Here is a 113,921-nt window from a genome sequence, read left to right as displayed (position 1 = left end):
CCAGTTCGATGAACAGGTTGCCGATGGCGTTGCCGACCCCGCGCGAACCGCTGTGCAGCATGAACCAGACGCGGTCGGCCTCGTCCAGGCAGACCTCGATGAAGTGGTTGCCGGTGCCGAGGGTTCCCAGGTGCTGGCGGTTGTTGGTCTTCTCCAGCCTCGGGTGCTTGTCGGTGATCGCCTTGAAGCGACCGGCGAGCGCCTTCCAGGCCTGGTCGGCGGCCTCCGGTACCTCGTGCCAGGCGCCGCGGTCGCGGCGGCCGAAGGTCTTGCCGTGGGGTACCGCCTGCTCGATGGCGCTGCGCAGGCCGTGCAGGTTGTCCGGCAGGTCGGCGGCGACCAGCGAGGTGCGCGCGGCGATCATTCCGCAGCCGATATCCACGCCCACCGCGGCCGGGATGATCGCGCCGAGGGTAGGGATCACGCTACCGATGGTCGAGCCCTTGCCCAGGTGTACGTCAGGCATCACCGCCAGGTGCTTGAAGATGAAGGGCATCTTCGCCGTGTTCAGCAACTGCTGGCGCGCTTCCTCCTCCACCGGGACGCCCTGGGTCCAGAGCTTGATCGGCTTGCCGCCGGCCACTTCGAGGATATTCATGTCTTTCATCGTGCTTTCCTTGTGCTCCGCGCCGTCTTGTCGACGGCGCGGCTATCGTTCGTGATCAGGCCTGCTTCAGCGTGACCAGTCCGTTCAATACCTGGTCCAGGCCACCGAATACCGAAATCCGGTCGATGCGCTCGGCCACCCGCTCCAGGGTTTCCAATTCCTTCAGACGCAGCGCGGTCGGGTTTTCCTCCATGACCTTCGCGGTATTCAGCAGCGAGCGGGTCGCCGAGGTTTCCTCGCGGCGGCGGATCACATTGGCCTGGGCCGCCTTCTCCGCCTCCACCACCTGCGCCAGCAGGGTCTTCATTTCGCCCGGGAGGATGATGTCGCGTACGCCCAGGCCGCTCACTTCCAGGCCGCTGTCTTCCAGCTTGGCGGCCAGGTGGGCGCTGACCGCTTCGTCGATCGACTGCTTGTTCTCCAGCAGTTCGTCGAGGGTACGGGTGCCCACTGCCGCCCGCAGGCCGAACTGCAGCTCGCGGTACAGATACTCCAGCGGTTTGCTCAGCCGCGAGAAGGCGGTGAGCACGTCGCTGTAGCGCCAATTGGCGGCGAGGTTCAGGCGCAGGCTGACCTTGTCGCGGGTGAGGATCTCCTGGCCGCTGACCTCCAGCGCCTGGATACGGGTGTCGACCAGTTCCACGCTGACTTGCCGGTTGTAGCGCCAGAAACCGTATTGTCCGGCTTGCAGCAGGCCGGCAAGGGCGCCGTCGACCTTGAGCACGCCGACCTGGAACGCCGGCACCTGGACCAGCAACACTGCGTCCAGGCCCGCCAGGGCCCGGCCGCGCAGGTTCGGCTGGTGCAACTGGGCGACCAGCGCCGCGGACAATCGATAGTCCTGGGTCAGGTCGATGCGCTCCAGGCGCTGCTCGGTCTGGCCTTTCCAGTACAGTCGGCGGCTGCCCGGTGCGAGCAGCTCCACCAGCACGCCGTCCTCGTAGCGCAGGCCGGCCTCGTTGTCGCCCAGGTCCATCCGGGTGAAATAGCGCTCCACCAGTTGCGGTTCGCTCTGCCGCAGGTAGCCGGCCAGGCGGTGTTCGAACTGCGGGGTGTTCAGGCTGAAGCTTTCCAGGCTCAGGCGGTCGTACGGATCGAAGCGGCGGTAGGTGCCCGGTTCGAGCACGGCGAGGAAGTCGCCTTCGGAGTACAGCAGGCCGCGTTCGTTCTTCTTCACGATAAAGCGCTTCAGCATTTTCATCTCTTCATTCCTTTCATTCTTCCGTGGTGCCGGTGTTGCCGGCCCGTCGAGCGTCGCGGGTGGAGCGCGGAGGAGGTTGGCCTGGCGGACGTCCTGTCCATGCGATCGATTCCCTCGATCCCCGGCCTGCCTTGCCCCGTGCCCGAACCGCGGGCCGGACGGGCCGGCGGCGGCTTCGGCTCCCTTGCGTTCTCCGGCCTTCCTGGCCGCTTGCGCAGTTCGCCTCGGCCACACCGGCGGGTGTTGCCATTGAGTGATTGCCGTTAAGGCAACGTTCGAGCGGGAGTCGAACCCGCGACAGACCATTTCGTGGATGGTTGCTCTACCAGGCTGAGCTATCGAACCGCGAAGCGGCATTGCCGTCATTCGCGAATGACCGTCGTTGTTGCGGGCGGCATGCACGACGCCGACACCAGGGGTGGGCTCGGGCACCGGCGGGACTGGAGTCCCGACCCGTCGGCCTGCATGGGCGATGCGGTCGAAATGGATATAGCGAGCGGCGTGCCAGGTTTTTATAGATGAGACTGTTTCTTGATTAACTATTTGATTTTAAAGGTGAATAAATTTTTTATTGCGCTTCGTCGGCGAATTCGATGGAGAGATGCCTGGTTATTTCTATATATTTTCATATCGATCTTTATCTTGAAGGATAAGCAGTGATGAAACGCACGGTCGCCATCGGCTTCATCGGCGCCACCCTCGACCGTCTCGGCAAGGGCGCGGCGCGCTGGCAAAAGTGGCGGCCGAGCATCGGCCTGTGCCAGCAGCCGGATCTGCTGATCGACCGCCTCGAACTGATCCACGGCAACGACGCCCGCGACCTCGGCCTGGCCGAGCGGATTCGCGCCGACATCGCCGCGGTGTCGCCGCATACCGAGGTCCGCCTGCAGCAGATGGAACTGCGCAACCCCTGGGACTTCGAGGAGGTCTATGGCGCCCTGCACGATTTCGTCAGCGCCTACCCCTTCGACACCGAGCGCGAGGACTACCTGGTGCATATCACCACCGGGACCCATGTCGCGCAGATCTGCTGGTTCCTCCTTACCGAGGCGCGCTACCTGCCGGCCCGGCTGGTGCAGACCTCGCCGTCGCGGCGCAAGGACGAGGCGCGCCATCCCGAGGGCTCGGCGACGCTGATCGACCTCGACCTGTCCCGCTACGACCGCATCGCCTCGCGGTTCCGCCGCGAACAGGAGGAAAGCCTGGCTTTTCTCAAGTCGGGAATCGCCACGCGCAATGCCGCTTTCAACCGCTCCATCGAGCAGATCGAGCGGGTCGCCGTGCGTTCGCGGGCACCCATGCTGCTGGTGGGGCCGACCGGTGCCGGCAAATCGTTCCTCGCCCGGCGCATCTATGAACTCAAGCGCAGCCGGCACCAGCTCGACGGGCGTTTCGTCGAGGTCAACTGCGCCACCTTGCGCGGCGACGGCGCGATGTCGGCCCTGTTCGGCCACGTCAAGGGCGCCTTCACCGGCGCGCAGAATGCGCGCGAAGGCCTGCTGCGCGCAGCCGACGGTGGCATGCTGTTCCTCGACGAGATCGGCGAGCTGGGCGCCGACGAACAGGCGATGCTGCTCAAGGCGATCGAAGAGAAGCGCTTCTTCCCGCTGGGTTCGGACCGTGAGGTGGAGAGCGACTTCCAGCTTATCGCCGGGACCCACCGCGACTTGCGCGGACGAGTGGCCGAAGGCCTGTTCCGCGAGGACCTGTTCGCCCGCATCAACCTGTGGACCTTCGAGCTGCCGGGCCTGGCTGGACGCCGCGAGGACATCGAGCCGAACATCGACTTCGAACTGGAGCGGCACGCCCGCGAGCAAGGGCGGCAGGTGCGTTTCAACCTGGAGGCCAAGCGTCGCTACCTGGCCTTCGCCGGTTCCAGCGAAGCGCGCTGGGCCGGCAACTTCCGCGAGCTGTCGGCTTCCATCACACGGATGGCGACCCTGGCCGACAGCGGGCGGATCGACGAGGCGCTGGTCGAGGAGGAGTTCCTCCGCCTGCGCCAGGCCTGGGGGCTCGATGCGGGCCGGGAGCCACTGGCCGATCTGCTGGGGCAGCGGGTGGAGGCCCTGGATCTGTTCGACCGCCTGCAACTGCAGGCGGTGCTGGAGGTGTGCCGCGGGGCTAAGACCCTTTCCGAGGCGGGACGCCGGCTGTTCGCCGTTTCGCGCCAGGACAAGCGCAACCCCAACGACGCCGACCGGCTGCGCAAGTACCTGGCGCGTTTCGGCCTGGACTGGGCGCAGATACGCGCCTGAACACCACTTCGGGATATCCTTGGCGTCTTTTCACGGGCTCCAGGGACGAATGCCGATGAGCGAGATAATGGACGTCGAGCGACTGCGCCAGCGCTGCGCGGCCGGCGAAAGCTTCAAATACCTGTATTTCTGGGGACATCGCCCGGCGGCGGATGACAAGGTCGGCAAGAGCTGTTTCAGCCAGTGGTACGAGGCTTCGTTCAAGCTCGACGGGGTGCGCTACCCCAGCGCCGAGCATTACATGATGGCGGCCAAGGCACGCTTGTTCGACGACCCTAGGTTGCTCGAGCGCATCCTGGCGGCGCGCAGCCCAGGCGAGGCGAAGGCCCTCGGCCGCGAAGTCGCCGGCTTCGACGAGGCACGCTGGAACGCCGAGCGGGTGGGAATCGTGATCGAAGGCAACCTCGGCAAGTTCGGCCAGAACGCTTCGCTGAAGAAATACCTTCTGGGCACCGCCGACCGGGTGCTGGTCGAGGCCAGCCCGGTGGACGCGATCTGGGGCATCGGCCTGGCCGCGAGCGATCCCCTGGCAGCCGAGCCGGCGACCTGGCAAGGCCTCAACCTGCTCGGCTTCGCCCTGATGGAGGTGCGCCGGAGGCTGGCTCAGTAGTAGTACCAGCGCAGCTCCAGCTTCACCTCGTTGATCGGCTTGCCGACATGGCTGAACTCGCGTTCGGCGCTCAGGCGCAGGCCGAGGTCGCGGCCCAGCTCCACCTGCTGGACGAAGCCCAGGCTGCGGCGCACTTCACCGTTGTGGAAGTAGTCGCCCTTGGCCTCCAGGGTCAGGTTGCCCAGCGGGTTGCGCCACAGCAGGCCGCTGTCGAAGCCCACCGCCGGGGCGATGGCGGCGGCGAAGTCCCTGTTGTTCTCGATCCGCGCGGTGCCCATGGCGTAGAGCAGCAGGTCGTCGCCGAACATCCAGCTGCCGCCGGTGCCGCCGTTGAGGTGGCTGACCAGGTTTTCGTCGCCGTCCTCGCCCGGCACCCGCTCCAGGCCGCCGGCGACCTGCCAGGACAGCGGCTTGAGCAACTGGTTGCGCGGGGTCAGCGAGCGGATGGTGACCAGGTCGAGATTCTGCAACTGCCAGCGGTTGCCTTCGTACTGGCGCAGCTTGAGCTGGCCGATCTCGATCTGCGCGCCGAGGGGGAAGCCATAGGCGTTATCGGCGAGGTCATGGTAGGCCATGCGCAGGCCGTATTCGGCGAAGGCGCGGTCATCGCGGCTGCCGACGCCGAACTGCCAGGTCCGTGACTCGTGGCCGTCCTCCGGCTGGCCGGGGCGCTCGACCTGGAGGTCCGGCGGCGGGTTGCGGTTGATCGCTCGCAACAGGTTGTAGCTGCGCGAGGCGATGCCGCTGTCACGCGCCTGACCGGTGGCGCGGTAGCGCACCAGGCGGAAGGCGGCGTCCTGGATCAGCGCCTGGCGCGGCATCGGCAGGGCCTTGAAGTCGGGAGCGTCGAGCAGGCTGTCGTCGTCCGCCAGGCGCTTGGCCCAGTCGCGCTCGGCATGGTCGAGCGGTTCGGCGCGGGCGAGCAGTTCCTTCTCGCGCGACGGCCGGTAGTCGATGCGCTCGATCAGCCCGGCGTTCTTCACCGCGCGGACGGTGTCGGTGGGGATCGCGGTAAGCGGGAACTGCTCGGTCAGCTCGATGCCCGGGCGGGCGATCTCCATCAGTTCGAGCAGGCGGAACGAACAGTTCTCGTCGAAGAAGTAGTAGTCGAAGCGGACCTGCTTGAGTTCCCAGACGTGTTCGACCATGCGCCCGGTCTCCTCGGGCGTCAGGTTCAGCTTGTATTCCCAGAGGTCGCGGTTCTCCAGGCGGCTGTATTCGGCCAGCTTCTCCCGGTACGGGACCAGCGCGAACAGGCCGGGATAGCCGCCCATCAGGCCTTTCCAGGCATAGAGGATGCTGTTGTCCATGCCTTCGATGTAGGCGCCGAAGTTCAGCGCGTAGCTGAGCAGGGCAGTGTTGTTGCTGGTGACGTCGGCCTGGTCGATGCGCAGCAGGGTGTGGCCGAACATCGACGACGGGCTGTTCAGGTAGGCCGCGGGGAACACCAGCACCGCGCTGTGCGGGTTGATGTCGCGGTACCAGTTGTCGTATTCGCCGCACTGCGGCTGCGGCAGGTCGTCGAGTTGCAGTTGCTGGCGCAGCCAGCGGGTGCGCGCCGGGTAGACGCACTGAGCGTGCTTGTCGCCAAGGCTGGGCGAGGCATAGAGCGCCTTTAGCGTGGCCGCCAGTTCGGCGTCCGGGTGGCTCTCGCCGTTGTCGGCGAGGAAGAACCGCTCGTCGTCGACGTAGCTGCGCCAACCGCCGAGCTTGCCGCGTTCGTAGTGGCCGAGGGCGATCCAGTAGGGATCGGCGGCCAGTTGCTGGAGGCGGGCCTCGGGAACCGTGGGCGCAGCCAGAAGGGGGGAGCAGGCGCACAGCGCCATCCAGGGCAACAGGCGTTTCGGCATCGGCAAGGCTTAATGCTTGGGGAAAGGGGCCTGCCCGCGAACGGGCAGGCGGCGAGGCTCAGGCCTGCTCGGCGTACTTGGCCAGGCGGGCGTCCTGTTTCAGGATCGCCTGGGTGTTGGCATAGACGTCGGCGGCGGTGGCGTCGGACTTGTTGAAGATCTCGGAGAAATGCTCATGGGTGACGGCGGCGAAGTGCTCGCGGTCCTGCGGTTGCACGCCCAGCACCACGGCATAGGTGGTCAGCGCTTCGCCATTGCCCTTGGCCATGTCTTCGGAGAGCTCGTCCATCATGCTGCCGAGCACCAGCAGGGGCTTGCCGCCATAGGACAGCGCGCCGTTGGTATGGCAGCCGTTGGTGCCGGTGGTCATGCCGAAGGTGTTGTTGCCGGAAGTACCGTTGGTGGTCGCCGCGACCACGTGGGTGGCCACGCCGCGCTGGCCTTTGAAGAGCATGTTGCCCCAGCCGCAGCCGGCGCCGCCGGGAGCGTCGGCGAAAGCGTTGAAGGAGGCGGCGGCGAACAGGGTACCGAGCAGAATCCGTTTCATCGTTTGTTCTCTCTTGAGGTGGATCGGAGCCATCTGGAGCGGGCCAGCGACGCCGTGAGCTTTTCGGAATGCCACCGGGGTGTCAAGGCACCGAATGGGTGGCAGCGCGCAATGCCGGGCGAAAATTGACCGGCGTCAGCGGCAATCCGCTTGGAACCGTCCAGACTTGGGAAAGTTCTGGTCGGTCTGAGCGAAACCGGCCTTGGTCAGCCGTTCCTCATGCAGGAGGTGGATATGAGCGCTTTCGACCCCGCTACCGCCCTGGAAACCCTGGCGACCGAGTACGCGGCACGCGCCGCGGCGATCCGTCGGGACCTGGCGCGCAGCCATTCGCCGGACTTCGCCGAGCAGGCGGTGCAGCGCCAGAACGACGAAGTGCTCGAAGGCCTGCTCGCCGAGGCGGAGGCGGGGATGCGTCAGGTCGGCCTGGCCCGCCTGCGCCTGGCGGAAGGTCGCTACGGCTACTGCGAGCGCTGCGGCGAGGCCATCGAACCGGCGCGCCTGGCCGCCCTGCCTGCGGCGGAATACTGCCTGCGCTGCGCCGACCTGGTACATCGGTGAGATAGCGCCATCCGCGCCTTGTCAGTGGCGCGAGGCTGGGGGGAGAATGCGGGCGACGACACCCCGCGGCGATCTGCCGCCCGATGCAAGGATTCCCGATGCCCGATTCCGTCGCTGCCGGCCTGCGCCTGGCGCCAGAAGAACTGACCCGCCCGTTCGCTCCCGAGCAATTCGCCTTCGACACCACCGATGACCTGGAGCCCTTCCGCGGCGTGCTGGGCCAGGAGCGTGCGGTCGAGGCGCTGCAGTTCGGTGTGGCGATGCCGCGTCCGGGTTACAACGTATTCGTCATGGGCGAGCCGGGGACCGGACGCTTCTCCTTCGTCAAACGCTATCTGCAAGCCGAGGGCAAGCGCGTCGCCACGCCCTCCGACTGGGTCTACCTGAACAATTTCGACGAGCCGCGCGAACCTCGGGTGATCGAGCTGCCGCCGGGCAGCGCGACCGAATTCAGCGCCGACATCGACCGTCTGATCGACAACCTGATGTCGACCTTCCCGGCGGTCTTCGAGCATCCGGCCTACCAGCAGAAGAAGAACGCCGTCGACCGCGCTTTCAACCAGCGCTACGACCGCGCCCTGGACTCGGTGGAGCGGCGCGCCCTGGAGAAGGACGTGGCGCTGTACCGCGACAGCGCCAACGTCGCCTTCACCCCGATGAAGGACGGCAAGGCCCTCGACGAGGCCGAATTCGCCCAGTTGCCCGAAGCCGAGCGCGAGCGTTTCCACAAGGATATCGCCGCCCTCGAGGAGTACCTCAACGAGGAACTGGCGAGCCTGCCGCAGTGGAAGCGCGAGTCGAGCAACCAGTTGCGCGAGCTCAACGAGGAAACCATCACCCTGGCCCTGCAGCCCCTGCTGGCGCCTCTGGTGGAGAAGTACAACAACAACCCGGGCGTCTGCGCCTACCTGCAGGCGATGCAACTGAACCTGCTGAAGACCGTGGTCGACCAACTGGTCGACGACAGCCGCACCGACGCCCAGCGCAAGCAAGGGCTGATCGAGCAGTACGCGCCGAACCAGGCCATCGTCCACCACGCGACCAGCGGCGCGCCGGTGGTGTTCGAGTCGCACCCGACCTACGACAACCTGTTCGGCCGCATCGAGTACAGCTCGGACCAGGGGGCGCTCTACACCAGCTACCGGCAGTTGCGTCCGGGGGCGCTGCACCGGGCCAACGGCGGCTTCCTGATCCTGGAAGCGGAAAAGATGCTTGGCGAGCCGTTCGTCTGGGACGCGCTCAAGCGTGCCCTGCAGTCGCGCCAGTTGAAGATGGAGTCGCCGCTGGCCGAACTCGGCCGCCTGGCTGCGGTTTCCCTGACCCCCCAGGTGATCCCGCTGCAACTGAAGGTGATCATCATCGGCTCGCGGCAGATCTACTACACCCTGCAGGACCTCGATCCGGACTTCCAGGAGATGTTCCGGGTACTGGTGGACTTCGACGAGGACATCCCGCTGGGCGAGGACAGCCTCGAACAGTTCGCCCAGTTGCTCAAGACGCGCACCTCGGAAGAGGGCATGGCGCCCCTCAGCGGCGCGGCGGTGGCGCGACTGGCGACCTACAGCGCGCGCCTGGCCGAGCACCAGGGGCGGCTTTCGGCACGGATCGGCGATCTGTTCCAGTTGGTCAGCGAAGCCGATTTCATCCGTCAGCTGGCGAACGAGGAGGTGATCCAGCTCGGCCACATCGAGCGTGCCCTCAAGGCCAAGCAGACCCGCACCGGACGGGTGTCGGCGCGGATCCTCGACGACATGCTGGCGGGGATCATCCTGATCGACACCGCTGGCGCCGCGGTCGGCAAGTGCAACGGACTGACCGTGCTGGAGGTGGGCGACTCGGTGTTCGGCGTGCCGGCGCGGATTTCCGCGACCGTTTATCCGGGCAGCAGCGGCATCGTCGATATCGAGCGCGAAGTCAACCTCGGCCAGCCGATCCACTCCAAGGGTGTGATGATCCTTACCGGCTACCTGGGTAGCCGCTACGCCCAGGAGTTCCCCCTGGAAATCTCCGCCAGCATCGCCCTGGAACAATCCTACGGCTACGTGGACGGCGACAGCGCCTCGCTGGGCGAGGTCTGCACGCTGATCTCGGCGCTGTCGCGGACGCCCTTGAAGCAGTGCTTCGCCATTACCGGCTCGATCAACCAGTTCGGCGAGGTGCAGGCGGTCGGCGGCGTCAACGAGAAGATCGAGGGCTTCTTCCGCCTCTGCGAAGCGCGCGGCCTGACCGGCGAACAGGGTGTGATCATCCCGCGCGCCAACGTCACTACCCTGATGCTCGACGAGCGCGTGTTGCAGGCGGTGCGCGCCGGGCAGTTCCACGTCTACGCGGTGCGCGAGGTGGACGAGGCGCTGGCGCTGCTGGTGGGCAAGCCGGTCGGTGCCCAGGACGAGAAGGGACGCTTCCCGAAAGGCAGCGTGAACGATCTGGTCGTGGCGCGCTTGCAGGAGATATCCGAACTCGGCATGGAAGAGGACGACAAGGAAAAGGACAAACCGGCGGAGAAAGAGACCGTCGTGGCGAAGGACAAGGCCGCGGCGAAGAAGGACTGAGCCTGGCGCGCTGTCGGAACCTGTCGAGGGCGGGGCTGGAAAGCCCCGCCCTCGTGCGTTTCAGCCCTGTGGACAAGTTCCCGCCGGCGCTATGCGGAACCTGGCGGCAGGTGTAGGCTCAAAACTGGGAACCCCCGTGAGGATGCCGCCATGCCGCGTAACCTCTGCCTCATCCGCCCTTGTCTGGGGCTGACCACGCGAATCGAATGCGTGGTCAGGCCGCTGGCCGGAGAGAACGGACTCTGGACCCTGCTTTGCGCCGCCGGCATGTCCGGCTCCCAGCCTTCGGCGATCAAGGCCCAGGGCCCCTTCCACGGACCGCTGGTGGCCGAAGGGGTGTTGCAGGCGATTGCCGACTGCCTGGCCCAGCAAGGCTATATCGAAGCCGTCGACCCGCCGATCTGGCGCCTGCACCTGCAGGGCGAACTGCGCCGACTCAATGGCGAACGACGGCCGCATGTCGGCGACTACCTGTTTCGCCCGGAATCCTGAGCGGCGCCTGGGCAAAGCCTGAGCAATCCGGCCGAGGCCCCGTGCCATCATCGCTGGCGGGATCCATCCCGGCTCGGTGCACATATTTATCCACAGATTTTCTGGATAAAAACCGCCGGCCGCTGCGTTATACTCGCCGCCCCATTTTCCCCTGCACATACACACAAGAGACCATGGAACGCTTTTTCGAAAACGCCATGTACGCCTCGCGCTGGCTGCTGGCTCCCATCTACATGGGCCTGTCGCTGGCGCTGCTGGCGTTGACCATCAAGTTCTTCCAGGAAATATTCCACGTCATCCCGAACATCTTCGCGATGGCCGAGGCCGACCTGATCCTGGTCCTGCTCTCACTGATCGACATGGCTCTGGTTGGCGGCCTGTTGGTCATGGTGATGATCTCCGGCTACGAGAACTTCGTTTCGCAACTGGACATCGACGAAGGCAAGGAAAAGCTCAGCTGGCTGGGCAAGATGGATTCCGGCTCGCTGAAGAACAAGGTGGCCGCCTCCATCGTGGCGATCTCTTCGATCCACCTGTTGCGCATCTTCATGGACGCGAAGAATGTGCCGGACAACAAGCTGATGTGGTACGTGATCATCCACATGACCTTCGTGCTCTCGGCGTTCGCCATGGGCTACCTGGATAAGCAGACCCGTCACTGACGACCCTCTCCAGTGTTTCGCTCGCGCCGCCCGGCCGTTGTAAAACGGACGGGCGGCGGCGTTTCCGGCTTGCGTTGCCTGCCGCCTGGGCAAGACTTTCCTGTGATATCGGGCGGACGCCGGGAGCGGGCGTCCTTCGCATCGTCGGGGCCTGCCGGCCGGACGATGCCGGGAGTCGGGCCGGCGCTGTCGGGACCGAGGCGGTTGGCGGAAACCTGGAGGCTTCCGCTGCCTGCGCAACCTCGAGAGGTTCGCGATGAACATGCAGGATCTCGCCGGCCGGGTCCAGGCCGGACATATCGACGCCTTGCACCTGGTGTCGCTGGAGGGCGGCATCTATGTCCTGGAGGCGCAGATGGGCGACCGCGCCTATCCGGTGGAGGACGATCTCGGCCAGCCGGTCAGCCTGCGCTCCGTGGAGCATGCGCGCCAGGTACTGCGCGGGCTGGACAGGGTTCCGGTGGAGTTGGTGTGCGCCGATGTCGATGACGAGATGTGTGGACTCCTGGCCGAGTCGGGTTCGTTTATCGGCGGGCTGCCGCTGTCGATCCGCCAGGGTTGAGCACAAGCGGCTGCGCCGGTAGGGGGGAAGGGCCTTCTGTGCTAGGCTGGCCGCCCTTTTTCGACCCCACAGCGGAGCAGCGCCATGAGCGAACTCAACCTGACCACTGACGAAGCCCGTGTCAGCTACGGCATCGGCCGTCAACTGGGCGACCAACTGCGCGAGAATCCGGTTCCGGGCATGACCCTGGACGCAGTCCTGGCCGGCCTGTCCGATGCGTTCGCAGGTATCGACAGCCGGGTTTCCGGCGAGGCGCTGTCGGCCAGCTTCCAGGTGATCCGCGAGCGCATGCAGGCCGAAGCCCAGGCCAAGGCCGAAGCCGCCGCTGGCGAAGGCCGCGCCTACCTGGCCGAGAACGCCAAGCGCGAAGGCGTGACCGTGCTGCCCTCGGGCCTGCAGTTCGAAGTGCTGAGCACTGGCGAGGGCGCCAAGCCTTCCCGCGAGGATACCGTGCGCACCCACTACCACGGCACCCTGATCGACGGCACCGTATTCGACAGCTCCTACCAGCGTGGCCAGCCGGCCGAGTTCCCGGTGGGCGGCGTGATCGCCGGCTGGGTCGAAGCGCTGCAACTGATGAACGCCGGCTCCAAGTGGCGCCTGCACGTACCGAGCGAACTGGCCTATGGCGGCCAGGCCGTCGGCAGCATTCCCCCGCACAGCGTGCTGGTGTTCGACGTCGAACTGCTGGAAATCCTCTGAGGCGCATCGGCCCCAGGAAGGAGCGAAACGCCCCGTCGACGCATCGACGGGGCGTTTTTCATGGCGGCATCAGTAGCGGGCATCCAGCGGACGCTTGTCCTTCGGCCAGTCCTTGATCTTGTCCGGGAAGTCCGGGCGCGGCTGGTGCGAAAAGTACTCCGCGACGTCCACTGCGTCCTGGTCGCTGAGGCCGCCCTGGCCGAGCGGGAAGCGTTCCTGGAAGCCGATCGGCATGTTGTGCTTGACGAAGGCGGCAGCGGTGAAGGTCCGCGCCATGCCGGCGCCGATATTGAACGACTCGTCGCCCCACAGCGGTGGGAAGAGCATCTCGCCGGCACTGTTCCTCAGCCCCTCGCCATTCTCGCCATGACACACCGCGCATTGTCGGGCGTAGACCTTGCGGCCGTTCTCCGGGTCGGGCTTCAGCGCCGGGTCGACCTTGCCGACGCCGCGGCCGGCGACCTTGTCCTGCGGCCGGGTGTTGTTCTTCATCCAGTCGAAGTAGGCCACCATCGCCTGCATGTCGGCAGAGTCCGGCGGCAGAGGCTTACCGTTCATCGAGCGCCGGAAGCAGCCGTTGATGCGTTCCTCCAGGCCGATGACCTTGCCCGCCCGGGGCGCGTAGCTGGGGAAGAACGCCGAGACGCCGACGAAGGGCGAGCCGTCGGCTACGGTTCCGGCGTTCAGGTGGCAACTGGTGCAGTTCAACTGGTTGCCGACGTTCGCCGGCAGCAGCTCGCGGGTCTCCAGGTGCAGGCGCATGCCGCGTACCACCTGTTCGGCGTTCGGCGCCGCGAGCATGTCCGCCAGGCGTGGAGAGACGAAGGTCGTGGCCGGGCCGTTGCCGGCCTCGATCCGCTGGCGCAGTTTCTTCACCTGGCCGGCATCGATCGACGAACCCTGGTTGCCCCAACTGCTGCGGACGAAGCTGAGGATCTCGGCGATTTCGCGGTCTTCCAGCTGGGCGAAGCCGGGCATGGTGTAGACCCGCGAGTGGGTTGCGGTCTGCGCGGTTTTCCAACCGGTAAGGGTGATATGCAGTAGCGTGCTCGGGTTGGCCGAAGCGACCGTGGGGTTGCCGGCCAGCGGCGGGAACATGCCCGGGACGCCGCTGCCGTCCTTGCGGTGGCAGTCGGAGCAGAACTGCGCGTAGCCGAGACCGCCCCGCGAGCTGTACAGGTCGACCGGTGCTGCCAGTGGGCGTTCGCTGTCGGGCATGGGCAGGTCGTCCTTGCCGGCCGGCAGGGACTTCAGGTAGCTGGCGATGGCCAGCAGATCGTCGTCGCTGAAGTGCTGGGTGCTGTGGTGGATGACATCGGTCATGCTGCCGGACACCGTGGCGAAGCGGTTCTGCCCGGTCTTCAGCAACTGCACGGTGTCCTCCACCGTCCACAGGTTGCGCAGGCTCAGGGCTTGCCATTGTTCGACGGTTTCTCCGGCGAGGTAGAACTGCCCGGAACGACCGGCTTCGCTCATGGCTTTTTCCTGGAAGGCGATGCCGCGCGGAGTATGGCAGGCGCCGCAGTGACCGAGCCCCTGTACCAGGTAGGCGCCGCGGTTGATCGCCGGGTCCGCGTCGCTGGAGGGGATGAACGGCGCGTCGTCGAGGAACGCCCAGTTCCACAGCGACAGGCCCCAGCGCTGGTTGAACGGCCAGCTCATCGCGCTCGGCGTATTCGCCTGGGTGACGGGTTGCACGCCGTGCATCAGGTAGGCGTACAGCGCACGCATGTCTTCTTCGCTGATCTTGGCGTAGGACGGGTAGGGCATCGCCGGATAGAGATTCACTCCCTCGGCGGTCACCCCCTTGCGCATGGCGCGGTCGAACTCTTCGAAGCTGTAGCGGCCGATGCCGGTCTCCCGGTCGGGAGTGATGTTGGTCGAGTAGATGGTACCCATTGGCGTCTTCAGCTCCAGGCCGCCGGCCATCGGCGCGCCCTGCGGGCCGGTATGGCAGGCGATGCAGTCGCCGAGCTGGGCCACGTAGCGGCCTTTTTCGATGAGCGCAGCGTCCGTGGTCGGTTCGCTGGCATGGAGCAGGGGAACGATGGAGCACAGCGCGCCGAGCAAGCCGAGGCGCGGGAAAGAAGCAGGCATTTCCTCATCCTTAGGCGTAGGCCTGGGGCGGTCCCCTCGGCCACGGTCCATTCTTTTTTTCGTTATGCGGCCGTCGACAGGACGACGGCCACGCCGCTGTTGTAACGGCTTTCAGGCGAGGTCGGCTTGATGTGGATCAGGCAGGAATCCCTATCGCGGCGAGGGGCTGCCGGCGTGCTCGGGCGAGGCGTTACGGAAAGACCGGGACATGAGGAAAGTGACTCCGGGAAGGTCGTCCGTGACCTTCCCGGAACCGGCCGGAGGCGCCTTTGCCTCCGTTCGTGCGATCCGCCTCCCGGGCAGCGGCGCACGGATGACGCGTCCTGGCGTCATCGCAAAGGCTCAGCGCAGGGCGCGGGCGTAGCAGAAGAGGAACAGGTTGCGTACCAGCTCCTTGAGGATCAGCGGTTCGCTCGAGTTCAACTCGTGCAGGTCCAGGCCGCCCTGGTCACGCAGTTCGTCCAGCGCGTCTTCTTCCAGGACTGCGCAGATTTCCCCGGTTTCCCGGTGCAGGATCCGCAGGTAGGGGTGTGGCCGATCAAGCCAGGCATCGATCAAATAAGTCATGGCGCTCATCTCCGTGACAAGACTGTGAGATGAGAATAATTCTTATTATCGTAATAGCAAGTCTTGATCGTGCCTTTCGTCGCAAAACGAAAACGCCGCCGTGAAAACGGCGGCGTTCGTCACAAGTCGAGCCCGGTTCAGTGGGTCCGGGCGACAGCGAATTCGCTGAGTTCGACCAGGGCGGAGCGGTATTCGTTGTCCGGCAGCGTATCCAGGCAGGCGATGGCGCGGGCGGCGTAGTCGCGGGCGAGGTTGGCGGTATAGTCCAGGGCGCCGGCAGCCTCGACGGCGGCACAGACGCTCTCCAGGTCCTGGCTGCCGCCTTGCTGGATGGCCTTGCGTACCAGCGCGGCCTGCTCCTCGGTGCCGTCGCGCATGGTGACGATCAGCGGTAGGGTGGGCTTGCCTTCGGCGAGGTCGTCGCCGACGTTCTTGCCGAGGGTCGCGGCGTCGCCGCGGTAGTCGAGCAGGTCGTCCACCAGCTGGAAGGCGATTCCCAGGTAGTCGCCGAAGCGGCGCAGTGCCTCGGACTGTTCCTCGCCGGCCTGGCACAGCGCGGCGGCGCTGTGGGTCGAGGCCTCGAAAAGCATCGCGGTCTTGCCGCGGATCACTTCCATGTAGGTCTCTTCGGTAGTGCTGGCGTCGCGTACCTTGGACAATTGCAGCACTTCGCCCTCGGCGATCACCCGGGTGGCCTGGGATATGATGCGCATGACCGGCATGGAACCCAGCTCGACCATCATTTCGAAGGAGCGGGCATAAAGGAAGTCGCCTACCAGCACGCTCGGCGCGTTGCCCCACAGGGCATTGGCGGTGGAGCGGCCGCGGCGCAGGCCGGAGGCGTCGACGACGTCGTCGTGCAGCAGAGTGGAGGTGTGCAGGAATTCGATGGTGGCGGCCAGCAGGCAGAGGTCGTCGCCCTTGTAGCCCAGGGTCTTGCCGGCGAGCAGGACCAGCAGCGGGCGCAGGCGCTTGCCGCCGGCGGAGATGATGTAGTCGCCGATCTTTTCCACCAGGGGAACGCGGGAGGTGAGTTGGCGACGGATGATCCCGTCGACGGCGGTGAAATCTTCCGCCACCACGCGGTAGAAGGCCTGGGGTTGCATCAGTGACAATAGCTCCACAAAGATTGCGCGGCATGCTAGGTGGCAGGGGGGGGACTGTCAAGGAAAGGCCCGTGGCACTTGCCTCGGCCTGGACCTTTCCGTACAATCGCGGGCCCTGAACTTCCTTGGCATACCCTGCCTTACGCAATTGCACGGGCGTCCGATCCGACCCCATGCAGCCATGCCGGCCGATTCCTACTTCTATAAAGCGTCGGGTGAGCAGGTTTAACGGAGATACACATGTACGCAGTGATTGTTACCGGTGGCAAGCAGCACAAAGTCACCGAAGGCGAATTCCTCAAGGTCGAGAAACTCGACGTCGCTACCGGCGAAGCGATCGATTTCGACCGCGTCCTGCTGGTTGCCAATGGCGAAGACGTGAAAATCGGCCTGCCGGTCGTCGAAGGTGCGAAGGTTACCGCTGAAGTGGTTTCCCACGGCCGTCACGACAAGGTCCGCATCATCAAGTTCCGCCGTCGTAAGCACCACATGAAGCGTCAGGGCCACCGCCAGTGGTTCACTGAAATCAAGATCACCGGCATTCAGGCCTAATTCCTTTCTGGAGGATATGACTCATGGCACACAAAAAAGCTGGCGGTTCTACCCGCAACGGCCGCGACTCAGAAAGTAAACGCCTTGGCGTGAAACTGTTCGGCGGCCAGGCTGTAAAGGCTGGCAACATCCTGGTTCGTCAGCGCGGCACCAAATTCCACGCCGGTTACGGCGTTGGCCTGGGCAAGGACCACACCCTGTTCGCGAAAGTGGACGGCGTGGTCAAGTTTGAGACCAAAGGCGCCTTTGGTCGCAAATACGTGAGCATCGTTGCTGCCTAAGCAATAGCTCGCTGAAAAAGCCCTGTCTCGCGACGGGGCTTTTTTGTTTCTGCGCCGGCTTCCGGCCATGCCCTGCTTTCGGGGCATCCTGTATCCTATGTTTTTTTCTGTTAACCCGCCCTCGTGGTGGGAGGCATATCCATGAAATTCGTCGATGAAGTATCAATCCACGTGAAAGCCGGTGACGGCGGCAATGGCCTCATGAGCTTTCGTCGCGAGAAGTTCATCGAAAAGGGCGGTCCCAACGGCGGCGACGGTGGCGACGGCGGTTCCATCTACCTGGAAGCCGACGTCAACCTGAACACCCTGGTCGACTATCGCTACACCCGCCGTTTCGATGCCCAGCGCGGCGAGAACGGCGGCAGCAAGGACTGCACCGGGGCCAAGGGCGACGACCTGATCCTGCCGGTGCCGGTCGGTACCACCGTGATCGACGCCAATACCCAGGAAATCATCGGCGACCTGACCGAGCCCGGTCAGCGGCTGATGGTCGCTCAGGGCGGCTGGCACGGCCTCGGTAACACCCGTTTCAAATCCAGTACCAATCGGGCGCCGCGCCAGACCACCCCGGGCAAGCCGGGCGAGGCGCGTGACCTCAAGCTGGAACTGAAGGTGCTGGCCGACGTCGGCCTGCTGGGACTGCCGAATGCCGGCAAGAGCACTTTCATCCGTGCAGTGTCCGCGGCCAAGCCGAAGGTGGCCGACTATCCGTTCACCACCCTGGTGCCGAACCTCGGCGTGGTCAGTGTCGGTCGCTACAAGAGCTTCGTGGTCGCCGACATTCCCGGCCTGATCGAAGGTGCCGCCGAAGGCGCCGGGCTGGGCATCCGCTTCCTCAAGCATCTGGCGCGGACCCGCATCCTCCTGCATCTGGTGGACATGGCGCCGCTGGACGAAAGCGATCCGGCCGATGCCGCCGAGGTCATCGTTCGCGAGCTGGGTCGCTTCAGTCCGGCGCTGACCGAGCGCGAGCGCTGGCTGGTGCTGAACAAGATGGACCAGATCCTCGATCCGGCCGAGCGCGAGGCGCGCAAGCAGGCGGTGATCGAGCGGTTGGGCTGGGAAGGCCCGGTCTATGTGATCTCCGCCCTGGAGCGCGATGGCACCGAGGCGCTCAGCCAGGACATCATGCGCTATCTCGACGAGCGTACCCTGCGCCTGGAAGAAGATCCGCAGTATGCCGAGGAACTGGCCGAACTCGACCGGCGTATCGAGGACGAGGCGCGGGCCCGTCTGCAGGCCCTGGACGATGCGCGCGCGCTGCGGCGTTCGGGTCTGAAGAACGCCGGTGCGGTGGATGACGATGATTTCGATGATGAGGAAGACGACGGCGACGGTCCGGAGATCTTCTACGTTCCCTGATGGCGTGATACCCCGCCGGGCGGGCCGGCGGGGCTGAAGAGTCGAAGCCTGGGCTTCTAAGGTTGAGGGTATGCGGGACAAGGTGACTGGCGCGCGGCGCTGGGTGGTGAAGATCGGTAGCGCCCTGCTGACGGCCGATGGCCGTGGGCTGGATCGCAATGCCATGGCCGTTTGGGTCGAGCAGATGGTGGCGCTGCATTGCGCCGGCATCGAGCTGGTGCTGGTGTCGTCCGGCGCCGTCGCCGCCGGTATGAGCCGCCTGGGCTGGGTGTCCCGACCTAGCGCGATGCACGAACTCCAGGCCGCCGCCTCGGTGGGGCAAATGGGGTTGGTGCAGGCCTGGGAGTCCAGCTTCGCCCTGCATGGCCTGCAGACCGCCCAGGTGTTGCTGACCCATGACGACCTCTCCGACCGCAAGCGCTACCTGAACGCCCGCAGCACCCTGCGGACCCTGGTCGAGCTGGGCGTGGTCCCGGTGATCAACGAGAACGACACGGTGGTCACCGACGAGATCCGCTTCGGCGACAACGACACCCTGGCGGCACTGGTGGCCAACCTGGTCGAGGCCGACCTGCTGGTGATCCTTACCGATCGCGACGGGATGTTCGACGCCGATCCGCGCAACAATCCCGATGCCCAACTGATCTACGAGGCGCGTGCCGATGATCCGCAGCTCGATGCGGTGGCCGGCGGCAGTGCCGGCGCCCTGGGGCGCGGCGGAATGCAGACCAAGCTGCGGGCGGCGCGCCTGGCGGCGCGTTCCGGCGGGCATACGGTGATCGTCGGCGGGCGTATCGAGCGTGTCCTCGACCGCCTGCGCGCCGGCGAACGCCTCGGCACCCTGTTGACCCCTGATCGCAGTCGCAAGGCGGCGCGCAAGCAATGGCTGGCCGGCCACTTGCAGATGCGCGGCACCCTGGTGCTGGACGATGGGGCGGTGAAGGCGGTGAGCCAGGATCACAAGAGCCTGTTGCCGGTTGGGGTCAAGGCGGTCCAGGGCAGCTTCCGTCGCGGCGAGATGGTGGTCTGTGTGGACCAGGGCGGGCGCGAAGTGGCGCGCGGCCTGGTCAACTACAGTGCGCTGGAGGCGCAGAAGATCCTCGGTCAGCCGACGGATGCCATCGAGGCCTTGCTCGGCTACGTGGATGGGCCGGAGCTGGTGCATCGCGACAATCTGGTTCTGGTCTGAGGAGAGGGCGAATGCGCAAGCTCGCGGGGTTGCTGGGTGGTCTGCTGCTGTTGCCGGCGCTTGCCGGGGCGGAGGAGATCGGCGAGGTTTCCACGGTGTTCAAGTGGGTCGGGCCGAACGACAAGATTGTCGTCGAGGCTTTCGACGATCCCAAGGTGCAGGGCGTGACCTGCTATCTGTCGCGCGCCAAGACCGGTGGGGTCAAGGGCGGCCTGGGGCTGGCGGAGGATCGCGCCGAGGCGTCGATCGCCTGTCGCCAGGTGGGGCCGATCCAGTTCAGTGGCGAACTCAAGGATGGCGAAGAGGTGTTCAGGCAGCGCACTTCGCTGGTGTTCAAAAGCATGCAGGTGGTGCGCTTCTTCGATCGCAAGCGCAATGCCTTGGTCTATCTGGTCTACAGCGACCGGGTGATCGAAGGTAGTCCGCAGAACGCGGTGACGGCGATTCCCCTCATGCCATGGCCGACCGCTCGCTGAAGCGAGCGAGTCGCGGGCAATAAAAAACCGGCCATTGGCCGGTTTTTTATTCGAGCAAGGCGTGCCTTAGGCGGCAGCGGTGCTGAGGGCCTTGATGTGGCCGCTCAGACGGCTCTTGTGACGAGCAGCCTTGTTCTTGTGGATGATGCCTTTGTCAGCCATGCGGTCGATCACCGGTACAGCGGCGGTGAAGGCGGCCTGGGCTTTTTCCAGGTCCTTGGCGTCGATGGCTTTCACGACGTTCTTGATGTAGGTGCGCACCATGGAGCGCAGGCTGGCGTTGTGGCTGCGACGCTTCTCAGCCTGTTTGGCGCGTTTTTTGGCGGAAGGTGTGTTGGCCACCGTCGAGCTCCTCGAAAAAAACTGGGTAAATAGCGAACAAATTAAGGCCGCGAATAATGCCGTCGCCTCCAGGGGTTGTCAAGGGGCTGCGCATGCGGCCGGAAAGATCGGCGACGGATGTCGCCTGCTTTCTTGCGGGTGATTTATTCCGGCGCGCATTCTACACTCGGCGCGCCCTTGCGGACCGCCGTTCGGCGGCGAGGGCGTACTCGCGCGATGAACCGGCCCGGCCGGTCGCGGTCTTGGACAGGATCAATTTCGACATGCCGGCAGCCCGACATCCATGAATCTTCTCAAATCATTGGCGGCGGTGAGTTCCATCACCATGCTGTCGCGGGTCCTCGGCTTCGTCCGCGATACCATCCTGGCGCGGATCTTCGGTGCCGGCCTCGCCACCGACGCCTTTTTCGTCGCCTTCAAGCTGCCCAACCTGTTGCGGCGGATCTTCGCCGAGGGGGCGTTTTCCCAGGCTTTCGTGCCGATCCTGGCAGAGTACAAGAACCAGCAGGGCGAGGAGGCGACGCGGACCTTCATCGCCTACGTTTCCGGCTTGCTCACGCTGGTGCTGGCGCTGGTCACGGCGCTCGGCATCCTCGCCGCGCCCTGGGTTATCTGGGTCACCGCGCCGGGCTTCGCCGATACCCCGGAAAAGTTCGCCCTGACCACCGACCTGCTGCGGGTGACCTTTCCTTATATATTGCTGATCTCGCTGTCGTCCCTGGCCGGCGCGATCCTCAACACCTGGAACCGCTTCTCGGTGCCGGCCTTCGTGCCGACCCTGCTGAACGTCGCAATGATCGGCTTCGCGCTGTTCCTCACGCCTTATTTCGATCCGCCGGTCATGGTGCTGGGCTGGGCGGTGCTGGCCGGCGGCCTGTTGCAGCTCCTCTATCAACTGCCGCACCTGAGGAAGATCGGCATGCTCGTGCTGCCGCGCCTGAACCTCAGGGACAGCGGCGTCTGGCGGGTGATGAAGCTGATGCTGCCGGCGATCCTGGGGGTCTCGGTGAGCCAGATCTCGCTGATCATCAACACCATCTTCGCCTCGTTCCTGGCAGCCGGTTCGGTGTCCTGGATGTACTACGCCGACCGCCTGATGGAGCTGCCTTCCGGCGTATTGGGCGTGGCGCTGGGGACGATCCTCCTGCCGATGCTGGCGAAGACCTATTCGAACAAGGATCGCCATGAGTACTCGCGCCTGCTCGACTGGGGCCTGCGCCTGTGCTTCCTGCTGGTGCTGCCGTGTTCGCTGGCCCTGGCGATCCTCGCCGAACCTCTGACCGTCTCGCTGTTCCAGTACGGCAAGTTCACCACGGTGGACGCGGCGATGACCCAGCGCGCGCTGGTCGCCTACTCCGTCGGCCTGCTCGGCATCATCCTGGTCAAGGTTCTGGCGCCGGGCTTCTATGCCCAGCAGAACATCCGTACGCCAGTGAAGATCGCGCTCTTCACCCTGGTTTGCACCCAACTGATGAACCTGGCCTTCATCGGCCCGCTTCAGCATGCCGGCCTGGCCCTGTCCATCGGCCTGGCCGCCTGCCTGAATGCCGGCCTGCTCTACTGGCAACTGCGCAAGCAGCGTCTGTACCTGCCGCAACCGGGCTGGGCGAAGTTCCTGGTCAAGCTGGTGGTCGCGGTGCTGGCGATGTCGGCGGTGCTGCTGGCCACGATGCACTGGCTGCCGGCCTGGGAGCAGGGCGCCATGCTGGAGCGATTCCTGCGCCTCGGCCTGCTGGTGGTTGCCGGTCTCCTGGCCTATTTCGGTATGCTCGCGCTGCTGGGTTTCCGCCTGCGCGACTTTTCCCGCCGGGCGGTGCTGTGAAGCGCGTCCGGGCTGGCGGCGGGATCATGCCGTTTTGCCTGTTGTCCGGCGCCCGGTACGCGTATAATCGACCACTTTCTGAGCAATAAGCGTGCTATGCAGCTGCTTCGCGGACTACACAACCTGCAGCCCCTGGCCGGGGGCTGCGTCGCCACCATCGGTAACTTCGACGGCGTCCACCTCGGGCACCAGGCTATCCTGGCGCGTCTGCGCGAGCGCTCGCTGGAGCTGGGCGTACCCAGCTGCGTGGTGATTTTCGAGCCGCAGCCGCGCGAGTTCTTCTCCCCCGATTCGGCGCCGGTGCGCCTGACCCGCCTGCGCGAGAAACTCGAGTTGCTGCGTGGGCAGGGCGTCGACGTGGTGCTCTGCCTGGCCTTCAACCGCCGCTTGCGCGAGCTGTCGGCAGCCGAGTTCGTCCGCCAGGTCCTGGTCGATGGACTGGCGGTGCGGCATCTTGAAGTGGGCGACGATTTCCGTTTCGGCTGCGACCGCTCCGGTGACTTCGCCTTCCTGGTGAACGCCAGTCGCGAGCAGGGGTTCACCGTCGAGGCGGCCACCACCGTCGAACTGGACGGTGTGCGGGTGAGCAGCACGCGGGTCCGCCAGGCCCTGGCCGAGGGCGACCTGCATCTCGCCGAGCGCCTTCTGGGGCGTCCCTTCAGCCTGAGCGGACGGGTCCTGCATGGACAGAAACTCGGCCGGCAACTGGGCTCGCCCACGGCCAACATTCAACTGAAACGGCGCAAGGCGCCGTTGAACGGGGTCTACCTGGTCAGTACGCTGGTCGATGGCCAGCGTTGCCAGGGGGTGGCGAACATCGGCACCCGCCCTTCGGTGAACGGCGACGGCCGTCCCCATCTGGAAGTGCACCTGCTCGATTTCGCCGGCGATCTATACGGCCGGCATCTGCAGGTGACCTTCCACCAGAAGCTGCGCGACGAGCAGCGTTTTGCCTCCCTGGAGGCACTCAAGGCGGCGATTCTCGCGGATATCGCCGCCGCCCGGGCCTACTGGCTGGGCCAACCGCTTGATTGAAGAGATCCTGAACAGGCCCTGAGATGACCGACTACAAAGCGACGCTAAACCTTCCGGAAACCGCCTTCCCAATGAAAGCCGGCCTGCCCCAGCGCGAGCCGGAAACCCTGAAGTTCTGGAACGACATCGGTCTGTACCAGAAGCTGCGGGCCATTGGCGGCGACCGTCCGAAGTTCGTCCTGCACGATGGCCCTCCGTACGCCAACGGCAGCATTCACATCGGTCACGCGGTCAACAAGATTCTCAAGGACATCATTGTCCGCTCCAAGACCCTGGCGGGCTACGACGCGCCCTATGTGCCGGGCTGGGATTGCCACGGCCTGCCCATCGAGCACAAGGTCGAGACCACCCACGGCAAGAATCTTCCGGCGGACAAGACCCGCGAACTGTGCCGCGAATACGCGGCCGAGCAGATCGAAGGGCAGAAGGCCGACTTCATCCGCCTGGGCGTGCTCGGCGAGTGGGACAACCCCTACAAGACCATGAATTTCGCCAACGAGGCGAACGAAATCCGCGCCCTCGCGGAAATGGTCAAGCAGGACTTCGTGTTCAAGGGCCTGAAGCCGGTCAACTGGTGCTTCGACTGTGGTTCGGCGCTGGCCGAGGCCGAGGTCGAGTACGCCGACAAGAAGTCGCCGACCATCGACGTCGGCTTCCCGGTGGCGGATGCCGACAAGCTGGCCGCGGCCTTCGGCCTGGCGGCCCTGGACAAGCCGGCGCAGATCGTCATCTGGACCACCACGCCCTGGACCATCCCCGCCAACCAGGCGCTGAACGTGCATCCGGAGATCGACTACGCGCTGGTCGATGCCGGCGATCGCTACCTGGTGCTGGCCGAGGCCCTGGTCGAGTCCTGCCTGGCGCGCTACCAGCGCGAGGGCAAGGTGGTCGCCACCGCCAAGGGCGAGGCGCTGGAACTGATCAACTTCCGCCATCCGTTCTACGAGCGCCTGTCGCCGGTCTACCTGGCCGACTACGTGGCCCTCGATGCCGGCACCGGTATCGTCCACTCGTCGCCGGCCTACGGCGAAGACGACTTCTATACCTGCAAGCGCTACGGGATGAGCAACGACGACATCCTCAGCCCGGTGCAGAGCAACGGCGTCTACGTCGACTCGTTGCCGTTCTTCGGCGGCCAGTTCATCTGGAAGGCCAACCCCAACGTGGTGGCCAAGCTGGAAGAGGTCGGCAGCCTGCTGGCCCACGAAACCATCAATCACAGCTACATGCACTGCTGGCGGCACAAGACGCCGCTGATCTATCGCGCCACCGCGCAGTGGTTCGTCGGCATGGACAAGCAGCCCAGGCAGGGTGCTTCCCTGCGCGAGCGAGCGCTGGAAGCCATCACCCAGACCGAATTCGTCCCGGGCTGGGGCCAGGCGCGCCTGCACGGAATGATCGCCGGGCGTCCCGACTGGTGCATCTCGCGCCAGCGCAACTGGGGCGTACCGATCCCGTTCTTCCTGCACAAGGCCAGTGGCGAACTGCATCCACGCACCGTGGAGCTGATGGAAGAGGTCGCGCAGCGAGTCGAGAAGGAAGGCATCGAAGCCTGGTTCAAGCTCGACGCCGCCGAGCTGCTCGGCGAGGAGGCCGCGCAGTACGAGAAGATCAACGACACCCTGGACGTCTGGTTCGACTCCGGCACCACCCATTGGCACGTGCTGCGTGGTTCCCACCGGATCGGCCATGCCAGCGGCCCGGTCGCCGATCTCTACCTGGAAGGTTCCGACCAGCACCGTGGCTGGTTCCACTCCTCGCTGCTGACCGGCTGCGCGATCGACAACCATGCGCCGTACCGCCAGTTGCTGACCCACGGTTTCACCGTCGACGAGTCCGGCCGCAAGATGTCCAAGTCGCTGGGCAACACCGTGGTGCCGCAGACCGTCATCGATACCCTGGGCGCCGACATCCTGCGCCTGTGGGTGGCTTCGACCGATTACTCGGGCGAGATCGCGGTATCCCAGCAGATTCTCCAGCGTAGCGCCGATGCCTACCGGCGGATCCGCAATACCACGCGCTTCCTGCTGTCCAACCTGAACGGTTTCGATCCGGCCACGGATCTGCTGCCGCCCCAGGAAATGCTGGCCCTGGATCGCTGGGCGGTCGACCGCGCCCTGCTCTTGCAGCGCGAGATCGAAGAGGCGTACCGCGAGTACCGCTTCTGGAACGTCTATTCCAAGGTGCACAACTTCTGCGTACAGGAGCTGGGCGGGTTCTACCTGGACATCATCAAGGACCGCCAGTACACCACCGGCGCCAACAGCGTCGCCCGGCGCTCCTGCCAGACCGCACTGTTCCACATCGCCGAGGCCCTCGTGCGCTGGATCGCCCCGATCCTGGCGTTCACCGCCGAGGAAGTCTGGAAGTTCCTGCCCGGCGAGCGCGCCGAGTCGGTAATGCTCGCCACCTGGTACGACGGCCTCAGCGAACTGCCGGCCGACGTGACGCTGAATCGCCAGTACTGGGAACAGGTCATGGCGGTGAAGGCCGCGGTCAACAAGGAGCTGGAGAACCAGCGCGCGGCCAAGGCCGTGGGCGGCAACCTGCAGGCTGAGGTCACCCTGTATGCGGAAGACGCGCTGCAGGCCCAATTGGCCAAGCTGGGCAACGAGCTACGCTTCGTCCTGATCACCTCGACCGCGACCCTGGCGCCGCTGTCGGCGGCTCCGGCCGACGCGGTGGACAGCGAAGTCGCCGGCCTCAAGCTGAAAGTGGTCAAGTCGACCCACGCCAAGTGCGGTCGTTGCTGGCACCATCGCGAGGACGTCGGTCAGCACGCTGCGCATCCTGACCTGTGTGGTCGCTGCATCGAGAACATCGAAGGCAGCGGCGAGGTTCGCCACTATGCCTGAGGTCGATCGTTTCGGGCGCTTGCCCTGGTTGTGGATCACCGTGCTGGTGTTCGTCCTCGACCAGCTCAGCAAGGCGTTCTTCCAGGCCGAACTGAGCATGTACCAGCAGATCGTGGTGATCCCCGATCTGTTCAGCTGGACCCTGGCCTACAACACCGGTGCCGCCTTCAGCTTCCTGGCCGACAGCTCGGGCTGGCAGCGCTGGCTGTTCGCCCTGATCGCCATCGTCGTCAGCGCGATCCTGGTGGTCTGGCTGAAACGCCTGAAGAAAGGCGAGACCTGGTTGGCCATCGCCCTGGCGCTGGTGCTCGGCGGCGCCCTGGGCAACCTCTACGACCGCATGGTCCTTGGCCACGTGGTGGACTTCATCCTGGTGCACTGGCAGAACCGCTGGTACTTCCCGGCGTTCAACCTGGCCGATAGCGCCATCACCGTCGGCGCCGTCATGCTGGCGCTCGACATGTTCAGATCGAAGAAATCCGGAGAAGCCGCCCATGGCTGAGTCGACCCGCATTGGCCAGGAGAGCCGCGTCACCCTGCATTTCGCCCTCAAGCTGGAGGACGGCAACGTCGTCGACAGCACCTTCGACAAGCAGCCGGCCTCGTTCAAGGTCGGCGACGGCAACCTGCTGCCGGGCTTCGAACAGGCGCTGTTCGGCTTGAAGGCTGGCGACAAGCGGACCCTGAGCATTCTTCCCGAACAGGGCTTCGGCCAGCCGAATCCGCAGAACGTGCAGATCATGCCGCGCGATCAGTTCCAGGACATGGAGCTGGCCGAGGGCCTGCTGGTGATCTTCAACGACGCGGCCAAGACCGAACTGCCGGGCGTGGTCAAGGCGTTCGATGAGCAGCAGGTGACCGTCGACTTCAATCATCCGCTGGCCGGCAAGACCCTGGCCTTCGAAGTCGAGATCATTGACGTCCAGCCGGCCTGAACCGTCGGTCGCTGCGCCCTTCCCAAGCGGGGAGGGCGGTAGCAAGGTTCATTCGTCCAATCACCGCGTCGCCCACGAGACCGCCATGCAAATCAAACTCGCCAATCCCCGCGGCTTCTGCGCCGGCGTGGATCGCGCCATCGAGATCGTCAACCGTGCCCTCGATGTCTTCGGCCCGCCGATCTACGTGCGTCACGAGGTGGTGCACAACAAGTTCGTCGTGGACAACCTGCGCCAGCGCGGCGCCATCTTCGTCGAGGAACTCGATCAGGTGCCGGACAACGTCATCGTCATCTTCAGCGCCCACGGCGTTTCCCAGGCGGTCCGCAAGGAAGCCGAGGGGCGCGGCCTGAAGGTTTTCGACGCGACCTGCCCGCTGGTGACCAAGGTGCACATGGAAGTGGTGCGCTACAGCCGCGACGGCCACGAATGCGTGCTGATCGGGCATGAAGGGCACCCCGAGGTGGAAGGCACCATGGGCCAGTACGATGCCAGCAACGGTGGTGCCATCTACCTGGTGGAGGACGAGGCCGACGTCGCCGCGCTGGAGGTGCGCAAGCCCGAAGCCCTGCACTACGTGACCCAGACGACCCTGTCGATGGACGACACCTCGAAGGTCATCGATGCCCTGCGCGCCAAGTTCCCGCAGATCCAGGGACCGCGCAAGAACGACATCTGCTATGCCACCCAGAACCGCCAGGATGCCGTGAAGGAACTGGCCGACCAGTGCGACATGGTCCTGGTGGTGGGCAGCCCCAACAGTTCCAACTCCAACCGCCTGCGCGAACTCGCCGAGCGGATGGGCACGCCGGCCTACCTGATCGACGGCGCCGAGGACATGCAACGCGGCTGGTTCGACGGTGTGCGTCGCATCGGAATCACCGCAGGCGCTTCCGCGCCGGAAGTGCTGGTGCGCGGCGTGATCGCCCAGCTACGCGAGTGGGGGGCGTCGGAGGAGCAGGAACTGGAGGGGCGGGAGGAGAACATTACCTTCTCGATGCCCAAGGAACTGCGGGTCAAGGCTTTGTGAACCGTGCGCAATGAAAGAGCCCCTCTTGTAGAGGGGCTCTTTCGTTTCAGCGCCAGCAGTCGTTGACGGTGCTGTTGTTGCCGGTCTTGCCGGCTGCGCCGCGTTCGCCGAGCTGATTGAGGGTCAGCTTGCCGCAGGTCTTGTCGCGGGTCTGCGAGTTGATCGGCGTGGCGGTCAGGGTATAGGTGGTGCTGGTGGGCGTCGCTATGGTGAGGTTGTACAGGTTGTTCGGCGAGTTGGCCGAACTCATGCCCAGCTTGGCCACGTCCTTGGTGTAGCCGACCCCGGGGTTCTGCGAGTAGTAGCGTTCCTGGCGCGCGGCCGCGTCCGAGAGCAGCGCCTGGCCCTCGGTGCGGTTGGAGCGGATCACGTAGTTCTGGTAACTGGGAATGGCGATGCCGAGGAGGATGCCGATCACCGCCACTACCACCACCATTTCCAGCAACGTGAAGCCCTTCTGTCTTGTCCTCATCGGGGCTGCTCCTCCCCGTCCTGGCGGGGCTGTTCTTTCTCGATCATCTCGGCCAGCTCCTGTTCGCTCATCTGTTTGTGAATGTAGATATCGGTGATGGTGGACCACGGCTGGCTGACGGTGCCAGAGTAGGACACCACGGAGCCCGGCTTGACCTGAAACAGGCTGGGCATGCCGTTCCTGACGGTGCTGTTGGGCAGGCGGTAGAGCCGGTGGTCGATGTCCACCAGGTTCTTCTCGACCTGGACTTCGAAGACCACGCCAGCGCCTTCGAAGGTCTGGGGATCTTCGGCCCAGCAGAGGCCGGGAACGGCCAGGGCCAGCAGCATAGGCAGCACTTTCATATCAGTTCTTTCCTTCGATGGGGCGCCAGTTCTGGCGGCCACGGGTGTTCGGACCGGGGTTCACGGTCAGGCATTCGCCCGAGGAGCAGACTTCCGGATTGCCCTGTTCGTTGGTGCTCAGCGTCAAGCCTCCCAGGCCTTTCTGCTCGGTACCGGATACCGCGACGTTCTGCTTGTTGTAGCTGTAGTCGGATTTCGAGTCCACGACGCCCTGGCGTGCCAGGTCGAACACGGTGAAGCTGGTGCGACCGCCGGTATAGGGATCGAGGCCATAGGTCCAGTTGCTGGCGCCGTCGGCACAGGGGTCATCGTTCGGGGTGATGGTTTGCAGCAGCACCACCTGGCCGATGGCGATCATGTCCTCGATCAGCATCTCGCCCTTCAGGGTGCCGTTGACCATGAAGTCCAGATACCAGCCGGACTGCTTGGTGCTGCCGTCATTGTTCAGCCAGTTGACCGGGTTCTGACTGGCGATGCGAATGGTGCGAGCGGTCGAGGCGAAGGTCGAGTCGGCCTGGAGGTCCAGGGTCTGCTGCTGCAGGTTGCCGCGCGTCAGTCGGGGTGTGCTGCCCGCGGCTTCGCCCTTGGTTTGCTGGTCCCAGATGCCGTAGAGCGTCTGGGCGCGGCTGGTATCGGCCCGGGCGTCGCTGTTCTCGAAGTACTTGCCGGTACCGAAGATCACGATGTAGCCCTTGCGTGTCGGATGGCGAACCAGCGAGGGCGCGGCGGTGATCGCTTGCGCCGCGCCGGCGGAGTCGACCGCCGAATAGAGCGGCTGGCCACCGAAAGACACCCTGAAGCTCGAGGCCACCGCCGGGCCGTCGTTGGCTCGGCTGAACGGATCGTCCTGGTTGACCTTGCCGGCGATCAGGTCGAAGCGCCAGAGGTTGCCTTGCAGGTCGCCGGCGTAGGCGTAGTCGGCTACGCCGTCGCTGTTGTTGTCTGCCAGGCGAGGGCTGGATAGACCGTTGGGTACGCCGGTCCTGCCGGTGACTTCCAGTTTGCGGGTGATGGCCCCGGTCTCCAGGTCGATGATCAGCAGCGCGGCCTTGTCGTTCAGGCTGGAATAACCGTTTCCGGTGACCACGGCCCACTTGCCGTTGTGCAGCCGGGCGACCGTGGGTTTGGGGAAGCTGTAGCCAAGGTCGGGCTCCTGGTCCACGCCGATTTCCCAGAGCAGCTTGATGTTGGCGGGGTCGGTCACGTCGAGGGCGAACAGACCCTTGCCGCCGGCGCGCAGGCTGCCGATCAGCACGGTATGCCAGGCGCCGCCGAAGAAGGCGTCGGCGACCACCGGCGAGCCGTCGACGTAGAACTGGTGGGCGCCGCCCTGGTAGCCGCGGGCGGTCAACTTGTGGAGCTTCTCGAAGACCGCGCTTGGGATGAAGGCGAAGGTCTCGTTACCGTCGGTATCGAAACCGTGCAGCATGCCGTCGTTGGCGCCGACGTATACCCGCGGGGCACGGGTTTTCTGTGCTTCTGCGAACGTGGAGTAGTTGCCGCTGGGCTCGATCGGCTGGGCCAGGTAGGTCAGGTACTGGGCCTTGCCGACCGTCGCCGGCGAGGAGTTGATGATATCGCCGAGGATCGAGTTGCGGGTGCGGAAGTTGTCGCTGTTCTCCTTGCTGCGATCGCCACGCAGGAAGGCCACTCGGTCCTGGCCCTTGGTGTCGGCGACATCGTTGCGGTCCGGATCGCGGTTCAACTGCCGCTGCTGGTCGGCGCTGAGGCTGCCCCAGGTGAACTCCTTGAGGCCCGAGGTACCGGATCCGGCCATCATGATCTTGCGGCCAGCTCCACCGTTGGGCATCGCGTCGAGGATACTCTGCGCGCTCCACAGCTTGGTCTGCACGGTGGCCTTGTCCTGGGTGGTCAGGCTGTAGCGGGTCAGGTCGCCAGCCCAGTTCTTGTCGCTGGCGAAGCTGGTCTGGTAGGCGAAGCGGGTCAGCTTGTCGCCAGTGTCGTCTTCCTGCAGGGACGAGCTGATGGCGGGGCGGGATGCCGGCAGGTCCTTGCCCGAAATTCGGTTGAGGATGTCCTGGAAGGCTGCGACCAGTTGGTCCGGCGAGTCGGCGCTGAAGAACTCGCCCCGGGAGTTCACTGCGGCGTGCCACAGGTCATAGACGTTGTTGCTATGGTTATTCGAAGCGTTCGGCCAGCTGAGGCGCCCGGCGGCGATTTCGTCATAGCCGCCGGAGTAGGTGGAACCCTCCCACTTCGGGCTGGTGAGGCTGGTGGTCAGGCCCAGGCCCAGGGTATAGGTCACCATGTGCTGCCAGGTCGCCGGATCGTTGCGCGGATTCCAGTACTCCGCCGAGGGATTGGCCTGGTCCGGGTAGGGAATGTACGGCTTGATATTGTCGTCGATATCCGGCCGGGCATCGGTGGCCCAGTAATGGAAGGCCTGGTCGGCCAGGGTATTGGACGCAGCATCCCTGTAAGGCGTCTGGCTGCTGTAGCTCTTGCCATCGGGGAGGCTACGACTCGTGCTGTCGGCATTGCCTACGCTGGCCGAGTCGTTGTTCCAAAGACCATCGGTCATCAGAATGTGATAGCTGCCACGGCAGCTGTATTCCGGCGAGGTCTGGGTACCAGGTCGATAGGCATAGGGGCCGTTGACGCCGGTCTTCTTGAGAAACTCCCCTGCTCGAGTCATGGCCTGACGCAGCGGAGTACCACCTCCGACCGACAGGTTCTCCAGCCAGTTGAAGAAGTTCACCCGATGTTGCCCGGTGAAGTCTCTCAGGTAGTTGTTGTAACAGTTACTGGAGCCACTGCCGATCAGGCACGAGGAACTGTTCAGTAGTTGCCAACTGATCCGGGCGTTTTCAGGCAGGCTGTAGAACGCCAGGTTAGCGGCGGTCTGGGTGGCCAGGGCGCGGGTACGATAGAAGGAGTACCAGTTGGCGAAGTTCTGCTGCTGGGCCGCGCCGCTGATTTCCACACGGGTGTAGCAACTCGAAGTGGTGAGGCTGCAACCGCGGCCCCCGCTGTATTGGTAGTAGAAGGCAGGAGCCCCGTACCAGTCGATGCTGGACTCGGTGCCTGCTCCCGATCCGCCCTGGTACTGCACCGTTGGCCTGTAGTCACGGGAAAGGTTTACCCGGCCTTCCTGAGTGAAACCGTTGCGCCATGCCGCGGTGAAGCTGGGCTTGGAATAGTCCTGCACCTGGATCTGGCCATTGGAAAGGGTCACCTTTTTCGGCAGCTTGTACTGGGTATTCGGGTCGAAGTACATCGGGTTGTAGCTGTTCGACGCGAAATAGACGTTGTTGCGGCTGTTGACCAGGCTATCCGGTGCATAGGCATAAGCCATACTGCCCGAGTCGTCGAGAGTCACCAGCATGTTCGGGGCGACGCCCTGGATCAGCATCAGCGGCTGCTGGCTGACCGACAGGGCGGCGGCGTGGGTGGTCTGGGCGGAGAGCAGGACGGCGCCGCTGAGCGCGGCTGCCAGCGAGGTCTTGCCGATCTGGTGGAGTACCGATTTCATGCGAGGCTCGATCAGTTGGTATAGAGACGGGCGAGAACGGTCTGCAGGACGGTTTCGCTGTTGGTCTGGTTGCGCGCGACGCTATTGGTCTCGTAGTAGAAGGTGCCGATGCCGCGCATCAGGTTGCCGTATTCGGGGCTTTCCGCTTCGTTGACCTGGCCGCCCGAGGGAATGGGCAGGTTGTTCCACTGCACGCTGTAGAGCGTGCCCGCGGTGGTCGCGCTGCTGATGTCGCTGCCGCGGTAACTCATCCAGGTATTGGCGATGCCCTTCAGCACGCCGACCGGATTCTGGTGGGTGTCCGCCAGCTTCAGGTTCAGCGCGGCGAGGTCCAGCAGGCAGGGGCGGGCCACGTTGTCGGCCGTACAACCGGTGCCGGGCTCCGGCGGACGCAGGGTGTTGACGAAGCGCCGCTCGCCTTCGCGGAGTCCGGACTCGGCGGCGTTCTGCAAGCGAGTCTGTTCGATGACGTTGCCGGTGATGCGGCTTTCCAGTACCACTTCGCGCATGCTCGAGACCGCCAGCAGGGTGACGATCACCAGGATCGCCAGGGCGATGACCAGCGTGGCGCCGCGCTGTTGTGCAGGGAAGTTGTTCATGGCACGAGATTCCTGAGTGTCTGGCTGCCCTTGGCGATCTGGTAGAGGCGGTCCTTGTCATTGCCTTGCAGGCTGGTCTTGGACGAGGGGTAGAGCGTGATCCAATCGTCCAGGGTCTTGCTGTCGCCCTGGCGCAGGTTCTTGTCGCTGGCCATCAGCGCGGAGTAGCGCAGGGCACGCACCGGACGGTCGGCGATGTTGGCCTGTTCGACGAAGCTTTCCACCTCGCGTTTGCCGGCCATGGTCGGGCCGACGCCGTACTCGAGCTTGAAGTCGACCAGGCCGCTGACGATCTCCTGGCCTTTTTCCTTGATTGTCTGCGCGGAGCAGGCGAGGCTGCCGGGGACATCGGCGGTCGCGGGAACGAACAGAACGCGTGCGGTGATGGCCTGGGCGGTAGCGAAGGGATCGCTAGGGGTGGTGATCGAGTTGCCTTCGCAGTCGTAGGCTTCGCCTGGCGCCGGTTGATAGCGGTAGCAGAATCCGCTCTGGCCGGCCTTGACCACGGCGGGCACCAGGGTCGAGCCGGCTTTGAATGCCTCGCAATAGGCGGTTTTCTGCTGCGCCGGGAAGGCAAACTCGTTGGGGTCGTCCGCACGCCTACGGAAACCCACCTTGGCCAGTTGCTGGTCCAGGAACATCATGGCGAAGCGTCCGTTTTCCTGGTTGCCTGCCTGGCCTTGCTGGAACAGGTAGTTGCGCTTGTTGTCCAGGTAGATCTGGGTAATCCCGAGAATCAGGAAGCTGCTGATGGCGAGGGCCACCAGTAGTTCGATCATGGACAGGCCCGATTGCCGTCGGGAGCGGTTGTTCATGCTCATGGCTCGACCCTGAGGGTGTAGTAGCAGAGGGAGGTGTCGGCGCTGCTGTCGGCGGCGTTGACGCAGGCGCCTTGCTTGCCGCGCCAGGCAAGGCGGATTTCCAGCATGGAGCCCTTGCCGTCGCAGTCGCCCGGCTTTGAGCTGCGGCAGATGTAGTAGTCGCTCTTCAGCAGGTCGCCAGCGCCTGGCAGTTCGTTCTTCACCTGTTCCGCCCAGCATCCCAGGCGGTCCTTGATCGCGTCGGGCAATGGCGTGCAGGAGGACGGCGCGGTGGGGAACGCCGACCCCTTGGCCTTGAAGAAGTCGGATTGCGTGGCCATCTGGTCCTTGACGTCGTACAGCGCCTTCGGGCTCGCCCGCATGCTTTCCAGCAGGTTGCTGCCGAGCATGGCTGCCTTGTTGCGCTCGACCGAGTCGGCGGTGTACTGGATGGTCTTGCCCTGCATGGCGATCATGCCCAGCACGCCGATGCTGATCAGCAGCAGGGCGACCAGCACTTCGATCATGCTGAAGCCGGATTGGTGCAGCGACCTGTGTCGCGATTTCAATAGCATGACTGGGGCGCCTTGGAGGAAGGTTCGAGTTGGATCCGGCCGGCCTGGCTGATGCTCAGCACGCGGCCCCCGTCGGTCTTGCCGTTCTGGCAGATGGCGAAGGTTCGTTCCGTTGGCGGTACGAGGGTACCGTTGGCCGTGAAGGTCAGATGTTCCACGGCGCTCTTTTCCTTCGCTGTCAGCGTGGCGGCACGGAAGCCGTCGTGTTTGCGCAGGGGCGCGGCGATCGAGCCGGAGGCCAGGACACCTATGCTCAGGCCCTTGCCCCAGTCCTTGTCCTTCAGCGCCTGGATGCTGATCGCGCGCCTCTGGGACACGGCTTCGCTGCGAGCGTACTGCAGCATCGCATTGAGTTCCTCGGCGGCGCTCTGCAGTTCGTTGCGTTCTGTCAGCTGCTTGAAGTTCGGAATGGCGAAGCTCGCCATGATGGCCAGCAGGACGACGATGATCAGCAACTCGATCAGGGTGAAGCCGGTCGAGTTGGAACGATATGACATGCGGTTGCTCCAGGGGGTCTACGCCTGGAAAGCATGCCAAACGGGCCTGGGAGCGTCTTGCGGTCGTTGACGGTCGGCCCGTGGGGCAGGACAACTGGTCCATGATCATCCGGAAGTGCTGCATAGCTCACGTTTCTCCCGGTTCTCCCTGGCGCTCGCGGTACGGAGCCGGCCCTGCCGGTTGAGGATCAGTTGCCAGGCAACGGTATGCCTTCCGCAGAGCAGAAACCGCCCGTTGTGAATGTTGAGCTGGCCGCTGGGGAGGAACCTGAGGCGGTTCGAACGGTTCCAGCGGAGCCTTTCCTTCTTTGCAAGCGCGCGTCCCACGAGAAGCCGTTCCCCACCGTCTTCCGCAAGCAGCCAGCACTCTCCCCAGTCGCTGCCGCAGTGACGGCCATCGGTCGACGGACAGAGCGTCACCGGGCGCTGGTAGGCGACGGCATGGGTTCTGCCCAGCTGGATGCTCGCGCTCAGCTCGTGCAACACACTTCGCTCGCGATTGCCGTCCAGCCAGGCTGCCATCCCGGGCAGCGCCAGGCTTCCCAGTATTCCCAGCAGAACCAGCGCAAACAGCAGCTCGGTGAGCGTCAACGCTCTCTGCGACCTTTCGACCATGGCAGGCGGTCCTTTTGCTCGTATCATTCCGCGACGGTCGTATCTCGCCGGATTTTCCCCGTTGCCTCAATCAGCTGCGGGATGAGGCGTATGACCGACTTTTCTGCAACCCCTGTGTGATCGTGGAGGCCCTGGTGTCGGAAAGAGTTGTGGTAGTGGGCGCTGGCGTCATCGGCCTGTTGACCGCCCGGGAGCTGGCGCTCGCCGGACTGCGGGTGACCCTGGTGGAGCGGGGCGAGAGTGGGCGTGAGGCATCCTGGGCGGGAGGCGGGATCGTCTCGCCGCTCTATCCGTGGCGCTACAGCCCGGCGGTGACCGCCCTGGCGCACTGGTCGCAGGACTTCTACCCGGCCCTGGGGCAACGTTTGCTCGACGAGACCGGGCTCGATCCCGAGGTCCATACCGTTGGCCTGTACTGGCTGGACCTGGACGACCAGACCGAGGCACTGCAGTGGGCACGCAAGCACACCCGGCCGTTGAAGGAAGTACCGATCGAGGAGGCCTACGCGGCGGTGCCCGGGCTGGGCGCCGGCTTCCAGCGGGCGGTCTACATGTCGGGCGTGGCCAATGTGCGCAATCCTCGCCTGGCGCGCTCATTGCGGGCATCCCTGCAACAATTCGCCAATCTCGAACTGCATGAGCAGACGGAGGTGCGCGGCTGGTTGCGCGACGGCGATCGAGTGCTCGGCGTGGCGACCTCGCGTGGCGAGATCCGTGGCGACAAGGTGCTGCTGGCGGCGGGCGCCTGGAGCGGCGAGTTGTTGAAGCCGCTTGGCCTGGAACTGCCCGTGGTACCGGTGAAAGGGCAGATGATCCTCTACAAGTGCGCGGCGGATTTCCTGCCGCGCATGGTGCTGGCCAAGGGGCGCTACGCGATTCCGCGGCGCGACGGCCACATCCTGATCGGCAGCACCTTGGAACATTCGGGCTTCGACAAGACGCCGACCGACGAGGCGCTGGAAAGCCTCAGGGCGTCTGCGGCAGAACTGTTGCCGGAACTGGCGGACATGCAGCCGGTGGCCCACTGGGCAGGGTTGCGCCCGGGCTCTCCCGAAGGCATCCCCTATATCGGTCCGGTGCCTGGCTTCGACGGGCTCTGGCTGAATACCGGGCACTACCGCAACGGGCTGGTCCTGGCACCGGCGTCGTGCCGTCTGCTGGCGGATCTCATGAGCGGGCGGGAACCGATCATCGACCCGGTCCCCTACGCCCCGGCTGGTCGCCTCTGAGGAGCGAAAACCAAAAGGCCTGTCTTCGGACAGGCCTTTTCACTTTCAGTCGATGCCCAGCTTTTTCAGGCGGTAGCGCATCGAGCGGAACGTCAGGCCCAGGCGCTGGGCCGCGGCGGTGCGGTTCCAGCGGGTCTCCTCGAGCGCCTGCATGATCAGCTTGCGCTCGATGTCTTCCAGGTAGTCCTCGAGGTTGTCTATTTCGCTCAGGCTCGCGGCGCCTTCCTGGCTGGCACCCGGCGCATCGGCCAGGCGCAGGTCGTGAGGCTGGATCTGGTCGTCTTCGCACAGGGTGTAGGCGCGCTCCAGCATGTTTTCCAGCTCGCGGACGTTGCCCGGGAAGCGGTAGTTCTTCAGCTTCTCCTGTGCGTCGCCGGTCAGCCTGGCGGCCGGCAGGCCGGTGTCGCCGGCCAGGCGCTTGAGGATGCGTTCGGCGAGCAGCGGGATGTCCTCGCGGCGTTCGCGCAGCGGCGGTACGCGCAGCTCGATGACGTTGAGGCGGTAGTAGAGGTCCTGGCGGAAGCGCCCGGCGCCGACTTCGGCGGCGAGGTCCTTGTGGGTGGCGCAGAGGATGCGCACGTCGACGGCGACCTCCTGCTGGCCGCCGACCGCGCGCACGGCCTTTTCCTGGATCGCCCGGAGCAGTTTGACCTGCATGGCCATCGGCAGGTCGGCGACTTCGTCGAGGAACAGGGTGCCGCCGCTGGCGGCCTGGAACAGGCCCTGCTTGTCTTCGATAGCGCCAGTGAAGCTGCCTTTCTTGTGGCCGAAGAACTCGCTTTCCATCAGTTCGGAGGGAATCGCGCCGCAGTTCACCGGCACGAACGGCCGCTCGATACGTGGCCCCTGCTCGTGGATCAGGCGCGCCACCAGCTCCTTGCCGCTACCGGACTCGCCACTGATGTAGACCGGCGCCTGGCTGCGCGCCAGCTTGCCGATCTGGTTGCGCAGGGCGCGCATCGGCGGCGACTCGCCGAGCAGGCGGTTGTCCACCGGCGCTTCCTCGGCTTCCGGGTTGCGCAAGCGCAGGGCGGTTGCCACCAGCTCCCGCAAGCGACCGAGGTCGACCGGTTTGGTGAGGAAGTCGAAGGCACCGGCCTTGAGCGCCTGGATCGCGGTGTCCAGGCTGCCGTACGCGGTGATCATGGCCACCGGGGTTTGTGGATGGCGCTGCTGGATGTACTGGACCAGATCGAGGCCGCTGCCGTCCGGCAGGCGCATGTCGGTGAGGCACAGGTCGAACGGCTCGCGGGCCAGCAACTCGCGGGCTTCCTTGACGTTGCGGGCGCTGCGGGTGTCCAGCTTCATGCGGCCGAGAGTGATTTCCAGCAGTTCGCGGATATCCGGTTCATCGTCGACGATCAGGGCTTTTTGTCGGCTCATGCGTGCGGCTTCCGTCAGCTGAGTTTGCGCGGGTGGGCGAAGGTGATGCGGAAGCAGCCGCCGCCTTCCTCGCGATTGCGGTAGTCGATCCGTGCCTGGTTGCTCTCGCAGAGCTCGCGGGAGAGATAGAGGCCCAGGCCGGTGCCTTTGCTTTCTGTAGTAAAGAAGGGTTCGAACAGGTTGTTCAGTTTGTCCGCCGGTACGCCGGGACCGTCGTCGATGATTTCCAGCACCGGCAGGTCGCTCTCCGGGTCGCGCGCGAGGCTCAGCCAGACCTGGCCGCGCCCGTGCGCCTGGGCGCTGTAGCGAAGACCGTTCTGCACCAGGTTGCTCAGCACCTGGTTCAACTGATGTGGGTCCATGCGGGTCTGGATGTCGCCGGCACCGAGCTGCAGGTGCAGTTGGCTGTCGTTGCGCAGCCTGCCGGGGTATTCGTCGACGAACCGCTGAAGCCACTCCTTCAGGTCGAGCTGCTGCGGTTCGGCCTGGCGGCGACGGGAGAGCTGCAGGACGTTCTCGATGACCAGGTTCATCCGCTTCGACTGGTCCTGGATGATCTGCGTCAGGCGTCGGTCCGGGGCATCCAGTTCCTCTGACTCCTGCAGCAGTTGGGCGGCGTGGCTGATCGCGCCCAGCGGGTTGCGGATCTCATGGGCGATGCCGGCGGTCAGGCGGCCGAGACCGGCCAGCTTCATCTGCTGCGCCTGCTGGGCGATCTGCGAAATGTCTTCGAGGAAGATCAGCACGTGCTGGTCGTCTTCGCGGTTGAGGCTGATAAAGCTGGGTTGCACCGTCGGGCCATCCGGCACCACCTTGAGCGTCGGCGGACGGAGGCTGGGATTCAGGCGCCATTGCTTCATGCAGTGCATCAGCATCGGGCTGTGGCGGCCGAGGCTGGCGCCCTGCACGTCGTCCTGCCTGAGCAGGCCGAGGGCGGCCTGGTTGGCGAGGAGGATGGCCTGACGGCTATCGACCACAAGGATGCCGGTGCGCATGCGCTGCAGGATCAATGCGTTGAGTTCCTCCAGGTTGGCGACCGTCTCGGCGCGTTCTTCGGCCAGCGTTTCGGTCTGCTCCTGGCGCCGCACCAGGGCCTGGATCACCAGCGCGGCGGCGAAGCACAGGGTGCCGAGGCCGCCGGCCTGGACGTAGTGGTTGGTGGCGTCCGGACTGCTCAGGCTGAGGAAGAAGGTCAGGTAGAGCAGACCGAGGCTGGCCGCCGCCGCGATGACCAGGCCGATGCGCCCGCGCAGCAGGATGTTGGCAATGGCCACCGCCACCACCAGCAGGCTGCCGATGCCGCTGGGTACGCCGCCACCTGCGTAGAACAGGCCGCAAAGCATCAGCACGTCGGTGAGCGCGAGGATGAAGATCGGCAGCAATTGCCGTGACGGCGGCAGGAACAGCGCGACCAGGATGTTGAAGACCAGGTAGCACCAACTGCCGACATGGAACAGTTCAGGGTGGACGAGCTTGAGGACCTGATCTTCCAGTTCGCTGGAGATCAGCAGGACCAGTACCAGGCCGATGGTCAGGCGGTACAGGTGGTACAGACGGAGGATGCGTTGCCCCTGCTCCTCGCTCAGCCGTAGCCGTTCAGCGCGCACGGTCGCCCTGGTCCTGGCGCAGGTGCGCCTGGCTGCAATACCAGCGTTGTTCGTGGGCGAGGGCGTTGGCCTGCGGCACGTGGACGCCGCAATGGGCGCAGCGGACCATCGGCGATGCGCTCGGCTCGTCCTGCGGACGTTGCTGCTGGCGCGGAGTGGGACGGGTAAAGCGACGCCAGAGCCAGAACGCGATGGCGATCAGGGCGATCCAGAACAGGAGGCGGAAAAGGCCCATGGTGATCTCGGAGGCTGGAGAAAGCTGCAGTTTAGCCAAGCCGCCGGCTCGATCCCAGCCGGGAAGGTCCAGGCTGTGCGGCGTTTGGCGCTGGGAGAGGCATGGCGGCGGGCAAAAAGAAGGGAGGCCTGCGCCTCCCTTCGGTGTTTCGTGCGATCAGTCGAAGAGACCGAAGGTCATGTAGCTCCACCAGGAGCGGCCGGAGTCTTCGTCGTCATCGCTCTCCGGCTTCTCGTCGTCGGCGCTGTGATCCTGGTTTTCCGGCTTCAGTTCGGCGGGGATCTCCCGCTCGGCATCCTCGTACTGCTTGATCACGTCCTTGGCGGCCTGGGTTTCCATGTGCGGCGGCGGCTCGCCGCCTTCGATCAGGCCCAGGGTGGCCTTGGCCAGCCAGGAGCGGGTGTCGGCCTCGCTTTCGCGGGCGACGAACTCGCCATCCTTGAGGCTGGCGTTATCCGGATAGTTGAGCTTGAGGGTTTCCAGGCTGGTGCTGGCCAGGTCGTCGAGACCCAGGCGACGGTAGGCTTCGACCATGATCGCCAGGCCATCGCCGACGGCCGGGGTTTCCTGGAAGTTCTCCACCACGTAGCGACCGCGGTTGGCGGCGGCGACATAGGCCTGGCGCTTCAGGTAGTAGTGGCCGACGTGCACTTCGTAGGCCGCCAGCAGGTTGCGCAGGTACACCATGCGCGCCTTGGCGTCCGGGGCGTAGCGGCTGTTGGGGAAGCGGCTGGTGAGCTGGGCGAACTCGTTGAAGGAGTCGCGGGCGGCACCCGGGTCGCGCTTGGTCATGTCCAGCGGCAGGAAGCGCGCCAGCAGGCCGCGGTCCTGGTCGAAGGAGGACAGGCCCTTGAGGTAGTAGGCGTAGTCGACGTTGGGGTGCTGCGGATGCAGGCGGATGAAGCGTTCGGCGGCGGCGCGGGCGGCTTCGGGCTCCATGTTCTTGTAGTTGGCGTAGATCAGCTCGAGCTGGGCCTGCTCGGCGTAGCGGCCGAAGGGATAGCGCGATTCGAGGGCTTTCAGCTTGGTGACGGCGCTGTTGTAGCTCTTGTTGTTGAGGTCGTCCTGCGCCTGCTGGTACAGCTGGCTCTCGCTCAGGTTCTCGTCGACAGTCTCCTTGTTCGAGGAGCAGGCTGCGGTGAGGGCGAGGATGGCGATCAGCAGCAGGTGTTTCACTTGCATGGCGGCTTGCGTCCCTGGGACGGTCGGCTTGGCCTCAACCGTCTGTTATGATTGGCGCCCCAGGCACCCCCTGGGACAAAGACCCCGTATTTAACCACAGCGCGTAGCCGATTCCAAAAGCCGCGCTGAGCATCGTCTCCTACTCATGTCCGATATGATTCAACGCGCGGCCGAGGTGCCGTTCGAGCTGGGTGGCCAGCGTCTCGACCAGATCGCCGCCCAGCTTTTTCCCGAACACTCCCGCTCCCGTCTGGCCGGCTGGATCAAGGACGGACGCCTGACCGTCGACGGCGCCGTGCTGCGCCCGCGCGACATCGTCCACAGCGGCGCGCAACTCGTCCTGGAGGCCGAGCAGGAAGCCCAGGGCGAGTGGCTCGCACAGGACATCGAGCTGGAAATCGTCTACGAGGACGAGCACATCCTGGTGATCGACAAGCCCGCCGGCCTGGTGGTCCATCCGGCTGCCGGCCATCAGGACGGCACCCTGCTGAATGCCTTGCTCTACCATGTCCCGGACATCGCCAATGTGCCGCGCGCCGGGATCGTCCACCGCCTGGACAAGGACACGACCGGCCTGATGGTGGTGGCCAAGACGCTGGAGGCCCACACCAAGCTGGTGGCGCAACTGCAGGCACGGTCGGTCAGCCGCATCTACGAGGCGATCGTGATCGGCGTGATCACCTCCGGCGGCACCATCGATGCGCCGATCGGACGGCATGGCGTGCAGCGGCAGAAGATGGCGGTGGTCGACGCCGGCAAGGTGGCGGTCAGCCATTACCGCGTGCTGGAACGCTTCCGTGCGCACACCCATACCCGGGTCAAGCTGGAGACCGGGCGTACCCACCAGATCCGCGTGCACATGAGCCATATCGGCTATCCCCTGGTCGGCGATCCGGTCTACGGTGGGCGCTTCAGGATTCCCCCGGTGGCCAGCCAGACCCTGGTCCAGACTCTTCGCGAGTTCCCCCGGCAGGCGCTGCACGCGCGCTTCCTCGAACTGGATCACCCGGCCACCGGCGTGCGCATGAAGTGGGAGTCGCCGCTGCCGGAAGACTTCCTCTGGCTGCTCAGCCTGTTGCGCCAGGATCGCGAGGCGTTCGTCGGATGAACGCCTGGCTGACCCCCGACTGGCCGGCGCCGGCCCGTGTGCGGGCCTGCGTGACCACGCGCAGTGGCGGGGTCAGCCAGGCACCCTTCGACAGTCTGAACCTTGGCGCCCACGTCGACGACGATCCGCGCGCCGTGGAAGAAAACCGCCGACGCCTGACCGAGCGTCTGGAATGCCGGCCGAGCTGGTTGGACCAGGTGCACGGAGTGACGGTGGTGGAGGCCGACCCGAGCCGGGTGCTCAGGGCCGACGCCAGCTGGAGCGCGATGCCGGGCGTCGCCTGTACGATCATGACCGCCGACTGCCTGCCGGCGTTGTTCTGCGACCGCTCGGGCACCCGCGTGGCGGCGGCCCATGCCGGCTGGCGCGGGCTGGCGGCGGGCGTGCTGGAGGCGACGGTGGACAGCCTGGGCGTGCCCGGCGACGAACTGCTGGTCTGGCTGGGGCCGGCGATCGGCCCGCAGGCCTTCGAGGTCGGCGGCGAGGTCCGCGATGCATTCGTCGCTGCGCACGCCGAGGCGCGCTCGGCTTTCGTACCTAGCGCCAATCCGGGCCGCTTCATGGCCGACATCTACCGACTCGCGCGGATCCGCCTGGGCGCCCATGGCGTCACCGCCGTGCATGGCGGTGGCTTCTGCACCTTCAGCGATACCGCGCGCTTCTATTCCTACCGCCGCTCGTCGCGTACCGGCCGTTTTGCCAGCCTGGTCTGGCTCCAGGACTAGGCCCGCGCAGGTTATCCGGCGGCAACTGACCGATGTCACGGTCCGGTCGCTTGAACCGCGGAAAATCGCCCTTATCTACTGAGTCATCTCGGCGGGCTTTTCTTCATCAGGGACACCCATCGTTCCGGCCCGCTCTATAGAAGGAAGGACGACCCATGCGAATAGACCGTTTGACCAGCAAGCTGCAACTGGCGCTCTCCGACGCCCAGTCCCTGGCCGTTGGCCATGACCATCCGGCCATCGAGCCGGTGCACCTGCTTTCCGCCCTGCTCGAGCAGCAAGGCGGTTCGATCAAGCCCCTGCTGATGCAGGTCGGCTTCGATATCGCCGCCCTGCGCAGCGGCCTCAACAAAGAACTCGACGCGCTGCCGAAGATCCAGAGCCCGACCGGCGACGTGAACCTGTCCCAGGATCTCGCACGCCTGCTCAACCAGGCTGACCGCCTGGCCCAGCAGAAGGGCGACCAGTTCATCTCCAGCGAGCTGGTATTGCTGGCCGCGATGGACGAGAACACCAGGCTCGGCAAGCTGCTGCTCGGCCAGGGCGTGTCGCGCAAGGCGCTGGAGAATGCCGTGGCCAACCTGCGTGGCGGCGAAGCGGTGAACGACCCGAACGTCGAGGAGTCGCGCCAGGCGCTGGACAAGTACACCGTCGACATGACCAAGCGCGCCGAGGAAGGCAAGCTCGACCCGGTGATCGGTCGCGACGACGAGATCCGCCGGACCATCCAGGTCCTGCAGCGGCGGACCAAGAACAACCCGGTGCTGATCGGCGAACCCGGCGTCGGCAAGACCGCCATCGTCGAGGGCCTGGCCCAGCGCATCATCAACGGCGAAGTGCCGGACGGCCTCAAGGACAAGCGCCTGCTGGCCCTGGACATGGGGGCGCTGATCGCCGGTGCCAAGTTCCGCGGCGAGTTCGAGGAACGCCTGAAGGCAGTCCTCAACGAACTGGGCAAGCAGGAAGGCCGGGTCATCCTGTTCATCGACGAACTGCACACCATGGTCGGTGCCGGCAAGGCGGAAGGTGCCATGGACGCCGGCAACATGCTCAAGCCGGCTCTGGCGCGCGGCGAGCTGCACTGCGTCGGTGCTACTACCCTCGACGAGTATCGCCAGTACATCGAGAAGGATGCCGCGCTGGAGCGCCGCTTCCAGAAGGTGCTGGTGGACGAACCGAGCGAGGAAGACACCATCGCCATCCTCCGTGGTCTCAAGGAACGCTATGAAGTGCACCATGGGGTGAGCATCACTGACGGCGCGATCATCGCCGCGGCCAAGCTGTCGCACCGCTACATCACCGATCGGCAACTGCCGGACAAGGCCATCGACCTGATCGACGAGGCCGCCAGTCGCATCCGCATGGAGATCGACTCCAAGCCGGAGGAACTGGATCGTCTCGACCGTCGCCTGATCCAGCTGAAGATCGAGCGCGAGGCGCTGAAGAAGGAAGACGACGAAGCCACCAGGAAGCGCCTGGCCAAGCTGGAGGAGGATATCGTCAAGCTCGAGCGCGAATACGCCGACCTCGAGGAGATCTGGAAGTCCGAGAAGGCCGAGGTGCAGGGCTCGGCGCAGATCCAGCAGAAGATCGAGCAGGCCAAGCAGGAGATGGAGGCGGCGCGGCGCAAGGGCGACCTCGAGAGCATGGCGCGCATCCAGTACCAGACCATCCCGGACCTGGAACGCAGCCTGCAGATGGTCGACCAGCACGGCAAGACCGAGAACCAGTTGCTGCGCAACAAGGTGACCGACGAGGAAATCGCCGAAGTGGTTTCCAAGTGGACCGGTATCCCGGTGTCGAAGATGCTCGAGGGCGAGCGCGAGAAGCTGCTGCGCATGGAGCAGGAGCTGCATCGGCGAGTGATCGGCCAGGACGAGGCGGTAGTCGCCGTGTCCAACGCCGTGCGCCGTTCGCGCGCCGGCCTCGCCGATCCGAACCGGCCGAGCGGCTCGTTCCTCTTCCTCGGCCCGACCGGGGTGGGCAAGACCGAGTTGTGCAAGGCGCTGGCCGAGTTCCTCTTCGATACCGAGGAGGCGCTGGTGCGGATCGATATGTCCGAGTTCATGGAGAAACACTCGGTGGCCCGCCTGATCGGCGCGCCTCCGGGCTACGTCGGCTTTGAGGAAGGCGGCTACCTGACCGAGGCGATCCGCCGCAAGCCCTACTCGGTGGTGCTGCTGGACGAGGTGGAGAAGGCCCATCCGGATGTATTCAACATTCTCCTCCAGGTGCTCGAGGACGGACGCCTGACCGACAGTCACGGGCGTACGGTGGACTTCCGCAACACCGTGGTGGTGATGACCTCCAACCTCGGTTCGGCACAGATCCAGGAGCTGGCCGGCGACCGCGAGGCGCAACGTGCCGCAGTGATGGACGCGGTCAATGCACACTTCCGTCCGGAATTCATCAACCGGATCGACGAAGTGGTGGTATTCGAGCCGCTGGCTCGCGAGCAGATCGCCGGCATCGCCGAGATCCAGCTCGGTCGCCTGCGCAAGCGCCTGGCCGAGCGCGAGCTGAGCCTGGAACTGAGCCAGGAGGCGCTGGACAAGCTGATCGCCGTCGGCTTCGACCCGGTCTATGGCGCACGCCCGCTGAAGCGGGCCATCCAGCGCTGGATCGAGAACCCGCTGGCGCAACTGATCCTGGCCGGCAAATTCGCGCCGGGTGCCAGTATCTCGGCGAAGGTGGAAGGCGACGAGATCGTCTTCGCCTGACCTCTTCGTGGACGGACAGGGAAAGCCCCGCTTCGGCGGGGCTTTTTCATGGGCGTCCGGTAGGAGCGAGAGCGCTGCCGCATGCAGTGGAAGGGCCGTTTTGCCGCTCGTGGAAAAAGAAGAAAAACTTTTTGGATCAGAGGGTTGACATGCCCGCGCGCATCCGTAAAATGGCGCGCCTCTGAGACGCGAATCCAGCAACACCGGAAGCGTCCAGGGTTGGAAGAAAGACGTTCCGCGATAGCTCAGTCGGTAGAGCAAATGACTGTTAATCATTGGGTCCCTGGTTCGAGTCCAGGTCGCGGAGCCAACTTCCAATCGGGGTATAGCGCAGTCCGGTAGCGCGCCTGCTTTGGGAGCAGGATGTCGGGAGTTCGAATCTCTCTACCCCGACCACCTCATACTTGGGTCGTTAGCTCAGTCGGTAGAGCAGTTGGCTTTTAACCAATTGGTCGTAGGTTCGAATCCTACACGACCCACCATATTCAAGACGAAAAAGCCCACCTGCGAAGGTGGGCTTTTTCGTTTCTGTACCCTTATTTTCCGAATGCTGGCCTGTGGGAAGGAGGAGGGGCCGCTCTTCCAGCCCTGTTTCTCCGACGCCTGGCCTTCCCGCATGGCATTCATCGAGCGTCTGGAGGCGGCGGGCCCTGAGGCCCGGCCGCTCCATCGAACAGGAAGCCTCCCGGTACGGGTACCGGGAGAATCGATTCACAGGTTGTAGTGGCGACCTATCATTGGAACGGTCGCCGCAGCCCCGTATACCGAGTTCCAGGACTGCCAGCCAAAATTGATGCCGATCAGTCCGCCATGGATCTGGTTGGGGATTTGTGGCTCCAGCCTGCCGCTGGCCGAAGAACCCATGACATTCCCCTGGTTCCAGGCGACCAGGCCGCCCAGCAGACCCGAGCCTCCGACCTTGCCGGAAGCGGAAGCGCCGCTGATGGTGGCGGTGCTGAAGCCCACCAGCCCGCCAATATAGCTATCGTAGCCCGCCGTCACATCGCCGCCGGCCGAGGCCCCCAGGATGAGAGCCTGCCAGCCCTCCAGGGAGCCGACCAGTCCGCCGGCCCTGATCCCGGCGCCTCCGCTCACCGCACCGCTGGCCTTGGCGGAGCGGATCGAGGTGTTTTCACCGCGGCCGACCAACCCTCCCAGGTTGTGGCCGGTCTTGTCGTTCACGATTCCATGACTGCTGGCGAGCATCAGCGAACCTCGCAGGTCACTGCCGATCAACCCGCCGATGGCCCTGGAACCACTGGCGCTGACGTTGCCCGAAGCCGAGACGTTCGTCAGCGAGGCGGCATCGTTATAGCCGACGAGTCCGCCGACGCGACTGCCCTTGCCCCCGGTGACATTGCCGGATGCCGCCAGGGTGCTGTGGTTGCCGCCCCGGTTGTGGCCGATCAGCCCTCCCACGTCACTGTTCGCCCCTGCGTTTACCCACCCGGAGGCCTTCAGGTTGGAATGATTGCCGCCGAGGTTGGACCCTATCAGGCCACCCAGGGTTTTGCCGCTGCCGTCGGTGACTTCGCCACTGGCGGAGCCGTTGATGACGGAGCCGTACAGGTTTTCTCCGAGCAGACCGCCAACCGCTTCTGCTCCGCGGGTAGCGACATTGCCCTTGGCGGAGGCATTGACCAGCGAGGCATTGGCGTTGAGACCGATCAGGCCGCCGGCCTGGAGCAGCGACCCACCACTCAGGTTGCCGCTGGCACTGACGTTGGCCAGATTGCCTGCCTGGTTGTGGCCGATCAGGCCTCCCAGGTAGCGACCGTCTTGCAGGCTGACATCGCCATGGGCGCTGGCGTTGTTGATGGCCGCGTTCAGGTTCCGGCCGATCAGCCCGCCCAGTGCTTCCGCGTCTGTGCCCCGGACCTTGCCGCTGGCCGTGGCGTGGGCGATACCACTGTTTACGTTGAGGCCGATGAGCCCTCCGTACAGGCCGTGCTGTCCGTTGCCTGAGACGTCGACGGAGGCGGATACGTCCGCCAGTCCGCCGGCGGAGCTGTATCCGACCAGTCCTCCCAGGTTCATTCCGTGACCGCTCAGCGACAGCGTTCCCTGACTGCCGCTGCTGCGGATGAGGCCGCCGCGGTTCCTGCCTACCAGGCCCCCCGCGCCGTAGTGGCTGGCATGGTCCTTCAACTGGCCGGAGATGGCAAAATCGGCCCGGCTGTTGGAGATGCTGGCCACGCCCCTGGCTGTGCTGATGTTTTCGGCTGCGAGTCCGCCCAGAGCATAGGTGTGGCGGTTGCCGACCAGCGTGCCGCTGGCGCTGGCGTTGTCGATACTGCCCAGGTTCAGTGCGACCAGCCCGCCGAGGCTGTTCAGCTTCGAGGCCGCGGCGATACGGATGTCGCTGGCGTTCACATTGTCGATGCGACCGAGGTTGACGGCGGCCAGGCTACCGACCTGGACGTTGTAGTGGGTGGCCTGTGCTCCATCGGCGGAAATGCGTTCCAGGTTCAGGTTGCGGAGGGTGCCCCGGTTGACGCTGAACAGGCCGGAGTAGGCGCCGGTGCCGTAGACGGCGAGATTATCGATGGTGTTGCCCAGGCCGTCGAAGGTACCGCCGAAGGCGCTCGCGTTGCCTATCGACAGGAAGCTGGAGTTGCCGCCTGCGATTCGATTGCCGAGGACATAGCTGCCGCCCAGGTCCCTATCGATGCCGCGCAACTGCTGCAGGTCCTGGATCACGCTGTAGTCCCGCCCATTGGCGCGGAATCCTGCGTTCTTGCCGGACAGGGTGATCCGGGTGCCTTCGGCCAGGGCATAACCCTTGTCCGAATTGAATTCGACCCGGGCTCCCTGGCCAGTGAGAGAGAGGCTGTCGTCGATACGGAGAGGGCGCTGCCCGGCATTGAGAGTAAGGCTGGCGTTTTCCCCCTGGGCCGTCAGCGCGCCATTGATCCTGAGGTCCCCGCGCTCGGCTGTTAGCGTCAGGCCGTTGCCGCTGTCCCAGGACAGCGGCGCGCCGACATGCGCGTTGCCCCGGGTGGCGACCACTTCGACGTTGCTTGTGGAAAGGTTGCGGGCCAGGGTATCGGCATGCAACGTCGGGCCTTTTCCCGCGCTGCTTGGATTCGCCAGGCCGGAACCGACATTCTCGTTGCTCCGGGCCTGAACGGTACGTGACCTGACGTTGGTGGCGGAGTTGCCGAAGACCTTGTTACCGCCGGTCTGGACCTGCACGACATGCACATTGCCGGCGTCGGCGGCGATATCGGGTAGCGTCTGGACCTGGACGATGCTGGAGCCATTGGCGCCTGGGCTCAGGTTGGGGAGAGTCTGGGTCTGGACGACATCGATTCCGCTGACGCCGGGGCCGATGTTGGCACCGCTCTGGCTCTGCACGATTGTGACGCCATTGACGCCCGAGCCGATGCTGGGGCCGCTCTGGCTCTGCACGACGCTGATGCCACTCGCGCCTGAACCGATATTTGCGCCATTCTGGCTTTGCACAACGGTGATGCCACTTGCGCCAGAACCGATATTGGCACCGTTCTGGCTCTGCACGACAGTCACGCCATTGACGCCCGAGCCGATATTGGGGCTGTTCTGGCTCTGCACGACGCTGATGCCACTCGCGCCGGCGCCGATATTGGCGCCATTCTGGCTTTGCACGACGCTGATGCCATTGGCGCCCGAGCCGATGTTGGCGCCGCTCTGGCTCTGCACTGCGGAGGTACCGTTGGCGCCGGCGGCGAGGTCGACGGCCGGCTGCTGCTGAACGATGGTCACGCCGTTGCTATCGGACGCATTGGCCCCGGCTGGGCCCTGCGCTACATGGACCTGGCCGGAACCATCACCGGCAGCGTTTGCCTGGCCGACAGCGGCTACGCTGACCTCGTGCGAGAGAATCCTCCAGGTGCCGGTTGCGCCCTGGTCGGCATGGGTGTCCACCTGCGCGGTTCGCTGTATCTCGACGTTCGCGCCCTGGTTCAGCACCAGGCCGCCATTGCCTCCGCCGATGGCGCTGGCGTCCTGCTTGCCGGCCACCCGCACGGTCCCCTGTTCGCCGCCGTCGAGGACGATGCGTCCTTCCGCGCTGCGTAGCGTCCTGGCCTCGAGAGTGCCCTGGTTGTTGACGACGGTCTTGAGCAGGCTGTCGGCGCTGCGGGCGCTCATCAGCACCTGGCCGCCATCGGCGCGGATGAGGCCGCCGTTGTGTGCGAGAGCGTCGACCGAGCCCTTGTCCACCTGCAGGTTGAGCAGGCCGTCGCCGTCGAAATTGAGGTTGATGCCCTGGCCTGCGCCCAGGGCCACGTCGCCGAGTTGCGCCTGGATCACGCCGTCGTTGCTGACCCGGGCGCCCAGCAGGGCGATGCTGCCGCCTTCGCTGGCTTGCAGGCTGCCGGCATTGCTTACGGTTGCGCCGGAGTCGCCGGAGAACTGGTAGTTGCCGGCGAGGAAGTCCCTGTCGGCCAGGTCCAGGGTGGAAGCCACCAGGCCGCCTACATTGACCTGGGCGGACTTGCCGAAGACCACGCCGTTGGGATTGACCAGGAAGACCTTGCCGTTGGCATCTATCCGCCCCTGGATATCGCTGCCGTTGCGGCCGATCACCCGGTTCAGGGCGACGGCGTCCTGGCCCGGCTGGTGGAAGCTGACCCGCTCATCGGCACGGACGCTGAACTCGTTCCAATTGGTGATCAGCTTGTGGCTCTGCTGGTCGATGACCATATGCCGGCCATCGGTGGATGTCTGGAATCCGGCATCGCCTGAAACGACCGTGGCGCCGCTGGGCAGGGCGAAGGCGGGGGCCTGGCAGAACAGGCCGAGCAGTGACGCTCCGGCGACTACGAGCGCCTTGCCGCGTCCGCTCTTGCTGCGCCGACGGGTACCTTCGCTTGCGACGTTCCAACAGCCTGTGGCCTGGTTCCAGACCAGCGTATAGCTCTTGTTCATGGCTTTTCCTTTCAGTGGGGCCCGCCGGCATGGCGGGCGGGAGCTTGCTCAGAAGTAGCGGGTCGCTTGCAACCACAGCCGGGGAGTGCGCTCGGGCTCGATGTTGTTTTCCTGGCTCAGGGGCCAGGCGGCGGTCAGGCTGACCTGGTGATCCGTTCCGTACCAGGTTGCGCCGCTGCCGACGGCGGCCATGCGGTTGCGATTGCCTTCCGTGGTGTTGGGGTGCTTGAGGAATTTCACCGCGCCCTGGTCGACGAACGAACTCAGCTGCCAGCCCGGAGCCAGGCTGTAGCGCAGCTCCGCACTGGCTTGCCAGCCTTCGTCGCCGTAGCCCTTGTAGCTGCCCAGGGGGAACGCCCGAACGCCGTAGGGGCCGCCCATGTCGAACTGTTCCGCGCTGTCGAGGTTGCCGCCGCTCCACTGGGCGTTGAGTTGGGCGAACAACTGCAGGCGGTCGCCCAGGTGCTGCAGGCGTACGGCGTTGAGCATGATCTTGTCGAAGCTGCCGGCGGTACCGATGGTGTAGCGGTCCAGCAGCCGCTCTTCGCCGGAGTCGATGGCGAGCTGGCCGTGGGCATAGGCCAGCGAGAAGCCGCTCTGTCCACCGCCGAACAAGCGGTCCTGGGCGTTTCCGCTGATGCTGGCGGTCCACAGGCGGATCTCCTTGCGGCTATGCCTCCCGGTACGCTCCTGGTCATCGCGAAGTCGCTTGTTTTCATATTGCAACTGGGTGGACAGGCTTAAGCTGCGGCTACGCAGCAGGGGCTGGCTGACGAACAGACTGTCGGTAATGGCCCGGCCATGGGCGTCCAGGCGCGAGAAATCGCGTACCAGTCGATAGGTCGTCTCGGCGTGGGCCAGTCCGATGCGCGTGCCTCGGGAACCAAGGGGCAGTTGATAGGCTGCACGGTAGTAGCGTTGGTGCCGGTCGCTGCCCAGCAGGCTCAGTCTCGCCTGGTCGCCCAGTCGCAGCGGGCTGTTGAAGTCGAGGGTGGTTCCCAGGCGATATTCCCCCATGTAGCGGCCGCCATAGTTGTCTGCCTCCAGCCTGCCGCCGACCAGCGGGCCGGGGCGGGCCTCGACGCGCAAGTCCGTGGTTCCCTGCGCCTGGCCCGGCAGCAGGGTGCCTTTGGCCTGGAGGCCGGGAATGTCGCTCAGGAGCAGAAGCGCACGCTCCAGCTCCGAGCCCTGGACCGCGGTATCTCGTTCGAGTGCGCTCAAGGGGCGGAGTAGAACGCGGTCCAGCGTTCGGGACGTGTTGTGCAGTTCGATCCTGCCGTAGCGTCCCTCGAGCACTTCGATGCGTACCGTTCCATCCTGGATTTCCTGTGCCGGGAGGAAGGCGCGCGCCAGCACATATCCCTTTTCCTGATAGAAATCGCCGATGCGGGCGGCGGCGGCGTGCAATTGGCTCAGATTGAGTTCCTGGCCCGGCAGGTCGTGCAGGAGCGCCAGCAGGCATCGATCGTCGAACTGCCTGTTGCCGCTGAGTTGGAAGCGCTTGACCAGCACCGTCGGGCCGCCCTCTTCGGCAGCCCGTGATACGCCGTCCTCGGGGCTGGGGCGCTCGGCGTCCAGTTCCACCGGCGCGGGCAGGTTCAGGCGTCGGCTTTCCACGTCACGCAGCGCCTGCCCCGCATCCGGGGCGGCATTGGCAAGGCAGGACGACAACATGGCCATTCCCATGAGGCCCGTACGGAGCAGCGGTCCGGCCCTGAGGGATGGAACAATCGAAGTGGAACTGCCGGAAGGTTTTGGAGAGGGAGGTGGGAAAGAAAGGCTAGCCTGGTTACGCGGAAAAGCTGGATGCATGGTCAATCGGCCCGGAGCGCGGTTCTTGCAGAGAAAAGAAGCCGATATCCGCAGGCATGTGCAGAACGATCGGTTTCAAGGCGGAGAATCGAGTGGGCGATAGCCTGAGGCGAGGCTGAAACGGCGACAATCGTAGTTTTCTGGCTTTGGCCGGTAGAACTTCTTGGTTTTCGTAGGGGACTGGGAGGACTGCTGTAGGAAAAACTCCGGTGATAATGGGCTCGGCAGCGGAAGCGGCGGAAACAGTGGGGCGGAAGTAGCGGCTGAGCGCGATTCCGTATCGCGACCGTGGCGGTCATGATCAAAGGGCCTGTCCGACTATCGCCCGCCGTTCGGTCTGGCGGCTGGAGCATGGGCAGGACGCAGCGCTAGAATGCCGTTCTCGGTTTAAGGGCCCTCTCAGGCTGAGCATCAACGGAGTGTGTCTTTCGGTTCTTTTTCGTGGCGTTCACCCATGACCGGCACCAAGCCCACAACGCCCGTAGCCCGCTATTTCCACCAAGAGGCGCAACGGCGCGGCTATGTGCTGGACGCAGCCCAGGGCAATGCCATTCTTCATCTCGATCGATTGGCGGAGCGCTTGCGTCGAGGTCCGTCGCTATTCCGGCAAGCGCCGCGCAGCCTCTACCTGTGGGGGCCGGTCGGGCGCGGCAAGAGCTGGCTGATGGATGGCTTCTTTCGCAGCGCCGATTTGCAGGGCCTGCGCCGGACGCATTTCCATGCGTTCTTTCGCCGGCTTCATGACGGTATGTTCCGCCGCCAGGGGCGGCCCGATGCCCTGGGCGGTGCGCTCGACGAACTGCTAGGAGACTGCCGGCTGCTTTGCTTCGACGAATTCCATGTCCACGACATTGGCGACGCGATGCTGATAACACGCCTGTTCAGGGAGCTGTTCCGCAGGAAGATCACCCTGGTCTGCACCTCCAACTACGCGCCGCGGCAACTGCTGCCCAATCCGCTCTACCACGAACGCTTCCTGCCGGCGATCCGGTTGATCGAGACGCGCATGGAAGTGCTGGAAGTAGCCGGCGCCCGGGACTACCGGACGATTTCGCCGCGGCAGGAGATCGCTTCCGGTTATGCCAGCGGCGGGTATTGCTGGCCAGCCTCATGCGCTTGCCTGGACGAGCTGGGCTTGTCCGCGCCCGAGCCCTCGCAACGCGTGACCCTGCAAAGCGGCGCGAGGACGTTGCAGGCGCGCGCGGTGTGCGGCGACCTGGTGTGGTTCGCCTTCGCCGACCTTTGCGAGGCGCCAACCGCGGTGATGGACTACCTTGCCCTCGGCGAACGCTTCTCTACCTGGGTGCTGGAGGGCGTACCGCCGATGGCGCGCTGTTCGGTCGCCGCCCAGCAGCGCTTCATCAATCTCGTCGACGTCCTTTACGACAATGACCGGCGTTTTTTCCTGAGTGCCGAAAAGGCGCTGCCGGACCTGGTCGAGGGCAGCGACCTGCCTGCGGACATGCAGCGTACCGCCAGTCGGCTGGCGCAGTTGCGCCAGCTTCGCTGTTGAAGGAACGCCCCGCGCCGACGGCAAACGGGGCGTAATGGCTCAGTGCAGCTTGAGGCGTGGCTCGGTGCTGCGCAGGCGGCCGCTAAGCATCAGCATCGCGGTGCGCAGCGGACCGTACAACGCCATCTGGTGCATGCGGTATAGCGATACGTAGAACATCCGCGCCAGCCAGCCTTCGAGCATGACGCTACCCATCAGATTGCCCATCAGGTTGCCGACCGCGCTGAAGCGCGACAGCGAGATCAGCGAACCGTAGTCGCGGTAGTGATATTCGCCCAGCGGCTTGCCTTCGAGACGGGCACGCAGCGATTTCACCAGCAGCGAGGCCTGCTGGTGCGCGGCCTGGGCGCGTGGCGGCACGTTGCGCGGTTGCTCTCCCGGTTGCGCCGGCTGGGGACAGGCGGCGCAGTCGCCGAAGGCGAAGATGTCGTCGTCGCGGGTGGTCTGCAGGGTCGGGCGGACCACCAGTTGGTTGATACGGTTGCTTTCCAGGCCGTCGAGTTCCTTGAGGAAGGCCGGAGCCCGGATGCCCGCCGCCCACACCTTGAGCGTCGCCGGGACGAATTCGCCGTCGCCGGTCCAGAGGCCGTCCGCATCTACCTTGCTCACCGCGGAGCCTGTCATCACCCGTACGCCGAGCTTGCTCAGGGTCTGGTGTACCGGCTGGCTGATACGCTCGGGCAGCGCCGGCAGCACCCGCGGGCCGGCTTCGACCAGGCTGATGTGCAGGTCTTCCGGGCGGATCCGGTCGAGCCCGTAGGCGGCCAGCATCTGCGCGGCGTGGTGCAGTTCCGCAGCCAGTTCGACGCCGGTGGCGCCGGCGCCGATGATGGCGATACTCACTGCGTTGTTGTTCGCGTCGTGCCCGGTATGCGCACGCAGGTACTGGCCGAGTAGTTGTCGGTGGAAGCGTTCGGCCTGGGCGCGGGTATCGAGGAAAATGCAATGTTCCGCAGCGCCCTCGGTGCCGAAGTCGTTGGTGGTGCTGCCGACAGCGATCACCAGGGTGTCGTAGGCGATGTCGCGCTCGGGAACCAGTTCAACGCCATTCTCGTCCACCAGTGCGGCCAGGCGGACCCGCTTGCCGGCGCGATCCAGGCCCTGCATGCGGCCGAGCTGGAATTCGAAGTGGTTCCACTTCGCCTGGGCGACGTAGTTCAGCTCGTCCTCGGAGGAATTGAGCGAGCCGGCAGCGACTTCGTGCAGCAGGGGTTTCCAGATGTGGGTGAGGTTGGCGTCGACCAGGGTGACCTGGGCCTTGCCGCGTTTACCCAGGGTGCGGCCGAGACGGGTGGCGAGCTCCAGCCCGCCGGCGCCGCCGCCGACGATCACGATGCGATGGGACATGTGGATATCTCATAGTGGGAATTCCGTGAGGCGGTCGTCGGGAGCGTGGCTCGACCGGACGACTCAGGCCAGGTAGCTGAGGAGGCGGCTGAGCAGGCCCAGGCCGATGACCACGGCGAGCAGGACGAACATCAGGAACCACGGGCGGAACGGCGCACGCTCGACCTGGTGCAGCGGCGAGGCGAGGTACTGCTCGACCTTCTGCTGGTCTTCGGGGCTCAGTCGGCTGGACATGGCAGGCCTCCGTTTTCGATGTCGGTCATTCTAGACAGACAGGGGGCTCGATCACCAGCGGATCGTCGAGGCGGATCACTCCGCTGCCGATCACCCGCGCGGTGATGCCGCCCTGTTCGCGCACGCTCTTCAGTGTGCGGTGGTCGATGTGCTTTTCCAGGCGTCCGCAGGGTTGGTACCAGCCAGTGGTTTCCAGCAGCGCGCCGCCGAGGCGGAAGCGACGGTCCTTCAGGCTGAGCAGGTTGATGCCGGCGACGGCGATGTTGCGGCGCATCTCGTTGGGCAACAGCGGCCTGCCCAGCAGGGTACCGAGGGCCTCGATATGTTCCCATTGCACCAGGGTGACCTGGCGCGGCGGGTGCGGGTGGTCGCCCGTCAGTCCCAGGCCGCGCCGTGCCTCCACCGCCTCCAGTTCCTGGATCGGCGCGCGGCTGCCGGAGCGCACGCCGATCCACTTCACCCGCCCTTCGCTCACAGGCCTACCCCGGCGTCGAACAGGATGCTGCGGCCGAGGTTGGCGCGCAGGAATTCGGGGGCGCCGGAGTGAGCGAAGAGCACCCGGGCAAAGGTCGGACCGACCATCGACAGCGAGCGCCAGCCTTGGCGCAGGTATTCGGTGGGCGGCGGGAAGGGCGTATTGAAATCGGGCACCGCGCGCTTCAGGTTGACGAAGGCCAGCAGGTCCAGTTCGCCGTGGTCGATGCCGCGCTCGCTATAGTTGTGCGCCTTCTTGCGCAGGGTTGGCGCCAGCCGTGCCTGCAGCTCGGCGGCGGCGATCCGTTGTGGCCGCTCTTCGCGGCGGATCAGTTGGCGCAGGCTGACGGCCTGGCGGCGACGGGTCAGTTCCTCGCGCCACTCCTCGTTCAGCCGGCGACCTTCATCGAGGACGAAGAACACCTCGAAGCCGGCACCCTTGAACAGGACGTCCGGCGGCTGTTCCCCGGGGGCGGCGAAATCCTCCTGGCGATAGGGCACGTTGAGGGCCTCGAGGAAGCGCTGGCAGACCCAGCGCTCGCGGTCCCATTTACGTGCGTTGGAGAGGAAGTCGTTGGCTTGTTCGGCCTGACGGGTGAGCAGGCGCAGATAATCCGCTTCGTTCATGGGCTCAGCTTAGTCTGCCGGCGGGCCCGCTTTCCAGCCCACAGGCGCTCCGGCCGCGACAATCCGTCCCGGAGCGCGCCAGCGGCGAGGCTCGGTGTACACTGCCGTTCCCCTTGGGCCGGAGCCGTTCCGATGCAACTTCGCAGCGTCATCGCCGCCGATCACCCGGCACTCTTCGCGCTGTGGTCGCGAACGCCGGGTATTCGCCTCCGTGCGGAGGACGCCTATCCCTTCTTCCTCGCCTACCTTCAACGCAACCCCGGGCTGAGCCTGCTGGTCGAAACCGAAGGGGAGGTGATCGCCTGCCTGATGGCCGGGCATGACGGTCGCCGTGGTTACCTCCAGCACCTGGTGGTCGATCCCGGTTATCGAGGCCTGGGGCTGGCGCGGCAGATGCTCGACGAGGTGTTGGCGCGTCTGGCGAGGGAGGGGATCGGCAAATCCCATGTCTTCGTCCTGGATGCCGCCGAGGAGGCACAGGCATTCTGGCGAGCCCAGTCGGGCTGGGAGCGGCGCAAGGACATCCAGGTATTTTCCACTCGGGAGGGACACGCGTGAAACGATTGCATTGGGTTCTGCTGGGCATGCTGCTGCCCGGCCTGGCGCTGGCCGTGGAGAAGGGCTCCACCCTGGAGCCCTGGACGTTGCAGGACCAGTTCGAAAAGGCGCACTCGCTGGACGACTCCACCCGGGTCCTGCTGGTGGCGCGGGACATGGACGGCTCGAAGCTGGTCAAGGCGGCGCTGGCGGAACGCCCAAAGGGCTACCTGGAGGCGCGCCACGCGCTGTTCCTGGCGGACATCAGCCGCATGCCGGCGCTGATTTCCCGGCTTTTCGCGGTGCCGGCCATGCGTGACTACAGTTATCCGGTGCTGCTCGATCGCGACGCGGCCATCGCTTCTCGCTATGCCTCGGACGAGGGCAAGGTGCTCTGGGTCAGGCTGGAGCAGCGCCGCGTGTTGGAAACCCGCCAGTTGGATTCGCCGGTGGCCCTGCGCATCGCCCTGGAACAACTGCAGCCGTGATCGCTGCCGAGTTGCTGTCGGCGGAAAGCCTGGAACTGGGCTGGGCCATCTATGCGCCGGTGCTGCTGCTCGCCGCCTGGCGCGCGCCCTGGGTCGAGCTGGTCAGCGATACCCGCCGCCAGCACCTGGTGTTCGGTACCATGCTCGGGCTGTTCCTGCTCTGGCTGGTGCGCCGGGACTTCGAATCGGGGCTGTCCTTCCATTTCATCGGCATGACCGCCGTCACCTTGCTGCTCGACTGGCCGCTGGCGATCGTGGTGGGGTTGGTGGCGCAACTGGGCTTGTGCCTGCTCGGCCGCCAGGATTGGCTGGCGATCGGCGTCAACGGCGTGCTGCTGGTGGCGATCCCCGCGCTGATCGCGGAGCTGGCGGCGTTGTTCGTGGAAAAGCGCCAGCCGCGCAACCTGTTCGTCTACATCTTCTGCTGCGGTTTCTTCCCGGCGGCCCTCACCGCGGTGGTGGTCCTGCTGCTCGGCCTTGGCGTGGTCTGGATCGACGGCCTTTTCCCGATGCCGCCCTGGCTGGAGGACTTCGCCGGTTACCTGTGGCTGATCATGTTCCCCGAGGCCTTCATCAACGGCACGGTGATCACCGGCCTGGTGGTCTACTACCCGGAGTGGCTGGAAACCTTCAATCGCACGCGCTACCTGCAGGCGCCCTGGAAGGACGAAGAGCGCAAGCCCTGATGACCAGTCATTCGCCAGGTTCATGGCGGGCGGCGGCTGACTTGCGTCAGTGTTTCGGACGAAGCCGGCCGCGATCCTGCCGTTTTCCCAGGTGAGGAGCGGAACATGGGTGTCCATGAATGGGCCCGAGAGGGCCTGCGAGAGTTGCTGTCGAAGAGCGACGAGGCGGACCGGGCAATGCGCCTGCGCGCGTTGCTCAGCGCAATCGTCGAACTGAACCGGGCGGAGCGCGATGCTGGCGACCTGGCCAGCGAACTGCAGTTTCTTGCGGAGAATCTCGACGACCAGCGCGACTACGCTTTCATGCGCCCCTGAAGGAACGGGCCAGCCGGATTGGCTGGCCCGTTGCGTTCAATGCTCGCGAGGCGGCAGGTCGGCGGAGAAGATGTCGTCTTCCAGGGTGTCGCCGGGGATCGCATGTTCCTCGGCGGCCCAGGCGCCGAGATCGATCAGCTTGCAGCGGTCGGAGCAGAAGGGGCGGTACTTGTTGTCGCTTTTCCATTCGACGGGCGCGCCGCAGGTCGGGCACTCCACGGTCAGGGGCTGGCTCATGCTCGGCCTCCTCGCAAGGTCAGGTAGAAGGCGTGCAGTCGTTCGACTTCACGCTGCAGGTGGGACAGGTCGCCGTCGTTGACCAGCACGTCGTCGGCGTGCTTCAAGCGCTCGTCGCGCCGGGCCTGGGCCTGGAGGATCGAGCGCACCTGCTCCTCGGAGACCTTGTCGCGAAGCATGGTGCGCTGTAGTTGCAGATGTTCCGGGGTATCCACCACCAGCACGCGGTGGGTCATCTGGCGCTGGCCGGACTCCACCAGCAGCGGCGAGACCAGGATGGCATAGGGCGATTCGGCCCTGGCCAGGTACTGGACGATCTCCGCGCCGATCAGCGGGTGCAGCAATTGCTCCAGCCAGCGCCGTTCCTCCGGCGCCTGGAAGATCCGCTCGCGCAAGGCGGCGCGGTCGAGCTGGCCATCGGGCAGGAGGATGCCGTCGCCGAAGCGTTCGACGATCTTCGCCAGGGCCGGACGCCCCGGCTCCACCACCCAGCGGGCGGCATGGTCGGCGTCCACCAGGTGGACGCCGAGGGAAATGAAATGCTCGGCGGCTGCGCTCTTGCCGCTGCCGATACCGCCCGTGAGGCCTAGTATCCAGGGTTGGGTCATTTGAATCCGGCGAATTGCAGATAGGTCCGGGTTATTTGATCACCCCAGAGCAAAGCAATCCACCCGGCAATCGCCAGATAGGGACCGAAAGGGATCGGCGTGCCGCTTTCGGCGTTGCGCAGGCGCAGCATGATCACCCCGAGGATCGCCCCGACCAGCGACGACAGCAGGATGGTCAGCGGCAGGATCTGCCAGCCGCCCCAGGCACCGAGCATGGCCAGCAGCTTGAAGTCGCCGTAGCCCATGCCCTCCTTGCCGGTCACCAGCTTGAACAGCCAGAACACCGACCACAGGCTCAGGTAGCCGAACACCGCGCCGAACAGCGCATCGTCGAGGCTGGCGAAGAGGCCGAAATGGTTGGCGATCAGGCCCAGCCAGAGCAGCGGCAGCACCAGCACGTCCGGCAGCAGTTGGTGAGCGGCATCGATCAGGCTCATCGCCAGCAGACCCCAGGTCAGCAGGAGCATCGCGCCCGCCTGCCAGGTGAAGCCGAAATGCCAGGCGACGTAGCCGGAAAGTAGCGCGGTGGCCAGTTCCACCAGGGGGTAGCGTTTGCCGATGGCGGCCTTGCAGGACGAACACTTGCCGCCCAGCGCCAGGTAGCTGGCCAGCGGGATGTTTTCCCAGGGGCGGATCTCGTGGCCGCAGCGCGGGCACGCCGAATTCGGCAGCACCAGGTTGTAGGTCGCCTGCTTGGGTTCCGGCTCCAGCCCGAGCGCTTCGCGGGCCTCGGCCTTCCAGTTGCGCTCCATCATCTTCGGCAGGCGATGCACGACGACGTTGAGGAAGCTGCCGACCAGCAGGCCAAGGAGGATAGCGCACAAGACAAAGGCCAGCGGATGGCTGGCCAGGTAGTCGAGGAGGGTCATTTAGACGACGTTGCCCAGCTGGAAGATCGGCAGGTACATGGCGATGATCAGGCCACCGACCAGGACCCCGAGGACCGCCATGATCATCGGTTCCATCAGGGCGGTCAGGTTGTCCACGGCATTATCCACTTCCTGCTCGTAGAAGCCAGCGACCTTGGCCAGCATGTCGTCCAGCGCGCCCGACTCCTCGCCGATGGCGGTCATCTGGATGGCCATGCTGGGGAAGATGTTGGTGGTGCGCATGGAGAAGTTCAGCTGCATGCCGGTGGACACGTCCTGCTTGATCTTGCCCACCGCGTCCCTGAACACCACGTTGCCGGTGGCGCCGGAAACCGAGTCGAGGGCTTCCACCAATGGCACGCCGGCGGCGAAGGTGGTCGACAGCGTCCGCGCGTAGCGTGCCACGGCGGATTTGTAGAGGATGGCGCCGACGATAGGCAGCTTCAGTACCGTGCGGTCGGTGGCGTCGCGGAACTTCTCCGAACGCTTGTAGGCGTGGTTCAGCAGGAAGCCGGCGCCGCCCATCATCAGTAGTACCAGGAGCCACCATTCCTGGAGCACGTTGGAGATATTGATGACCATTTGGGTGAAGGCCGGCAGTTCGGCGCCGAAGCCCTCGAACACCGACTGGAACTGCGGCACCACCTTGATCAGTAGGATCGCCGAAACGATGATGGCGACGACGATCACCGCGATCGGGTAGGTCATGGCCTTCTTGATCTTGGCCTTCAGCGCCTCGGTCTTTTCCTTGTAGGTGGCGACCCGGTCGAGCAGGGTTTCCAGGGCGCCGGATTGTTCGCCGGCGTCCACCAGGTTGCAGTAGAGCGAGTCGAAGTACTGCGGCTTCTTGCGCAGCGAGTTGGCCAGGCTGTTGCCGCCGGCAACTTCCTGCTTGATCTCCTCCACCAGCTTGCGCATGTTCGGATTGTCGAAGCCTTCGCTGATGATGTCGAACGACTGCAGCAGCGGCACGCCGGCGGCCATCATGGTGGACATCTGGCGGGTGAACAGGGCGATGTCCATAGGCTTGATCTTCTTCCCCGCCCCCAGCAGGGAGATGCCTTTCTTGCGGACCTTGACCGGCGTGATGCCCTGCTTGCGCAGTTGCGCCTTGACCAGGGTCGGGTTCTGGCTGGACAGCTCGCCCTTGACCTTGGTGCCTTTCTTGTCAGTGCCTTCCCATACGAAGACACTGGTCTTTAACGCTTTGTCCGCCATGGATTAATCCTTGGTCACGCGGTTGACTTCCTCCAGGCTGGTGATTCCCTGCATGGCTTTCAGCAGGCCTGAGGTGCGCAGATCGTTGAAGCCTTCTTTGCGGGCTTGCTCGGCGATCTCGATGGAGTTGCCTTCTTCCATGATAATCCGCTGCAGGGCGGGGGTGTTTTTAACCACTTCATAAATACCGACGCGACCTTTGTAACCGCCTTTGCAGTTTTCGCAGCCTACAGGCGAATACAGCTTGAAGGTGCCGATCAGCTCTTCGGGGAAACCTTCGTGAAGCAGGGTTTCCTTCGGCACGTCGTGTTCTTTCTTGCAGTGCGAACAGAGTTTTCGCGCAAGGCGCTGGGCGATGATCAGGTTCACCGAGGTCGCCAGGTTGAACGCCGGCACGCCCATGTTCAGCAGGCGGGTCAGGGTCTCGGCGGCGCTGTTGGTGTGCAGGGTGGACATCACCATATGCCCGGTCTGCGCCGCCTTGATGGCGATCTCGGCAGTCTCCAGATCGCGGATCTCGCCGACCATGATCACGTCCGGGTCCTGGCGCAGGAAGGCGCGCAGCGCCTGGGAGAAGTCCATGCCCTGGCGCGGGTTGACGTTGACCTGGTTGATGCCTTCCAGGTTGATCTCCACCGGGTCTTCAGCGGTGGAGATGTTGATGTCGGTGGTATTGAGGATGTTCAGACCGGTGTACAGCGAAACCGTCTTGCCCGAGCCGGTGGGGCCGGTGACCAGGATCATGCCCTGTGGCTGCTTGAGCGCGGCCAGGTAGAGTTCCTTCTGGTCCTCTTCGTAGCCCAGTGCGTCGATGCCCATCTGCGCGCTGGAGGAGTCGAGGATCCGCATCACGATCTTCTCGCCCCACAGGGTCGGCAGGGTGTTGACGCGGAAGTCGATCGACTTGTTCTTCGATACGCGCATCTTGATCCGTCCGTCCTGCGGTTTGCGTCGTTCGGAGATATCCAGGCCGGCCATTACCTTGAGACGAGCAGAGATACGACTGGCCAACTGGATCGGCGGCTTGGCCACTTCGTGGAGCATGCCGTCGGTACGGAAGCGCACCCGATAGGTCTTTTCGTAGGGCTCGAAGTGCAGGTCGGAAGAGCCGCCGCGGATGGCGTCGAGCAGCATCTTGTTGACGAAGCGCACCACGGGGGCGTCTTCGGCATCGTCGCCGCCGTCGTCCTGGCTGGCGCTTTCCGCCTTGCCGACATCGACCCCGTCGAGATCGATATCGCCGAGGTCGCCGAGGGCGTCCATGGCGCCCTCGTAAAGCTTCTCGATGGCTACGCCGAGCTTGTCGTCCTCTACCAGCAGGGCTTCGGTGGTGAGGCCGGTGCTGAACTGGATATCGGTGACCGCCTGATGGTTGGTCGGGTCGGAGAGACCGATGAACAGTTTGTTGCCGCGTTTCCACAGCGGCAACACGCGGTGCTGGCGGACCAGGCGCTCGCTGATGACATCCTTCGGAATGCTTTCCCGATCCAGGCTGTTCAGGTCGCAATAGGCGATGCCGAACTGCTCGGCGGCCACCTCGACCAACGCCCGGCTCTGCACCAGCTTGGCCTGGACCAGGTGGCTGACCAGCGACTGCTTGTTGCGCGCGGCCTGCACCTGGGCCTGGCGGGCGGTCTTTTCGTCGAGGAGTTCGTTCAGGACCAGTTGCTTGGCAAGGCCGCTGAGAGGCGTGGAATCGTTCATTGGGGAACATCTGAAGAAGGCTTGGAGCGAGACTTATAACGCAGATGCCTGGGGCTGCCAAACCGACGATTCCGAGATGCCAAAAAGTGTCACATATTGCCGGCAGGGGAGAGCGGAACACTTTCGAAGTCCCCGCAAGAGTTGCGAAAGGAGGGCGTTTGAAAGGTTGGCATGCAACCTGCTTTGAAGGGGGAAGGCGTTTGGCCTATACATACCACATGGAGATATTCATGAAAGCTCAGAAGGGTTTTACTCTGATCGAACTGATGATCGTGGTCGCGATCATCGGCATCCTGGCCGCCATTGCCATCCCGCAATACCAGGACTACACCGCCCGTACCCAGGTGACCCGTGCCGTGAGTGAAATCAGCGCGCTGAAGACCGCTGCGGAGTCGGCGATTCTGGAAGGCAAGAAGCTCGTTTCCAACGATTCTCCCAAAAACGATGAGTATGATCTTGGCTTTACCCGTTCTACTCTGCTTACCGGTGACGGTAAGGGGCAGATCAAGATTGACAAAGCTGATACCGCAACTCCGGAGATTTCTGGTACCTTGGGCGGCTCTTCTGGTAAAGGTATTGCTGGCGCTGTCATCACTGTCAAGCGTGATGATAAAGGAGTATGGACCTGCGGCATCACTGGTTCGCCGACCAACTGGAAAGCCAACTACGCTCCGGCCAATTGCCCGAAATCCTAATAGGCTTTTCGGTCTGGTCTAGTGGTAAAAGAAAAAACCCCGCATTGCGGGGTTTTTTCATTATGGACTCGCGATGAATCGAACAAGAGTGATCTGGCAAGACGGGACTGCTTTGCCTTCTTTCGTAGGGCTTGCACTGCTATCCCTGATAGCGGCTATGCTGCTATCGACTGTAATTCATTATGGGGTTTCTCCGAACTGGCACGACCAGCAACGCATATTCCAGTTGCTGTTGCTGAGTGGCTCGTCACTGTTTTTTTTCTTGTATTTTCCTTCTTCGCTTATTAGGCGAAAGGTTTTTGCCGCTCTATTGTTGACTCTCGGGCTGGGTGTTTTTTCCTCCTTTCTTTCTGATAATTCTTCTTGGGCGCTCAAGGAGTGGTCGGTATTCTCCGGCCTGATGCTGTTCTCCTTCAATATTTCCGTCAGTCCCGAGTGGGTTCGCCGTGCCGCTATCTGGGGGCTGGTCGTGTTGGGAGGGTTCTTCTGCTACCAGTTCCTGCTTTCCTATCTCGCGGCCTTCGTCAGCGGACTCCGTGAGTTGAATCCCAGGGTTTTGCTCAGCGGCTTTTCCAACGTCCGGAGCATGGGGCAGTTCCAGGCCATGCTGCTGCCGCTGATGGCTGCGCTGGGGCTGTACCTGCGAGAGACCGGGCGGTTCAGGCTGTCCTGGCTTGTCATGCTGCTGCTGGCCATCCAGTGGTGCATCTCCTTCGCCTTGGCTGGGCGTGGGCTCTGGTTGGGTTTCGCCGTCGCGCATCTCGCGCTTTGCTGGATTGGTCCCGTGGGGCGCCGCTTTTTGATCGTCCAGTTGTCCGCGGCATTCGTCGGGTTGGCGCTCTATTTCCTGTTAATGGTTGCCTTGCCGACCTGGCTAGGTATCGACATGACCCTCATGTCCGGTATGCGCAGTGGTCTGTCTCTGCGCGACGTGTTGTGGCGAGATGCCTGGGGCATGTTCGTAGCCCATCCTTTGCTTGGGGTCGGGCCCATGCATTTCTCGGCGGTGCCGAACAGCGTCGGTGCCCACCCGCACCAGATGCTGCTGCAATGGTTCGCCGAATGGGGCGGGGTCGCTGGCCTTCTGGTGGTTGGGCTGATGATCCTTGGTCTGCTTCGCGGCGCGCGTTACCTGCGTGAACAGGGCGATCCGATGGACGCCGGACTGTGGCTGGCCCTTGTTTCGGTCCTGGTCTTGGCCCAGGTGGACGGCGTGTTCGTCATGCCCTTCACCCAGACCGTATTGGCCTTGCTGGTAGGCATCGCCATGGCGCGCTGGTCGAAGCCGGTCGCGCCGTCCCCCGCACAGCGCTGGCTCTGTCGGGGCCTGGCTGTCGTTGTCATTGTCGTGCTGGGGCGCGTGCTGTTGCTCGAGGTGCCGGGGCTGACCGCGGCCGAGGAGCGCTACCTGGAAATCCACGGCGGCGGCGAGGCACCACGTTTCTGGATTCAGGGCTGGATTCCCATGTAAGGGGGAATATCGGTTGAAATCCGGCTGTGCCGAGTGATACCTTCCCCGCGCCGCCGGATTAGCTCAGTCGGTAGAGCAGCTCATTCGTAATGAGAAGGTCGGGGGTTCGATTCCTCTATCCGGCACCAGTCGCAATAAAAAGCCCCGCTTCGGCGGGGCTTTTTATTGCCTGCGATTCGTTCAGAGGGTGAGGCGCATGGACAGGTCGACGGCCCTGACGTCCTTGGTCAGGGTGCCGATGGAGATGTAGTCGACGCCGGTCTCGGCGATGTTGCGCAGGGTGCTCTCGTTGATTCCGCCGGAAGCTTCCAGCTTGGCACGGCCGGCAGTGAGGGCGACGGCGGTGCGCATGTCGTCCAGGCTGAGTTCGTCGAGCATGACGATATCGGCACCGGCCTCCAGCGCCTGGCGCAGTTCATCGAGGTTCTCCACTTCCACTTCCACCGGCTTGCCGGGTGCTATGCGCCGGGCCTCGGCGATTGCCCGGTCGATACCGCCGCAGGCGGCGATGTGGTTTTCCTTGATCAGGAAGGCATCGTAGAGGCCGATGCGATGGTTGTGGCAACCGCCGCAGGTGACCGCGTACTTCTGCGCCAGGCGCAGGCCGGGCAGGGTCTTGCGCGTGTCGAGGAGCTTCACCGCGGTGCCGGCGACCAGGTCGGCGTAGTGCTGGCTGCGGGTGGCGGTACCGGAAAGCAGCTGGAGGAAGTTCAGCGCGCTGCGCTCGCCGGTGAGCAGCGCGCGGGCCGGACCTTTTAGCTGGAACAGCATCTGGTTCGGCTCGACTCGCTGGCCGTCCTCCACCTGCCAGGTCACCAGCACTCGCGGATCGACCTGGCGGAAGACCTCGTCGACCCAGGCGCGGCCCGCGATCGTCGCGTGCTCGCGGGTAATCACCCGGGCCTCGGCCTCGCGCTGTGGATCGATCAACTGAGCGGTAAGGTCGCCGCCGCCGACGTCTTCCGCCAGGGCGGTGCGGACGTTGGCCTGGATTTCGCCTTGGAGGTCGGCAAGGGTGAGGTTAGGCATGGCGGGCTCCTGTACGAGATCGGGCGATTATACGGAGCGCGGCGGACGGCGTCTGTGCCTGCCTGGGCGCCGGTCGGGACGGCCGCCATTCATCGGCCTTCGCTTGTGTGAAGAGAGTCATGTCTATAGGAAAACCCTCTATCTAGATTTGAAAGTATCTCTATAATGAATGTAGATACTTGTTTTTGACGCCTGGAAATTGACGTTACGGACGACGCCAATCGATCCTCTGTGCCCGATTTTTGCCATTCCATGCGCGGCCGCGAGGGTGGCAGGAGAGTCCCGATGCAGAACGATGCCAATGTGGTGCACCTGACCAGGGTCGCTTCCGAGCCGTCGCCGAACGCCGGAGCGGGGCGCCTGCCGGTCATCCTCGTGCAGGTGCGCGACAAGGCGGCGTTGCAGCTGAAACAGGCGTTGCAGGCGTTGTTCGACAACGCCGACGACACCCTCTTCGAAATGGCCGACCGAGCCACCAGCAACCTCGAACAGAACGCTTTCTTCGAAGCCATGCGCGACCTGCGCCTCAAGCGCAAGAGTATCGAGCGGGTCTACCTGCAGAAGGTCTTCGAGGAGTTCTCGGCGCTCAACCAGGTACAGTCCGGCAAATCCGTGCCGACCCTGGATACCGTGTCCTTCGACAGCCTCAGCCTGGTACAGAACGAGGAACTGGAGGAGTCCGTCGCGGTGGACGCGATGGTGGCGCGGGTGATGAGCCGCGATGCCACCGCGCTGGCCCACCTGAGCACCCGCCTGAACACCCTGGTCGGCCGGAAGGTCGACGAGAAGAGCAATCCCCTCGCTCCGCGTCCGCTGACCGCGGCTTTCCTCGATGCCTGCCAGGGGCTCGGCGTCGAGATCAAGGTCAAGCTGATCATTCTCAAGCTGTTCGAGAAGTACGTCCTGGCCCATTGCGACCAGTTGTACGCCGAGGCCAACCAGATCCTGGTTGCTGCGGGCGTGCTGCCGGAACTCAAATCCGCACTGCCGCGGCGTCAGCCCGCTGTCCGTCCCGAAGCGGTACGCGATGCCGGGACCCTGCAGGCACAGGCTGCGCTACTCGACGGCGGCCAGCAGGAAGTCTTCGGCGCGCTGCAGGAACTGCTGGCGCAGGTCCGCGACAATCCTTCCTTCTACCGTCGCGAAACGCCTGAGAATGCCGCGCCGATTTCCAGCAACGACCTGATGCGCCTGCTTTCCCACCTGCAACAGCACTTGCCGGGCCCTGGCGCCGCGGAGTTCGACGTCCGCGACGGGGTCGACCAACTGCTCCAGCGGGTCAGCCACAAGAGCGGCCGTTCTCGGGTGGTCGGCCAGGTGGACGATGACGTCATCAACCTGGTGTCGATGCTGTTCGAGTTCATTCTCGACGACCGCACCCTGCCTGATTCGCTGAAGGCCCTGATCGGTCGGATGCAGATCCCGATGCTCAAGGTGGCCCTGCTCGACAAGACCTTCTTCAGCCGCGGTAGCCATCCGGCGCGTCGCCTGCTCAACGAGATCGCATCCGCGTCGCTGGGCTGGGCCGAACACAATGATGCCCGGCGCGACAGCCTGTACCAGAAGATCGAACAGGTCGTGATGCGGCTGTTGAACGACTTCGTCGACGACCCGGCGATCTTCGCCGAGTTGCTGGAGGACTTCATTGCCTTCACCGGCGACGAGCGCCGCCGCAGCGAGCTCCTCGAGCAGCGCACCCGCGACGCCGAGGAAGGCCGCGCCAAGGCCGAACTGGCTCGGCAGGACGTGGAGCAGGTGCTGAACCAGCGACTGCTCGGCAAGGTCCTGCCGGAGGTGGTGGTGCGTCTGCTGCGGGATGCCTGGAGCAAGGTGATGCTGCTGATCTGCCTCAAGCATGGCAAGGCTTCGGCCGAGTGGCGGGAGGCCCTGGATACTATGGACGAGCTGATCTGGAGCGTCGGCCCGCATGACGATCCGCTGTCCCGCCAACAGTTGCTGGAGCGTGTACCTGGCCTGCTCAAGGCGCTGCGCGAGGGGTTGGCCAGCGCAGCCTTCGATCCGTTTTCCACCGGAGAATTCTTCAGCCAGCTGGAAACCCTGCATGTCCAGGGTCTGCAGCGCGACAAGCGCGACAAGCGCGGCGAGGCGGCGGTCGCGGACAGCCCCCTGCTCGACGAAGCGAGCCCGGGCACGGCCGCGGAAAAGCCCCGGGCGCCGGTCATGCTGCGGGTGGTCGAGGAAATCGTCCTGACCTCGCCGGACGCCGCCCCGGCGCCTGTCGAGAGCGAAGTGCGCCTGCCGGACAACGACGAGGCACTGCTGCGGGTCGATGCGCTGCGTGTCGGCAGTTGGGTGGAGATCCAGGAGGACGCCGAGCACAAGCTGCGCTGCAAGCTGGCGGCAGTGATCCGGCCCACCGGTCGCTACATCTTCGTCAATCGCACCGGGATGAAGGTCCTGGAAAAGACCCGCATGGGCCTGGCGGTGGAGTTTCGCCGGCAGGCGGTACGCCTGCTGGACGATGCCTTGCTGTTCGACCGGGCCCTGGAGTCGGTGATCGGCAACCTGCGGCGCCTCAAGGGCGCCTAGCCGCTTCTCGAGGACCCGGCGGATGCCGGGTCTTTTCTTTCTTGCGGGTAATACCTTTCCTCGACGCATGTCGAAGCGGCCGATCCAGAGCCCGCCTGATCGTCATTCCGGCGCCGCTGGATTAGAGTGGGGGCTCGTTCAGGAGCCCGTATGCATTTCGATTCCGTTACCGGCTGGGTCCGTGGCGTCCGCCACTGCCCTTCACCGAATTTCAACCTGCGTCCGCAAGGGGACGCGGTGTCGCTGCTGGTTATCCACAATATCAGCCTGCCGCCGGGACAGTTCGGCACCGGTAAGGTCCAGGCGTTCTTCCAGAATCGCTTGGACCCGAACGAACATCCCTATTTCGAGGAGATCCGCCACCTGACGGTTTCCGCGCATTTCCTCATCGAACGCGACGGCGCCATCACCCAGTTCGTCTCCTGTCACGACCGCGCCTGGCATGCCGGGGTTTCCTGCTTCGACGGTCGCGAGGCGTGCAACGACTTCTCCCTTGGCATCGAACTGGAGGGGACCGACACGGAACCGTACACGGACGCGCAGTACACTGCCCTGGCCGGGCTGACGCGGCTGTTGCGCGCGGCCTTCCCGGGGATCACCCCGGAACGCATCCAGGGCCACTGCGATATCGCCCCGGAGCGCAAGACCGATCCCGGCGAGGCTTTCGACTGGTCGCGCTACCGCGCCGGATTGACCGATTCCAAGGAGGAAACATGACGTTCCTGGTGTTGCTGCTGGCCCTTGCGCTGGAGAAGTTCTCCGGCTGGCGCCGGCGTATCCAGCGCGATGGCGCCTGGCTCGCCTGGCTGAGCCTGGTCGAGGATCTGCCCTCGGTGTCCCGCCGCTCCTGGCTGGGGCTGCTGCTCGCGGTAGTCCTGCCGTTGCTGCCGCTGGCCCTGCTGCTGACATTGCTGCAGCCGCTGGCCTATGGCTGGCTGAGTCTTCCGCTGCATCTTCTGGTGGTGGTCTACAGTCTCGGCCGCGGCGACGTCATGGCCGACCTCGGGCCGTTCCGCGACGCCTGGCGGCGCGAGGAGGCCCAGGCTGCCTTCCATGTCGCCGAACGCGATCTGGGGATCCTGGGCGGCAGCGAGAGCGACCTGATCGGCCGGGTGCACGGCCATCTGCTCTGGCAGGGCTACCAGAGCTTCTTCGCGGTGATCTTCTGGTATGCCTTGCTCGGCCCGGTGGCGGCCCTGGCCTATCGCCTGCTGGCACTGGCGCTGGAGCACGCCCGCCAGCCGGCGTTGCGCGAACAGGCGGCGCGCGTCCGGCATATCCTCGACTGGTTGCCGGTGCGTGCGCTGGTGCTGAGCTTCGCCCTGGTCGGCAACTTCCTCGCGGTTATCCGCGTGCTGCTGCACTGGCTGCTGGCCTGGGACATCTCGGCGGCCGCGCTGCTGGGCAAGGCCGGACGGGTCGCCAGCGATGTCGAAGCGGTCGAACTGGGTGCCGCCGGCGTCGCCAGCCTGGATGCGCTCTGGCAATTGCTGGTGCGCGCGGCCGTGCTCTGGTATGCCGTGTTCGCCTTCTGCGCGCTGTTCCTCTGAGCGTAGCGACGGGGAGTCCGCCTGCGATTCCCCATTAACCTTAAGTTACAGAACACCAGGCCGATATCGGGTACACAGGTGAACGTGTCCGCATGATTTCGAAAGGCCATTACCGAGCGGACTCCGTGCGTCAATGTCGCCACGCGGCGGCATCTCTCAGAACGATAAGAACAATCAGGAGACGTCTGGGTGAAGACCGTACTCTATCCCGCTATCGCGCTGATGAACCGGCTCAGCTTCGGCATGAAGTTCGGCCTGATCAGCGTGCTGTTCTTCCTGCCGCTGCTGATCACCAGCTTCTATCTGGTGCGCGATGCCTATCGCCAGTTCAGCGACACCCGGATCGAACTGCAGAGCTTGACGCTGCTGGGTAGCGGACTGCAGATCCGGCGTGGCCTGGAGTCCCTCAACGATCTGTTGCAGATCAATGCGGTCATCGGCCAGTCCGGCAAGGCCGGCGATCTGGAAGCGCGCATCGCGGACGTCCAGAAGGGGCTGCGCGGGCGGCTCGAGGCGCTGGCGCCGCTCAGCGAGGATGGTGCGGCGGTAGCCGAATTCGAGGCCCAGCGCGACCGGTTGCTCAACGGCTTGCAGGCCGTGGAGGCCGAAGGGTCCTTGCAGGGCAAGGGCGCACGGGCGGAGAAGCTGCTCGGTAGCGCACAGGTATTCATCAAGTTGCTTATCGCCCAGGCCGGGCTCAGCCAGGACAGCCAGCGCCAGGTGCGCCAGCTCAGCGAGCTGGTCGGTTCGATAACGCCGGAGGTGACGGCGGCCATCAGCAAGGGGCGCGCCATCGGCGCCTACTCCCTGGGCCAGGGTTTCCTCAATTCGTCCTCCAGCGCGCGGCTCGACGAACTGCTGCTGGAGTTCGAGAAACTGCATGGCGAGTACGGCCTGAAGCTGCAGGAGTCCCTGGCCGGCAGCCCACCGGCGCTCGAGGAGGCCGCCCAGGCCAGTCGCGAGACCCTGAAGAGCCTGGGGCAGTTGTTCGAGGACCGGGTGATCGTGGCCGAGACGCTGGATACCCCGTGGACGCAGTTCTACGATCAGGTCAGCGCGGCGATGGACAAGACCTACCAGCTCGACGACGCCGTTCTCGGCTATCTCGATACCCAGTTGCAAAAGCGCCTGCAACAGGTGCGCACGCAGATGCTGTTGCTAGTCGCCGCGCTGGCCGTGGTTTTTGCAGCGATCCTATACCTCTACGGCGGTTTCTACGTTTCCACCCGCGCCACCCTGAAGGATCTCGGGCGAATGATGGAGCGCGTCGCCGGCGGCGACATGACGGTCAGCTTCCAGGCCCGCAGCCGTGACGAACTGGGCGAGCTGGGACAATCGTTCAACGAATCGGTGGCGAAGATCCACGACCTGATCGAGCGGGTCAGCCAGACCGTCGGCGAGGTCGAGCGGCAGACCCTGCGCGTCGAGTCGGTGTCGGCCGAAAGCAACCAGGCGGTAGCCGGGCAACGCAGCCAGATCGAGCAGGTGGCCACGGCGATGAACCAGATGGCCGCTACCGCCCAGGAAGTGGCACGCAGCGCGGCGATGGCGGTGAGCAGCGCGAACAGCGTGAACCAGGAAACCCTCAGCGGGCGCAGCCTGGTCGAGTCGCAGGTGGGTAGCATCCAGCGCCTGGCCGGCGAGATCGACCAGTCGGTGGCGGCGATCAATCGCCTGGCCAGTGACAGCGCCTCGATCAGCCAGGTGCTGGATGTGATCAAGGGCATCGCCGAACAGACCAACCTGCTGGCGCTCAATGCGGCGATCGAGGCCGCTCGTGCCGGGGAGCAGGGGCGCGGTTTCGCGGTGGTGGCCGACGAGGTGCGCACGCTGGCCAAGCGCACCCAGCAATCCACCGCCGAGATCGAACAGATGATCCTGCGCCTGCAGGGCGGCGTCGATGCGGCGGTGAAGGCGATGGGCAGCAGCCACCATACCGCCGATGGCACGGTCAACGAGTCGGCGCAGGTGCAGCAGGCACTGGAGAATATCCTCGGCGCGGTGGGCATGATCGTCGACCAGAACCAGCAGATCGCCGCCGCCGCCGAGCAACAGACCGCCGTGGCCCACGATATCGACCAGAACATCGTCGAGATCAACCAGGCCGGCGAGCGCACCGCGGAAGGCGCCAGCCAGACCGAACGGGCCAGCCGCGAACTGGGCGCCCAGGTGACCCAGCTGAAACGCCTGATCGGCGCGTTCCGGGTGTAGGCGCAAGGCCTGCGCGGGACGTTTTTCGTCCATCCGATTGAACGCTGGGCGGACGGGGACATCCCACTGTCATGCACATGGGGTAAAGGCTGAGCAGGTCAATCCGGCGGTGCGACAGGCGGAGGCGAAATCGCGGCATTTTTTTATTGATCTCGCGTCCCCTTGGTCCTAAAGTTCGCGCCCGAACGTCCATGCTGGAAACGATCCATCCGGCTCAAGTACTGACGACGAGAGATCGCCTTGTGGCAAGGCGACGTCCGCTGCTCAAGCGGCCAGGTCGTCGCGCGGGACACGCGCGCGACCTACCAGGATGAACAGGCGGTGGCTGCCGGCAGGCAGGTGATACTCGGCGACATGCCTTGGGAAGTAGGCGAACCAAAGTGGGGAAACGGATTAGACGTTCAGCTTCACCCCTACGAATCCATGTGTTTTGCCATTGGGAGTCCCAACCATGTCCATCAAGGTCGAGGATTATTTCGCCCCTGAAACCTTCCAGCGCATGAAGGCCTTCGCCGACAAGCAGGAAACCCCCTTCGTGGTCATCGACAAGCAGACCATCGCCGATGCCTACGACCAACTGACCGACTGCTTCCCCTTCGCCAGGATCTACTACGCGGTGAAGGCCAATCCCGCTACCGAAATCACCGAGCTGCTGCGCGACAAGGGTTCGAACTTCGATATCGCCTCGATCTACGAACTGGACAAGGTGATGAAGACCGGCGTCGGTCCGGAGCGCATCAGCTACGGCAACACCATCAAGAAATCCAAGGACATCCGCTACTTCTACGAGAAGGGCGTGCGCCTGTTCGCCACCGACTCCGAAGCCGACCTGCGCAACATCGCCAAGGCCGCTCCCGGCGCCAAGGTCTACGTGCGTATCCTCACCGAGGGCTCGACTACCGCAGACTGGCCGTTGTCGCGCAAGTTCGGCTGCCAGACCGACATGGCCATGGACCTGCTGATCCTGGCCCGCCAGCTGGGCCTGGAGCCCTACGGCATTTCCTTCCACGTCGGTTCGCAGCAGCGCGACATCTCGGTGTGGGACGCGGCGATCGCCAAGGTCAAGGTGATCTTCGAGCGCCTGAAGGAAGAAGACGGCATCGTCCTGAAGATGATCAACATGGGCGGCGGCTTCCCGGCCAACTACATCACCAAGACCAACGACCTGGAAACCTATGCGGAGGAGATCATCCGCTTCCTCAAGGAGGACTTCGGCGACGACCTGCCGGAAATCATCCTCGAGCCGGGCCGTTCGCTGATCGCCAATGCCGGCATCCTGGTCAGCGAAGTGGTGCTGGTCGCCCGCAAGTCGCGGACCGCCGTGGAGCGCTGGGTCTATGCCGACGTCGGCAAGTTCTCCGGACTGATCGAAACCATGGACGAGTCGATCAAGTTCCCGATCTGGACCGAGAAGCAGGGCGAGATGGAAGAGGTAGTGATCGCCGGCCCGACCTGCGACAGCGCCGACATCATGTACGAGCACTACAAGTATGGCCTGCCGCTGAACCTGGCGAGCGGCGACCGCCTTTACTGGCTGTCTACCGGCGCCTACACCACCAGCTATAGTGCGGTGGAGTTCAACGGCTTCCCGCCGCTGAAGGCGTTCTACCTCTAGCGCAGTCGCCTCTGTTACGAAGAGCCCCGCCTCGGCGGGGCTTTTTCATGTCGCTCTGGAAGCCTCGCGGCGCTCGTGTCAGCCTTGTTCGACAACCCATGACAAGGACGCCGACATGACAGGCAATGGTGTTTCCCTGGTGACCCTCGGGGTCGCCGATCTGGCCCGCTCCTCTCTCTACTACCAGGCGCTGGGCTGGCAGCCCTCTTCGGACGGCAACGAGCAGGTGGTATTTCTCAAGGGCCGCAACCTGGTCCTCGGCCTCTACGGACGCAGCGCCCTCGCCGAGGATGCGCAGGTGGAAGATCGTCCGACCGGCTTCGCGGCTATCACCCTGGCCTGCAACTGCGCCTCGCGGGACGAGGTGGACCGTCTGTTCTCCGCAGCTATGGCGGCCGGCGGGCAGGCGACCAAGATGCCGCAGGAAGTGTTCTGGGGGGGCTACTCCGGATATGTCGCCGACCCGGATGGACACCTTTGGGAAATTGCCTACAACCCGTTCTGGCCGTTCGACGAGCAGGGCAACCTGGTCTTGCCCTGAGGGCGCTACGGATGGAAAAACGCCCCGCTCGGCGGGGCGCATTCCTTGGCGGCGGTCAGCCTTCGTCCGGCTGACGGGACGGTGCGCGCGGCGTCGTGGGCGCGGGTCGTCCGGCCTGGGCTACCTGCTGCCCGGCGTCGGCTTTGTCCAGCGGCAGCTTGTCGAAGTCGCGCAAGCCATTGTGGGCATAGGGGTTGCCGATCCAGCGGACTTCATGCTGGAAGTCGTTGCTCACCAGGCTCTTGGTCGGATCGAAGAGGTCATAGTTGAGGCCGGCGAGGTCGGACCAGGTATGGATCAGGTCTTCGCTGCTGTAGCGTCGGTCGACCAGGGCCTGCAGGTCGCGCGGATGGGTCTGCTGCCAGCTGGGCGAAGTCCAGACCAGGAAGGGCACGGTGTACATGCCGCGGGTCGGGTCGCCTTCGTTGCGGCCGAGACGGTCGTGCGGGGCTTCGTCGAAGACTTCCTCGCCATGGTCCGAGAGGTAGACCAGGAAGCCGTTCGGATCGCTGTTGGCGAAGCCCTTGATCAGGCTGGAGACCACGTAGTCGTTGTACAGCACGGCGTTGTCGTAGCTGTTGTAGACCTCCACCTGGTCGTCGCTGAGGGCCGCCGGGGCGCCCTGGCGGTCGACGAAGCGAGCGTAATCGGCGGGATAGCGGTACTTGTAGTTCATGTGGGTGCCGAGCAGATGGACCACGATGAATTTCTTCGGCGCCGGGTCGTCCAGCACCTTGGCGAAGGGCGCCAGCACCGCGCCGTCCAGCTGGCTGGCGTTCTGGCTGCGCTGGTTGTTCAGGTAGAACTGCGCATCGGTCTGCTGGGCGAAGGTCGTCAGCATGGTGTTGCGCTTGGTCATGGTCTGCTGGTTGGTGATCCAGAAGGTTTTGTAGCCGGCCTGCTTCATCAGGTTCATCAGCGACGGATCGGTGAGGAAGCGGTCGGGATGCTCCTGGTCAGCGAACGTCAGCACCTGCTGCAGCACCTCGATGGTGTATGGCCGCGACGCCACCACGTTGTTGAATACCGTGAGGTTCCGGTTCGCGGCCTTCAGTGCGTCCAACTGCGGGGTCGTTTCGCGTGGATAGCCGTAGAGGCTCATGTGCTTGCGCGACGTGGATTCGCCGATCACCAGGACCAGCGTGCGCGGCGTATCGCCATTGGCATCGACGAGGTTCTTCAGCGGCGGTAGGGCCGCGTTCTTTTGCAACAGCGCCTGCATGCTGCCCAGTTGCTGGCGGTATTGCTGGTAGCCGATCAGCAATTGCCAGGGCACCGCCGGTTCCATGCGCGCCTGGACCTTGTCCAGGGCTTCGTCGAAGGGCCGGCCCTGACTGACCAGTTGCTTGTAGAACGGATAACCGATGGTCGCGACGATCAGCAGCACCGCCACCGGCAGGGCGCTGAAGCGCGGCAGGTAGACCGGGCGCAGACGGCGCCAGAGGAGGATGGCGACCAGGCTGTAGAGCACCAGGCCGAGGGTCATCCAGGGGTTGAAGTACTGGCTGAAATATTCGCTGGCCTCGGCGGTGTTCGACTCGAACATCACGAAGATCACGCTTTGCGAAAATTCCTGGTGATAGATGCCGAAATAGCTCAGGCCGACCAGCGAGGCGGCCCACAGCACCAGCCCGATGACGGCGGCCAGCGGCTTGGTCCAGCGCGGGAACAGCAACACCGGCGCAAGCCAGATGGTGCTCAGCACCATGGCGTTGCGGAAACCGGAGAAACCGCTGTTGCCGGAGGTCAGCAGGAGCAGTTGGGTGATACCGGAGAAGAACCAGAAGAACAGGAACAGCCAGCCCAGGCCGGCCCAGTCGATGCGATTGCGCGTAACGCGTGGTGGGGTGGGGGACACGATAGCCTCGTTCGATGGATCGGAGGCGCGATCGTCGTTCGCCTCGATGAAACGGCGAGGGTAGGGAAAGGCTTGTCAAAAAAGTGTTATGTGGGCGTGAACAAAGGGTCGTGCGTTGTTCGTCAGGCGGGCAGTCGTGCGTGCCCGTGACGTTCGAGCGCCTGTTCCAGGGCCTCTCGATCGGTGTCGTCGCCCAACTGCGCCGCGCGTCGGTAGTAGGCCAGCGCCAGGCTGCGGAACGGTGGGTGGGCCGACTGCTCCAGGCCATGGCGGGCGCTGCGCAGGAAGTTCAGGTTGCCGCCTTCGAGGGCACGCCGGAGCCAGGTTTCGGCTTCGGCATGGCGGCCCGAGGCGCTGAGCATCGCGGCGTGGCTGAACTGGCCGCGAAAATCGCCCCCCTCGGCGGAGCGTCGATACCAGTGCGCAGCTTGCGCCAGGTCGCGAGCGACCACCAGGCCTTCTTCGTGGTAGCGCCCCACCAGGTTCATCGATTTCGCGTGGCCCTGCTCGGCCGCTTGCCGATACAGCGCATAGGCGCGCGGCTGGTCCTGGGGCACGCCGCGGCCGGTGGCGTGGAGATTGGCCAGGTTGTAGCGGGCCCAGTCAAGGCCGGCCTGGGCGGCGATCCGATAGTGGACCGCTGCCGCGGCTGGATCCGCCGGGCCGCCCCAGCCATGTTCAAGACAGCGAGCGAGCATATTGCGCGCCATTGCGTGGCCGCGTTCGGCGGCGATCGTGAACCAGGTCCGCGCCAGGGTCGGGTCGCGCTGGATGCCTTGGCCGTCCAGAAGGATCTGTCCGAGGAGGGCCTGGGCTTCCGTCAGGCCCTCGCGCGCAGCGCCAAGGATGGCCTGGGCAACCTCGCCCGGGGTACCGGCCAGTTGTGCGGCGAAACCTTCGGCGTCCAGCGCGTCGTGACGAAGCAGCAGGTGGCGCATGTTCAGAGTTCCGACCAGCGCCGCAGGAGATTGTGGTAGGTACCGGTGAGGCGGATCAGCGAGGGATGGTCGGGGACGTCGCGGGTGAGTCGCTGGATCGACTGGTCCATTTCGAATAGCAGGGTGCGCTGGCTGTCTTCGCGGACCAGGCTCTGGGTCCAGAAGAACGAGGCGTAGCGCGCGCCGCGGGTGACCGGATTGACCTTGTGCAGGCTGGTGCCGGGGTAGAGCACCAGATCGCCGGCGGGCAGCTTCACCTGTTGCAGGCCGTAGGTGTCCTGGATCACCAGTTCGCCGCCGTCATAGTCCTCCGGGTCGCTGAAGAAGAGGGTCGAGGACAGGTCGGTACGGACCCGCTCGCGGCCGCCATGGATGTCGCGCACGGCGTTGTCGATGTGGAAGTCGAACGAGCCCCCGCCGGTATAGCAGTTGAACATCGGCGGGAAGACCTTGAGCGGCAGGGCGGCGGACATGAACAGGGGATGGTTCCACAGGCGCTGCAGCATGGCTTCGCCGATCTCCCGGGCCAGCGGGTGGTCCTGCGGCAGTTGCAGGTTGTGCTTGGCCTTGGCCGATTGGTAGCCGGCGGTCGCCTTGCCGTCGGCCCATTCCGCCTGCTCCAGGGCTGCGCGGATCCGGGAGACTTCCTCGGCGGTGAAGATGGCGGGAATATGCAGCAACATGGCGCTGTCCATGAAGGCGAAATGATTGCCAATGATATTGATTTGCATTGGCCATGTAAAACCGCCAAATGTTCCAGACGAGCGAGATGGGAAAAAATGTAATGAGAAAATTGTAAAGAATGTAAATTCCTGTCGAATGCGAATCCGTAATAATTGATAACAATTCTGATCTGCAATAAATTCCGCGACCTTCACAGCTCCCGGGGAGGGGTTTCGAATGTCGCGTCAGTCCACGGATACCGCCGTTTCTTCGCAACGTCTGCTGGCTTCGGCCATCGGTGTGGCCATCACCGCCATCGCCGCACCGCAGGCAGCCCACGCCGACGAGGCCGGGCAGAAAAAGACCGACAAGGACCGCGTACTGTCGCTGGATGCGGCCACCATCGTCGGCGAGCAGCAGGACGAAACCACCTACAACGTCGACCGCTCGGCGTCGAAGAAGTACACCGCGCCGCTCTTGGATACGCCGCGCTCCGTCACGGTAGTACCAAAGCAGGTGATCAAGGATACCGCCGCCGTGTCTCTCCAGGATGCACTGCGTACCGTTCCAGGTATTACCTTTGGCGCGGGCGAGGGCGGCAATCCCACCGGTGACCGGCCATTCATTCGCGGCTTCGATGCGCAAAGCGATACTTACGTCGATGGTGTACGCGATACTGGTGCACAGACCCGCGAGATCTTCAACCTTGAGCAGATCGAGGTCAGCAAGGGCCCTAACTCGGCATTCGGAGGACGGGGCTCGGCCGGCGGCAGCCTCAATCTCGTCAGCAAGCAGGCCAAGGCTGGGAACTTCATCGATGGAGGCTTCACCTATGGTTCTGACCAGACTCGCCGCTACACCCTGGACCTCAACCAGGAATTCCTCGATGGCAATGCGGCATTCCGGCTGAATCTTCTCAAGCACGATGCCAATGTCGCGGGCCGCGATGAAGTCGATGTCAGTCGCTGGGGCGTAGCGCCGTCGCTCACCTTCGGTCTTGGCTCGCCGACCCGAGTGACCGTCAGCCATTATCACCTGGAAAGTGACGATACCCCGGATTCGGGCATTCCCTATGCCAAGAGTAGCGATCGCAGCAAGCACAATCCGGACAAACCGGTGAATGTCGATCGAGGCAATTTCTATGGGCTGACGGGGCGCGATTTCCAGAAGAGCCGCATCGATACCAGTACCATCACCGTTGAGCATGATCTGACTGACAGCCTCACTATTCGCAATACCTCGCGTTACGGCAACAGTCATCAGGACTATCTGTGGACACAACCGGATGACAGCCAGGGCAACATCAACAATGGCTCGGTCTGGCGCCGCCAGAACAATCGGGTAAGTACCACCACCACAGCAGTCAACCAGACTGACCTGTTTGGAGAGTTCTACCTGGGTGGCTTCAAGAACAGCTTCAGCACCGGCCTGGAGTTCAGCCGAGAAGACAGCAAGCGCGATGGGTATACCGTCGATACCAATACCGGCCTGGGCAGCAACAAGTGCAATCCATCGCTGATCGGGGCGCCTAGCGGCTATAACTGCACTAGTCTGGAAAATCCCAATCCGCACGATCCATGGAATGGCAGTATTACCCGGAAATATGCGCCGCTGAATACGGTCGGCACCACCAAGGCAATATATGCGTTCGACACCATCGACCTGAACGAGCAGTGGCAGGTCAATATTGGCGCGCGCTTCGATAGTTTCGAAACTACGGCGAAGAACCACGGTGTAAGACCCGCTACCAAACTCAGCGACAAGTCGAGCTTCTGGAACTGGCAGGCAGGCTTGGTGTGGAAGCCTGTACCCAACGGCAGCATCTATGCGTCCTACGCCACTTCGGCTACGCCGCCGGGTAGCATGCTCGATAATGGGGATACCTCGAATGCTGTCGACGGGTTCGCCATCAGCAACAACCTTGAGCCGGAAGAAACCACGAACTACGAGCTTGGTACCAAGTGGGCTTTCTTCAACGAGCGGCTGGAGCTGAGTGCCGCGATCTTCCGCACCGACAAGGACAATACCCGCATCCTGGTCGCCAACCAGACCTACGACAACGCCGGACAAACCCGCGTCGACGGCGTGGAGTTGAGCGCCAGCGGCAAGCTGACCGAGAAGTGGAAGGTGTTCGCGGGCTACAGCTACCTGGACAGCGAGTTGGTCGATGCCGGTAAGGCTGGGCGTAACGGCAATGTGAACGCATCGGCGGCTTCCAACAACGGCAACGAGATGCCAAATACGCCGAAGAACAGCTTCAGTCTCTGGACCACCTATGACATCTTCCCGAAGACCACCATCGGCGGCGGGGCTTTCTATGTCGACAAGGTCTATGGCGACGTTGGCAATACCGTCTATGTCCCCGATTACTGGCGCTATGACGCAATGGCCAGCTACAAACTGAGCAAGAACGTCGATTTCCAGTTGAACGTGCAGAATGTGTTCGACAAGAAGTACTTCGACAAAGCCTATGCGGCGCACTATGCGTCCCAGGCCGCTGGAAGGACGATACTGTTCAGCACCAACTTCCACTTCTGACAGCCGCTCTCGCTCCCCACGAAAGCCCCATTCCCTCTACGGGATGGGGCTTTCCCCCATCCAGGTGGGTAAATAGAGCGTAAAGAACGTTAATTCGGCTTTATCGCAACTGATTATCAAATAGAATTGCCCGCCGACGTCCTCGTGTCGTCTGGCCGGCGCTTGGCGTCGGCGTAGTCCCGTTGTTGCCGCGCGGCGGCCGTGAAGGTGATCCTGTGAAGAAAGTCTGGTTCCAGTTGCATTGGTTCTTCGGTATCAGCGCCGGCCTGGTGCTGGCGCTGATGGGCGTCACCGGAGCGACCCTGTCGTTCCAGGACGAGCTGATGCGCGCGCTCAACCCTGACGTGCTGGTGGTGCAGAAGCGCTCCGAGGGTGTGCTGCCGCTGGACGAACTGGTGCGCCGTATCGAAGGTGCCGAGCCGGGGCGGAAAGTGGCCTTCGTCTGGGTCGAGATGGCCAGCGACAAGGCCGGGCGGATCTTCTATACCCCGCCGCCGGGACAGCGCCGCGGCGAGTCGCGCTGGATCGATCCCTACACCGGGGCTTTCGTCGGCGAGCCACGCGGCGAGGGTTTCTTCAACCTGATGATGCAACTGCACCGGTTCCTCGCCATGGGCGAGTACGGCAAGCAGGTCACCGCCGCCTGCACCCTGATCCTGATCTTCTTCTGCCTGTCCGGTCTCTACCTGCGCTGGCCGCGCAAGGTTTTCGACTGGCGCGCCTGGCTGACCCTCGACTGGTCGCGCAAGGGGCGCAGTTTCAACTGGGACCTGCATGCCGTGGCCGGCACCTGGTGCCTGGCGCTCTACCTGCTGGCTGCGCTGACCGGCCTGTACTGGTCCTACGAGTGGTACCGCAACGGCCTGTTCAAACTGCTCGACGACGCGCCCGCCGGCCAGCAGGCGCAGCGCGGCAAGCCGGGCGGACGTGGCGAGCGCCCGGCCGATGCGGCTCCGCTGGTGGTCGACTACGCGGCGGTATGGAACAGCATCCGCCAGGCCGGCGGCGACCGCTTGCAGGCCTACAACCTGCGCCTGCCGCCGGCTGGCGGCCAGCCGGCGACAGTGTTCTATCGCCTGACCGACGCGCCGCACGAGCGTGCCTTCAACACCCTGACCCTGGACCCGGCCAACGGCCAGGTGAAAAGCGACCAGCGCTATAGCGACCGTTCTTTCGGCAGCCAGTTGCTGGCCAGCGTCTATGCATTGCACGTAGGCAGCTATTTCGGCATGGCCGGACGCATCCTGATGATGCTCGCCAGCCTGGCGATGCCGCTGTTCTTCATCACCGGCTGGCTGCTCTACCTCGACCGCCGGCGCAAGAAACGCGCGGTACGGGCGAGCCGCGCCGACCTGGGCGGCAGCGCCGGCGCCAGCGGCGAGCCCTGGTTGATCGGCTACGCCAGCCAGAGCGGTTTTGCCGAGCAACTGGCCTGGCAGAGCGCCGGCCAGTTGCAGGCGGCCGGGTTGCCGGTGCGGGTCGAATCGCTGGCGCGCCTGGATGCCGGGCAACTCGCCGAGGCGCGCAAGGCGCTGTTCGTGGTCAGCACCTTCGGCGACGGTGAGGCGCCGGACAGCGCCCGCGGCTTCGAACGCAAGGTGCTTGGCCAGGCCGCCAGCCTCGATGGCCTGAGCTACGCCCTGCTGGCCTTGGGAGATCGCCAGTACGAGCAGTTCTGCGGCTTCGCCCGGCGCATGCAGGGCTGGTTGCAGGGGCAGGGCGCGCGGAGCCTGTTCGCCCCGGTGGAGGTCGATGATGGCGACGCCGCGGCCCTGCGCCAATGGCAGGAAAGCCTGGCCGAGGTGACCGGCGGTGCCGCCCCGGCGGCCTGGGAAGCGCCGGCCTTCGAGGTCTGGTCGCTGGCGCGGCGGGAGTGCCTGAATCCTGGCAGCCAGGGCGAGTCGACCTGGCTGCTGGACCTGCGTGCGCCGACCGACAGCGCCATCCAATGGCGCGCCGGCGATCTGCTGGAGATCGTCCCGCACCAGGCGCCCGCGCGCATCCGCGAATGGCTGCAGCGGCATAACCTGGACGGCCAGGCGCGGGTGGCGGTCGAGGGCGTCGAGCAGAGCCTGGAGCAGGCCCTGGCTGGGCGCCTGCTGCCGGACTCTTTCGAACACCTGGTCGGCTTGCACCCGCAGGCGCTGCTGGATGCGCTGATTCCGCTTTCCGTGCGCCAGTACTCCATCGCGTCGCTGCAGAGCGATGGCGACCTGCAACTGATCGTACGCCAGGAGCAGCATGCCGACGGCAGCCTGGGCATCTGCTCCGGCTGGCTCACCGAGTACCTGCCGCTCGGCGCCGCGCTGACCCTGCGCCTGCGCCGCAACGCGGGCTTCCACCTGCCGGAGGATGACGTGCCGCTGATCCTCATCGGCAACGGTACCGGGCTCGCCGGCCTGCGCAGCCTGTTGCGCGCCAGCATTGCCGCCGGGCGCAAGCGCAACTGGCTGCTGTTCGGCGAACGCAATTTCGCCCACGACTACTACTGTCGTGCGGAGCTGGAGCAAGCCCTGGCCAGGGGTGAGCTGCAACGCCTGGACCTGGCCTTCTCCCGCGACCAGGCGGAGAAGATCTATGTCCAGGACCGCCTGCATGAAGCGGCGGATGAACTGCGGCGCTGGATTGACGAGGGTGCGGCCTTGTACGTCTGCGGCAGCCTGCAGGGCATGGCCGGCGGTGTCGACCGGGTGCTGCGCGAAGTGCTCGGTGAGGAGGCCTTGCAGCGCCTGGCCGACGAAGGACGTTACCGACGCGACGTGTACTGAACGGATGAATGAAAAAGGCTCCCAAGGGAGCCTTTTCGTTGCCAACTGCCGGGACTGCTGGGCTTTGCGGGGTGTAGGGCGAATAACCGCAGAGCGGTTATCCGCCATTTCGGCGGGGTGTCGGCGGATGACGCCGTTGGCGTCATCCACCCTACGGAGCTATTGGGACTTCGCGCTGTCCGTGGCGTAGAGCGAATAACCGCAGAGCGGTTATCCGCCATTTCGGCGGGGTGTCGGCGGATGACGCCGTTGGCGTCATGCGCCCTACGGAGCTATCGGGACTTCGCGTTGTCCGTGGCGTAGGGCGAATAACCGCAGAGCGGTTATCCGCCATTTCGGCGAGGTATCGGCGGATGACGCCGTTGGTGTCATGTACCCCACGGAGCTATCGGGGCCTTGCGTCGCCGGGCCTCAGATCCACAGGATGAAAGCCAGTACCAGGGCGAAGAAGCCCCATTTCTGCAGGTAGTAGAGCTTGCGGTTGCGCTTCTTCAAACGTTTGCCCTGCAGGCGGATCTTGTAGAGGCTGTCGAAGATCCGATTGAGTCCGCCGGTCCGGTCGCCTGCGTTGTTCGGGGCGGCCGCGGCAGCCATCACGTTGCGGCTGAACCAGCGGTTGAAGGCGGTGGCCCAGCCCTGGGTCAGCGGCCGCTCGATGTCGCAGAAGAGAATGATGCGGTTGTGTTCGGTGGCGTTTTCCGCGTAGTGGATGAAGGTTTCATCGAACACCACCGCCTCGCCGTCGCGCCAGTGGTAGCGCTCGCCGTCCACCTCGATGAAGCAGGCCGGGTCGTTGGGGGTGAACAGTCCCAGGTGGAAGCGCAGCGAGCCGGCGTAGGGATCGCGGTGTCGCACCAGCTTCGAGCCCGGCGGCAGTTCGGCGAACATCGCCGCCTTGACCGAGGGAATCTGCCGCAACAGGGCGGTGGTCTGCGGGCAGAGTTGTCCGGCGGAGGGATGGGCCTCGTCGTACCATTTCAGGTAGAAGCGCTTCCAGCCGCTCTTGAAGAACGAGTTGAAACCGATATCGTCGTACTGTTCGGAACGCTTGATGTTGCCGGCGTCGTGCAGGTGCAGCGCCTCGCTGCGGATGGCTTGCCAGTTGTCGACCAGAACCTGCAGTTCGGGGAAGGTTTGCGGTGCCAGGTAAGGGCGGTTCGGTACCTTCGAGAACAGGTACATCAGGCAGTTGATCGGAGCGAGGAAGCTGGAGTGGTCGCTCAATTGGCGCGACAGCTTGTGGCGTACCCGGCCGCGGAAATGGACATAGAGGATGCTCAGCGCATAGGCCGCCAGGATGAGAACTTTCATGAATGCAAGGTCGTCGGTGCAAAAGAGGAGAATTTACTCCTGTTCTCAGTGCCTGAGTATGCTACCTGACGCTAATTCGCCAGCACTGCGCTCATTTTTCCGTAATCCTGGCCTCGAAAGGAACGCACAATGAACGACACCGGCCGGCGTATCCTGCTCAACTGCGACATGGGCGAAAGCTTTGGCGCCTGGCGCATGGGCGACGATGTCCACAGCATGCCGCTGGTTGACCAGGCCAACCTGGCTTGCGGCTTCCACGCTGGCGATCCGCTCACCATGCGGCGCGCGGTGGAGCTGGCGGTACGCCATGGCGTGAGCATCGGCGCGCACCCTGCCTATCCCGACCTGAGCGGCTTCGGCCGGCGTTCGCTGGCCTGCTCTGCCGAAGAGGTGCATGCCATGGTGCTGTACCAGATCGGCGCGCTGGACGCTTTCTGCCGTTCCCTCGGTACCCAGGTGGCCTACGTCAAGCCGCATGGCGCGCTGTACAACGACCTGGTCGGCGACGATGAGCTGCTGCGCGCCGTGCTCGACGCCTGCGCCGCCTATCGCAAGGGCCTGCCGCTGATGGTGCTGGCCCTGGCCGACAACGGCCGCGAGCTGGAACTGGCCGACGAGGCCGACGTGCCGCTGCTGTTCGAGGCCTTCGCCGATCGCGCCTACCTGCCGGACGGTCGGCTGGCGCCGCGGCGGCTTGGCGGCGCGGTGCATCACGATCCGCAGCGGGTCATCGAACAGGCCCTGGCCATCGCCCGCGGCGAAGCCTTCCCCGACTACGACGGCAACCCGCTGCGCCTGACCGCCGACAGTCTTTGCGTGCATGGCGACAACCCGCAGTCGCTGGCGGTCCTCCGGCGCCTGCGCGCGGCCCTGGACAGCCTGTGATCCGCATCGAACCCGCTGGTGCCGAAGCCCTGCTGCTGACGCTCGCCGAAGAGCCCGAAGTGGACCTGTCTGTGCGCCTGGCCGAGCTGGCCAGACGTCTGCGCGAGGGGCTCGGCGAAGGCGTCAGGGATCTGGTGCCGGGCTGGACCACCCTGATGCTGCATTACGACCCCTACCGCATCGCCCCGCAGGTACTGGAAGAACGCCTGGGTCCGCTGCTGGTGGAGTGGCACGCCTGGCGCCCCGCCGAGGATGCCGGGCGCCTGCACGAGATTCCCGTCTGGTACGCCGGCGAGGACCTCGCGACGGTAGCGGTTGCCTGCGGATTGACTGGCGAAGGGGTGATCGAACTGCACAGCGCGGCCGAATACCGGGTCGGCGCGATCGGTTTCGCTCCGGGATTCGCCTACCTCGGCGGCCTCGATCCGCGCCTGGTCCTGCCGCGGCGGGCCACCCCGCGGGCGCGCGTACCGGCCGGCAGCCTGGCCATTGCCGAGGCGCAGACGGCGATCTATCCGCAGGCCTCGCCCGGCGGCTGGCACCTGCTGGGACGCAGTCCGTGGCGTCCCTTCGATCCGGCCGCCACTCCTCCGTGCCCACTGGCGCTGGGCGACCGGGTGCGCTTCGTCGCCATCGGGCGCGAGGCTTTCCTCGACCTGGGCGGGCGCGAATGAATGGTTTGCGGGTCGTCAAGGCGGGTCCGCAGAGCCTGCTGCAGGACGACGGCCGGCGCGGCTGGCAGCACCTCGGCGTATCCCCGGGCGGCCCTCTGGACCGCCAGGCGGCAGCCTGGGCCAATCGTCTGCTCGGTAATCCCTGGGGGACGCCATTGCTGGAAATCGCTTTCGGCGGCTTGGTGCTGGAGTGCAGGGTGGAGGCGACCTGGCTGGCGTTGACCGGAGCGCGCCTGGCGCTGACGGTGGACGGTCGCGAATGCCTGCCCTGGAGTCGCTTCCGTGTCCGCCGCGGGCAACGCATCGAACTGGGCTTCGCCGAGGCCGGGCAGCGTGCCTACCTGGCCTGCGCCGGCGGTTTCCGGGCGAGGCCGGTACTGGGCAGCGTCGCCTGCCAGGTTCGCGACGGGCTCGGCGGTTTACAGGGCGATGGCCGGATCCTGGCGGAGGGCGATTGCCTGCCGTGTGCCGAAGCGGGAGCGGCGTGTCCGTGGGATGCCAGCGTGCCCTGGCGTTTCCAGCCGGACTACCGGCAGCAGCGGCCCTTGCGCGTGCTGCTTGGCGGCGATGCGGCGGCCTTCGACGCAGCCAGCCGGCAAGCCTTCTTCGCCAGCGCCTGGCGAATCAGCCCGCGGTCCGATCGCATGGGCGTCCGCCTGGCCGGCGAGCCACTGCGCGGGGCGCCGCGCGCCTGGTCGCAGGGCGTGGTGGAGGGCGCTATCCAGGTTCCGCCCGATGGCCAACCCATCGTGCTGATGGCCGACCGCCAGAGCATGGGCGGCTATCCGCTGCTGGGCTTCGTCCATCCACTGGACCTCTCGCGCCTGGCGCAAAGCCCCGCGCATAGCGAGGTAACCTTCGTCGAGAGCGACCTGGCGACGCAGCAGGCCGACCTGCTGCGCTTCTACCGCTTCTTCCGCGGCTGAGCGCTCAGCCGGCCAGGTGGCCGAGCGGCAGCGGCGCGGGCGCCTTGACCGTCTTGATCGCGAAGTTGCTGCGAATGTCGCTGACCCCGGGCAGGCGCAGCAGGGTCTCGCTGAGCAGGCGTTCATAGGCGCGCAGGTCGGGGACCACCACTTGCAGGAGGAAGTCCGACTCGCCGGAGACGAGGTGCACCGAGATCACCTCCGGGAGGTCGACCACCGCACGGTGGAAGGCCTCGGCCTGCTCCTGGCGGTGGCGCTCCACCTTGATCCCGACGAACACCGTGAGGCCGAGGCCGACCTCGTCGCGGTCGATGCTGGCCTGGTAGCCGCGAATCACCCCGGCTTCTTCCAGCAAGCGCACGCGGCGCAGGCAGGGGGACGGGGAGAGGCCGATCTCCTCGGCCAACTGGACGTTGCTCAGGCGGCCGTCGCGCTGGAGGGCGGCGAGGATGCGGTGGTCATAGGCGTCGAGTTTCATCTTGGCATATCCGGATGGATAGTCTCCAGAGAGTGGAATTTACTGCCAAATAGAATGGATAGGCTGGTGGAAAACGCAAGCACCTGCCCTGCCTTGCGGGCATAGAATCGTTATCCGGGTCACCTTCCTGGAGCCGATACGATGGACACGAGCGCTTTCCTGATTGCCCTGGCGGTGGTTTACCTGGTGCCCGGACCAGACATGCTCCTGCTGTTCCAGACCGGCGCCCGCCAGGGCCGTCGCGCGGCGCTGGTCACCGCCCTCGGCCTGGCGCTGGCTCGGGCCTGCCATGTGCTGATGGCCGCGACTGGACTGGCGCTGCTGTTCCGGACCGCTCCCTGGACCTTCGACCTGGTGCGCTTGCTTGGCGCCGCCTACCTCGCCTGGCTTGGCCTGCAGATGCTGCGCGGTGGCGGACTGGCCTTGCCGACCAGCGACGCGGGCTCCGCGCCGGTGGTCCCTTACGCCGACCGCCGGGCCTTGCTGCGCGGACTCCTGACCAACCTGCTGAACCCCAAGGCCCTGTTGTTCTGTTCGGTGCTGCTGCCGCAGTTCGTCAGCCCCGGGACCGGTTCGCTGGCCGTCCAGTTCGCCGCGCTCGGTACGGTCCTGGTTCTGGTTGGCCTGGCCTTCGACTGCGCCTATGCGCTGGCCGGTGGCCGCCTGGGCCGCTGGCTGGCGTCCCGGCCGCGGGCACAGCGCCTGCAGCAGTGGGGCTTCGGTGGGTTGTTGATAGGGTTCGGGGTAAGGCTGGCGCTGCTGCGCCAGCTCTGAAGGGCTGCGGGGCGGCGAGCGCCCCGTGGCGCTCAGCCGAGGAATTGCTCGGCGTGGTGGCAGGCCACCTGGCGCTGGTCGAGCAGGCGCAGCTCGGGCACCTCGCTGCGGCAGCGCTCGGTGGCGTAGGGGCAGCGCTTGTGGAAGGCGCAACCCTCCGGCGGGTTCAGCGGGTTCGGCAGTTCGCCCTGGATGCGGATCTTCGGCTTCGTCGGGTCCGGGTGGATCGCCGGGGTCGCCGAGAGCAGCGCACGGGTATAGGGATGCAGCGGGTTCTCGTAGAGCTTGTCCGCCGGCCCCATCTCCGCCGGTCGGCCGAGGTACATCACCAGGACGTCGTCGGCGACGTGGCGGACCACCGCCAGGTTGTGCGAGATGAACACGTAGGCGGTGCGGAACTGCTGCTGCAGGTCCATGAACAGGTTCAGTACCTGGGCCTGGATCGACACGTCGAGGGCCGAGGTCGGCTCGTCCGCCACCAGCACCTTGGGTTGCAGCATCATCGCCCGGGCCAGGGCGATGCGCTGGCGCTGGCCGCCGGAGAACATGTGCGGGTAGCGCTGGTAATGCTCCGGCCGCAGGCCGACCTGGCGCATCATCTGCTGGACCTTTTCGCGGCGTTCCTCGCGCGACAGCGCGGTGTTGATCAGCAGCGGCTCGGCCAACTGGTCGCCGATCTTCTGTCGCGGATTGAGCGAGGCGTAGGGGTTCTGGAAGACCATCTGCACGTCGCGGCGCAACTGCCGGCGCTGGTCCTTGCTGGCGCCCTTGACCTCCTGCCCGGCGATTTTCAGCGAGCCGGAGGTGGGTTCCTCGATCAGGGTCAGGGCGCGCGCCAGGGTCGACTTGCCGCAGCCGGACTCGCCGACCACGGCGAGGGTCTTGCCGGCTTCCAGTTCGAACGATACGCCGTTCAGCGCGCGCACCTGGGCGTGGCCCTTGAACAGGCCGCGGGAGACTTCGTAGTGACGGGTCAGATCACGGGCGGTCAGAACGGTTTCCATCAGGCCACCTCGTTCAGCAGGTTCAACGGATAGAAGCAGCGCACCGCGCCGCGCTCGTGTGCCTCCAGGGCCGGCCGCTCCTGGCGGCAATGCTCCTGGGCATAGGGGCAGCGTGGCGACAGCAGGCAACCGCGCGGGCGGTCGTAGCGCCCCGGAACGATGCCGGGCAGGGTGGCCAGACGGGCTTCGCCGGCACAGTGCTCGGGGATCGCCTTGATCAGCGCCTCGGTGTAGGGATGGGTCGGGCGGTCGAACAGCGCCGGCACGCCGCCGATCTCCACCGCTTCGCCGGCGTACATCACGCAGACGCGCTGGGCGGTCTCGGCGACCACGGCGAGATCGTGGGTGATCAGGATCAGCGCCATGTCCTGGTCGCGCTGCAGGTTCAGCAGCAGCTCCATGATCTGCGCCTGGATGGTCACGTCGAGGGCGGTGGTCGGCTCGTCGGCGATCAGCAGCTTGGGCTCGGCGGCGATAGCCATGGCGATCGCCACGCGCTGGCTCATGCCGCCGGAGAGCTGGTGCGGGTAGGCGTCGAGACGGCTGGCGGCGGCCGGGATCTCGACCCGTTCGAGCAGTTCCAGGGCGCGCTGGCGCAGGGCCTTGCCGCGCAGGCCGAGATGCAGGCGGAGGACCTCCTCGATCTGGTAGCCGACGGTGTAGCTGGGGTTGAGGGCGGTCATCGGGTCCTGGAAGACCATCGCCATGTCCTTGCCGACGATGCGCCGGCGCTGGCGGCCCTTGAGGGTGAGCATGTCGTGGCCGTCGAAGCGCAGGTGATCGGCGGATACCCAGCCGGGGGCGTCGATCAGGCCCATCAGGGCCATCATGGTCACCGACTTGCCGGAGCCGGACTCGCCGACGATGGCCAGCACCTCGCCCTTGTCGACGCTCAGGTCGAGGCCGTCGACCACGGGCACGGCGGTGGTGTCGCCGAAGCGTACGCTGAGGTTCTTGATATCGAGGAGGCTCATGCGGCGGTCTCCTGTGGCGCGGATACGGATGCGCTGTTCATGGTTGTGCTCCTCATGCCGCGTTCTTCAGTTTCGGATCGAGGGCGTCGCGCAGGCCATCGCCCATCAGGTTGATCGCCAGTACGCTGAGCAGGATGGTCAGGCCGGGCAGGCTGACCACCCACCAGGCGCGCTCGATGTAGTCGCGGGCGGAGGCGAGCATGGTGCCCCACTCGGGGGTCGGCGGTTGCACGCCGAGGCCGAGGAAGCCGAGGGCGGCGGCGTCGAGGATCGCCGAAGAGAAGCTCAGGGTGGCCTGGACGATCAGCGGCGCCATGCAGTTCGGCAGCACGCAGACGAACATCAGTCGCAGGGTGCCGGCGCCGGCGAGGCGCGAGGCGGTGACGTAGTCGCGGTTTAGCTCGGTCATCACCGCGGCGCGGGTCAGGCGTACGTAGGCCGGCAGCGAGACGATGGCGATGGCGATCACGGTGTTGATCAGGCCCGGGCCGAGGATCGCCACGATGGCCACCGCCAGCAGCAGCGACGGCAGCGCCAGCATGATGTCCATCAGGCGCATGATCAGCGGCCCGGCACGGTTCGGCGAGAAGCCGGCGAGCAGGCCGAGAAGGATGCCGGGGATCAGCGAGATCACCACCGAGGACAGGCCGATCAGCAGCGACAGGCGGGCGCCGTGGATCAGCCGCGAGAGCAGGTCGCGGCCCAGCTCGTCGGTGCCGAGCAGGAAGCGCGCCTGGCCGCCTTCCAGCCAGGATGGCGGGGTCAGCAGGAAGTCCCGGAACTGCTCGCTCGGATCGTAGGGGGCGACCCAGGGGGCGAACAGCGCGCAGAACACGATCAGCAGCATGAACAGCAGGCCGCCGAGGGCGCCCTTGTTGTGCGCGAAGGCCTGCCAGAATTCCTTCAGCGGGGACGGGTAGACCAGGCTCGGGTCGCTGGCGGGAGCGTTGTGCATGGCGTTCATCGGCTGGCTCCTCAGCGTTGGTGGCGAATGCGCGGGTTGGCCAGGCCGTAGAGGATGTCCACGACGAAATTGACCAGGATGACCAGGGTGGCGACCAGCAGGATGCCGTTCTGCACCACCGGGTAGTCGCGACGGCTGATGGCGTCGATCAGCCACTTGCCGATGCCCGGCCAGGAGAAGATGGTTTCGGTCAGCACCGCGCCGGCGAGCAGCGTGCCGACCTGCAGGCCGAATACCGTCAGCACCGGAATCAGCGCGTTGCGCAGGGCGTGCACGAAGACCACCCGGGCCGGCGACAGGCCCTTGGCGCGGGCGGTGCGCACATAGTCTTCGCGCAGCACCTCGAGCATCGCCGAGCGGGTCATGCGGGCAATCACCGCCAGCGGGATGGTGCCCAGCACGATGGCCGGCAGGATCAGGTGGCGCACGGCATCGAGGAACGAGCCCTGTTCGTCGGAAAGCAGGGTGTCGATCAGCATGAAGCCGGTCTTCGGCTCGATGTCGTAGAGCAGGTCGAGACGGCCGGACACCGGCGTCCAGCCCAGCGACACGGAGAACAGCATGATCAGGATCAGGCCCCACCAGAAGATCGGCATCGAATAGCCGGCGAGGGACACCGTCATCACCCCGTGGTCGAACAGCGAACCGCGTTTCAGGGCGGCGATCACCCCGGCCAGCAGACCGAAGGTGCCGGCGAAGAGCATGGCGGCCAGGGACAGTTCCAGGGTCGCCGGGAACAGGGTGAGGAATTCGTGCCAGACGCCTTCGCGGGTGGTCAGCGATTCGCCGAGATTGCCCTGTGCCAGGTTGCCCACGTAGTCCAGGTACTGCTGGTACAACGGCTTGTCCAGGCCCAGGCGGTGCAGGGCCTCGGCATGCATCTGCGGATCGACGCGACGTTCGCCCATCATCACTTCCACCGGGTCGCCGGGAATCAGGCGGATCAGCGCGAAGGTGAGCAGCGTCACGCCGAAGAAGGTGGGGATCAGCAACCCCAATCGTCGTGCAATGAAACTAAGCATGTTGGCGGGTAACTCCTCATCGCGGACCGTGCGCCCCGCTGGCGGCGGGGCTGTGGTCCTTGTTCTTCTACGGCTTCACCGAGGTGGTGGCGAAGTTGTTGTTGCTCAACGGATTGATCACGTAGCCCTGCACCGTGTTCCGCCGGACGTTGAACAGCTTCGGGTAGGCCAGCGGTATCCATGGGGCCTGTTCGTGGAATACCACCTGGGCCTGCTCGTACAGTTTCGCCCGCTCGGCCGGATCGCTCACCTCGCGGGCCTTGCGCATCAGCGCCTCGAAGTCCTTGTCGCACCAGCGCGCCTGGTTTTCACCCGACTCGGCGGCGGCGCAGCTCAGGTTCGGGCTGAGGAAGTTGTCCGGGTCGCCGTTGTCGCCGGCCCAGCCAAGCAGCGACAGGTCGTGCTCGCCGGCCTTCGAACGCTTGAGCAGCTCGCCCCATTCCAGGGAACGGATGGTCAGCTGGATGCCGGCCTTGGCCAGGTCTGCCTGCAGCATCTGTGCCGCCAGGGCGGGGTTGGGGATGGTAGGCGAGGTGCCGTTGCGAATGAACAGGGTGATCCTGAGATTTTCCGCGCCGGCTTCCTTGAGCAGCGCCCTGGCGCGTTCGGGATCGTGCGGCCAGTCCTGGATCGAATGGTTGTAGCCGAGCAGGGTCGGGGGATAGGGACCGACCGCCGGACTGGCCGCGCCGGGGCCGAACACCGCGTCGAGCATGGCCTTCTTGTCCAGCGCGAGGTTGATCGCCTGGCGCACGCGCGGGTCGTCGAGCGGCTTGTGCTGGGTGTTGATGGCAATGTAGGTGGTCAGCAGGGCATCGATCTCGTCCACCGCCAGGTTCGGGTCCTGCTTCAGGCGCGGCACGTCCTCCGGTTTCGGGTACAGCGAGACCTGGCACTCGCCGGCACGGACCTTCTGCATGCGCACGTTGGGATCGAGGGTAATGGCGAACACCAGGTTGTCGATCGGCGGCTTGCCGGCGTAGTAGTCCGGGTTCGCCGTATAGCGGACCTGGGCGTCCTTGGCGTAGCGCTTGAAGACGAACGGCCCGGTGCCGATCGGCTGGTTGTTCAGCTGGCCCTGCTTGCCGGCGGCGAGCAACTGGTCGCCGTACTCGGCGGAATAGATGGACGCGAAGGGCATCGCCATATCGCGCAGGAACGGCGCTTCGGGACGGTTGAGGACGAAGCGCACGGTGAGCTCGTCGACCTTTTCCACCGACTTGATCAGCTCGCCCATGCCCATCGCGTCGAAGTAGGCGTAGCCGCGCAGCGCCGAGGCATGCCAGGGATGCTTCGGATCGAGGGCGCGCTGGAAGGTCCACAGCACATCATCGGCATTCAGGCTCCGGGTCGGCTTGAAGTAGTCGGTGGTATGGAATTTCACGCCGGGGCGCAGGTGGAAGGTATAGCTCAGTCCGTCGGCGCTGACGTCCCAGCGCTCGGCCAGCCCCGGGATCACCTCGGTGGTGCCGGGGCGGAAGGCGAGCAGGCGGTTGAACACGGTTTCCGCGGAGGCGTCGGCGGTCACCGCGCCGGTGTACTGGACGATGTCGAAGCCTTCCGGGCTGGCCTCGGTGCAGACCACCAGGTTCTTCGCCTGGGCCGCGCCGGCGGCGCATAGCGCCAGGGCCAGGGGCAGGTGTCGGAGCAACGGATGGAGCATGGGGTCCTCCTCGTGGGCCCCGTCGCCGGGGCCGCCGGTTGTCGCAGGTTTACAGCAGGTTGAAGGGGAAGGTGCTGACCAGGCGCAGTTCGTTGACGCTGCCGTCGACCTGGTTCTGGCTGGCCTTGTGCATCATGTAGGTGAGCTTGAAGGTGCTGTCCTTGATCGGCCCGTTCTGCACCTTGTAGGCCGCCATCAGGCCCAGCTCGTGGTGCTTCTCGCCGTCCTGGGCGCGCACCTCGGCGTAGTTGCCGTAGGCACCGTTGCGATCGCCGTCGTAGTGGGTGCCGTCGATGTCCCAGCCCTTCACGTACCACACGCCGGTGCTCAGGCCGGGGACCCCGTAGTAGCTCCAGTCGGTCTCGTAGCGGATCTGCGCGGACTTCTCGTTGGGGCTGTTGTAGTCGGCCAGCATCGAGTTGGCCAGGAAGATCGCCGAGGTCTCGTGCACGTAGTCGAAGTATTCGTTGCCGTCGACCTGCTGGTAGGCCAGGGTCAGGGCGTGGGCGCGATGGCCGAGGGTGAAGGCCAGGCTCCAGGTGTCGTTGTCGATGTAGCCGGCCTCGCGCGCGCCGGTGTCGCCGGTGTGGTAGCCGTTGAAGGCGGTGCGCAGGGCGATGCCGTTCTCGAGGTCGCCGATGTCGTGGGTCACGCCCAGGTAGTACTGGTTCCAGACGTCCTGGAAATGCGAGCCATAGAGGGAGATTTCCAGCCCGTCGAGCGGCTTGTAGTTGCCGCCCAGGTAGTTCAGGCGGTCGCCCTTGACCTGGCGGGTGCCGTACTCGGTGGTCATGTCCTCGTCGCCGGAACCGGTCCGCGGGCTGACCTTGCGGAAGCTGCCGGCCTGCAGGCTGAGGTTGTCCAGCTCCTCGCTGGTCACGGCGAAGCCGGTGAAGCTGGAGGGCAGGGCACGGTTGTCGATATAGCTGAACACTGGAGTGTTGACCAGGAAGCGACCGGCCTTGAATTCGGTATTCGAGGCGCGCAGGCGGATGTTGGCGACGCCCAGCTTGGACCACTCGCCGATCGCCTCGCCATCGCTGTTCGCCAGGGTCCGGTTGCCGCCGCCGCCGATGCGGCCCTTGCCGCGCTCCAGGGCGATCTCGTTGAAGGCTGCGACGTCGAAGCCGAAGCCGATGCTGCCCTGGGTGTAGCCCGAGCTGTACTTGAGCACCGTGCCCTGGACCCAGGCGTTGCGCTGGTGGATGCGCTGGGAGCCGCCGCCGGCCTTGGGAATGCGGAAGGTGAAGCTGTCCTTCATGTTTTCCCGCGAGTAGAAGTTGCGGGTGGTCAGGGTCAGGCTCTGCCCCTCGAACAGCCCGCTGGCGCCGGCCTGGCCCTTGATCGGTTTCTCCACGCTGGGGATGCTCTGCACCTGGGCGGCGTAGCTGGGATTGTCCGGGGTCGGCGGGGTTGCCTGCTCGTCCGCTGCCCAGCCTGGCGCGGCCGATGCCATCAAGGCCAATCCCAGCGTCGCGCCGGTCACTCGTTGGTATCTCATCACCTGATTGCTCCCTTTATTGTTGTCATGGCACCTGTTTTACCCACCAGGTTTGCGCCGGTTTCGCCCGCGCCTGGGCGCGGCGGTCGAATACGGCGAGGCGAGCGCTCCTGGCGGAACGCGCGCAGCGCCGTTCTGGAACACGGGCAGGAAAAGCAAAGAAATGAAGTACGGGTCGTGCCGTTCTTCTGCACCCCGGTCGTTTCACGACCGGGGTGGCGTCGGCATCAGGGCTGGTTGGCTACGCCATAGAAGGCGTTCCGCGAGAAGGGGCTGATCTTGAAGTCATGCACCGACTTGTTCATCGGCTGGTACACGGTGGAGTGGGCGATCGGGGTGATCGGCACCTGCTCCTTGAGGATGTGCTGGGCCTGCTTGTACAGCTCGCTGCGCTTGTCCTGGTCGGAGACCCGCTTGGCAGCCTTGACCAGCTTGTCGTAGGCCGCGTCGCACCATTTCGATACGTTGTTGCCGTTGATCGAGTCGCAGCCGTAGAGGGTCGCCAGCCAGTTGTCCGGATCGCCGTTGTCGCCGGTCCAGCCGAACAGCATGGCGTCATGCTCGCCGGCATGGGCGCGCTTGATGTACTCGCCCCATTCGTAGCTGACGATCCTGGCCTTGATGCCGATCTTCGCCCAGTCGGCCTGGATCATCTCCGCCATCAGCTTGGCGTTGGGGTTGTAGGGACGCTGCACCGGCATCGCCCACAGGGTGATCTCGGTGCCCTCGGTGACGCCGGCCTTCTTCAGCAGTTCCCGGGCCTTGGCCGGATCGAACGGGGCGTCCTTGATGGTTTCGTCATAGGACCACTGGGTCGGCGGCATGCCGTTCACCGCCAGTTGCCCGGCACCCTGGTAGACGGCGTCGATGATGGCCTGCTTGTTCACCGCCATGTCCAGCGCCTGGCGTACTTCGAGCTGGTCGAACGGCTTGTGGGTGACGTTGTAGGCGATGTAGCCGAGGTTGAAGCCTGGCTGCGAGGGCACCTTCAGGTTCGCCGCTTCCTGCAGGGCCTTGAGATCGGCGGGGCGTGGGTTGAGGGTGATCTGGCACTCGCCGGCCTTGAGCTTCTGCGCGCGCACCGCGGCGTCGGTGTTGATCGAGAAGATCAGGTTGTCGATCTTCACGTCTTCGGGTTTCCAGTAGTCCTTGTTGCCCTTGAAGCGGATCTGCGCATCCTTCTGGTAGCGGCTCAGGATGAAAGGCCCGGTGCCGATCGGCTTCTGGTTGATCTGCTGTGGCTTGCCGGCCTCGAGCAACTGCCCGGCGTACTCGGCGGACTGGATCGAGGCGACGTCCATCGCCAGGTTCTGGATGAAGGCGGCGTCGACCTCGTTGAGGGTGAACTTCACCCTGTGCTCGTCGAGCTTCTCGACCCTGGCGATGTTCTTGTCCAGGCCCATGTCGGTGAAGTAGGGAAACTCGGTGGGGTAGGCCTTGCGGAACGGATGATTCTTGTCGAGCATGCGCTGGAAGGTGAACAGCACATCGTCGGCGTTGAATTCGCGGGTCGGCTTGAAGTAGTCGGTGCTGTGGAACTTCACACCCTTGCGCAGGTGGAAGGTGTAGGTCTTGCCGTCGTCGCCGATGTCCCAGCTTTCCGCCAGGGCCGGGATCGCCCGGGTGCCGCCGCGCTCGAACTGGACGAGGCGGTTGAACAGGGTGACCGAGGTCGCGTCGTAGTCGGTGCCGGTGGTGTACTGGGCGGGATCGAAGCCGGCCGGGCTGCCCTCCGAGCAGAACACCAGGTTGCTGGCGGCGTGGGAGAACGGGGAGCCGAGGATCAGACCGGCTGCCAGCCAGGCCCGAAGGGGAAGGATCTTACGCATGCAAACCTCATTTTTTCTTTTTCTAAGGGCATCGTCTGAGGATCGGCCTTATGGGCCATGGCAACTCTCGCCTTTCCATGGATGGCGGGTGACAGCCATGGACCCTGTGCGGCGACAGCGATCGTCCGTTTGTTGTTGGTCGACGATTCGCTGATGCCGAAATTAAGTCATGCTGAAATTGTGGTCAACGAAAATTAAGCACGACTAACATTTCTCTTGCGAAAACGTTTGCCTGACAGGATGGGAAGGTGCGCTACGGACTGGCTCAGGGCGTCGGATGGTCGTCGAACAGGCCCATGGTGGTGATGGTCAGGACTTCCGCCACATCGCTGCCGACGTTGGCCAGGCAATGGGTCTTGGTCGCGTCGAAGTGCACCGAGTCGCCGGCGCCGAGGGGGTACTGGCGCCCCTCGATGGTGTAGACGATCTGCCCGGACAGGACGTAGGAGAACTCGGCGCCCTCATGGGAGATCAGCTCCGACTGGTAGCCCACCGGCATGTTCATCTTGACCGCATTGATCAGGTTGCCGGGGAAGGAGCTGGACAGGCGTTCGTAGGCCAGCGGCTGGCCCTCGATGGTGTAGCGTACCCGCTCGCCTTCGTGGGAGTCGGGCTGGGGTTGTGCCGGTTGGTCGAACAGGGCATTGAGCGGGATATTCAGCGACTTGGCGATGTTGGCCAGGGAAGAGATCGATACACCGGTGAGGTTGCGCTCCGCCTGGGAGAGGAAGCTCGCGGTGAGACCGGATTCGCTGGCGACTTGGTGCAGGGTCTTCTTGGCGGCGCGGCGATAGCGACGCAGGCGTTCGCCGATGCGGTCTACGGTCATTGGGGAGACTCTTGTTGAAAGGCGCAGTATACCCAGCGCGGGGCGTCAATAAAGTCTGACAGATGAACTACCCGAACCCCTATTTTTAAGTGTGACTGAAAATTTGTTTTGACCTGAATTTAAGCTCGACTTAAATTTCAGCCCGGTCCAGACGAGGAGAACAACAAATGACCGTGGGTGTTGGCGGGAGTACCCCTGCGCAGGCGCTGGAGCGTCTGCGGAACATGATGGACGGCGCGCAGCCGATCGGCCTGGCGTCTTACCGTGCGCGAATCGCCGCGGCCCAGGCGTGGATGGGCGAGCATGGCATCGCCGCGGCGTACCTGCATGCAGGCAGCAACCTGCGTTACTTCAGCGGCGTGCAATGGCACCCCAGTGAACGCCTGGTGGGTGCTCTACTGCCCGCCGAGGGCGCCCTCGAATACCTTGCGCCGGCCTTCGAGGAAGGTACGGTGCGCGACTTCCAGGTGGTCGATGGCGCCATCCACACCTGGGAGGAACACCAGGATCCCTATCGCCTGCTGCTCGATCGCCTGGAGGCGCTCGGCGTGGGCGAGCGCAGCACGGTCGCACTGTGTCCGAGCCTGCCGTTCGGCATGTTCGAGCGCTTGCGCCAACAGGCGCCGGGCAGGAACTTCGTCAGCGCCGCGCCGCTGATCGACCAGGGACGGATGCGCAAGTCGGCCGAGGAGCTGGCGCTGATGCAGCGGGCCAAGGACATGACCCTGGAAGTGCAGAAGGCCGCGGCGAGCATTCTCCGCGAAGGCATCAGCACCACCGAAGTCGCCGAGTTCATCCACCAGGCGCACCGCAAGGTGGGCGCGCCCGGTTCGACCTTCTGCATCGTCCTGTTCGGTGCCGCCAGTGCCTTCCCCCATGGGGTGAAGCATGCGCAGGTGCTGAAGGATGGCGACATGGTGCTGATCGATACCGGCTGCCAGGTCCACGGCTACCAGTCGGATATCACCCGCAGCTATGTGTTCGGCACGCCCAGCGCACGCCAGCGCGAATTCTGGGGGATGGAGCGCGACGCCCAACTGGCGGCCTTCGAGGCCGCGCGTCTGGGCCGGCCCTGCGAGGCGGTGGACGCCGCCGCGCGGCGTTCGCTGGAGGCCAACGGCCTGGGACCGGACTACCGCCTGCCTGGCCTGCCGCACCGCACCGGGCATGGCATCGGCATGGACGTCCACGAAGGCCCGTACCTGGTGCGTGGCGATCGCACGCCGCTGGATGTCGGCATGTGCTTCAGCAACGAACCGATGATCTGCGTGCCCGGCGAGTTCGGCATTCGCCTGGAGGATCACTTCTACATGACGAAGGAAGGACCGCGCTGGTTCACCCAACCGAGCCCGTCCATCGACGATCCCTTCGGCCTCGGCGGCTGATCCGGCCGAACGATAACGCCGCACGCGGGAAGGCAAGGACCAGGGCTTCCCGCGTGCGGCGCAGCGATCAGTCCAGCTTCACCCGCGAAAAGTCCCGCGCCGACATCGGGCTCATGCGGTAGCCGCTGACGTTCTTGCGTTGCGCGTCGAACATCAAAGGATGCGCCAGCGGCAACCAGGGCATCTGCTCGTGGAAGATCCGCTGCGCTTCCTTGTACAGCGCTACCCGTTGGCTCTCGTCGTTGCTCATGCGCGCCTTGCGGATGGCTTCGTCGAAGCCCTTGTCGCACCAGCGCGCGCGATTTTCCCCGGACTCCACCGAGGCGCAGCCGAGGTTGTGGGTGAGGAAGTTGTCCGGGTCGCCGTTATCGCCGATCCAGCTGTAGAGCATCATGTCGTGTTCGCCGGCCTTGGTGCGCTTGACCATCTCGCCCCACTCGAACTGGCGGATGTTCACCCGGATGCCGATGGCGGCCAGGTCGGACTGGATCAGTTGCGCCACTCGCGCCGGGTTGCCGCCGGGGCCGCTGCCGGTGCTGATGTAGAGGTTCAGGGGTGTGTCCGGGGTGACGCCGGCTTCCTTCAGCAGGGCCTTGGCCCGTTCGGGGTCGTAGGGCCAGTCGCGGATGCTGTCGTCGTAGCCGAGCAGCATCGGCGGGTAGGGGCCGATGGCCGGGCGGGCCTGGTCGCCGAAGACGATCTTCAGGTAGGACGACTTGTTGAAGCCCATGGCGATCGCCCGGCGCACGCGCGGGTCGTCGAACGGTTCGTGCCGGGTGTTGATCGCGGCGTGGGAGGTGATCATCGCCGCTTCTTCCAGCACCGTCAGTTGCGGGTCCTGGCGCAACGCGGCGACGTCTTCCGGCTTGGGCGTCAGGGCGATCTGGCATTCGTTGCGGCGCAGGCGCTGCACGCGCACGTTGGGATCGAGGGTGATCGCCAGCACCAGGTGGTCGATGGCCGGCTTACCCTTCCAGTAGTCGGGGTTGGCCGCGTAGCGCACCTGGGCATCCTTGCGGTAGCGGGTGAAGACGAACGGGCCGGTGCCGATCGGCTTGCTGTTGAGTTCGTCGCCCTTGCCCCTGGCGATCAGTTGGCCGGCATATTCGGCGGAGAGGATCGAGCCGAACGGCATGGCCAGGTCGGCGAGGAACGGCGCCTCCGGGTGCTTGAGGACGAAGCGCACCTGGTGCTCGTCGATCTTCTCGATGCGCTCGATGATGTCGCGCAGTTGCATGGCGTCGGCGTAGGGGTAGCCGCTGGGCGAAAGGTCGTGGGCGGGGTGCTGCGGATCGAGCATGCGCTGGAAGCTGAACAGCACGTCGTCGGCGTTGAATTCGCGGCTTGGCTTGAAGTAGTCGGTGCTGTGGAATTTCACGCCCTGGCGCAGGCGGAAGGTGTAGACGAGGCCGTCAGCGGAGACGTCCCAGCTTTCCGCCAGGGCCGGGATCACCGTGGCGCTGCCCGGAGCGAACGCGGCCAGCGCGTTGTACAGCGGATGGGCTGAGGCGTCGAAGGTGTAGCCGGAGGTATAGCGGGCCGGATCGAACCCTTCCGGCGCCGCTTCGGTGCACACCGCCAGGGTCTTCGGCTGGGCCTGGATGGCGGCGCTGGCGGCGAAGGCGAGTAGCAGCAGGCTGTAGCGCAGGGCAGAGCGTGGTCGCATGGATGACTCCTCTGGAGCGGGACGGCCGGGTCGGCCGCCCTGGGGAGAGGCGCCGCCTCGCTCGTGGCGGGGCGGCGCGGCTGGCAGGCGAAGCTACTTGCCGACGCTGACCTCGTAGAACGAGTTCAGGCCGAACGGGCTGATCCTGAAGTCGTGTACCGTCTTGCGCATCGGCTGGTACACGGTGGAGTGGGCGATCGGGGTGATCGGCACCTGTTCCTTGAGGATGTGCTGGGCCTGCTTGTACAGCTCGGTGCGCTTGCCCTGGTCGGTGGTGCGCTTGGCATCCTTGACCAGCTTGTCGTAGCCGGCGTCGCACCATTTGGAGAAGTTGTTGCCGTCCACCGCGTCGCAGCCGTAGAGGGTGCCGAGCCAGTTGTCCGGGTCGCCGTTGTCGCCGCTCCAGCCGATCAGCATGGCGTCATGCTCGCCGCCCTTGGCGCGCTTGATGTATTCGCCCCATTCGTAGGTGACGATCTTCGCCTTGATACCGATCTTCGCCCAATCGTTCTGCAGCATTTCCGCCATCAGCTTGGCGTTGGGGTTGTAGGGGCGTTGTACCGGCATGGCCCACAGGGTGATCTCGGTGCCTTCGGCGACCCCGGCCTTCTTCAGCAGCTCCCTGGCCTTGGCCGGATCGTAGGGCGCGTCCTTGATGGTCTCGTCGTAGGACCACTGGGTCGGTGGCATGCCGTTGCTCGCCAACTGGCCGGCGCCCTGGTAGACGGCGTCGATGATGGCCTTCTTGTTCACCGCCATGTCCAGCGCCTGGCGTACTTCCAGCTTGTCGAACGGCTTGTGGGTGACGTTGTAGGCGATGTAGCCGAGGTTGAAGCCGGCCTGCGACGGCAGGTTCAGGTTCGGGTCCTTCTTCAGCGCGTCGAGGTCGGCGGGGCGCGGGTTGAGGGTGATCTGGCACTCGCCGGCCTTGAGCTTCTGCGCGCGCACCGAGGCGTCGGTGTTGATGGCGAAGATCAGGTTGTCGACCTTCACCTCGTCCGGCTTCCAGTAGTCCTTGTTGCCCTTGAAGCGGATCTGCGCATCCTTCTGGTAGCGGCTGAACACGAACGGGCCGGTGCCGATCGGCTTCTGGTTGATGTCGCTGGCCTTGCCCTGCTTGAGCAGTTGCGCGGCGTATTCGGCGGACTGGATCGATGGGAAGGGCATCGCCAGGTTCTGGATGAAGGCCGCGTCGACCTCGTTGAGGGTGAACTTCACCGTATGCTCGTCGAGCTTCTCGACCCTGGCGATGTTCTTGTCCAGGCCCATGTCGGTGAAGTAGGGAAACTCGGTGGGGTAGGCCTTGCGGAACGGATGATCCTTGTCGAACATGCGTTCGAAGGTGAACAGCACGTCGTCGGCATTGAATTCGCGGGTCGGCTTGAAGTAGTCGGTGCTGTGGAACTTCACGCCCTTGCGCAGGTGGAAGGTATAGGTCTTGCCGTCGTCGCTGACGTCCCAGCTTTCCGCGAGGCCGGGAAGGACCTTGGTGCCGCCGCGCTCGAACTGGGTCAGGCGGTTGAAGACGGTTTCCGCCGCGGCGTCGAAATCGGTACCGGTGGTGTACTGGGCGGGATCGAAGCCGGCCGGGCTGCCTTCCGAGCAGAAGATCAGGTTGCTGGCGAAGGCCTGGGGAACGGCGGCGACCAGCGCTGCGCCGAGCAGCGAGGGAATGATCGCGGAGCGGATGACGGCGTTTCTACGCATGGAGTGACCTCTGGTTATTTTGATTGTCTGCGAGGGACAGCCTCGTGAGCTGTCTTGCGCGAAGCTATGCAGGGCATGTGCCGGCCGCAAGCGTCGAGGTCGGCTCAGTGTAGATGTTGTTATCCGTTTGAAAGGGAATGTCGCATTTTCGAATTTGCGCAAACGCGACGCAGGCCGCGTTTGCTGCGCGAGAGACAGTGGAAACGCAAGAGGCAGCCCGGAGGCTGCCTCTTGTGGTGCGCGCCGACCGGATCAGGGCATCTGCACCTCGATCACACCGTCGGCGTTGACCGTGACCTGGCTGGTCCCGGCCTCGATCTCCGGTGCCTGGGCGCCACCGAAGCTGGCGTCGGCCTTCATCGCCGCCATCCGCATCACCGGGTACGGGCGCGGTGCGCCGGCGCTGTTCACGCTCAGGCTGACCAGCTTGTAGCCCTTGCCGCCGAGCGCCTCGGTGAGCAACTGGGCGCGCTCCTTGAACGCGTCCACGGCGCCTTTCATCAATTGGTCCTCGTTCTTCTTGCGGGTCGCATCGGCGATGCTGAAGTCCATGCCGCCCATCTTCAGCTTGCCCAGCAGGTCGGCGGAAAGCTGGCCGAGGGCGGCGAAGTCGGAGCTTTCCAGGCGCAGCTCGGCGCGCTCGCGCCAGCCGGTGATCTTCTGGCCCTTGTCGTCGTAGACCGGATAGCTGTTGCGACTGCCCAGGCTGATGGTCACGCCCTTGACCTTGCGCGCGTCGGCGACGGCGGCGTTGAGGACGCTGGTGGTCTCGGCGGCGAGCTTGGCCGGATCGCTGCCCTGGTTTTCGCTGTAGAGGGTGACCTGCATCAGGTCGTGGGCCACCTGCTGGCTGACTTCGGCGTGCAGCGAGACCTGGTTGTAGCGCGGCGCTTCCTCGGCGACGGCCGAGAGGCTGGCGGCGCAGAGGGTGACGGCGGCGGCCAGGCGGGAAATCGCAGACATTGGGCAACTCCTTGTACTAAGGCTGAATTCACACTGTAGAGCATCGTTCCGGCAGGCGCGGCAAACACGCCTATACGCCAGTCTTGGACCATGAGACGAAGGCTTTTCCCGGAACGGGTTAGGCGATTTCGGAAAAAACGTGAAATTTACTGATCTGAGCCCTGACAGCGCTCGGCGAAACAGGGCAGGATGGCGACCTGCGAGGTTTCTGAGTCACTTTGCCGCAGAGTTGCCGACAGCGTCTTGGCTATACTCGCGCTTATTCCGGAAGAAAACATGCGCGCACCGGTTTTCCTGCTCTCCGCCAGTCGCCAGAACCTTGGCCGTCTGCTCCTCATCCGTATTCTCGTGCTGGCCGCGCAGGCCGGCTCGGTGGGTTTCGCCTGGCTCTCCGACCTGTTGCCGCTGCCGTGGCTGGCGCTCGGCCTGACCCTTGGCCTGTCCGCCTGCCTGATTCTGTTCACCGCGCTGCGCCTGCGCGCGCCGTGGCCGGTGACCGACCAGGAGTACGCGGTACAACTGGCCTGCGACCTGATCATCCACAGCACCTTGCTGTATTACTCGGGCGGCTCGACCAACCCCTTCGTCTCCTATTACCTGGTACCGCTGACCATCGCCGCTGCGACCCTGCCCTGGATCTACTCCATGGTGCTCTCCGGCCTGGCCCTGACCGGCTACACCCTGCTGCTGATCTGGTACCACCCGCTGCACCTGCAGGCGGTTCAGCACGAGGCGATGCTGATCAACCTGCACCTGTTCGGCATGTGGCTGAACTTCGCCCTGTCGGCGGCCTTCATCACCTTCTTCGTGGTGAAGATGTCCGAGGCCCTGCGCTGGCAGGCGCACATGCAGGCCGAGCGGCGCGAGGAAAGCATGCGCGACCAGCAGTTGCTCGCGGTGGCCACCCAGGCGGCCGGTGCCGCGCACGAACTGGGTACGCCGCTGGCGACCATGAGCGTGCTGCTCAACGAGCTGCGCCAGGAGCGCCCGCAGGACCCGACCCTGCAGGAAGACCTGGCATTGCTCCAGGAACAGGTCAAGCAGTGCAAGCACACCCTCCAGCAACTGGTACGGGCGGCCGAGGCCGACCGCCGTCAGGCGATCGAGGAGCAAAGCGCCGCGGAATGGCTGGAATCGGTGCTGCGCCGCTGGCACCTGATGCGTCCGGAGGCTTCCTACCGCTACCAGTGCCTGGGCCTCGGCTCCGCGCCGCGCCTGACCCCGCCGACCGACCTCAGCCAGGCTCTGCTGAACCTGCTGAACAATGCGGCGGACGCCTGTCCCGACGACCTCGACATCCGCCTGGACTGGGACAGCAGCAGTATCTGCCTGAGTATCCGCGACCACGGCGTCGGGGTGCCCCTGGCGATCGCCGAACAGATCGGCAAACCGTTCTTCACCACCAAGGGCAAGGGCTTCGGCCTCGGCCTGTTTCTCAGTCAGGCCAGCGTGACCCGCGCTGGTGGAACGGTGAAGTTGTATAACCACGAAGATGGCGGCACTCTGACCGAACTGCGCTTGCCGCGCAGCTACGGAATGGCTTGAGTGATCCGTCTGAGAGGCCCTGCCTATGTCTGAAGAGCTGCTCTTCGAAGGGGAAGAACAACCCCATCTCCTGCTGGTGGACGACGATCCCACCTTTACCCGGGTCCTGGCCCGGGCCATGAGCCGTCGCGGCCTGCGGGTCAGCACCGCCGGCTCCGCCGAGGAAGGCCTGGCGCTGGCCCAGCAGGACACGCCGGACTATGCCGTGCTCGACCTGAAGATGGAAGGCGACTCCGGCCTGGTGCTGCTGCCGAAGCTGCTGGAGCTGCACGCGGACATGCGGGTGGTGATCCTCACCGGCTATTCCAGCATCGCCACCGCGGTGGAGGCGATCAAGCGCGGCGCCTGCAACTACCTGTGCAAGCCGGCGGATGCCGATGACGTGTTGGCCGCGCTGCTCTCCGAGCACGCCGACCTGGACACCCTGGTGCCGGAAAACCCGATGTCGGTGGATCGCCTGCAATGGGAGCACATCCAGCGCGTGCTCGCCGAGCACGAGGGCAACATCTCCGCCACCGCCCGCGCCCTGGGCATGCATCGACGGACCTTGCAGCGCAAGCTGCAGAAGCGGCCGGTACGGCGCTGAAGCGTAAATGACAACGGGGGCGCCGCATGGCGCCCCCTATACTTTCCGCTTTCCGTCGAATCGCGGTGGATTTCGCACATTCCGCCGGTCGCCGGGGATATCCAGCGGACAGCGCAATCGTTAAGATGCAACTTTCATGAATCGCACGACCAGGGATTGATCATGCGTATCTTCGGTTCGAGTGCCGGCTGCCTGTCGGTGCTGTTCGGACTGGCCTTCGGGCTGCCTGCACTAGCCGAGCCTTCGGTGGACCTGGATGGTCCGACGGCAGGCTGGCGCTATTCCGGCCTGCTCGAGCAGCCCGATGCCCCGCGTGTCGCCTATCCGACTCCGCCCATCGATCGCGGCGGCCAGCGCGGCCGCAGCCTGATCGAAGGACACCTGCGCGAACTGGTCGGCACCGAGCGCGCCCAGCGCCTGGTGGTCAACGGCAATCCTCTCCCTCTCTATACCGACGGCGCCGGGCGCTTCGTCCGCCCCTATGCGTTCGGCCACGGCTCCAACGGCGTCCAGGTCGGCAGCGCCGACGGCAAGATCCTCAAGCGCGTACAGTTCTACGAGGCCAATCGCTCCCAACTGCCGCCGCGCGTGCGCGTGGTGCTGGGTTGGGACGATCCGAAGGCCGAGCTCGACCTGCATATCGTCACCCCCGATGGCCAGCACGCCTACTGGGCGCATCCGCGCCTGAGCAACAGCGGCGGCCTCGATCCGGACGGCGTCGACGGGCCCGGCCCGGAGATGTTCACCATGGGCGCGCCGCTGCACGGCACCTACCTGATCTACGTGAACTACTGGGGCAACCTCAACAACCAGGGCTACAACTTCCAGGCCGGCAGCAACGTACAGGACGTGATCACCGCGCAGGTCAACCTGGTGTTCAACGAAAACAGCGTCGACGAGAAGCACGAGACCTTCGTCGTGCCCCTGCGCACCATCGGCGACCTGGTGCTGGTCAAGACCTTTACCTACTGAAGCATCCCCTCGTACGGATGACACGGGATTAGCGAACCATGAGCGAGAACAACACCCCCAGCCCTGCCAACGGAACCCCTGCGCCCGCCGCTGCGCGCACCCGAAGCGCCCTGTGGCCGGTGCTGGGGATCGTCGCCGCGCTGGCCGCCGGCGGTGTGCTGGCCTGGCAGATGGGCTGGCTGGAGCGGCTCGGCGGAGGGCGCCCGGCCGAAGAGGACCTCGGCCAGCCGATCGGCGCCCAGGCACCCGCGGCCGCCGACGCGCCACGTGCCTACCGTGACCTGCGCAAGCCCGACGCGCTGATCGAGAGCGTGTCGCTGAGCCGCCTGCCGAAGGAAATCCTCGAGGTGCCGTTGCTGCGCGATACCCTGACCGAGGACTTCGTCTTCTATTACGAGAACAATGGCGACCGCCTCGGCCTGACCGGTACGTTGCGGCGGATCATCTACGAGCACGACCTGACCCTGAAGGACAGCCTGGTCGAGGAACTGCTCGACCAACCGGCCCAGGTCGCCCTCTGGCGCGGCGCCGACGGCCGCCTGCGCGACTTCGTGGTGGTGCTCAAGCGCGGCGGCCTGGCGCGGGTGCTCGAGCCGCTGGCCCATATCGCCGCCGACGACCAGCAGTTGCGCAAGGTCGGCGAGCTGGCGGGAACCTCGGTCTATCGCCTGCGCTACGGCAACGACAAGGCGATGCTGTTCCTGTCCAAGGGCGACCGGCTGTTGTTGCTGTCGAACCCACGGATGCTCTTCGACGATGGTGGCGAAAGCGACGACAGCCCGCTGAACGCTCCGGCCAGCGAAGACCTGGAGGTACTGCTCGACGGCGACGAACTGTTCCCCGAGCGCTTCGGCCTGCCGGGCCGCGGCGAGCTGCGCCAGCGCATCACCCTCAATGCCAGCGTCCTGGCCATGGGCTACCAGCGCTTCATCCCGAGCTTCGCCGGGGTGCGCTTCGAGAAGGGCGAGCAGGGCTGGAGCAGCTACCTGGCGCTGAACGAGGTGGAACGCCAGCCGCCGCTGGACTTCGCCCCGGTCTGGCAGGCCATGCCGATGGGCGCCAGCGCCTGCGTGGCGCTGCCGGTCACCCCTGGCCTGTACGGGGTGATGCTGGAGCGTCTGGGGGCCGAGCAGAAGATGGCCCAGGCCTTCTCCGAGCATCTCAGCGGCGCTGCCGGTCTCTGCTGGTACGCCAGTTCGCGGCTGCATTCGCCGCTGCTGGTGGGCCAGTTGAGCGCGCCGGCCAGTGCCGAACTCGACGACGAGCTGGGCAAGCTGTTCGGTCGCGTGATCGGCGCGAAGGAAGCCAAGGTCGAGGGTGGCAGCTTCCCGGTGGAAGACCGGGTGGATGGCCAGACCCGCCGCTGGACCCGCCAGGTCAGCTCGAACTTCGGCGCCTATCCGGCCAGCCAGGCGGACAACCCGGAGAGCATCAGCGGCCGCGCGTTCTTCCGCATCGGCATGGCGCGCCATGGCCAGACCCTGCTGTTCTCCCTCGACGACCAGTTGCTCGGCAAGGCCCTGGACACCCTCGACAAACGCTATCCGCCGCTCGCCGAGGTGTTGCCGAAGGATGCGCTGGTACCGGCCTACCTGGCGCCGCAGCCGCTCTCCGAACTGCTGCAACGGGAAACCCTCGACAGCCTGCCGCAGGACATGGAGCCGGTATTCCGCAATGCCGCCGACACCTACCTGATGCCGCGCCTGAAAACCCTCGCCGGCAAGGGCAGCTACGCCCTCGGGCTGCCTGCCGGAAGCCAGGCCAACGCACCGTGGCAATGGCTGCCGCTGGAATGGCGGTCGCTGTGAGACGCCTGACTGCCTTCGGCCTGGCGCTGCTCCTGCTGGCCAGCGGCGTTGCCCGCGGCGAGCCCGCGGTAACGCTCGACCCGCAGCAATCGCAGGTATTCCGCGCCTGGTTCGTGCGCATCGCCCAGGAACAGTTGCGCCAAGGGCCGAGTCCGCGCTGGCACCAGCAGGACTGCGCCGGCCTGGTGCGCTTCGCCGCCAACGAGGCGCTGAAAGTCCACGATGGCAAGTGGCTGCGCGCCAACGGCCTGTCCAACCGCTACCTGCCCCCGGAGCTGGCGCTCAGTCCCGAGCAACGGCGCCTGGCGCAGAACTGGCAGCAGGGTGGCGGCCAGGTCGGGCCCTACGTGAATGCGATCAAGCTGGTGCAGTTCAACAGCCGGCTGGTCGGTCGCGACCTCAACCAGGCGCGCCCCGGCGACCTGATGTTCTACGACCAGGGCGACGACCAGCACCTGATGATCTGGATGGGCCGCTCCATCGCCTATCACACCGGCAGCAGCACCCCGACCGATAACGGCATGCGCTCGGTCAGCCTGCAACAACTCATGACATGGAAGGACACCCGATGGATCCCCGACGAATCCAATCCCAACTTTATCGGCATCTATCGGCTGGCTTTCCTCTCTCAATGAATCGCGTCCCAGTGAAGACCACAGCAATGAGCAACCTGCGCCGTTTCAGCCGTAGCCTGGCGGTCGCCGCCCTGGTCCTGCTGCCGTTCGCCGCCGTCCAGGCGGAAGACACGGTGGAACCGAGCGGCTACACGCCGATGGCCGGCGAATCCTTCTTCCTGCTCGCCGACAGCAGCTTCGCCACCGACGAGGAAGCGCGGGTCCGTCTCGAAGCGCCCGGCCGCGACTACCGGCGCTACCGCATGGAGCCCTATGGCGGGGTCGACGTGCGCCTGTACCGAATCGAACAGCCGCTGGAGTTCCTCAAGCGGCAGAAGAACCTGCACCGGGTCCTGGCCGAGGGGCAGTTCAAGGGCGAAGGCCTGTCGAACACCCTGGCCTATCTCTGGGACAACTGGTATCGCAAGTCGCGCCGGGTGATGCAGCGCGCCTTCTCCTACGAGTCGCGGCAACAGGTCACCGAGGCGGTGCCCGAGCTGAAGATGGGCAACGCCATGACCGCGCCGACGCCCTACGACGCGCAGCCGCAATACGCGCCGATTCCCGGCCTGCCGCTGGTCAGCCAGTTCCGCTATCCGCTGTGGGACGCCAAGCCCATCGAGCCGCCGCAGGACGTCAAGCTGGCCGGTTCCTCCAGCGAGTTCATCAACGTCGTGCCGGGCAATGTCTACATCCCGCTGGGCAAGCTGAAGCCGGGCCTGTACCTGGTCGAGGCGCTGGTCGGCAAGTACCGCGCCACCACCGTGGTGTTCGTCTCCAACAGCGTGGCGGTGAGCAAGGTCGCCGGCGACGAGCTGCTGGTCTGGACCGCACGCAAGCACGAAGGCACCCCGGTGCCCGACACCAAGGTGCTGTGGACCGACGGCCTGGGCGTGATGAGCAGCGGCAATACCGACGCCGACGGCCTGCTGCGGCTCAAGCACGCCAGTCCGGAGCGCTCCTACGTGATCGGCGAGGACCGCGAGGGCGGGGTCTTCGTCTCCGAGAACTTCTATTACGACAGCGAGATCTACGACACCAAGATCTACGCCTTCACCGACCGCCCGCTGTACCGGCCAGGCGACTGGGTCTCGTTGAAGATGGTCGGCCGCGAGTTCAAGGACGCCCGGCAATCCCAGGCCGCCGCCAGCGCGCCGGTGCGCCTGAGCGTGATCGACGCCAGCGGCACGGTATTGCAAAGCCTGGACCTCCGCTTCGACGCGAAGAGCGGCGCCAATGGCCGCTTCCAACTGCCGGAGAACGCCGTCGCCGGCGGCTACGAGTTGCGCTTCGACTACCGCGGGCAGACCTACAGCAGCGCCTTCCGCGTCGCCGAATACATCAAGCCGCACTTCGAAGTCGCCCTCGACCTGGCCAAGCCGGACTTCAAGACCGCCGAGCCGGTGAAGGGCGAGATCGTCCTGCTCTATCCGGACGGCAAGCCGGTGGCCAACGCGCGCCTGCAACTGAGCCTGCGCGCCCAGCAGTTGTCGATGGTGGACAACGAACTGCAGTATCTCGGCCAGTTCCCGGTGGAACTGAGCAGCACCGAACTGACCACCGACGGCAAGGGCCGCGCCGCCATCGAATTGCCGCCGGCCGAGAAACCCAGTCGCTACATGCTGACCATCTTCGCCAGCGACGGCGCCGCCTACCGGGTCAAGACCAGCAAGGAGATCCTCATCGAGCGCGGCGCCGCGCGCTACCGCCTGAGCGCGCCGCAGCGCTTCAGCGCCGCCGGCGAGAAGGTCGAGTTCAGCTATGCCAGCGAACAGCCGACCCCGCTCAAGCCGAGCAGCTACCAGTGGATCCGCCTGGAGGACCGCGCCACCGACAGCGGTCCGGTCGCCGACGGCCGCTTCGCGCTGACCTTCGAGCGCCCCGGTACCTATTCCGTGGAGCTGCGCGACGACAAGGGCCAGCTCCTTGGCGCCACCGGCCACTCGGTGAGCGGCGAGGGCGTGAAGTCGGTGCCGGGCACCGTCGAGGTGGTGTTCGACAAGCCCGAGTACCGCACCGGCGAGGAAGCCTCCGCACTGATCACCTTCCCCGAGCCGGTGGAGGATGCGCTGTTGTCCCTGGAGCGCGACAAGGTCGAGGCCACCGCCCTGCTGTCCAAGGGCGCCGACTGGCTGCGCCTGGAAAAGCTCAATCCGACCCAGTACCGCGTGTGGATCCCGGTGCGCGAGGAGTTCTCGCCGAACCTGACCTTCTCGGTGCTCTACACCAAGGGCGGCGACTACAGCTTCCAGAACGCCGGGATCAAGGTCGGCATGCCCCAGGTAGAGATCGACATCGCCACCGACAAGGAGCGCTACGAACCGGGCGAGACGGTGACCGTGACCCTGGCCACGCGCTTCGCCGGCAAACCGGTTTCCAGCCACCTGACCGTCAGCGTGGTGGATGAGATGGTCTATGCCCTGCAGGCGGAGATCGCCCCCGGCATCGACCAGTTCTTCTACCATCCGCGGCGCAACAACGTGCGCACCAGCGCCAGCCTGGCCTTCATCAGCTACGACGTGGCGTTGCCCGGCAGCACCAGCGCACCCGGACGGGCGAACCGCAGCGAGCGCGGCGTCAAGGTACTGGAGCGGCCGCGCCGCGAGGACGTCGACACCGCCGCCTGGCAGCCGGAGCTGGTCACCGACGCCCAGGGCAAGGCCAGCTTCAGCTTCCGCATGCCCGACTCGCTGACCCGCTGGCGGATCACCGCGCGGGCCATCGACGACAACGGCCAGGTCGGCCAGAAGAAGCAGTTCCTTCGCTCGGAGAAGCCGCTGTACCTGAAGTGGAGCGGGCCGACTCGCTTCCGCCAGGGTGACCAGCCCGACCTCGGCCTGTTCGTCTTCAACCAGGGCGAACAGCCGGTCAAGGCCGAGCTGCTCAGCGGGCCGCCTGGCAGCCAGCGCAGCCAGACCCTGGAGCTGGCCAAGGGAGTCAACTACATTCCGCTGGCGCAACAGCCGCTCAGCGATGGCGACTGGAGCGCCGAGCTGCGCCAGGACGGGCAGGTCCGCGACCGCCTGGCGGTGCGCTTCAACCTGCTGGCCGACGGCTGGCAGGTGGAGCAGGTGCAGAACCTCAGCCTGGCGGCGGCGAGCAACCCGCTGCAACTGCCGGCGGACGCGCGCGACGTACGCCTGCGCCTGGCCGATGGCCCGGCCGCTGCCTACCTGGGCAATCTCGATGATCTGCTGGAGTATCCCTACGGCGGCGTCGAGCAGACCGCCAGCCAACTGCTGCCGCTGAGCATCGCCTATCCGGCGCTGGCCGGCGGCGAGCCGCGGATTCGCGACCGCCTGCGCCTGATCATGCAGAACAGTCGCCTGCGCCTGGTGCAGATGGCCGGCCCGGACGCCTGGTTCGCCTGGTGGGGTGGCGACGTCGATGGCGACGCTTTCCTCACCGCCTACGCCTACTACGCCGACTGGTACGCCAGCCGCGCACTGGAGATCCAACTGCCGGCCGAACACTGGCAGCGCATCCTCGAGCCCTACGCCAAGCAGGCGACGCAGACCCCGCTGCTGCAGCGTGCGCTGATCCTGGCTTTCGCCCGCGACATGCAGTTGCCGGTGAACACCCTGCTCGGCGGCCTGCTCAACGATCTGGCCAACGCCGGCGAAGGGCAGGCGCGCGCGGAGCCGCTGGAGGCCGACGACGGCCTGGTGCTGGGCGACCCGGACTCGGCCGTCGGCCTGGCCGCGGCGCGAGTGCTGGCGGTGGACCTGGCACGGCAACTGCGGGTCGCGGTGCCCGCGCCGCTGGCCGCCCAGGCCGAGACGGCGACGCAGCGCCTGCGTGAGGCCGGCTTGCCGTTCACCGATGCCTTGCTGGCCTCTCGCTCGGCCGTGGATGGCCAGCAGGCCAGCGCTCTGCTGCAACGCCTGGCGCCGGCGCAATCGACCCTGGAACGCGCCCTGGCCCTGACCTGGCTGCAGGGCGCCCTGGCCCAGGCGCCGCAGGGCAAGCTGCCGCAGCCGCCGAAGGACTGGCAGGCGCA

The 113,921-nt window shown here is 65.2% G+C and carries 97 protein-coding genes and 5 tRNA genes (2 of these 102 running past the window's edge); 53 read left to right on the top strand and 49 right to left on the bottom strand.

What is annotated here, in order from left to right:
• The 3 genes from AC1RB9_RS23860 to AC1RB9_RS23850 form a co-directional block, all read right to left on the bottom strand.
• A protein-coding gene (locus AC1RB9_RS23860; protein ID WP_003119410.1) for an RtcB family protein crosses the window boundary here: on the bottom strand, positions 1-607 show its start. The gene continues 608 nt to the left of window position 1, outside the view; only the first 607 of its 1,215 coding nucleotides appear in the window; its start codon is at positions 605-607; the stop codon falls past the left edge of the window.
• A 55-nt stretch (positions 608-662) separates the two neighbouring features.
• Positions 663-1,808, bottom strand: coding sequence for a slipin family protein (locus AC1RB9_RS23855; protein ID WP_003456769.1), 1,146 nt, complete (start codon positions 1,806-1,808; stop codon positions 663-665).
• Positions 1,809-2,079: 271 nt separating this feature from the next.
• A tRNA-Arg gene (locus tag AC1RB9_RS23850) sits at positions 2,080-2,153 on the bottom strand.
• A 314-nt stretch (positions 2,154-2,467) separates the two neighbouring features.
• Here AC1RB9_RS23850 and rtcR point away from each other — a divergent pair.
• Both rtcR and AC1RB9_RS23840 read left to right on the top strand, forming a co-directional pair.
• A complete protein-coding gene (gene rtcR / locus AC1RB9_RS23845) occupies positions 2,468-4,063 on the top strand; it encodes an RNA repair transcriptional activator RtcR (RefSeq protein ID WP_003456765.1) in 1,596 nt (531 codons plus the stop codon).
• Between the two features lie 55 nt (positions 4,064-4,118).
• Positions 4,119-4,673: an NADAR family protein gene (locus AC1RB9_RS23840; protein ID WP_012614550.1), complete on the top strand. Its 555-nt coding sequence runs from the start codon at positions 4,119-4,121 to the stop codon at positions 4,671-4,673.
• Here the strand turns inward: AC1RB9_RS23840 and AC1RB9_RS23835 are convergent.
• Together AC1RB9_RS23835 and AC1RB9_RS23830 are read right to left on the bottom strand one after the other, a co-directional pair.
• On the bottom strand, positions 4,667-6,523 hold the full coding sequence (locus tag AC1RB9_RS23835; protein ID WP_003456762.1) for an Lnb N-terminal periplasmic domain-containing protein: 1,857 nt from the start codon (positions 6,521-6,523) through the stop codon (positions 4,667-4,669). The genes AC1RB9_RS23840 and AC1RB9_RS23835 overlap by 7 nt on opposite strands.
• A gap of 58 nt (positions 6,524-6,581) precedes the next feature.
• A complete protein-coding gene (locus AC1RB9_RS23830; protein ID WP_003094783.1) occupies positions 6,582-7,070 on the bottom strand; it encodes a DUF3015 domain-containing protein in 489 nt (162 codons plus the stop codon).
• A 234-nt stretch (positions 7,071-7,304) separates the two neighbouring features.
• On the opposite strand from AC1RB9_RS23830, the gene AC1RB9_RS23825 reads away from it, so the two are divergent.
• From AC1RB9_RS23825 to bamJ, 6 genes are all read left to right on the top strand, one after another.
• Entirely contained in the window at positions 7,305-7,631 is a 327-nt protein-coding gene (locus AC1RB9_RS23825; RefSeq protein WP_003116271.1) for a TraR/DksA family transcriptional regulator, read from the top strand.
• Between the two features lie 98 nt (positions 7,632-7,729).
• The gene (locus tag AC1RB9_RS23820; protein WP_003105114.1) at positions 7,730-10,183 is read left to right on the top strand and encodes a Lon protease family protein; all 2,454 of its coding nucleotides are present in this window, start codon (positions 7,730-7,732) and stop codon (positions 10,181-10,183) included.
• A 150-nt stretch (positions 10,184-10,333) separates the two neighbouring features.
• Complete coding sequence (locus tag AC1RB9_RS23815; RefSeq protein ID WP_003094775.1) at positions 10,334-10,675, top strand: PA4575 family protein; 342 nt, start codon at positions 10,334-10,336, stop codon at positions 10,673-10,675.
• A gap of 173 nt (positions 10,676-10,848) precedes the next feature.
• A complete protein-coding gene (locus tag AC1RB9_RS23810) occupies positions 10,849-11,337 on the top strand; it encodes a TIGR00645 family protein (RefSeq protein WP_003094773.1) in 489 nt (162 codons plus the stop codon).
• 256 nt (positions 11,338-11,593) lie between these two features.
• Positions 11,594-11,899: a DUF6482 family protein gene (locus AC1RB9_RS23805; RefSeq protein WP_003105116.1), complete on the top strand. Its 306-nt coding sequence runs from the start codon at positions 11,594-11,596 to the stop codon at positions 11,897-11,899.
• Positions 11,900-11,983: 84 nt separating this feature from the next.
• Entirely contained in the window at positions 11,984-12,601 is a 618-nt protein-coding gene (gene bamJ / locus AC1RB9_RS23800) for a BamJ family beta-barrel-assembly machinery protein (RefSeq protein WP_003094769.1), read from the top strand.
• A 69-nt stretch (positions 12,602-12,670) separates the two neighbouring features.
• On the opposite strand, the gene AC1RB9_RS23795 is transcribed toward bamJ, so the two are convergent.
• The 3 genes from AC1RB9_RS23795 to AC1RB9_RS23785 all read right to left on the bottom strand — a co-directional run bounded on the left by AC1RB9_RS23795 (position 12,671) and on the right by AC1RB9_RS23785 (position 16,371).
• Positions 12,671-14,698, bottom strand: a complete 2,028-nt coding sequence (locus AC1RB9_RS23795) for a c-type cytochrome (protein WP_003116270.1) — start codon at positions 14,696-14,698, stop codon at positions 12,671-12,673.
• A 342-nt stretch (positions 14,699-15,040) separates the two neighbouring features.
• Positions 15,041-15,265 (bottom strand): PA4570 family protein, encoded by a 225-nt coding sequence (locus AC1RB9_RS23790; RefSeq protein WP_003094765.1) that lies wholly within the window; start codon positions 15,263-15,265, stop codon positions 15,041-15,043.
• A 137-nt stretch (positions 15,266-15,402) separates the two neighbouring features.
• Positions 15,403-16,371: a polyprenyl synthetase family protein gene (locus AC1RB9_RS23785; protein ID WP_003094763.1), complete on the bottom strand. Its 969-nt coding sequence runs from the start codon at positions 16,369-16,371 to the stop codon at positions 15,403-15,405.
• A gap of 240 nt (positions 16,372-16,611) precedes the next feature.
• Between AC1RB9_RS23785 and rplU the strand changes: the two genes are divergently transcribed.
• The 5 genes from rplU to AC1RB9_RS23760 all read left to right on the top strand — a co-directional run bounded on the left by rplU (position 16,612) and on the right by AC1RB9_RS23760 (position 20,231).
• The gene (gene rplU, locus AC1RB9_RS23780) at positions 16,612-16,923 is read left to right on the top strand and encodes a 50S ribosomal protein L21 (protein WP_003094761.1); all 312 of its coding nucleotides are present in this window, start codon (positions 16,612-16,614) and stop codon (positions 16,921-16,923) included.
• A gap of 23 nt (positions 16,924-16,946) precedes the next feature.
• Positions 16,947-17,204, top strand: coding sequence for a 50S ribosomal protein L27 (gene rpmA / locus AC1RB9_RS23775; RefSeq protein WP_003094760.1), 258 nt, complete (start codon positions 16,947-16,949; stop codon positions 17,202-17,204).
• A 141-nt stretch (positions 17,205-17,345) separates the two neighbouring features.
• On the top strand, positions 17,346-18,566 hold the full coding sequence (gene cgtA, locus AC1RB9_RS23770) for an Obg family GTPase CgtA (protein WP_003094758.1): 1,221 nt from the start codon (positions 17,346-17,348) through the stop codon (positions 18,564-18,566).
• A 70-nt stretch (positions 18,567-18,636) separates the two neighbouring features.
• Positions 18,637-19,755, top strand: coding sequence for a glutamate 5-kinase (gene proB, locus AC1RB9_RS23765; protein WP_003094756.1), 1,119 nt, complete (start codon positions 18,637-18,639; stop codon positions 19,753-19,755).
• A gap of 11 nt (positions 19,756-19,766) precedes the next feature.
• Positions 19,767-20,231: a CreA family protein gene (locus AC1RB9_RS23760; protein WP_003456749.1), complete on the top strand. Its 465-nt coding sequence runs from the start codon at positions 19,767-19,769 to the stop codon at positions 20,229-20,231.
• Between the two features lie 66 nt (positions 20,232-20,297).
• Here AC1RB9_RS23760 and rpsT read toward each other — a convergent pair whose 3' ends face one another.
• Entirely contained in the window at positions 20,298-20,573 is a 276-nt protein-coding gene (rpsT, locus tag AC1RB9_RS23755) for a 30S ribosomal protein S20 (protein WP_003094744.1), read from the bottom strand.
• A gap of 283 nt (positions 20,574-20,856) precedes the next feature.
• On the opposite strand from rpsT, the gene murJ reads away from it, so the two are divergent.
• The 6 genes from murJ (at position 20,857) to ispH (ending at position 28,250) form a co-directional block, all read left to right on the top strand.
• A complete protein-coding gene (gene murJ, locus AC1RB9_RS23750) occupies positions 20,857-22,395 on the top strand; it encodes a murein biosynthesis integral membrane protein MurJ (protein WP_003456746.1) in 1,539 nt (512 codons plus the stop codon).
• Between the two features lie 96 nt (positions 22,396-22,491).
• The gene (gene ribF, locus AC1RB9_RS23745; protein WP_003102619.1) at positions 22,492-23,430 is read left to right on the top strand and encodes a bifunctional riboflavin kinase/FAD synthetase; all 939 of its coding nucleotides are present in this window, start codon (positions 22,492-22,494) and stop codon (positions 23,428-23,430) included.
• Positions 23,431-23,453: 23 nt separating this feature from the next.
• Complete coding sequence (gene ileS, locus AC1RB9_RS23740; RefSeq protein WP_003102617.1) at positions 23,454-26,285, top strand: isoleucine--tRNA ligase; 2,832 nt, start codon at positions 23,454-23,456, stop codon at positions 26,283-26,285.
• Positions 26,278-26,787, top strand: a complete 510-nt coding sequence (gene lspA / locus AC1RB9_RS23735; RefSeq protein ID WP_003094728.1) for a signal peptidase II — start codon at positions 26,278-26,280, stop codon at positions 26,785-26,787. Before ileS ends, lspA begins: the two co-directional genes overlap by 8 nt.
• Positions 26,780-27,220 carry an FKBP-type peptidyl-prolyl cis-trans isomerase gene (gene fkpB / locus AC1RB9_RS23730; RefSeq protein WP_003102613.1) on the top strand — a complete coding sequence of 147 codons (441 nt, stop codon included), beginning with the start codon at positions 26,780-26,782 and terminating at the stop codon, positions 27,218-27,220. The genes lspA and fkpB overlap by 8 nt, the downstream gene beginning before the upstream one ends.
• An 85-nt stretch (positions 27,221-27,305) precedes the next feature.
• Positions 27,306-28,250 carry a 4-hydroxy-3-methylbut-2-enyl diphosphate reductase gene (gene ispH, locus AC1RB9_RS23725; RefSeq protein ID WP_003094724.1) on the top strand — a complete coding sequence of 315 codons (945 nt, stop codon included), beginning with the start codon at positions 27,306-27,308 and terminating at the stop codon, positions 28,248-28,250.
• Between the two features lie 46 nt (positions 28,251-28,296).
• Here the strand turns inward: ispH and pilE are convergent, their stop codons facing one another.
• The 8 genes from pilE to AC1RB9_RS23685 all read right to left on the bottom strand — a co-directional run bounded on the left by pilE (position 28,297) and on the right by AC1RB9_RS23685 (position 35,645).
• Complete coding sequence (pilE, locus tag AC1RB9_RS23720) at positions 28,297-28,722, bottom strand: type 4a pilus minor pilin PilE (protein WP_003094721.1); 426 nt, start codon at positions 28,720-28,722, stop codon at positions 28,297-28,299.
• On the bottom strand, positions 28,719-29,066 hold the full coding sequence (pilY2, locus tag AC1RB9_RS23715; RefSeq protein WP_003102609.1) for a type 4a fimbrial biogenesis protein PilY2: 348 nt from the start codon (positions 29,064-29,066) through the stop codon (positions 28,719-28,721). Before pilY2 ends, pilE begins: the two co-directional genes overlap by 4 nt.
• 1 nt (position 29,067) lies before the next feature.
• Positions 29,068-32,559, bottom strand: a complete 3,492-nt coding sequence (gene pilY1, locus AC1RB9_RS23710; protein ID WP_003102607.1) for a type 4a pilus biogenesis protein PilY1 — start codon at positions 32,557-32,559, stop codon at positions 29,068-29,070.
• Between the two features lie 11 nt (positions 32,560-32,570).
• A complete protein-coding gene (pilX, locus tag AC1RB9_RS23705) occupies positions 32,571-33,158 on the bottom strand; it encodes a type 4a pilus minor pilin PilX (RefSeq protein ID WP_003112826.1) in 588 nt (195 codons plus the stop codon).
• Positions 33,155-33,979, bottom strand: a complete 825-nt coding sequence (gene pilW, locus AC1RB9_RS23700) for a type 4a pilus minor pilin PilW (protein ID WP_003119422.1) — start codon at positions 33,977-33,979, stop codon at positions 33,155-33,157. The genes pilX and pilW overlap by 4 nt, the downstream gene beginning before the upstream one ends.
• Entirely contained in the window at positions 33,976-34,533 is a 558-nt protein-coding gene (pilV, locus tag AC1RB9_RS23695; RefSeq protein ID WP_003119423.1) for a type 4a pilus minor pilin PilV, read from the bottom strand. The genes pilW and pilV overlap by 4 nt, the downstream gene beginning before the upstream one ends.
• A complete protein-coding gene (locus tag AC1RB9_RS23690; RefSeq protein WP_003102598.1) occupies positions 34,524-35,030 on the bottom strand; it encodes a GspH/FimT family pseudopilin in 507 nt (168 codons plus the stop codon). The genes pilV and AC1RB9_RS23690 overlap by 10 nt, the downstream gene beginning before the upstream one ends.
• Before the next feature lie 105 nt (positions 35,031-35,135).
• Positions 35,136-35,645 carry a GspH/FimT family pseudopilin gene (locus AC1RB9_RS23685; protein WP_003456737.1) on the bottom strand — a complete coding sequence of 170 codons (510 nt, stop codon included), beginning with the start codon at positions 35,643-35,645 and terminating at the stop codon, positions 35,136-35,138.
• Positions 35,646-35,779: 134 nt separating this feature from the next.
• On the opposite strand from AC1RB9_RS23685, the gene thiO reads away from it, so the two are divergent.
• Positions 35,780-36,874: a glycine oxidase ThiO gene (gene thiO, locus AC1RB9_RS23680; protein ID WP_003119424.1), complete on the top strand. Its 1,095-nt coding sequence runs from the start codon at positions 35,780-35,782 to the stop codon at positions 36,872-36,874.
• A 45-nt stretch (positions 36,875-36,919) separates the two neighbouring features.
• Here thiO and pilR read toward each other — a convergent pair whose 3' ends face one another.
• From pilR to AC1RB9_RS23660, 4 genes are all read right to left on the bottom strand, one after another.
• Entirely contained in the window at positions 36,920-38,257 is a 1,338-nt protein-coding gene (gene pilR, locus AC1RB9_RS23675) for a two-component system response regulator PilR (protein ID WP_003094694.1), read from the bottom strand.
• 14 nt (positions 38,258-38,271) lie between these two features.
• On the bottom strand, positions 38,272-39,864 hold the full coding sequence (gene pilS, locus AC1RB9_RS23670) for a two-component system sensor histidine kinase PilS (protein WP_003123394.1): 1,593 nt from the start codon (positions 39,862-39,864) through the stop codon (positions 38,272-38,274).
• Positions 39,854-40,099, bottom strand: coding sequence for a PP0621 family protein (locus AC1RB9_RS23665; protein ID WP_003102591.1), 246 nt, complete (start codon positions 40,097-40,099; stop codon positions 39,854-39,856). The genes pilS and AC1RB9_RS23665 overlap by 11 nt, the downstream gene beginning before the upstream one ends.
• A 156-nt stretch (positions 40,100-40,255) precedes the next feature.
• The gene (locus AC1RB9_RS23660) at positions 40,256-41,281 is read right to left on the bottom strand and encodes an outer membrane protein assembly factor BamD (RefSeq protein ID WP_003102590.1); all 1,026 of its coding nucleotides are present in this window, start codon (positions 41,279-41,281) and stop codon (positions 40,256-40,258) included.
• Between the two features lie 145 nt (positions 41,282-41,426).
• On the opposite strand from AC1RB9_RS23660, the gene rluD reads away from it, so the two are divergent.
• The 6 genes from rluD (at position 41,427) to AC1RB9_RS23630 (ending at position 46,316) form a co-directional block, all read left to right on the top strand.
• The gene (gene rluD, locus AC1RB9_RS23655; RefSeq protein WP_003094686.1) at positions 41,427-42,389 is read left to right on the top strand and encodes a 23S rRNA pseudouridine(1911/1915/1917) synthase RluD; all 963 of its coding nucleotides are present in this window, start codon (positions 41,427-41,429) and stop codon (positions 42,387-42,389) included.
• A complete protein-coding gene (gene pgeF / locus AC1RB9_RS23650) occupies positions 42,386-43,114 on the top strand; it encodes a peptidoglycan editing factor PgeF (protein WP_003102588.1) in 729 nt (242 codons plus the stop codon). Before rluD ends, pgeF begins: the two co-directional genes overlap by 4 nt.
• A gap of 155 nt (positions 43,115-43,269) precedes the next feature.
• Positions 43,270-45,834: an ATP-dependent chaperone ClpB gene (clpB, locus tag AC1RB9_RS23645; RefSeq protein WP_003094682.1), complete on the top strand. Its 2,565-nt coding sequence runs from the start codon at positions 43,270-43,272 to the stop codon at positions 45,832-45,834.
• A gap of 234 nt (positions 45,835-46,068) precedes the next feature.
• A tRNA-Asn gene (locus AC1RB9_RS23640) sits at positions 46,069-46,144 on the top strand.
• A 9-nt stretch (positions 46,145-46,153) separates the two neighbouring features.
• Positions 46,154-46,230 (top strand) — tRNA-Pro (locus AC1RB9_RS23635).
• Between the two features lie 10 nt (positions 46,231-46,240).
• Positions 46,241-46,316 (top strand) — tRNA-Lys (locus AC1RB9_RS23630).
• 229 nt (positions 46,317-46,545) lie between these two features.
• Here AC1RB9_RS23630 and tpsA4 read toward each other — a convergent pair.
• Both tpsA4 and AC1RB9_RS23620 read right to left on the bottom strand, forming a co-directional pair.
• Complete coding sequence (tpsA4, locus tag AC1RB9_RS23625) at positions 46,546-50,745, bottom strand: two-partner secretion system exoprotein TpsA4 (protein WP_003455748.1); 4,200 nt, start codon at positions 50,743-50,745, stop codon at positions 46,546-46,548.
• Between the two features lie 48 nt (positions 50,746-50,793).
• Entirely contained in the window at positions 50,794-52,431 is a 1,638-nt protein-coding gene (locus AC1RB9_RS23620) for a ShlB/FhaC/HecB family hemolysin secretion/activation protein (protein WP_025324684.1), read from the bottom strand.
• Between the two features lie 547 nt (positions 52,432-52,978).
• On the opposite strand from AC1RB9_RS23620, the gene zapE reads away from it, so the two are divergent.
• A complete protein-coding gene (zapE, locus tag AC1RB9_RS23615) occupies positions 52,979-54,070 on the top strand; it encodes a cell division protein ZapE (protein ID WP_049284759.1) in 1,092 nt (363 codons plus the stop codon).
• Between the two features lie 39 nt (positions 54,071-54,109).
• Here zapE and AC1RB9_RS23610 read toward each other — a convergent pair whose 3' ends face one another.
• The 4 genes from AC1RB9_RS23610 to AC1RB9_RS23595 all read right to left on the bottom strand — a co-directional run bounded on the left by AC1RB9_RS23610 (position 54,110) and on the right by AC1RB9_RS23595 (position 56,752).
• Positions 54,110-55,417 (bottom strand): NAD(P)/FAD-dependent oxidoreductase, encoded by a 1,308-nt coding sequence (locus AC1RB9_RS23610; RefSeq protein ID WP_003112837.1) that lies wholly within the window; start codon positions 55,415-55,417, stop codon positions 54,110-54,112.
• Positions 55,418-55,480: 63 nt separating this feature from the next.
• Positions 55,481-55,651: a DUF3094 family protein gene (locus AC1RB9_RS23605; RefSeq protein WP_003094672.1), complete on the bottom strand. Its 171-nt coding sequence runs from the start codon at positions 55,649-55,651 to the stop codon at positions 55,481-55,483.
• A 25-nt stretch (positions 55,652-55,676) separates the two neighbouring features.
• Positions 55,677-56,126 (bottom strand): MOSC domain-containing protein, encoded by a 450-nt coding sequence (locus AC1RB9_RS23600; protein ID WP_003094670.1) that lies wholly within the window; start codon positions 56,124-56,126, stop codon positions 55,677-55,679.
• The gene (locus AC1RB9_RS23595; protein WP_003094668.1) at positions 56,123-56,752 is read right to left on the bottom strand and encodes a DUF1780 domain-containing protein; all 630 of its coding nucleotides are present in this window, start codon (positions 56,750-56,752) and stop codon (positions 56,123-56,125) included. Before AC1RB9_RS23595 ends, AC1RB9_RS23600 begins: the two co-directional genes overlap by 4 nt.
• A gap of 132 nt (positions 56,753-56,884) precedes the next feature.
• On the opposite strand from AC1RB9_RS23595, the gene AC1RB9_RS23590 reads away from it, so the two are divergent.
• The 4 genes from AC1RB9_RS23590 to AC1RB9_RS23575 all read left to right on the top strand — a co-directional run bounded on the left by AC1RB9_RS23590 (position 56,885) and on the right by AC1RB9_RS23575 (position 58,778).
• Positions 56,885-57,310, top strand: a complete 426-nt coding sequence (locus AC1RB9_RS23590; RefSeq protein ID WP_003116252.1) for a GNAT family N-acetyltransferase — start codon at positions 56,885-56,887, stop codon at positions 57,308-57,310.
• Positions 57,307-57,777, top strand: coding sequence for a hypothetical protein (locus tag AC1RB9_RS23585; RefSeq protein ID WP_003094664.1), 471 nt, complete (start codon positions 57,307-57,309; stop codon positions 57,775-57,777). The genes AC1RB9_RS23590 and AC1RB9_RS23585 overlap by 4 nt, the downstream gene beginning before the upstream one ends.
• Positions 57,774-58,463 carry an energy-coupling factor ABC transporter permease gene (locus AC1RB9_RS23580; protein ID WP_003103868.1) on the top strand — a complete coding sequence of 230 codons (690 nt, stop codon included), beginning with the start codon at positions 57,774-57,776 and terminating at the stop codon, positions 58,461-58,463. Before AC1RB9_RS23585 ends, AC1RB9_RS23580 begins: the two co-directional genes overlap by 4 nt.
• 105 nt (positions 58,464-58,568) lie before the next feature.
• Positions 58,569-58,778: a hypothetical protein gene (locus AC1RB9_RS23575; RefSeq protein WP_003094660.1), complete on the top strand. Its 210-nt coding sequence runs from the start codon at positions 58,569-58,571 to the stop codon at positions 58,776-58,778.
• A 36-nt stretch (positions 58,779-58,814) separates the two neighbouring features.
• On the opposite strand, the gene yacG is transcribed toward AC1RB9_RS23575, so the two are convergent.
• From yacG to pilB, 5 genes are read right to left on the bottom strand one after another with little or no spacing between them, the layout of a single operon-like run.
• Positions 58,815-59,015, bottom strand: a complete 201-nt coding sequence (gene yacG, locus AC1RB9_RS23570) for a DNA gyrase inhibitor YacG (RefSeq protein ID WP_003094656.1) — start codon at positions 59,013-59,015, stop codon at positions 58,815-58,817.
• On the bottom strand, positions 59,012-59,623 hold the full coding sequence (coaE, locus tag AC1RB9_RS23565) for a dephospho-CoA kinase (protein WP_003112838.1): 612 nt from the start codon (positions 59,621-59,623) through the stop codon (positions 59,012-59,014). The genes yacG and coaE overlap by 4 nt, the downstream gene beginning before the upstream one ends.
• A complete protein-coding gene (gene pilD / locus AC1RB9_RS23560) occupies positions 59,620-60,492 on the bottom strand; it encodes a type IV prepilin peptidase/methyltransferase PilD (RefSeq protein WP_003455739.1) in 873 nt (290 codons plus the stop codon). The genes coaE and pilD overlap by 4 nt, the downstream gene beginning before the upstream one ends.
• Positions 60,493-61,710 (bottom strand): type II secretion system F family protein, encoded by a 1,218-nt coding sequence (locus AC1RB9_RS23555; RefSeq protein ID WP_003161763.1) that lies wholly within the window; start codon positions 61,708-61,710, stop codon positions 60,493-60,495. It lies immediately after the preceding gene.
• Positions 61,711-61,713: 3 nt separating this feature from the next.
• Positions 61,714-63,414, bottom strand: a complete 1,701-nt coding sequence (gene pilB, locus AC1RB9_RS23550; RefSeq protein ID WP_003107297.1) for a type IV-A pilus assembly ATPase PilB — start codon at positions 63,412-63,414, stop codon at positions 61,714-61,716.
• 230 nt (positions 63,415-63,644) lie between these two features.
• Here pilB and AC1RB9_RS23545 point away from each other — a divergent pair, with 230 nt between their 5' ends.
• The 3 genes from AC1RB9_RS23545 to AC1RB9_RS23535 all read left to right on the top strand — a co-directional run bounded on the left by AC1RB9_RS23545 (position 63,645) and on the right by AC1RB9_RS23535 (position 65,708).
• Positions 63,645-64,109, top strand: a complete 465-nt coding sequence (locus tag AC1RB9_RS23545) for a pilin (protein ID WP_003455732.1) — start codon at positions 63,645-63,647, stop codon at positions 64,107-64,109.
• A 157-nt stretch (positions 64,110-64,266) separates the two neighbouring features.
• Positions 64,267-65,580, top strand: coding sequence for an O-antigen ligase family protein (locus tag AC1RB9_RS23540; protein WP_223818287.1), 1,314 nt, complete (start codon positions 64,267-64,269; stop codon positions 65,578-65,580).
• A gap of 52 nt (positions 65,581-65,632) precedes the next feature.
• Positions 65,633-65,708 (top strand) — tRNA-Thr (locus tag AC1RB9_RS23535).
• A 52-nt stretch (positions 65,709-65,760) separates the two neighbouring features.
• Here the strand turns inward: AC1RB9_RS23535 and nadC are convergent.
• A complete protein-coding gene (gene nadC, locus AC1RB9_RS23530; RefSeq protein ID WP_003116246.1) occupies positions 65,761-66,609 on the bottom strand; it encodes a carboxylating nicotinate-nucleotide diphosphorylase in 849 nt (282 codons plus the stop codon).
• A gap of 285 nt (positions 66,610-66,894) precedes the next feature.
• Between nadC and AC1RB9_RS23525 the strand changes: the two genes are divergently transcribed.
• The 6 genes from AC1RB9_RS23525 to AC1RB9_RS23500 all read left to right on the top strand — a co-directional run bounded on the left by AC1RB9_RS23525 (position 66,895) and on the right by AC1RB9_RS23500 (position 75,076).
• Positions 66,895-69,159 (top strand): DUF1631 domain-containing protein, encoded by a 2,265-nt coding sequence (locus AC1RB9_RS23525; RefSeq protein WP_003161759.1) that lies wholly within the window; start codon positions 66,895-66,897, stop codon positions 69,157-69,159.
• A 150-nt stretch (positions 69,160-69,309) separates the two neighbouring features.
• Positions 69,310-69,876, top strand: a complete 567-nt coding sequence (gene ampD / locus AC1RB9_RS23520) for a 1,6-anhydro-N-acetylmuramyl-L-alanine amidase AmpD (protein WP_003112844.1) — start codon at positions 69,310-69,312, stop codon at positions 69,874-69,876.
• The gene (gene ampE, locus AC1RB9_RS23515; RefSeq protein ID WP_003141346.1) at positions 69,873-70,709 is read left to right on the top strand and encodes a regulatory signaling modulator protein AmpE; all 837 of its coding nucleotides are present in this window, start codon (positions 69,873-69,875) and stop codon (positions 70,707-70,709) included. Before ampD ends, ampE begins: the two co-directional genes overlap by 4 nt.
• A 189-nt stretch (positions 70,710-70,898) precedes the next feature.
• Positions 70,899-72,920: a methyl-accepting chemotaxis protein gene (locus tag AC1RB9_RS23510; RefSeq protein WP_003094624.1), complete on the top strand. Its 2,022-nt coding sequence runs from the start codon at positions 70,899-70,901 to the stop codon at positions 72,918-72,920.
• A 451-nt stretch (positions 72,921-73,371) separates the two neighbouring features.
• A complete protein-coding gene (locus AC1RB9_RS23505) occupies positions 73,372-74,535 on the top strand; it encodes a type III PLP-dependent enzyme (protein WP_003094617.1) in 1,164 nt (387 codons plus the stop codon).
• Between the two features lie 115 nt (positions 74,536-74,650).
• Positions 74,651-75,076, top strand: coding sequence for a VOC family protein (locus AC1RB9_RS23500; protein WP_003134881.1), 426 nt, complete (start codon positions 74,651-74,653; stop codon positions 75,074-75,076).
• A 55-nt stretch (positions 75,077-75,131) separates the two neighbouring features.
• On the opposite strand, the gene AC1RB9_RS23495 is transcribed toward AC1RB9_RS23500, so the two are convergent.
• The 3 genes from AC1RB9_RS23495 to AC1RB9_RS23485 form a co-directional block, all read right to left on the bottom strand.
• On the bottom strand, positions 75,132-76,934 hold the full coding sequence (locus AC1RB9_RS23495) for a phosphoethanolamine transferase CptA (protein WP_003455704.1): 1,803 nt from the start codon (positions 76,932-76,934) through the stop codon (positions 75,132-75,134).
• A 122-nt stretch (positions 76,935-77,056) separates the two neighbouring features.
• Positions 77,057-77,872, bottom strand: a complete 816-nt coding sequence (locus AC1RB9_RS23490; protein WP_003455701.1) for a tetratricopeptide repeat protein — start codon at positions 77,870-77,872, stop codon at positions 77,057-77,059.
• 2 nt (positions 77,873-77,874) lie between these two features.
• The gene (locus AC1RB9_RS23485) at positions 77,875-78,555 is read right to left on the bottom strand and encodes a Fe2+-dependent dioxygenase (protein WP_003455698.1); all 681 of its coding nucleotides are present in this window, start codon (positions 78,553-78,555) and stop codon (positions 77,875-77,877) included.
• 217 nt (positions 78,556-78,772) lie between these two features.
• On the opposite strand from AC1RB9_RS23485, the gene piuD reads away from it, so the two are divergent.
• Complete coding sequence (gene piuD, locus AC1RB9_RS23480) at positions 78,773-81,073, top strand: TonB-dependent siderophore receptor PiuD (RefSeq protein WP_003455689.1); 2,301 nt, start codon at positions 78,773-78,775, stop codon at positions 81,071-81,073.
• Between the two features lie 215 nt (positions 81,074-81,288).
• Positions 81,289-83,841, top strand: coding sequence for a PepSY domain-containing protein (locus AC1RB9_RS23475; protein WP_003455687.1), 2,553 nt, complete (start codon positions 81,289-81,291; stop codon positions 83,839-83,841).
• Positions 83,842-84,252: 411 nt separating this feature from the next.
• On the opposite strand, the gene lpxO is transcribed toward AC1RB9_RS23475, so the two are convergent.
• A complete protein-coding gene (gene lpxO / locus AC1RB9_RS23470; protein ID WP_003094463.1) occupies positions 84,253-85,152 on the bottom strand; it encodes a lipid A hydroxylase LpxO in 900 nt (299 codons plus the stop codon).
• 129 nt (positions 85,153-85,281) lie between these two features.
• Here lpxO and AC1RB9_RS23465 point away from each other — a divergent pair, with 129 nt between their 5' ends.
• From AC1RB9_RS23465 to AC1RB9_RS23455, 3 genes are read left to right on the top strand one after another with little or no spacing between them, the layout of a single operon-like run.
• Positions 85,282-86,037 carry a 5-oxoprolinase subunit PxpA gene (locus AC1RB9_RS23465; protein ID WP_003455685.1) on the top strand — a complete coding sequence of 252 codons (756 nt, stop codon included), beginning with the start codon at positions 85,282-85,284 and terminating at the stop codon, positions 86,035-86,037.
• On the top strand, positions 86,034-86,711 hold the full coding sequence (gene pxpB / locus AC1RB9_RS23460; protein ID WP_003455684.1) for a 5-oxoprolinase subunit PxpB: 678 nt from the start codon (positions 86,034-86,036) through the stop codon (positions 86,709-86,711). The genes AC1RB9_RS23465 and pxpB overlap by 4 nt, the downstream gene beginning before the upstream one ends.
• The gene (locus AC1RB9_RS23455; RefSeq protein WP_003116236.1) at positions 86,708-87,637 is read left to right on the top strand and encodes a 5-oxoprolinase subunit C family protein; all 930 of its coding nucleotides are present in this window, start codon (positions 86,708-86,710) and stop codon (positions 87,635-87,637) included. Before pxpB ends, AC1RB9_RS23455 begins: the two co-directional genes overlap by 4 nt.
• 4 nt (positions 87,638-87,641) lie before the next feature.
• On the opposite strand, the gene AC1RB9_RS23450 is transcribed toward AC1RB9_RS23455, so the two are convergent.
• Positions 87,642-88,115: an Lrp/AsnC family transcriptional regulator gene (locus AC1RB9_RS23450; RefSeq protein ID WP_003112855.1), complete on the bottom strand. Its 474-nt coding sequence runs from the start codon at positions 88,113-88,115 to the stop codon at positions 87,642-87,644.
• 141 nt (positions 88,116-88,256) lie between these two features.
• On the opposite strand from AC1RB9_RS23450, the gene AC1RB9_RS23445 reads away from it, so the two are divergent.
• Complete coding sequence (locus AC1RB9_RS23445) at positions 88,257-88,889, top strand: LysE family translocator (protein WP_003455673.1); 633 nt, start codon at positions 88,257-88,259, stop codon at positions 88,887-88,889.
• Between the two features lie 32 nt (positions 88,890-88,921).
• Here the strand turns inward: AC1RB9_RS23445 and AC1RB9_RS23440 are convergent, their stop codons facing one another.
• From AC1RB9_RS23440 to psdR, 8 genes are all read right to left on the bottom strand, one after another.
• The gene (locus tag AC1RB9_RS23440) at positions 88,922-89,893 is read right to left on the bottom strand and encodes a peptide ABC transporter ATP-binding protein (RefSeq protein ID WP_003094452.1); all 972 of its coding nucleotides are present in this window, start codon (positions 89,891-89,893) and stop codon (positions 88,922-88,924) included.
• Complete coding sequence (locus AC1RB9_RS23435) at positions 89,893-90,867, bottom strand: ABC transporter ATP-binding protein (protein ID WP_003094451.1); 975 nt, start codon at positions 90,865-90,867, stop codon at positions 89,893-89,895. The genes AC1RB9_RS23440 and AC1RB9_RS23435 overlap by 1 nt, the downstream gene beginning before the upstream one ends.
• Positions 90,868-90,919: 52 nt before the next feature.
• Positions 90,920-91,831: an ABC transporter permease subunit gene (locus tag AC1RB9_RS23430; RefSeq protein ID WP_003105451.1), complete on the bottom strand. Its 912-nt coding sequence runs from the start codon at positions 91,829-91,831 to the stop codon at positions 90,920-90,922.
• A gap of 11 nt (positions 91,832-91,842) precedes the next feature.
• A complete protein-coding gene (locus AC1RB9_RS23425) occupies positions 91,843-92,853 on the bottom strand; it encodes an ABC transporter permease subunit (protein WP_003105448.1) in 1,011 nt (336 codons plus the stop codon).
• Positions 92,854-92,920: 67 nt separating this feature from the next.
• A complete protein-coding gene (locus AC1RB9_RS23420) occupies positions 92,921-94,516 on the bottom strand; it encodes an ABC transporter substrate-binding protein (RefSeq protein ID WP_003094445.1) in 1,596 nt (531 codons plus the stop codon).
• 49 nt (positions 94,517-94,565) lie between these two features.
• Entirely contained in the window at positions 94,566-96,020 is a 1,455-nt protein-coding gene (locus tag AC1RB9_RS23415) for an OprD family outer membrane porin (RefSeq protein WP_003120938.1), read from the bottom strand.
• A gap of 224 nt (positions 96,021-96,244) precedes the next feature.
• Positions 96,245-97,846, bottom strand: a complete 1,602-nt coding sequence (locus AC1RB9_RS23410) for an ABC transporter substrate-binding protein (protein ID WP_003158413.1) — start codon at positions 97,844-97,846, stop codon at positions 96,245-96,247.
• Between the two features lie 265 nt (positions 97,847-98,111).
• Positions 98,112-98,675 (bottom strand): transcriptional regulator PsdR, encoded by a 564-nt coding sequence (gene psdR, locus AC1RB9_RS23405; RefSeq protein ID WP_003094433.1) that lies wholly within the window; start codon positions 98,673-98,675, stop codon positions 98,112-98,114.
• Between the two features lie 167 nt (positions 98,676-98,842).
• Here psdR and mdpA point away from each other — a divergent pair, with 167 nt between their 5' ends.
• The gene (gene mdpA / locus AC1RB9_RS23400; protein WP_003120936.1) at positions 98,843-100,060 is read left to right on the top strand and encodes a metallopeptidase MdpA; all 1,218 of its coding nucleotides are present in this window, start codon (positions 98,843-98,845) and stop codon (positions 100,058-100,060) included.
• 67 nt (positions 100,061-100,127) lie between these two features.
• On the opposite strand, the gene AC1RB9_RS23395 is transcribed toward mdpA, so the two are convergent.
• The 3 genes from AC1RB9_RS23395 to AC1RB9_RS23385 all read right to left on the bottom strand — a co-directional run bounded on the left by AC1RB9_RS23395 (position 100,128) and on the right by AC1RB9_RS23385 (position 104,396).
• The gene (locus AC1RB9_RS23395; RefSeq protein WP_003455671.1) at positions 100,128-101,726 is read right to left on the bottom strand and encodes an ABC transporter substrate-binding protein; all 1,599 of its coding nucleotides are present in this window, start codon (positions 101,724-101,726) and stop codon (positions 100,128-100,130) included.
• A 93-nt stretch (positions 101,727-101,819) separates the two neighbouring features.
• Positions 101,820-103,433 carry an ABC transporter substrate-binding protein gene (locus tag AC1RB9_RS23390; RefSeq protein ID WP_034029982.1) on the bottom strand — a complete coding sequence of 538 codons (1,614 nt, stop codon included), beginning with the start codon at positions 103,431-103,433 and terminating at the stop codon, positions 101,820-101,822.
• A 252-nt stretch (positions 103,434-103,685) separates the two neighbouring features.
• Positions 103,686-104,396: an SIMPL domain-containing protein gene (locus tag AC1RB9_RS23385; protein WP_003094423.1), complete on the bottom strand. Its 711-nt coding sequence runs from the start codon at positions 104,394-104,396 to the stop codon at positions 103,686-103,688.
• A 276-nt stretch (positions 104,397-104,672) separates the two neighbouring features.
• Between AC1RB9_RS23385 and AC1RB9_RS23380 the strand changes: the two genes are divergently transcribed.
• The 6 genes from AC1RB9_RS23380 to magD form a co-directional block, all read left to right on the top strand.
• Positions 104,673-105,941: an ATP-binding protein gene (locus tag AC1RB9_RS23380; protein ID WP_003094421.1), complete on the top strand. Its 1,269-nt coding sequence runs from the start codon at positions 104,673-104,675 to the stop codon at positions 105,939-105,941.
• A gap of 25 nt (positions 105,942-105,966) precedes the next feature.
• Entirely contained in the window at positions 105,967-106,527 is a 561-nt protein-coding gene (locus AC1RB9_RS23375) for a response regulator transcription factor (protein WP_003106283.1), read from the top strand.
• Between the two features lie 162 nt (positions 106,528-106,689).
• Complete coding sequence (locus AC1RB9_RS23370) at positions 106,690-107,499, top strand: YfaP family protein (RefSeq protein ID WP_003094417.1); 810 nt, start codon at positions 106,690-106,692, stop codon at positions 107,497-107,499.
• A gap of 38 nt (positions 107,500-107,537) precedes the next feature.
• Positions 107,538-109,307 carry a DUF2138 domain-containing protein gene (locus AC1RB9_RS23365; protein ID WP_003455667.1) on the top strand — a complete coding sequence of 590 codons (1,770 nt, stop codon included), beginning with the start codon at positions 107,538-107,540 and terminating at the stop codon, positions 109,305-109,307.
• Positions 109,304-109,942 carry a DUF1175 domain-containing protein gene (locus AC1RB9_RS23360; RefSeq protein ID WP_003112865.1) on the top strand — a complete coding sequence of 213 codons (639 nt, stop codon included), beginning with the start codon at positions 109,304-109,306 and terminating at the stop codon, positions 109,940-109,942. The genes AC1RB9_RS23365 and AC1RB9_RS23360 overlap by 4 nt, the downstream gene beginning before the upstream one ends.
• Before the next feature lie 26 nt (positions 109,943-109,968).
• A protein-coding gene (gene magD, locus AC1RB9_RS23355) for an alpha-2-macroglobulin MagD (protein ID WP_003120930.1) crosses the window boundary here: on the top strand, positions 109,969-113,921 show its 5' portion. 598 nt of this gene lie beyond the right edge of the window; the window shows 3,953 of its 4,551 coding nt (coding positions 1-3,953); the start codon lies at positions 109,969-109,971; its stop codon lies beyond the right edge, outside the window.

This window comes from Pseudomonas sp. 20-5, from assembly GCF_056782835.1.
Note: the sequence above shows the minus strand (reverse complement) of the source record. Positions and strands in the feature narration are given on the sequence as shown.

Bases quoted from the DNA above. Each gene is read 5' to 3' on its own strand.
- AC1RB9_RS23785 (WP_003094763.1), bottom strand. From the start codon at position 16,371: ATGCAACCCCAGGCCTTCTACCGCGTGGTGGCGGAAGATTTCACCGCC.
- AC1RB9_RS23590 (WP_003116252.1), top strand. From the start codon at position 56,885: ATGCAACTTCGCAGCGTCATCGCCGCCGATCACCCGGCACTCTTCGCG.
- AC1RB9_RS23540 (WP_223818287.1), top strand. From the start codon at position 64,267: ATGCTGCTATCGACTGTAATTCATTATGGGGTTTCTCCGAACTGGCAC.
- ampD (WP_003112844.1), top strand. From the start codon at position 69,310: ATGCATTTCGATTCCGTTACCGGCTGGGTCCGTGGCGTCCGCCACTGC.
- AC1RB9_RS23685 (WP_003456737.1), bottom strand. From the start codon at position 35,645: ATGGTCGAAAGGTCGCAGAGAGCGTTGACGCTCACCGAGCTGCTGTTT.
- AC1RB9_RS23440 (WP_003094452.1), bottom strand. From the start codon at position 89,893: ATGGAAACCGTTCTGACCGCCCGTGATCTGACCCGTCACTACGAAGTC.
- bamJ (WP_003094769.1), top strand. From the start codon at position 11,984: ATGAGCGAACTCAACCTGACCACTGACGAAGCCCGTGTCAGCTACGGC.
- AC1RB9_RS23810 (WP_003094773.1), top strand. From the start codon at position 10,849: ATGGAACGCTTTTTCGAAAACGCCATGTACGCCTCGCGCTGGCTGCTG.
- AC1RB9_RS23500 (WP_003134881.1), top strand. From the start codon at position 74,651: ATGACAGGCAATGGTGTTTCCCTGGTGACCCTCGGGGTCGCCGATCTG.
- AC1RB9_RS23605 (WP_003094672.1), bottom strand. From the start codon at position 55,651: ATGTCCAGCCGACTGAGCCCCGAAGACCAGCAGAAGGTCGAGCAGTAC.
- lspA (WP_003094728.1), top strand. From the start codon at position 26,278: ATGCCTGAGGTCGATCGTTTCGGGCGCTTGCCCTGGTTGTGGATCACC.
- rplU (WP_003094761.1), top strand. From the start codon at position 16,612: ATGTACGCAGTGATTGTTACCGGTGGCAAGCAGCACAAAGTCACCGAA.
- AC1RB9_RS23840 (WP_012614550.1), top strand. From the start codon at position 4,119: ATGAGCGAGATAATGGACGTCGAGCGACTGCGCCAGCGCTGCGCGGCC.
- pilW (WP_003119422.1), bottom strand. From the start codon at position 33,979: ATGAGCATGAACAACCGCTCCCGACGGCAATCGGGCCTGTCCATGATC.
- AC1RB9_RS23465 (WP_003455685.1), top strand. From the start codon at position 85,282: ATGAACGACACCGGCCGGCGTATCCTGCTCAACTGCGACATGGGCGAA.
- piuD (WP_003455689.1), top strand. From the start codon at position 78,773: ATGTCGCGTCAGTCCACGGATACCGCCGTTTCTTCGCAACGTCTGCTG.
- AC1RB9_RS23545 (WP_003455732.1), top strand. From the start codon at position 63,645: ATGAAAGCTCAGAAGGGTTTTACTCTGATCGAACTGATGATCGTGGTC.
- pilB (WP_003107297.1), bottom strand. From the start codon at position 63,414: ATGAACGATTCCACGCCTCTCAGCGGCCTTGCCAAGCAACTGGTCCTG.
- AC1RB9_RS23450 (WP_003112855.1), bottom strand. From the start codon at position 88,115: ATGAAACTCGACGCCTATGACCACCGCATCCTCGCCGCCCTCCAGCGC.
- AC1RB9_RS23375 (WP_003106283.1), top strand. From the start codon at position 105,967: ATGTCTGAAGAGCTGCTCTTCGAAGGGGAAGAACAACCCCATCTCCTG.
- AC1RB9_RS23380 (WP_003094421.1), top strand. From the start codon at position 104,673: ATGCGCGCACCGGTTTTCCTGCTCTCCGCCAGTCGCCAGAACCTTGGC.
- ribF (WP_003102619.1), top strand. From the start codon at position 22,492: ATGCAGCTGCTTCGCGGACTACACAACCTGCAGCCCCTGGCCGGGGGC.
- AC1RB9_RS23385 (WP_003094423.1), bottom strand. From the start codon at position 104,396: ATGTCTGCGATTTCCCGCCTGGCCGCCGCCGTCACCCTCTGCGCCGCC.
- clpB (WP_003094682.1), top strand. From the start codon at position 43,270: ATGCGAATAGACCGTTTGACCAGCAAGCTGCAACTGGCGCTCTCCGAC.
- fkpB (WP_003102613.1), top strand. From the start codon at position 26,780: ATGGCTGAGTCGACCCGCATTGGCCAGGAGAGCCGCGTCACCCTGCAT.
- AC1RB9_RS23835 (WP_003456762.1), bottom strand. From the start codon at position 6,523: ATGCCGAAACGCCTGTTGCCCTGGATGGCGCTGTGCGCCTGCTCCCCC.
- AC1RB9_RS23395 (WP_003455671.1), bottom strand. From the start codon at position 101,726: ATGCGACCACGCTCTGCCCTGCGCTACAGCCTGCTGCTACTCGCCTTC.
- pilY2 (WP_003102609.1), bottom strand. From the start codon at position 29,066: ATGAAAGTGCTGCCTATGCTGCTGGCCCTGGCCGTTCCCGGCCTCTGC.
- AC1RB9_RS23445 (WP_003455673.1), top strand. From the start codon at position 88,257: ATGGACACGAGCGCTTTCCTGATTGCCCTGGCGGTGGTTTACCTGGTG.
- tpsA4 (WP_003455748.1), bottom strand. From the start codon at position 50,745: ATGAACAAGAGCTATACGCTGGTCTGGAACCAGGCCACAGGCTGTTGG.
- pilV (WP_003119423.1), bottom strand. From the start codon at position 34,533: ATGCTATTGAAATCGCGACACAGGTCGCTGCACCAATCCGGCTTCAGC.
- AC1RB9_RS23435 (WP_003094451.1), bottom strand. From the start codon at position 90,867: ATGAGCCTCCTCGATATCAAGAACCTCAGCGTACGCTTCGGCGACACC.
- AC1RB9_RS23525 (WP_003161759.1), top strand. From the start codon at position 66,895: ATGCAGAACGATGCCAATGTGGTGCACCTGACCAGGGTCGCTTCCGAG.
- pilE (WP_003094721.1), bottom strand. From the start codon at position 28,722: ATGAGGACAAGACAGAAGGGCTTCACGTTGCTGGAAATGGTGGTGGTA.
- pilX (WP_003112826.1), bottom strand. From the start codon at position 33,158: ATGAACAACTTCCCTGCACAACAGCGCGGCGCCACGCTGGTCATCGCC.
- nadC (WP_003116246.1), bottom strand. From the start codon at position 66,609: ATGCCTAACCTCACCCTTGCCGACCTCCAAGGCGAAATCCAGGCCAAC.
- pilD (WP_003455739.1), bottom strand. From the start codon at position 60,492: ATGACCCTCCTCGACTACCTGGCCAGCCATCCGCTGGCCTTTGTCTTG.
- AC1RB9_RS23825 (WP_003116271.1), top strand. From the start codon at position 7,305: ATGAGCGCTTTCGACCCCGCTACCGCCCTGGAAACCCTGGCGACCGAG.
- AC1RB9_RS23490 (WP_003455701.1), bottom strand. From the start codon at position 77,872: ATGCGCCACCTGCTGCTTCGTCACGACGCGCTGGACGCCGAAGGTTTC.
- AC1RB9_RS23760 (WP_003456749.1), top strand. From the start codon at position 19,767: ATGCGCAAGCTCGCGGGGTTGCTGGGTGGTCTGCTGCTGTTGCCGGCG.
- coaE (WP_003112838.1), bottom strand. From the start codon at position 59,623: ATGACCCAACCCTGGATACTAGGCCTCACGGGCGGTATCGGCAGCGGC.
- pilY1 (WP_003102607.1), bottom strand. From the start codon at position 32,559: ATGAAATCGGTACTCCACCAGATCGGCAAGACCTCGCTGGCAGCCGCG.
- AC1RB9_RS23830 (WP_003094783.1), bottom strand. From the start codon at position 7,070: ATGAAACGGATTCTGCTCGGTACCCTGTTCGCCGCCGCCTCCTTCAAC.
- pilR (WP_003094694.1), bottom strand. From the start codon at position 38,257: ATGAGCCGACAAAAAGCCCTGATCGTCGACGATGAACCGGATATCCGC.
- AC1RB9_RS23595 (WP_003094668.1), bottom strand. From the start codon at position 56,752: ATGAACGAAGCGGATTATCTGCGCCTGCTCACCCGTCAGGCCGAACAA.
- AC1RB9_RS23790 (WP_003094765.1), bottom strand. From the start codon at position 15,265: ATGACTTATTTGATCGATGCCTGGCTTGATCGGCCACACCCCTACCTG.
- AC1RB9_RS23575 (WP_003094660.1), top strand. From the start codon at position 58,569: ATGGGTGTCCATGAATGGGCCCGAGAGGGCCTGCGAGAGTTGCTGTCG.
- ispH (WP_003094724.1), top strand. From the start codon at position 27,306: ATGCAAATCAAACTCGCCAATCCCCGCGGCTTCTGCGCCGGCGTGGAT.
- AC1RB9_RS23455 (WP_003116236.1), top strand. From the start codon at position 86,708: ATGAATGGTTTGCGGGTCGTCAAGGCGGGTCCGCAGAGCCTGCTGCAG.
- AC1RB9_RS23665 (WP_003102591.1), bottom strand. From the start codon at position 40,099: ATGGGCCTTTTCCGCCTCCTGTTCTGGATCGCCCTGATCGCCATCGCG.
- AC1RB9_RS23410 (WP_003158413.1), bottom strand. From the start codon at position 97,846: ATGCGTAAGATCCTTCCCCTTCGGGCCTGGCTGGCAGCCGGTCTGATC.
- AC1RB9_RS23420 (WP_003094445.1), bottom strand. From the start codon at position 94,516: ATGCTCCATCCGTTGCTCCGACACCTGCCCCTGGCCCTGGCGCTATGC.
- AC1RB9_RS23425 (WP_003105448.1), bottom strand. From the start codon at position 92,853: ATGCTTAGTTTCATTGCACGACGATTGGGGTTGCTGATCCCCACCTTC.
- AC1RB9_RS23805 (WP_003105116.1), top strand. From the start codon at position 11,594: ATGAACATGCAGGATCTCGCCGGCCGGGTCCAGGCCGGACATATCGAC.
- psdR (WP_003094433.1), bottom strand. From the start codon at position 98,675: ATGACCGTAGACCGCATCGGCGAACGCCTGCGTCGCTATCGCCGCGCC.
- AC1RB9_RS23620 (WP_025324684.1), bottom strand. From the start codon at position 52,431: ATGGGAATGGCCATGTTGTCGTCCTGCCTTGCCAATGCCGCCCCGGAT.
- AC1RB9_RS23610 (WP_003112837.1), bottom strand. From the start codon at position 55,417: ATGTCCCATCGCATCGTGATCGTCGGCGGCGGCGCCGGCGGGCTGGAG.
- rtcR (WP_003456765.1), top strand. From the start codon at position 2,468: ATGAAACGCACGGTCGCCATCGGCTTCATCGGCGCCACCCTCGACCGT.
- cgtA (WP_003094758.1), top strand. From the start codon at position 17,346: ATGAAATTCGTCGATGAAGTATCAATCCACGTGAAAGCCGGTGACGGC.
- lpxO (WP_003094463.1), bottom strand. From the start codon at position 85,152: ATGAAAGTTCTCATCCTGGCGGCCTATGCGCTGAGCATCCTCTATGTC.
- yacG (WP_003094656.1), bottom strand. From the start codon at position 59,015: ATGAGCCAGCCCCTGACCGTGGAGTGCCCGACCTGCGGCGCGCCCGTC.
- pgeF (WP_003102588.1), top strand. From the start codon at position 42,386: ATGAACGCCTGGCTGACCCCCGACTGGCCGGCGCCGGCCCGTGTGCGG.
- mdpA (WP_003120936.1), top strand. From the start codon at position 98,843: ATGACCGTGGGTGTTGGCGGGAGTACCCCTGCGCAGGCGCTGGAGCGT.
- AC1RB9_RS23855 (WP_003456769.1), bottom strand. From the start codon at position 1,808: ATGAAAATGCTGAAGCGCTTTATCGTGAAGAAGAACGAACGCGGCCTG.
- AC1RB9_RS23430 (WP_003105451.1), bottom strand. From the start codon at position 91,831: ATGAACGCCATGCACAACGCTCCCGCCAGCGACCCGAGCCTGGTCTAC.
- proB (WP_003094756.1), top strand. From the start codon at position 18,637: ATGCGGGACAAGGTGACTGGCGCGCGGCGCTGGGTGGTGAAGATCGGT.
- AC1RB9_RS23485 (WP_003455698.1), bottom strand. From the start codon at position 78,555: ATGTTGCTGCATATTCCCGCCATCTTCACCGCCGAGGAAGTCTCCCGG.
- murJ (WP_003456746.1), top strand. From the start codon at position 20,857: ATGAATCTTCTCAAATCATTGGCGGCGGTGAGTTCCATCACCATGCTG.
- AC1RB9_RS23370 (WP_003094417.1), top strand. From the start codon at position 106,690: ATGCGTATCTTCGGTTCGAGTGCCGGCTGCCTGTCGGTGCTGTTCGGA.
- AC1RB9_RS23505 (WP_003094617.1), top strand. From the start codon at position 73,372: ATGTCCATCAAGGTCGAGGATTATTTCGCCCCTGAAACCTTCCAGCGC.
- AC1RB9_RS23660 (WP_003102590.1), bottom strand. From the start codon at position 41,281: ATGCAAGTGAAACACCTGCTGCTGATCGCCATCCTCGCCCTCACCGCA.
- AC1RB9_RS23365 (WP_003455667.1), top strand. From the start codon at position 107,538: ATGAGCGAGAACAACACCCCCAGCCCTGCCAACGGAACCCCTGCGCCC.
- ileS (WP_003102617.1), top strand. From the start codon at position 23,454: ATGACCGACTACAAAGCGACGCTAAACCTTCCGGAAACCGCCTTCCCA.
- AC1RB9_RS23820 (WP_003105114.1), top strand. From the start codon at position 7,730: ATGCCCGATTCCGTCGCTGCCGGCCTGCGCCTGGCGCCAGAAGAACTG.
- rpmA (WP_003094760.1), top strand. From the start codon at position 16,947: ATGGCACACAAAAAAGCTGGCGGTTCTACCCGCAACGGCCGCGACTCA.
- rluD (WP_003094686.1), top strand. From the start codon at position 41,427: ATGTCCGATATGATTCAACGCGCGGCCGAGGTGCCGTTCGAGCTGGGT.
- ampE (WP_003141346.1), top strand. From the start codon at position 69,873: ATGACGTTCCTGGTGTTGCTGCTGGCCCTTGCGCTGGAGAAGTTCTCC.
- AC1RB9_RS23690 (WP_003102598.1), bottom strand. From the start codon at position 35,030: ATGTCATATCGTTCCAACTCGACCGGCTTCACCCTGATCGAGTTGCTG.
- AC1RB9_RS23815 (WP_003094775.1), top strand. From the start codon at position 10,334: ATGCCGCGTAACCTCTGCCTCATCCGCCCTTGTCTGGGGCTGACCACG.
- AC1RB9_RS23795 (WP_003116270.1), bottom strand. From the start codon at position 14,698: ATGCCTGCTTCTTTCCCGCGCCTCGGCTTGCTCGGCGCGCTGTGCTCC.
- AC1RB9_RS23555 (WP_003161763.1), bottom strand. From the start codon at position 61,710: ATGGCGGACAAAGCGTTAAAGACCAGTGTCTTCGTATGGGAAGGCACT.
- AC1RB9_RS23390 (WP_034029982.1), bottom strand. From the start codon at position 103,433: ATGCGTAGAAACGCCGTCATCCGCTCCGCGATCATTCCCTCGCTGCTC.